113 protein-coding genes (2 of these 113 running past the window's edge) are annotated in these 110,769 nt (G+C 68.5%); 46 read left to right on the forward strand and 67 right to left on the reverse strand.

Annotated elements, in window-relative coordinates:
- Positions 1–367, reverse strand: partial view of a type 1 glutamine amidotransferase domain-containing protein gene (locus ACYQ5L_RS07570; protein WP_459956592.1) — the 5' portion only. Its footprint begins 326 nt before the window's first position; the window shows 367 of its 693 coding nt (coding positions 1–367); its start codon is at positions 365–367; the stop codon falls past the left edge of the window.
- 121 nt (positions 368–488) lie between these two features.
- Here ACYQ5L_RS07570 and ACYQ5L_RS07575 point away from each other — a divergent pair, with 121 nt between their 5' ends.
- Both ACYQ5L_RS07575 and ACYQ5L_RS07580 read left to right on the forward strand, forming a co-directional pair.
- Complete coding sequence (locus tag ACYQ5L_RS07575; RefSeq protein ID WP_459956594.1) at positions 489–1,415, forward strand: LysR family transcriptional regulator; 927 nt, start codon at positions 489–491, stop codon at positions 1,413–1,415.
- A gap of 156 nt (positions 1,416–1,571) precedes the next feature.
- The gene (locus tag ACYQ5L_RS07580; protein ID WP_459956596.1) at positions 1,572–2,021 is read left to right on the forward strand and encodes a DUF6069 family protein; all 450 of its coding nucleotides are present in this window, start codon (positions 1,572–1,574) and stop codon (positions 2,019–2,021) included.
- A 79-nt stretch (positions 2,022–2,100) separates the two neighbouring features.
- Here the strand turns inward: ACYQ5L_RS07580 and ACYQ5L_RS07585 are convergent, their stop codons facing one another.
- From ACYQ5L_RS07585 to ACYQ5L_RS07595, 3 genes are read right to left on the reverse strand one after another with little or no spacing between them, the layout of a single operon-like run.
- Positions 2,101–3,870 (reverse strand): oleate hydratase, encoded by a 1,770-nt coding sequence (locus ACYQ5L_RS07585; protein ID WP_459956598.1) that lies wholly within the window; start codon positions 3,868–3,870, stop codon positions 2,101–2,103.
- A gap of 44 nt (positions 3,871–3,914) precedes the next feature.
- Entirely contained in the window at positions 3,915–4,769 is an 855-nt protein-coding gene (locus tag ACYQ5L_RS07590; protein ID WP_459956600.1) for a 3-hydroxyacyl-CoA dehydrogenase, read from the reverse strand.
- Entirely contained in the window at positions 4,766–5,380 is a 615-nt protein-coding gene (locus tag ACYQ5L_RS07595; protein WP_459956602.1) for a TetR/AcrR family transcriptional regulator, read from the reverse strand. The genes ACYQ5L_RS07590 and ACYQ5L_RS07595 overlap by 4 nt, the downstream gene beginning before the upstream one ends.
- A 304-nt stretch (positions 5,381–5,684) precedes the next feature.
- Between ACYQ5L_RS07595 and ACYQ5L_RS07600 the strand changes: the two genes are divergently transcribed.
- Positions 5,685–6,173 (forward strand): hypothetical protein, encoded by a 489-nt coding sequence (locus ACYQ5L_RS07600; protein WP_459956604.1) that lies wholly within the window; start codon positions 5,685–5,687, stop codon positions 6,171–6,173.
- Between the two features lie 12 nt (positions 6,174–6,185).
- Here the strand turns inward: ACYQ5L_RS07600 and ACYQ5L_RS07605 are convergent, their stop codons facing one another.
- Positions 6,186–7,091, reverse strand: a complete 906-nt coding sequence (locus tag ACYQ5L_RS07605) for a hypothetical protein (RefSeq protein WP_459956606.1) — start codon at positions 7,089–7,091, stop codon at positions 6,186–6,188.
- A gap of 72 nt (positions 7,092–7,163) precedes the next feature.
- Positions 7,164–7,823 carry a TetR/AcrR family transcriptional regulator gene (locus tag ACYQ5L_RS07610; protein ID WP_459956608.1) on the reverse strand — a complete coding sequence of 220 codons (660 nt, stop codon included), beginning with the start codon at positions 7,821–7,823 and terminating at the stop codon, positions 7,164–7,166.
- 180 nt (positions 7,824–8,003) lie between these two features.
- Here ACYQ5L_RS07610 and ACYQ5L_RS07615 point away from each other — a divergent pair, with 180 nt between their 5' ends.
- From ACYQ5L_RS07615 to ACYQ5L_RS07625, 3 genes are all read left to right on the forward strand, one after another.
- Complete coding sequence (locus ACYQ5L_RS07615; protein WP_459956610.1) at positions 8,004–9,413, forward strand: ABC1 kinase family protein; 1,410 nt, start codon at positions 8,004–8,006, stop codon at positions 9,411–9,413.
- A gap of 30 nt (positions 9,414–9,443) precedes the next feature.
- A complete protein-coding gene (locus ACYQ5L_RS07620) occupies positions 9,444–9,764 on the forward strand; it encodes a hypothetical protein (protein ID WP_459956612.1) in 321 nt (106 codons plus the stop codon).
- A gap of 128 nt (positions 9,765–9,892) precedes the next feature.
- Positions 9,893–11,350: a metallophosphoesterase gene (locus tag ACYQ5L_RS07625; protein WP_459956614.1), complete on the forward strand. Its 1,458-nt coding sequence runs from the start codon at positions 9,893–9,895 to the stop codon at positions 11,348–11,350.
- Here ACYQ5L_RS07625 and ACYQ5L_RS07630 read toward each other — a convergent pair.
- From ACYQ5L_RS07630 to ACYQ5L_RS07645, 4 genes are all read right to left on the reverse strand, one after another.
- On the reverse strand, positions 11,326–11,709 hold the full coding sequence (locus ACYQ5L_RS07630) for a DUF5313 family protein (protein WP_459956616.1): 384 nt from the start codon (positions 11,707–11,709) through the stop codon (positions 11,326–11,328). The genes ACYQ5L_RS07625 and ACYQ5L_RS07630 overlap by 25 nt on opposite strands.
- A gap of 69 nt (positions 11,710–11,778) precedes the next feature.
- Entirely contained in the window at positions 11,779–12,951 is a 1,173-nt protein-coding gene (locus tag ACYQ5L_RS07635) for an alpha/beta hydrolase fold domain-containing protein (RefSeq protein WP_459956618.1), read from the reverse strand.
- Between the two features lie 82 nt (positions 12,952–13,033).
- Positions 13,034–13,243, reverse strand: a complete 210-nt coding sequence (locus ACYQ5L_RS07640; RefSeq protein WP_459956620.1) for a tautomerase family protein — start codon at positions 13,241–13,243, stop codon at positions 13,034–13,036.
- Positions 13,244–13,270: 27 nt separating this feature from the next.
- The gene (locus ACYQ5L_RS07645; RefSeq protein ID WP_459956622.1) at positions 13,271–14,008 is read right to left on the reverse strand and encodes an SDR family NAD(P)-dependent oxidoreductase; all 738 of its coding nucleotides are present in this window, start codon (positions 14,006–14,008) and stop codon (positions 13,271–13,273) included.
- A 113-nt stretch (positions 14,009–14,121) separates the two neighbouring features.
- Here ACYQ5L_RS07645 and ACYQ5L_RS07650 point away from each other — a divergent pair, with 113 nt between their 5' ends.
- Both ACYQ5L_RS07650 and ACYQ5L_RS07655 read left to right on the forward strand, forming a co-directional pair.
- Positions 14,122–15,060, forward strand: a complete 939-nt coding sequence (locus ACYQ5L_RS07650; protein WP_459956624.1) for a LysR family transcriptional regulator — start codon at positions 14,122–14,124, stop codon at positions 15,058–15,060.
- Positions 15,061–15,268: 208 nt separating this feature from the next.
- Positions 15,269–16,375 (forward strand): amidohydrolase family protein, encoded by a 1,107-nt coding sequence (locus ACYQ5L_RS07655; protein WP_459956626.1) that lies wholly within the window; start codon positions 15,269–15,271, stop codon positions 16,373–16,375.
- A 147-nt stretch (positions 16,376–16,522) separates the two neighbouring features.
- Here ACYQ5L_RS07655 and ACYQ5L_RS07660 read toward each other — a convergent pair whose 3' ends face one another.
- From ACYQ5L_RS07660 to ACYQ5L_RS07670, 3 genes are all read right to left on the reverse strand, one after another.
- Entirely contained in the window at positions 16,523–17,515 is a 993-nt protein-coding gene (locus ACYQ5L_RS07660) for a TAXI family TRAP transporter solute-binding subunit (RefSeq protein WP_459956628.1), read from the reverse strand.
- Positions 17,512–19,620, reverse strand: a complete 2,109-nt coding sequence (locus tag ACYQ5L_RS07665) for a TRAP transporter permease (RefSeq protein WP_459956630.1) — start codon at positions 19,618–19,620, stop codon at positions 17,512–17,514. The genes ACYQ5L_RS07660 and ACYQ5L_RS07665 overlap by 4 nt, the downstream gene beginning before the upstream one ends.
- 63 nt (positions 19,621–19,683) lie before the next feature.
- Positions 19,684–25,977 carry a type I polyketide synthase gene (locus ACYQ5L_RS07670; RefSeq protein WP_459956632.1) on the reverse strand — a complete coding sequence of 2,098 codons (6,294 nt, stop codon included), beginning with the start codon at positions 25,975–25,977 and terminating at the stop codon, positions 19,684–19,686.
- A gap of 83 nt (positions 25,978–26,060) precedes the next feature.
- Between ACYQ5L_RS07670 and ACYQ5L_RS07675 the strand changes: the two genes are divergently transcribed.
- From ACYQ5L_RS07675 to ACYQ5L_RS07685, 3 genes are read left to right on the forward strand one after another with little or no spacing between them, the layout of a single operon-like run.
- The gene (locus ACYQ5L_RS07675; RefSeq protein WP_459963348.1) at positions 26,061–26,570 is read left to right on the forward strand and encodes a helix-turn-helix transcriptional regulator; all 510 of its coding nucleotides are present in this window, start codon (positions 26,061–26,063) and stop codon (positions 26,568–26,570) included.
- Between the two features lie 5 nt (positions 26,571–26,575).
- Positions 26,576–26,983, forward strand: coding sequence for a VOC family protein (locus ACYQ5L_RS07680; RefSeq protein ID WP_459956634.1), 408 nt, complete (start codon positions 26,576–26,578; stop codon positions 26,981–26,983).
- Positions 26,984–26,995: 12 nt separating this feature from the next.
- Positions 26,996–29,383: an ATP-binding cassette domain-containing protein gene (locus ACYQ5L_RS07685; protein WP_459956636.1), complete on the forward strand. Its 2,388-nt coding sequence runs from the start codon at positions 26,996–26,998 to the stop codon at positions 29,381–29,383.
- Between the two features lie 571 nt (positions 29,384–29,954).
- Here ACYQ5L_RS07685 and ACYQ5L_RS07690 read toward each other — a convergent pair.
- Positions 29,955–31,460 (reverse strand): bifunctional phosphatase PAP2/diacylglycerol kinase family protein, encoded by a 1,506-nt coding sequence (locus ACYQ5L_RS07690; RefSeq protein WP_459956638.1) that lies wholly within the window; start codon positions 31,458–31,460, stop codon positions 29,955–29,957.
- A gap of 199 nt (positions 31,461–31,659) precedes the next feature.
- Here ACYQ5L_RS07690 and ACYQ5L_RS07695 point away from each other — a divergent pair, with 199 nt between their 5' ends.
- Positions 31,660–35,130 carry a protein kinase domain-containing protein gene (locus tag ACYQ5L_RS07695; RefSeq protein WP_459956640.1) on the forward strand — a complete coding sequence of 1,157 codons (3,471 nt, stop codon included), beginning with the start codon at positions 31,660–31,662 and terminating at the stop codon, positions 35,128–35,130.
- Positions 35,131–35,195: 65 nt separating this feature from the next.
- Here ACYQ5L_RS07695 and ACYQ5L_RS07700 read toward each other — a convergent pair whose 3' ends face one another.
- A complete protein-coding gene (locus tag ACYQ5L_RS07700) occupies positions 35,196–36,776 on the reverse strand; it encodes an MFS transporter (RefSeq protein WP_459956642.1) in 1,581 nt (526 codons plus the stop codon).
- 91 nt (positions 36,777–36,867) lie between these two features.
- Here ACYQ5L_RS07700 and ACYQ5L_RS07705 point away from each other — a divergent pair, with 91 nt between their 5' ends.
- Both ACYQ5L_RS07705 and ACYQ5L_RS07710 read left to right on the forward strand, forming a co-directional pair.
- The gene (locus tag ACYQ5L_RS07705) at positions 36,868–37,338 is read left to right on the forward strand and encodes a MarR family winged helix-turn-helix transcriptional regulator (RefSeq protein ID WP_459956644.1); all 471 of its coding nucleotides are present in this window, start codon (positions 36,868–36,870) and stop codon (positions 37,336–37,338) included.
- Positions 37,339–37,408: 70 nt separating this feature from the next.
- The gene (locus ACYQ5L_RS07710) at positions 37,409–38,155 is read left to right on the forward strand and encodes a metallophosphoesterase family protein (protein WP_459956646.1); all 747 of its coding nucleotides are present in this window, start codon (positions 37,409–37,411) and stop codon (positions 38,153–38,155) included.
- A 5-nt stretch (positions 38,156–38,160) separates the two neighbouring features.
- Here the strand turns inward: ACYQ5L_RS07710 and ACYQ5L_RS07715 are convergent, their stop codons facing one another.
- From ACYQ5L_RS07715 to ACYQ5L_RS07725, 3 genes are all read right to left on the reverse strand, one after another.
- Entirely contained in the window at positions 38,161–38,946 is a 786-nt protein-coding gene (locus tag ACYQ5L_RS07715) for an SDR family NAD(P)-dependent oxidoreductase (RefSeq protein WP_459956648.1), read from the reverse strand.
- A gap of 46 nt (positions 38,947–38,992) precedes the next feature.
- Complete coding sequence (locus tag ACYQ5L_RS07720) at positions 38,993–39,313, reverse strand: hypothetical protein (RefSeq protein WP_459956650.1); 321 nt, start codon at positions 39,311–39,313, stop codon at positions 38,993–38,995.
- A gap of 85 nt (positions 39,314–39,398) precedes the next feature.
- Positions 39,399–40,049 carry a TetR/AcrR family transcriptional regulator gene (locus ACYQ5L_RS07725; protein ID WP_459956652.1) on the reverse strand — a complete coding sequence of 217 codons (651 nt, stop codon included), beginning with the start codon at positions 40,047–40,049 and terminating at the stop codon, positions 39,399–39,401.
- Between the two features lie 60 nt (positions 40,050–40,109).
- On the opposite strand from ACYQ5L_RS07725, the gene ACYQ5L_RS07730 reads away from it, so the two are divergent.
- Positions 40,110–41,390: an FAD-dependent oxidoreductase gene (locus ACYQ5L_RS07730; protein WP_459956654.1), complete on the forward strand. Its 1,281-nt coding sequence runs from the start codon at positions 40,110–40,112 to the stop codon at positions 41,388–41,390.
- Positions 41,391–41,419: 29 nt separating this feature from the next.
- Complete coding sequence (locus ACYQ5L_RS07735) at positions 41,420–42,313, forward strand: alpha/beta fold hydrolase (protein ID WP_459956656.1); 894 nt, start codon at positions 41,420–41,422, stop codon at positions 42,311–42,313.
- 5 nt (positions 42,314–42,318) lie between these two features.
- Here ACYQ5L_RS07735 and ACYQ5L_RS07740 read toward each other — a convergent pair whose 3' ends face one another.
- The 7 genes from ACYQ5L_RS07740 to ACYQ5L_RS07770 form a co-directional block, all read right to left on the reverse strand.
- A complete protein-coding gene (locus tag ACYQ5L_RS07740; protein WP_459956658.1) occupies positions 42,319–43,866 on the reverse strand; it encodes a carboxylesterase/lipase family protein in 1,548 nt (515 codons plus the stop codon).
- Positions 43,863–45,194 carry an MFS transporter gene (locus ACYQ5L_RS07745; protein WP_459956660.1) on the reverse strand — a complete coding sequence of 444 codons (1,332 nt, stop codon included), beginning with the start codon at positions 45,192–45,194 and terminating at the stop codon, positions 43,863–43,865. The genes ACYQ5L_RS07740 and ACYQ5L_RS07745 overlap by 4 nt, the downstream gene beginning before the upstream one ends.
- A gap of 80 nt (positions 45,195–45,274) precedes the next feature.
- The gene (locus ACYQ5L_RS07750) at positions 45,275–46,114 is read right to left on the reverse strand and encodes an amidohydrolase family protein (RefSeq protein WP_459963349.1); all 840 of its coding nucleotides are present in this window, start codon (positions 46,112–46,114) and stop codon (positions 45,275–45,277) included.
- Between the two features lie 44 nt (positions 46,115–46,158).
- Positions 46,159–47,691 (reverse strand): acyl-CoA synthetase, encoded by a 1,533-nt coding sequence (locus tag ACYQ5L_RS07755; RefSeq protein ID WP_459956662.1) that lies wholly within the window; start codon positions 47,689–47,691, stop codon positions 46,159–46,161.
- A 42-nt stretch (positions 47,692–47,733) separates the two neighbouring features.
- Complete coding sequence (locus ACYQ5L_RS07760) at positions 47,734–48,741, reverse strand: 3-hydroxyacyl-CoA dehydrogenase NAD-binding domain-containing protein (RefSeq protein ID WP_459956664.1); 1,008 nt, start codon at positions 48,739–48,741, stop codon at positions 47,734–47,736.
- A 187-nt stretch (positions 48,742–48,928) separates the two neighbouring features.
- Positions 48,929–50,902, reverse strand: a complete 1,974-nt coding sequence (locus ACYQ5L_RS07765) for an acetoacetate--CoA ligase (RefSeq protein WP_459956666.1) — start codon at positions 50,900–50,902, stop codon at positions 48,929–48,931.
- Entirely contained in the window at positions 50,899–51,708 is an 810-nt protein-coding gene (locus tag ACYQ5L_RS07770) for a crotonase/enoyl-CoA hydratase family protein (RefSeq protein ID WP_459956668.1), read from the reverse strand. The genes ACYQ5L_RS07765 and ACYQ5L_RS07770 overlap by 4 nt, the downstream gene beginning before the upstream one ends.
- 85 nt (positions 51,709–51,793) lie before the next feature.
- Between ACYQ5L_RS07770 and ACYQ5L_RS07775 the strand changes: the two genes are divergently transcribed.
- The 12 genes from ACYQ5L_RS07775 to ACYQ5L_RS07830 all read left to right on the forward strand — a co-directional run bounded on the left by ACYQ5L_RS07775 (position 51,794) and on the right by ACYQ5L_RS07830 (position 61,875).
- The gene (locus ACYQ5L_RS07775) at positions 51,794–52,243 is read left to right on the forward strand and encodes a MarR family winged helix-turn-helix transcriptional regulator (protein WP_459956670.1); all 450 of its coding nucleotides are present in this window, start codon (positions 51,794–51,796) and stop codon (positions 52,241–52,243) included.
- 118 nt (positions 52,244–52,361) lie between these two features.
- Positions 52,362–53,183: a CoA transferase subunit A gene (locus ACYQ5L_RS07780; RefSeq protein ID WP_459956672.1), complete on the forward strand. Its 822-nt coding sequence runs from the start codon at positions 52,362–52,364 to the stop codon at positions 53,181–53,183.
- A complete protein-coding gene (locus ACYQ5L_RS07785; RefSeq protein ID WP_459956674.1) occupies positions 53,180–53,962 on the forward strand; it encodes a CoA-transferase subunit beta in 783 nt (260 codons plus the stop codon). The genes ACYQ5L_RS07780 and ACYQ5L_RS07785 overlap by 4 nt, the downstream gene beginning before the upstream one ends.
- Positions 53,959–55,140 (forward strand): thiolase family protein, encoded by a 1,182-nt coding sequence (locus tag ACYQ5L_RS07790; RefSeq protein WP_459956676.1) that lies wholly within the window; start codon positions 53,959–53,961, stop codon positions 55,138–55,140. Before ACYQ5L_RS07785 ends, ACYQ5L_RS07790 begins: the two co-directional genes overlap by 4 nt.
- A 2-nt stretch (positions 55,141–55,142) precedes the next feature.
- Entirely contained in the window at positions 55,143–55,865 is a 723-nt protein-coding gene (gene pcaH, locus ACYQ5L_RS07795; protein WP_459963350.1) for a protocatechuate 3,4-dioxygenase subunit beta, read from the forward strand.
- Positions 55,858–56,421, forward strand: coding sequence for a protocatechuate 3,4-dioxygenase subunit alpha (pcaG, locus tag ACYQ5L_RS07800; RefSeq protein WP_459956679.1), 564 nt, complete (start codon positions 55,858–55,860; stop codon positions 56,419–56,421). Before pcaH ends, pcaG begins: the two co-directional genes overlap by 8 nt.
- Complete coding sequence (pcaB, locus tag ACYQ5L_RS07805; protein ID WP_459956681.1) at positions 56,414–58,105, forward strand: 3-carboxy-cis,cis-muconate cycloisomerase; 1,692 nt, start codon at positions 56,414–56,416, stop codon at positions 58,103–58,105. Before pcaG ends, pcaB begins: the two co-directional genes overlap by 8 nt.
- A gap of 55 nt (positions 58,106–58,160) precedes the next feature.
- Positions 58,161–58,931: a 3-oxoadipate enol-lactonase gene (pcaD, locus tag ACYQ5L_RS07810; RefSeq protein WP_459956683.1), complete on the forward strand. Its 771-nt coding sequence runs from the start codon at positions 58,161–58,163 to the stop codon at positions 58,929–58,931.
- A complete protein-coding gene (gene pcaC, locus ACYQ5L_RS07815) occupies positions 58,928–59,326 on the forward strand; it encodes a 4-carboxymuconolactone decarboxylase (protein ID WP_459956685.1) in 399 nt (132 codons plus the stop codon). The genes pcaD and pcaC overlap by 4 nt, the downstream gene beginning before the upstream one ends.
- Positions 59,323–60,153, forward strand: a complete 831-nt coding sequence (locus tag ACYQ5L_RS07820) for an IclR family transcriptional regulator (protein ID WP_459956687.1) — start codon at positions 59,323–59,325, stop codon at positions 60,151–60,153. Before pcaC ends, ACYQ5L_RS07820 begins: the two co-directional genes overlap by 4 nt.
- A gap of 281 nt (positions 60,154–60,434) precedes the next feature.
- On the forward strand, positions 60,435–61,445 hold the full coding sequence (locus ACYQ5L_RS07825; RefSeq protein WP_459956690.1) for an LLM class flavin-dependent oxidoreductase: 1,011 nt from the start codon (positions 60,435–60,437) through the stop codon (positions 61,443–61,445).
- Between the two features lie 40 nt (positions 61,446–61,485).
- Positions 61,486–61,875 carry a DUF1801 domain-containing protein gene (locus ACYQ5L_RS07830; protein ID WP_459956692.1) on the forward strand — a complete coding sequence of 130 codons (390 nt, stop codon included), beginning with the start codon at positions 61,486–61,488 and terminating at the stop codon, positions 61,873–61,875.
- Between the two features lie 6 nt (positions 61,876–61,881).
- Here ACYQ5L_RS07830 and ACYQ5L_RS07835 read toward each other — a convergent pair whose 3' ends face one another.
- On the reverse strand, positions 61,882–62,322 hold the full coding sequence (locus tag ACYQ5L_RS07835; RefSeq protein WP_459956694.1) for a pyridoxamine 5'-phosphate oxidase family protein: 441 nt from the start codon (positions 62,320–62,322) through the stop codon (positions 61,882–61,884).
- A gap of 124 nt (positions 62,323–62,446) precedes the next feature.
- On the opposite strand from ACYQ5L_RS07835, the gene ACYQ5L_RS07840 reads away from it, so the two are divergent.
- Positions 62,447–62,752 (forward strand): DUF397 domain-containing protein, encoded by a 306-nt coding sequence (locus ACYQ5L_RS07840; protein ID WP_459963351.1) that lies wholly within the window; start codon positions 62,447–62,449, stop codon positions 62,750–62,752.
- Here the strand turns inward: ACYQ5L_RS07840 and ACYQ5L_RS07845 are convergent.
- From ACYQ5L_RS07845 to ACYQ5L_RS07865, 5 genes are all read right to left on the reverse strand, one after another.
- On the reverse strand, positions 62,737–63,288 hold the full coding sequence (locus ACYQ5L_RS07845) for a dihydrofolate reductase family protein (protein WP_459956696.1): 552 nt from the start codon (positions 63,286–63,288) through the stop codon (positions 62,737–62,739). The genes ACYQ5L_RS07840 and ACYQ5L_RS07845 overlap by 16 nt on opposite strands.
- Positions 63,289–63,341: 53 nt before the next feature.
- Entirely contained in the window at positions 63,342–64,178 is an 837-nt protein-coding gene (locus ACYQ5L_RS07850) for a MerR family transcriptional regulator (protein ID WP_459956698.1), read from the reverse strand.
- A gap of 139 nt (positions 64,179–64,317) precedes the next feature.
- A complete protein-coding gene (gene bla, locus ACYQ5L_RS07855) occupies positions 64,318–65,229 on the reverse strand; it encodes a class A beta-lactamase (protein WP_459956700.1) in 912 nt (303 codons plus the stop codon).
- Positions 65,230–65,370: 141 nt separating this feature from the next.
- Entirely contained in the window at positions 65,371–66,168 is a 798-nt protein-coding gene (locus ACYQ5L_RS07860; protein WP_459956702.1) for a HugZ family pyridoxamine 5'-phosphate oxidase, read from the reverse strand.
- A gap of 31 nt (positions 66,169–66,199) precedes the next feature.
- Positions 66,200–66,919, reverse strand: coding sequence for a S1 family peptidase (locus tag ACYQ5L_RS07865; protein WP_459956704.1), 720 nt, complete (start codon positions 66,917–66,919; stop codon positions 66,200–66,202).
- Between the two features lie 135 nt (positions 66,920–67,054).
- Between ACYQ5L_RS07865 and ACYQ5L_RS07870 the strand changes: the two genes are divergently transcribed.
- Both ACYQ5L_RS07870 and ACYQ5L_RS07875 read left to right on the forward strand, forming a co-directional pair.
- Positions 67,055–67,501 carry a MarR family winged helix-turn-helix transcriptional regulator gene (locus ACYQ5L_RS07870; protein WP_459956706.1) on the forward strand — a complete coding sequence of 149 codons (447 nt, stop codon included), beginning with the start codon at positions 67,055–67,057 and terminating at the stop codon, positions 67,499–67,501.
- Positions 67,502–67,620: 119 nt separating this feature from the next.
- Positions 67,621–68,079: a hypothetical protein gene (locus ACYQ5L_RS07875; protein WP_459956708.1), complete on the forward strand. Its 459-nt coding sequence runs from the start codon at positions 67,621–67,623 to the stop codon at positions 68,077–68,079.
- Positions 68,080–68,111: 32 nt separating this feature from the next.
- Here ACYQ5L_RS07875 and ACYQ5L_RS07880 read toward each other — a convergent pair whose 3' ends face one another.
- Positions 68,112–69,074, reverse strand: coding sequence for an AraC family transcriptional regulator (locus tag ACYQ5L_RS07880; RefSeq protein WP_459956710.1), 963 nt, complete (start codon positions 69,072–69,074; stop codon positions 68,112–68,114).
- 81 nt (positions 69,075–69,155) lie between these two features.
- Between ACYQ5L_RS07880 and ACYQ5L_RS07885 the strand changes: the two genes are divergently transcribed.
- Together ACYQ5L_RS07885 and ACYQ5L_RS07890 are read left to right on the forward strand one after the other, a co-directional pair.
- Positions 69,156–69,827 carry an NAD(P)-dependent oxidoreductase gene (locus ACYQ5L_RS07885; protein WP_459956712.1) on the forward strand — a complete coding sequence of 224 codons (672 nt, stop codon included), beginning with the start codon at positions 69,156–69,158 and terminating at the stop codon, positions 69,825–69,827.
- 142 nt (positions 69,828–69,969) lie between these two features.
- Positions 69,970–70,287 carry a DUF222 domain-containing protein gene (locus ACYQ5L_RS07890; RefSeq protein WP_459956714.1) on the forward strand — a complete coding sequence of 106 codons (318 nt, stop codon included), beginning with the start codon at positions 69,970–69,972 and terminating at the stop codon, positions 70,285–70,287.
- 48 nt (positions 70,288–70,335) lie between these two features.
- Here ACYQ5L_RS07890 and ACYQ5L_RS07895 read toward each other — a convergent pair whose 3' ends face one another.
- The 7 genes from ACYQ5L_RS07895 to ACYQ5L_RS07925 all read right to left on the reverse strand — a co-directional run bounded on the left by ACYQ5L_RS07895 (position 70,336) and on the right by ACYQ5L_RS07925 (position 74,995).
- Positions 70,336–71,415: a protein kinase family protein gene (locus ACYQ5L_RS07895; protein ID WP_459956716.1), complete on the reverse strand. Its 1,080-nt coding sequence runs from the start codon at positions 71,413–71,415 to the stop codon at positions 70,336–70,338.
- 249 nt (positions 71,416–71,664) lie between these two features.
- Complete coding sequence (locus ACYQ5L_RS07900; protein WP_459956718.1) at positions 71,665–72,354, reverse strand: SMI1/KNR4 family protein; 690 nt, start codon at positions 72,352–72,354, stop codon at positions 71,665–71,667.
- A 194-nt stretch (positions 72,355–72,548) separates the two neighbouring features.
- The gene (locus tag ACYQ5L_RS07905) at positions 72,549–73,247 is read right to left on the reverse strand and encodes a hypothetical protein (RefSeq protein WP_459956720.1); all 699 of its coding nucleotides are present in this window, start codon (positions 73,245–73,247) and stop codon (positions 72,549–72,551) included.
- 100 nt (positions 73,248–73,347) lie between these two features.
- Positions 73,348–73,683, reverse strand: coding sequence for a hypothetical protein (locus tag ACYQ5L_RS07910; protein ID WP_459956723.1), 336 nt, complete (start codon positions 73,681–73,683; stop codon positions 73,348–73,350).
- Positions 73,684–73,899: 216 nt separating this feature from the next.
- Entirely contained in the window at positions 73,900–74,349 is a 450-nt protein-coding gene (locus ACYQ5L_RS07915) for a hypothetical protein (RefSeq protein WP_459956725.1), read from the reverse strand.
- An 80-nt stretch (positions 74,350–74,429) separates the two neighbouring features.
- Positions 74,430–74,690: a hypothetical protein gene (locus tag ACYQ5L_RS07920; protein ID WP_459956727.1), complete on the reverse strand. Its 261-nt coding sequence runs from the start codon at positions 74,688–74,690 to the stop codon at positions 74,430–74,432.
- A gap of 56 nt (positions 74,691–74,746) precedes the next feature.
- Positions 74,747–74,995 (reverse strand): hypothetical protein, encoded by a 249-nt coding sequence (locus tag ACYQ5L_RS07925; protein WP_459956729.1) that lies wholly within the window; start codon positions 74,993–74,995, stop codon positions 74,747–74,749.
- A gap of 599 nt (positions 74,996–75,594) precedes the next feature.
- Between ACYQ5L_RS07925 and ACYQ5L_RS07930 the strand changes: the two genes are divergently transcribed.
- Positions 75,595–76,206, forward strand: coding sequence for a maleylpyruvate isomerase family mycothiol-dependent enzyme (locus ACYQ5L_RS07930; protein ID WP_459963352.1), 612 nt, complete (start codon positions 75,595–75,597; stop codon positions 76,204–76,206).
- Between the two features lie 10 nt (positions 76,207–76,216).
- Here the strand turns inward: ACYQ5L_RS07930 and ACYQ5L_RS07935 are convergent, their stop codons facing one another.
- The 3 genes from ACYQ5L_RS07935 to ACYQ5L_RS07945 all read right to left on the reverse strand — a co-directional run bounded on the left by ACYQ5L_RS07935 (position 76,217) and on the right by ACYQ5L_RS07945 (position 78,079).
- Positions 76,217–77,032, reverse strand: a complete 816-nt coding sequence (locus ACYQ5L_RS07935) for a ParA family protein (RefSeq protein WP_459956731.1) — start codon at positions 77,030–77,032, stop codon at positions 76,217–76,219.
- A 71-nt stretch (positions 77,033–77,103) separates the two neighbouring features.
- Complete coding sequence (locus ACYQ5L_RS07940; protein WP_459956733.1) at positions 77,104–77,745, reverse strand: cysteine hydrolase family protein; 642 nt, start codon at positions 77,743–77,745, stop codon at positions 77,104–77,106.
- A 7-nt stretch (positions 77,746–77,752) separates the two neighbouring features.
- A complete protein-coding gene (locus ACYQ5L_RS07945; RefSeq protein ID WP_459956735.1) occupies positions 77,753–78,079 on the reverse strand; it encodes a hypothetical protein in 327 nt (108 codons plus the stop codon).
- A gap of 116 nt (positions 78,080–78,195) precedes the next feature.
- Here ACYQ5L_RS07945 and ACYQ5L_RS07950 point away from each other — a divergent pair, with 116 nt between their 5' ends.
- From ACYQ5L_RS07950 to ACYQ5L_RS07960, 3 genes are all read left to right on the forward strand, one after another.
- Positions 78,196–78,534 carry a winged helix-turn-helix transcriptional regulator gene (locus ACYQ5L_RS07950; RefSeq protein ID WP_459956737.1) on the forward strand — a complete coding sequence of 113 codons (339 nt, stop codon included), beginning with the start codon at positions 78,196–78,198 and terminating at the stop codon, positions 78,532–78,534.
- Between the two features lie 112 nt (positions 78,535–78,646).
- On the forward strand, positions 78,647–79,648 hold the full coding sequence (locus tag ACYQ5L_RS07955) for a saccharopine dehydrogenase NADP-binding domain-containing protein (protein ID WP_459956740.1): 1,002 nt from the start codon (positions 78,647–78,649) through the stop codon (positions 79,646–79,648).
- Positions 79,649–79,659: 11 nt separating this feature from the next.
- The gene (locus ACYQ5L_RS07960) at positions 79,660–80,517 is read left to right on the forward strand and encodes an NAD(P)H-binding protein (protein WP_459956743.1); all 858 of its coding nucleotides are present in this window, start codon (positions 79,660–79,662) and stop codon (positions 80,515–80,517) included.
- A 1-nt stretch (position 80,518) separates the two neighbouring features.
- Here the strand turns inward: ACYQ5L_RS07960 and rplL are convergent, their stop codons facing one another.
- The 5 genes from rplL to ACYQ5L_RS07985 all read right to left on the reverse strand — a co-directional run bounded on the left by rplL (position 80,519) and on the right by ACYQ5L_RS07985 (position 85,168).
- Positions 80,519–80,905, reverse strand: a complete 387-nt coding sequence (gene rplL, locus ACYQ5L_RS07965; protein ID WP_459956745.1) for a 50S ribosomal protein L7/L12 — start codon at positions 80,903–80,905, stop codon at positions 80,519–80,521.
- Between the two features lie 39 nt (positions 80,906–80,944).
- Positions 80,945–81,112, reverse strand: a complete 168-nt coding sequence (locus ACYQ5L_RS07970) for a hypothetical protein (protein ID WP_157554848.1) — start codon at positions 81,110–81,112, stop codon at positions 80,945–80,947.
- A 109-nt stretch (positions 81,113–81,221) separates the two neighbouring features.
- A complete protein-coding gene (locus ACYQ5L_RS07975) occupies positions 81,222–82,649 on the reverse strand; it encodes a lipase family protein (protein ID WP_459956747.1) in 1,428 nt (475 codons plus the stop codon).
- 276 nt (positions 82,650–82,925) lie between these two features.
- Complete coding sequence (locus ACYQ5L_RS07980; RefSeq protein ID WP_459956749.1) at positions 82,926–83,663, reverse strand: IclR family transcriptional regulator; 738 nt, start codon at positions 83,661–83,663, stop codon at positions 82,926–82,928.
- Entirely contained in the window at positions 83,660–85,168 is a 1,509-nt protein-coding gene (locus tag ACYQ5L_RS07985) for an APC family permease (protein WP_459956751.1), read from the reverse strand. Before ACYQ5L_RS07985 ends, ACYQ5L_RS07980 begins: the two co-directional genes overlap by 4 nt.
- 243 nt (positions 85,169–85,411) lie before the next feature.
- Here ACYQ5L_RS07985 and ACYQ5L_RS07990 point away from each other — a divergent pair, with 243 nt between their 5' ends.
- The 5 genes from ACYQ5L_RS07990 to ACYQ5L_RS08010 all read left to right on the forward strand — a co-directional run bounded on the left by ACYQ5L_RS07990 (position 85,412) and on the right by ACYQ5L_RS08010 (position 90,375).
- Positions 85,412–86,983 (forward strand): flavin monoamine oxidase family protein, encoded by a 1,572-nt coding sequence (locus tag ACYQ5L_RS07990; RefSeq protein WP_459963353.1) that lies wholly within the window; start codon positions 85,412–85,414, stop codon positions 86,981–86,983.
- Between the two features lie 25 nt (positions 86,984–87,008).
- Positions 87,009–87,653: a Rid family hydrolase gene (locus tag ACYQ5L_RS07995; protein ID WP_459956754.1), complete on the forward strand. Its 645-nt coding sequence runs from the start codon at positions 87,009–87,011 to the stop codon at positions 87,651–87,653.
- 108 nt (positions 87,654–87,761) lie between these two features.
- Positions 87,762–88,688, forward strand: a complete 927-nt coding sequence (locus ACYQ5L_RS08000) for an NADP-dependent oxidoreductase (RefSeq protein ID WP_459956756.1) — start codon at positions 87,762–87,764, stop codon at positions 88,686–88,688.
- A gap of 319 nt (positions 88,689–89,007) precedes the next feature.
- On the forward strand, positions 89,008–89,523 hold the full coding sequence (locus ACYQ5L_RS08005) for a phosphoribosyltransferase (RefSeq protein WP_459956758.1): 516 nt from the start codon (positions 89,008–89,010) through the stop codon (positions 89,521–89,523).
- 105 nt (positions 89,524–89,628) lie between these two features.
- Entirely contained in the window at positions 89,629–90,375 is a 747-nt protein-coding gene (locus ACYQ5L_RS08010) for an ATP-binding protein (RefSeq protein ID WP_459956760.1), read from the forward strand.
- 14 nt (positions 90,376–90,389) lie between these two features.
- On the opposite strand, the gene ACYQ5L_RS08015 is transcribed toward ACYQ5L_RS08010, so the two are convergent.
- The 3 genes from ACYQ5L_RS08015 to ACYQ5L_RS08025 all read right to left on the reverse strand — a co-directional run bounded on the left by ACYQ5L_RS08015 (position 90,390) and on the right by ACYQ5L_RS08025 (position 94,536).
- Entirely contained in the window at positions 90,390–91,379 is a 990-nt protein-coding gene (locus ACYQ5L_RS08015) for a chemotaxis protein CheB (RefSeq protein WP_459956762.1), read from the reverse strand.
- Positions 91,380–91,469: 90 nt separating this feature from the next.
- On the reverse strand, positions 91,470–92,783 hold the full coding sequence (locus ACYQ5L_RS08020; protein WP_459956763.1) for an MFS transporter: 1,314 nt from the start codon (positions 92,781–92,783) through the stop codon (positions 91,470–91,472).
- 136 nt (positions 92,784–92,919) lie between these two features.
- On the reverse strand, positions 92,920–94,536 hold the full coding sequence (locus ACYQ5L_RS08025) for an AMP-binding protein (RefSeq protein ID WP_459956764.1): 1,617 nt from the start codon (positions 94,534–94,536) through the stop codon (positions 92,920–92,922).
- Between the two features lie 249 nt (positions 94,537–94,785).
- Here ACYQ5L_RS08025 and ACYQ5L_RS08030 point away from each other — a divergent pair, with 249 nt between their 5' ends.
- The gene (locus ACYQ5L_RS08030; RefSeq protein ID WP_459963354.1) at positions 94,786–95,193 is read left to right on the forward strand and encodes a TIGR03668 family PPOX class F420-dependent oxidoreductase; all 408 of its coding nucleotides are present in this window, start codon (positions 94,786–94,788) and stop codon (positions 95,191–95,193) included.
- Between the two features lie 6 nt (positions 95,194–95,199).
- On the opposite strand, the gene ACYQ5L_RS08035 is transcribed toward ACYQ5L_RS08030, so the two are convergent.
- The 3 genes from ACYQ5L_RS08035 to ACYQ5L_RS08045 all read right to left on the reverse strand — a co-directional run bounded on the left by ACYQ5L_RS08035 (position 95,200) and on the right by ACYQ5L_RS08045 (position 97,250).
- Entirely contained in the window at positions 95,200–95,934 is a 735-nt protein-coding gene (locus ACYQ5L_RS08035) for a DJ-1/PfpI family protein (RefSeq protein WP_459956765.1), read from the reverse strand.
- Positions 95,931–96,905, reverse strand: a complete 975-nt coding sequence (locus tag ACYQ5L_RS08040; RefSeq protein WP_459956766.1) for a GlxA family transcriptional regulator — start codon at positions 96,903–96,905, stop codon at positions 95,931–95,933. Before ACYQ5L_RS08040 ends, ACYQ5L_RS08035 begins: the two co-directional genes overlap by 4 nt.
- Positions 96,906–97,007: 102 nt before the next feature.
- A complete protein-coding gene (locus ACYQ5L_RS08045; protein ID WP_459956767.1) occupies positions 97,008–97,250 on the reverse strand; it encodes a hypothetical protein in 243 nt (80 codons plus the stop codon).
- 125 nt (positions 97,251–97,375) lie between these two features.
- Here ACYQ5L_RS08045 and ACYQ5L_RS08050 point away from each other — a divergent pair, with 125 nt between their 5' ends.
- Entirely contained in the window at positions 97,376–97,741 is a 366-nt protein-coding gene (locus ACYQ5L_RS08050) for a phage holin family protein (RefSeq protein WP_459956768.1), read from the forward strand.
- A gap of 3 nt (positions 97,742–97,744) precedes the next feature.
- On the opposite strand, the gene ACYQ5L_RS08055 is transcribed toward ACYQ5L_RS08050, so the two are convergent.
- From ACYQ5L_RS08055 to ACYQ5L_RS08095, 9 genes are all read right to left on the reverse strand, one after another.
- Positions 97,745–98,050: a gas vesicle protein K gene (locus tag ACYQ5L_RS08055; RefSeq protein WP_459956769.1), complete on the reverse strand. Its 306-nt coding sequence runs from the start codon at positions 98,048–98,050 to the stop codon at positions 97,745–97,747.
- A complete protein-coding gene (locus tag ACYQ5L_RS08060) occupies positions 98,047–98,235 on the reverse strand; it encodes a gas vesicle protein (protein WP_459963355.1) in 189 nt (62 codons plus the stop codon). Before ACYQ5L_RS08060 ends, ACYQ5L_RS08055 begins: the two co-directional genes overlap by 4 nt.
- 44 nt (positions 98,236–98,279) lie before the next feature.
- Entirely contained in the window at positions 98,280–99,038 is a 759-nt protein-coding gene (locus tag ACYQ5L_RS08065; protein ID WP_459956770.1) for a GvpL/GvpF family gas vesicle protein, read from the reverse strand.
- Complete coding sequence (locus ACYQ5L_RS08070; RefSeq protein ID WP_459956771.1) at positions 99,028–99,411, reverse strand: gas vesicle protein; 384 nt, start codon at positions 99,409–99,411, stop codon at positions 99,028–99,030. The genes ACYQ5L_RS08065 and ACYQ5L_RS08070 overlap by 11 nt, the downstream gene beginning before the upstream one ends.
- Entirely contained in the window at positions 99,408–99,689 is a 282-nt protein-coding gene (gene gvpO / locus ACYQ5L_RS08075; protein WP_459956772.1) for a gas vesicle protein GvpO, read from the reverse strand. Before gvpO ends, ACYQ5L_RS08070 begins: the two co-directional genes overlap by 4 nt.
- Positions 99,679–99,918 (reverse strand): c-type cytochrome biogenesis protein CcmI, encoded by a 240-nt coding sequence (gene ccmI, locus ACYQ5L_RS08080; protein ID WP_459956773.1) that lies wholly within the window; start codon positions 99,916–99,918, stop codon positions 99,679–99,681. The genes gvpO and ccmI overlap by 11 nt, the downstream gene beginning before the upstream one ends.
- The gene (locus tag ACYQ5L_RS08085; RefSeq protein WP_459956774.1) at positions 99,915–100,712 is read right to left on the reverse strand and encodes a GvpL/GvpF family gas vesicle protein; all 798 of its coding nucleotides are present in this window, start codon (positions 100,710–100,712) and stop codon (positions 99,915–99,917) included. The genes ccmI and ACYQ5L_RS08085 overlap by 4 nt, the downstream gene beginning before the upstream one ends.
- Positions 100,709–101,191 (reverse strand): gas vesicle protein GvpJ, encoded by a 483-nt coding sequence (gvpJ, locus tag ACYQ5L_RS08090; RefSeq protein WP_379205010.1) that lies wholly within the window; start codon positions 101,189–101,191, stop codon positions 100,709–100,711. The genes ACYQ5L_RS08085 and gvpJ overlap by 4 nt, the downstream gene beginning before the upstream one ends.
- A gap of 93 nt (positions 101,192–101,284) precedes the next feature.
- The gene (locus ACYQ5L_RS08095) at positions 101,285–101,662 is read right to left on the reverse strand and encodes a hypothetical protein (protein ID WP_459956775.1); all 378 of its coding nucleotides are present in this window, start codon (positions 101,660–101,662) and stop codon (positions 101,285–101,287) included.
- Between the two features lie 229 nt (positions 101,663–101,891).
- On the opposite strand from ACYQ5L_RS08095, the gene rpoB reads away from it, so the two are divergent.
- The gene (gene rpoB / locus ACYQ5L_RS08100; RefSeq protein WP_459956776.1) at positions 101,892–105,359 is read left to right on the forward strand and encodes a DNA-directed RNA polymerase subunit beta; all 3,468 of its coding nucleotides are present in this window, start codon (positions 101,892–101,894) and stop codon (positions 105,357–105,359) included.
- 56 nt (positions 105,360–105,415) lie between these two features.
- On the opposite strand, the gene ACYQ5L_RS08105 is transcribed toward rpoB, so the two are convergent.
- Genes ACYQ5L_RS08105 through ACYQ5L_RS08115 form a run of 3 tightly spaced genes read right to left on the reverse strand, consistent with a single transcriptional unit; the run spans position 105,416 to position 107,209 of the window.
- Positions 105,416–105,556 (reverse strand): L-2-amino-thiazoline-4-carboxylic acid hydrolase, encoded by a 141-nt coding sequence (locus ACYQ5L_RS08105; RefSeq protein ID WP_459956777.1) that lies wholly within the window; start codon positions 105,554–105,556, stop codon positions 105,416–105,418.
- 8 nt (positions 105,557–105,564) lie between these two features.
- Positions 105,565–106,551: an MsnO8 family LLM class oxidoreductase gene (locus ACYQ5L_RS08110; RefSeq protein WP_459956778.1), complete on the reverse strand. Its 987-nt coding sequence runs from the start codon at positions 106,549–106,551 to the stop codon at positions 105,565–105,567.
- A gap of 13 nt (positions 106,552–106,564) precedes the next feature.
- Positions 106,565–107,209 (reverse strand): TetR/AcrR family transcriptional regulator, encoded by a 645-nt coding sequence (locus tag ACYQ5L_RS08115; protein WP_459956779.1) that lies wholly within the window; start codon positions 107,207–107,209, stop codon positions 106,565–106,567.
- Positions 107,210–107,376: 167 nt separating this feature from the next.
- On the opposite strand from ACYQ5L_RS08115, the gene ACYQ5L_RS08120 reads away from it, so the two are divergent.
- Positions 107,377–109,299 (forward strand): CocE/NonD family hydrolase, encoded by a 1,923-nt coding sequence (locus ACYQ5L_RS08120; protein ID WP_459956780.1) that lies wholly within the window; start codon positions 107,377–107,379, stop codon positions 109,297–109,299.
- 19 nt (positions 109,300–109,318) lie between these two features.
- Here the strand turns inward: ACYQ5L_RS08120 and ACYQ5L_RS08125 are convergent, their stop codons facing one another.
- Positions 109,319–110,296: an ABC transporter substrate-binding protein gene (locus ACYQ5L_RS08125; RefSeq protein ID WP_459956781.1), complete on the reverse strand. Its 978-nt coding sequence runs from the start codon at positions 110,294–110,296 to the stop codon at positions 109,319–109,321.
- Positions 110,297–110,326: 30 nt separating this feature from the next.
- Positions 110,327–110,769, reverse strand: partial view of an ABC transporter permease gene (locus ACYQ5L_RS08130; RefSeq protein ID WP_459956782.1) — the 3' end only. Its footprint extends 592 nt past the window's final position; the window shows 443 of its 1,035 coding nt (coding positions 593–1,035); the start codon falls outside the window, past its right edge; its stop codon occupies positions 110,327–110,329.

Genomic DNA, 110,769 nt, shown 5'->3' on the forward strand with positions numbered 1-110,769 from the left:
TGCCGGAGTCGGCGTTCACCGCCAGGTCTTCCATCGGACCGTGCCCGCCCGGGTAGTAGACCGCGTCGAACTCGGCGAGATCCACCTCTTCGAGCCGCACCGGGCTGGTCAATGCGCTTGCCTTGCGCAGGGTTTCGGCAATCTTCTCCGCGCCCTCGGGGCCGCCGTTGGCCTCCGGCGCCAGGCTGCCGCGGTCGACCGCGGGCACGACGCCGCCCGGCGTCGCCACCACGATCTCGTGCCCCGCGGCGGTGAACGCCTCGTAGGGCGCGGCGAACTCCTCGGCCCAGTAGCCGGTCGGATGCTTGGAACCGTCGGCCAGCGTCCAGTAGTCGACGCCGGTCATGACGAACAGGATGCGCGACATGCGATTCTCCTCGAGTGGGAAGTCCGGTCCCGACGGCCTGACACTCCGGATGCGGAATGTCAGTTCGTCGTTTAGCCCACGGTAGGGAGCATCGGATCGGATTACCAATAGACTTCCCTATATGGGATATAGGCAGATCGATGGCTCGGCGGATTTGTCGCAGCTCCGCACCTTCCTGGCCATCTACCGGGCCGGATCCCTCACCGCGGGCGCGAGCGCCGTGGGCCTGTCCCAGCCCACCGTCACCACCCAGCTCCAGGCCCTCGAACGCCACCTGGGCGGCCCGCTGTTCGAACGCCTGCCGCGCGGCGTGGCCCCCACCGCCGCGGCGCACGCCCTCGCCGCCCGGGTCGCCGACCCCCTCGATGCGCTCGCCACCGTGATGGGCGCGGCCCCCGCGAATGCCGCCGCCGAACCCCCGGTGCTGCTCGGCGGTCCCGCCGAACTCCTCGCCGCCCTGGTCCTCCCCACCCTGGCCCCGCAGATCGAACACGGCATCCGCCTCGCCGTCGTCACGGGCCTGGCCGATGATCTGCTGGCCGACCTCCGCGTGGGCAAACTCGACCTGGTCATCTCCGCCATTCGCCCGCGCGGTCGCACCGTCCTGGCCGAACCGTTGGCGGACGAGGAGTTCGTGCTGGTGGCCGCACCCGAACTCGCCGCTCGCGTGGAGGTGAATCGCTTGCGCGCCAACGACTTCACCGGCGTCCCGCTCATCAGCTACGCCCCCGATCTGCCCATTCTGCGCCGCTACTGGCGACACGTCTTCGAGACCCGCCTGGAAGCCGAACCCGCCCTTGTCATACCGGATCTGCGCGCCGTCCTCGCCGCCGTGGCCGCCGGCGCCGGGGTCTCGGTGCTCCCGCGCTATCTGTGCTCCCGCGAACTGGCTGCCGGCGCCGTGGTCACCCTGCTCGACCCGGAGGACGCACCCATCAATACCGTGTTCCTGGCCCGCCGCGTCGGCGGCCCGGCCCGGCCGCACGTCGATCGGGTGGCCGCCCGACTGCGCGAGGTCGCCGCGGTCTGGCGCGGCTGCGAACACTGATTCCCCGCGCGCGGTGGGCCGGCGGTGGGTCCACAGTGGCGCGCGATTGTCCATGTGATCCGTGACACGTGGCCCGCAGTCGGGTTGACCTAAACAATTGTTCAGGTTTCAGGATGGTCTCACACGAACTTCACAGCTTCGACACAGGAGATCATCATGACCACCGTGGCAACCACCACCGCCAATGCCCGTCCCGCCCTTCGCATTCCGGCGCTGAGCCGTCCGGTCGCCGTGCTCGGCGCGGTGGCCGCCGCCGTGCTGGCCAATGTGATCGTCTGGCTGATCGGGGAACTCGCGGGCGGATCCTTCGAGGTGAGCAATGGCAGCCAGGTCCAGGATGTGGCGCCGGGCGGCATCATCATGATGACCGCGGTGCCGCTGCTGATCGGGCTCACCGCGGCCGCGCTGCTGTCCTACAAGTGGGTGGGCGTGCTGCGCCTGGCGGCCGTGATCGGCTCGGTGCTCGCGGTCGGCACCATCGCCATGACCGTGGCCGCCGATTTCGACACCGCCTCCACCATCGCCCTGTCGGTCACCCACCTGACCCTGGTGCCCGCCCTGGTCGCCGCCACCGAGGGCATCCGGCGCACGCTGATCGAGCGCTGAATGTGCGAATCGAGCGCCGCCTGTAGGGAAGGGCCCGCATCCCATGGATGCGGGCCCTTCTCATGTGTCGTGCGGGGGCCTATTTCTTGTCGGCGATGAGGCCGTACTCCGTCATGAGCTCACCGATCTCGGTCTGATCCAACTTGCTGATCAGCTTGCGGCGCAGGAACTCCGGGCCGGGGATATCGATGGGGTCGCCGTCGCGCAGACGGGTGACCGCGGTGAGCAGGGTGCGGACGTCATAGGTGGAGTTGAAGACCTCGGGGACGCCGCGTTCGATGTCGAGCAGCCGATAGGCGGCTTCCATGCCGGTGCGGACCGAGTACTCGGTGGTGAAGATGCAGTCGCGGGTGGTTTCGGCGAACTGGCCGATGAAGGCGAAGTTGACCGAGCCCTCCGGGACCACGTCGGGGCGGTCACCGGCCTTGCGGGGCATGAAGAAGGCCGTGACGTAGGGCATCATGCAGGGCACGCACTTGGCGGCGTCGGCGGCCAGCTCCGGGATATCGGCCTCGGGAACGCCCATGTGGTACAGCCATTCCTGGGTGATCTCCGCGCCGGTGCAGTCCTGCATGGGCTTCTTCACATAGTCGCCGGGCCGGTCCACGAACAGCGAGTAGACCCAGACCACGATCTGGTCCTTGGGCTGCTGTTTGAAGTGCGGCTGGCGGTTGACCGTCCAGCTCAGCAGCCAGCTGGAGTCCTGGACGGTGACGATGCCGCCGGTGACGACCTTGCCGCTGAAGGGATCTCGCTTGCAGATCTTCTGAATGTATTCGGGGATGCGCTGATCGAGCGTGGTGACGGTGGCCGACTCCCACTTGGTGCGGGAGATGTCCCCGGCGAAGACGTCCGGATGGCCGAAGGCCTTGTCCTTGGCAGCGATCCGGCGCCACAGATCCCAGGCCGGGGCCGGGCCCTCGTTCAGCTTCGCCGGGGTGTGCTGATCGCCCTCGTCGGAGTTCTCGGTGAGCGAGCCGATGGTCATCAGCACCAGATCGTCCGGGCCGAGATCGACCCCGCCCGGCACGCCCTCGCTGACCCAGTGAATCCGGGTGGCCTGCTTGCGTTTCGCGCTCAGATCGAAGTCCACGTCGGTGACCGTGGTGTCGAACTTGAAGGTGACGCCCTGATCGAGCAGCCAGCGGTAGAGCGGCAGCACCAGCGACTCGTACTGGTTGTACTTGGTGAACTTCAGCGCCGAGAAGTCCGGCAGCCCGCCGATGTGGTGCACGAACCGGTGCAGGTACAGCTTCATCTCCAGCGCGCTGTGCCACTCCTCGAAGGCGAACATGGTGCGCCAGTACATCCAGAAGTTGCTGTCCAGGAAGTCCTTCGAGAAGACCTCGTCGATGCGCTTGTTCTCCATCTCCTCGCGGGTGGCGAGGAAGATCTTGGTGATCTCCTTCTGCGCCTTGTCGTTCAGCGTGAACAGGCCGTCGGTGTGCGCGTCCTGACCGCGTTTCACGGTGGCGCGCTGCAGCGAGTAGTTCGGGTCGTCCTTGTTGAGCCAATAGAATTCGTCCAGGACGCTGGCCCCGTCGATTTCGATGGACGGAATGGAGCGGTACAGGTCCCACAGACACTCGAAGTGGTTCTCCATCTCGCGCCCGCCGCGAATCACGAAGCCCTTCTTCGGTTCCTTGATGCCGTCGAGCGCGCCGCCGGGCAGCTTCAGCTCCTCCAGGATGGTGATCCTGTCACCGGACATCTGCCCGTCCCGGATCAGGAAGGCCGCGCCGGACATGGACGCGAGTCCCGCGCCCACGAACCACGCCGTCTTGTTCTCGACCCCCGCCGGTTTGCGGGGCCGGGCGAACGCCTCGTAATTGCCGCTGCTGTAGAACATGTGACTCCTCTCCTGCAAGTGGTTCGAAGTACCGCCGCGCTGTTCTAGCTGTATCTGTAGAAGCCCTCCCCGGTGGCCATGCCGAGCTTGCCCTTGTCGATGTAGTTGTCCTTCAACCACTTCGCGAGCTGCTCGGAGTTCTCGTCGCCGCTGTTGGCGAGAATGTTGTAGGGCGTGGTGAGGCCGATCACATCGAGTATGTGGAACGGCCCGGCGGGTGCGCCCGTGCCGATCTGCCAGGTCTGGTCGATCGCCTCCGGATCGGCGTAGCCGCCGGCGGCCAGGGCCATGGCGGAGTTCAGCAGCGGCACCAGCAGCGAATTGAGGACGTATCCCGCCTTCTCCTTGTGGATCTGGATCGGCACCATGCCGATGGCCGAGGCGAAGTCCACGACCTCGTGGAAGACCTCGGGATCGGTTGCGGTGGTGCCCATCACCTCGGCGGTATTGAAATGCCAGATCTGATTGGCGAAGTGCAGGGCCAGGAATCGATCCGGGCGGCCGGTGAAATCCTTCATGGCGCTGGGCAGCAGCGTCGAGGAATTGGTGGCGAAAATGGCCTTCTGCGGCGCGAGTTCGGCGAGCTTCTCGTAGGTCTGCTGCTTGATCGCGAGCACCTCCGGCACCGCCTCGATCACCAGGTCGGCCTCCCGCACCGCGTCCGCGAGATCGGCGGTCAGGGTGATGGCGGCGGCGGCCTGCTCGGCCTTGCCGTTCCCGCCGCCCTTCACCTGGGTCCGGTAGACGGCCGCGAGTTTCTCGAAGCGCTCTCGTCCGGCGTGCAGGGCCTCCTCGGTGATGTCGTAGGCGGTGACATCGAATCCGCTGAACGCGGTCTGGAATGCGATCTGCGAACCCAGGACTCCGGTACCGAGGACGGTCACCTTGCGAATGGTCATGCTTTTCTCCTGTTCTCGAGCGAAGCGAAGAAGCCGGCGACGATCTGGGCGATCTGGGCGCGCAGATCGGCGAGGGCATTGTGGCCGGGATGTGCGCCTGTCGCAGGTTGGACAACGGCCAATTGCAGGACCGCGAAGACGGTGCGCCCGGCCAGCCTGGCCTGACCGTCGAGCCGGGGTGCATCGAGGCGGCGGGCGCGGGCGTCCTGGGCCAGCCGTTCGGCGATCATGGACTCCAATCGGGCGACCAGGGCGAGCCCTTCCGAGCGGTATTTGTCGGTGGGAGATCCGAACAGTAATTCGCGTTGGTACACAACAGTATTCGCGGGATGGCGGTTGGCGGCCTCGGCAATCGGCGCGGTCATGGCGAGAATGGCTTTCACCGGGTCCCGCTGCGCCCGCGCCTCGCGTTCGCCGCGTTCCAGGGCTGCCCGGAAATCCTCGTTGTACACCATGAGCAGCAGCTCGCCCTTGGTCGCCGCGTACCGGAACAGCGTGCCCGCCGCGATATCCGCGCGGTCCGAGATCTGTTGTGTCGTAACGTTCTCGAAGCCGTATTCAGCAAACAGCGTGGCTGCGGCCTCGAAGATGCGCGACTGCTTATCGTGCATATTCCGCAAGCGTCGGCCGACCTGCGCCGACGTGGGCGGTACGGTCATCCGGCACCTCCGGCCCCACGGCTGGTAAATGATTAGGCTCAGTAATGAGCGTACTCCCAGTTATCGATCTGGCAACCCCTGATTCCGGGCAGGGGGTCGTGGCACGCCGTCCCGGACACCGCTAACCTCGAGATCGGGACAATTACGGCGCTCCCCGTCATGGAAGCCGGGCCGAGCCGCTGCGCAAGCCACCCACGTCCACGTGACCCGTGTTCGAAAGGCATTGGAAAACAACAATTTTGGAGTTCGACTGATTATGGCAACGCGTACGGTACCCGCAGCGACCTTCCACCCGCGTCCACCCGCCACCACCCCCGACACCTGGCATCCCGGCTCGCTCTGGTGGGATTCGAAGTCCGTCCTGGTGACCCGGCCCATCGCCCCCGGCAGTGTCGCCACCACCCCGCACCTGGTGCTGCCCGCCGACCACGGCCGGCTGGCCTTCCTGCTCTCCTCGCACGGCGCGGAGGCCGAGCAACTGGCCTACGACGGCCGGGTGGTGATCCAGGCCGGCGATTGGCGCGGCCGCCCGGCGCTGGGTTCGCGCCAGCATTACGGCACCGCCCGCATAATCGGCGACCACTATCTGGCCGAGCGGATCCACGAGGGCATGCGCATCAAGTACGGTGCGCGAACCGCCCTGGCGCGCATGGTCCATCGCCTCGCCAATGGCTCGGTCCCCTACGGTGACCTGGTCGCACTCGTCGAACTGCACCCGCCGCGCCCGCTCATGATCGGGTCGTAGCGCGCCCGCCGGTCAGTCGGCGGGCAGCCGTTCCCGGACCTTCCGCGCGCGGCGTGCGAGTCCTTCCAGATGCTGGTCGGCCCGGCGCAGGACCTCGCGCGCCCCGCGTTCGGCGGCCACGCTGAAGCGGCGCCGATCCTCGGCCCGGGCCAGCTCGTCGCGCAGGCCCGCGATGCGGGAGTCGAGTTCGGCCAGGTCGGCGGCCGCGCGGTCGTGCTCGGCCGCGGCGGAAGCCTGCTCCGCGCGCGCGGATTCGACCTCGGCGATCAATTCCTCGAGTTCGCGGCGCGCCGCGGCCCCCGCATCCGGGGACTTGCCCTTGCTCGCGGTTGTGTCGGCCTTGCGCACATCCGCGGTGGACTGTCGATTCTGCTGGTCAGCGGCATTCGATGTCCTGGCGCCGCCGGATCGGCCGGCCCCGCCGCCGGCGACGGCGAGGAGAGCGGCCGGGCCGAAGCCCTCATAACTGGCGGCCGCGGTCAGCGTCCCCGCCCGGACCTGCTCGGCGACCTCCGGATCCGCCAGCGCCGCTTGCAGTGTGCTGCCGACATCGCGCAAGACCGATTCGCTCAGCCGCTGCCCGTGCGCCGCGGCCAGCTCGCCGGCCTTCCGGGTGAGCGCGTTGACCACCTGCTGGCGCTGTGTGGTGAGCGTTCGCAACTGCTCGCCGGAGAGCCGTCGCTGCGCCTCCCGCAAGGCATCGCCGATCTCCAGCAGTGCGCCCACATCCTCGCCCGCTGCCCGGGCCAGCAGATTCACCGCCCACGCCGCCACGGTCGGCCGCCGCAGCTTGCCGATGGCGGTCGCCAGCGCCTTGTCCCCGTCCTCCCGCGCCTGCTGCGCCCGCTCGGTGCGCACCGTCACGAACTCCCCGGGCGGCACCCCGTACAGCTCGGCCGCAACCTCTTCGAGGTTCATACCGCCCAAGCCTACGAGCATGCGGACCTGTCGGTCCGGTACAGCGCCGGATCAGCGCGGGGCGGGCCGTCTTCAGCGCTTGCGCAGGCCGTTGAGGAGCAGGTCGAGAATGGCGTCGAGATTGTGGGCGCGGGCTTCGGGTCCCAAGGGGCCGGACAGCATGTCGACCATGCTGGGGGTCAGCATCATGTAGATGGCGCGGCCGAGGGTGTGGGTGTCGATGTCGTCGCGCAGATAGCCCTGGGAGATGCCGAGTTCGAGGGCGGCGGCGGTGCCGGCGGCGAGGGCCTCGTTCACGGCCAGCAGGCGGGCGGTGAGTTCGGCGTCGACGGCGGTGCCCTCGAACATGAGCATGCGGACCATGCCGGGTTCCTCGTCGACGGCGCGCAGCACGGCCTCGCCGACGGCGCGGACATGGGTGAGGAAGCCCTCGAAGTCCTCCGGCGGGCCGTCGCCCCAGGCTTCCCGGGCCACGTCGAACATCTTCTCGATGCCGAAATCGATGACGTGGTCGAGCATGTCGCGCTTGGAGTCGAAGTAGCGGTAGAAGGTGCCGGTGGCGACGCCGAGGCGATCGGTGATGTCGTTGACGCCCGCGGCGGTGTAGCCCTTCTCGATGAACACGGCGTAGGCGGTCTCGATCAGCTCGCGGCGGCGCTGGGCGGCCAGTTCGGCGCGCGGGGGACGGCCGCGTTTGGGGCGGTCGGGGGCGGTCGATCCTTCGGCGGTCATGGGCGCTTTCTCGGGTGGTGACGGCGTCGGAGACAGCGTACCGCCCGGAAAATTAGCTGAGTGAGGTCTCGTTCACTTATTTACAGGGGTGTCGGGCGGCTGTTAGCTTTTTGGTGAATGAGACCTCATTCATTGATGCGGGCGACCGCAGATCGCCCGTTCAGCAGCATGGAGACGAACATGGCGAAAGATCCCATGGACAAGAAGGTCCCCACCTCCCGCGCGGTGCGAACCGCCGCGCTGGGCCGCATTGCCGCCGGCCAGGTCCTGCGGCAGGCCGGTGCGAAGGTCGCCACGGTGGGGCGCGGCGAGGACAAGCGGAAGGTGGTCATGGACCGCCGGCAGGCCGAGGCCATGCGCGCGCTGGTCAACGGGCTGGGCACCATGCGCGGGGCCGCCATGAAGATCGGGCAGGCGCTGTCGGTGGTGGACGGCGGCATCTTCCCGGAGGAGATTCGCGAGGACTTCCAGAAAGCCCTTGCCCAGCTGCGTGATTCGGCGCCGACCGTATCGTTCGACAAGATGCGCAAGGTGATCGAGGAGGATCTCGGCGGCAAGCTGGCGGAGCACTTCGCGCACTTCGAGGACACGCCCCTGGCCTCGGCCTCCATCGGCCAGGTGTACCGGGCCCGGCTGCACGACGGGCGCGAGGTCTGCGTCAAGGTGCAGTACCCGGGCATCGACAAGGCGGTGCGGGCCGATATCAAGAATATGGCGCTGCTCACCCACGGGCTGAAAATCATTGCGCCCGCCCTGGATACCAAGGCCATGGCCGACGAGATCCGGGATCGGGTGGAGGAGGAGCTGGACTACGAGCTGGAGGCGCAGAATCAGCGTGCGGCCGCCCGGCTCTACCGCGGGCATCCGTTCATCGTGGTGCCCGATGTGGTCTCCAGCCTGTCGGGGCGGCGGGTGCTGGTCACCGAATTCTTTGCGGGGCGTGGATTCGAGGAGATCAAGGACGCCGATCAGGAGACGCGGAATCGCGTGGCGGAGATACTCTTCCGCTTCTTCGGCGGCGGCATGCTGCGCTACCGGCAGTTCTCCGGCGACCCGCATCCGGGCAACTTCCTGGTCGGTGACGATGGGCGGGTGGCCTTCCTGGACTTCGGTCTCTACAAGTACGTCGCGGCCGACGCCGTCGAGCATCAGCTCCGGATCCAGCGGGCCATGGCCGAGGACGACGCGGTGGGCGTGCACCGGGCGCTGAGCGAGGCGGGCTTCATTCCCGACCCGGACTCCGTGCCGGTGGATGAGGCCGCGGGCATTGTCGGCGCGGTGATCGGGTGGCTGACCACCGACGAAAACCTGTGCATCACACCGGAAATGGTGAACGACGCCATGGCGCAGACCATTGTGCCCACCTCCGACAGCTTCGGGCTGATCCGCAAGCAGTCGGTGCCGCAGGAACAGCTGGTCACGTTGCGCACCCTGGTCATGGTGATGGCGGCGCTGGGACAGCTGCGGGCCGAGGGCAATTGGCACCGCATTGCCCGCGAGTGGCAGTACAACGACGCGCCCGTCACCGAACTCGGCCGCATCGAGGCGGAATCCGATTGGGCGACCACGACTCTGGCCGCGGCCGGCTGATCGTCCCGAACCATTCGCGAGGAGGAACCCGTGATCACCAATCTGCTCAACGACGTGCTCAGCAACCCCATTGCCCGCGGGGCGATCGACCGTGCGCAGGACGCCCGCGATGCCGCGCTGGAGGCGCAGGAGGCCGTGCTGGGCCTGCTGAACCTGCCCACCGCCACCGGCGTGGACACCATCCTGCATCGCATGAAGTCGATCTCGCAGCGCCTCGAGCTCCTCGAGGACGCCGTCGAGAATCTCAATCGCTCGGCCGCGACCATCGCCTCCATCTCCAAGAAGCTCACCGAACTCGACAAGCATCTCGAGCAGGTGCTCGCGGAGCGGGCCGCCGAGACCGCTGTGTGATCCACGATCGAATATTTGGCCTGCGGCTTTCCGAAAGTTAAGCCCGGGAAGCCGAACCGTCATGCACGAGAATCTGAACGTTCAACCATCCGGCCTACCGTCGAGTAGAGGGCACGACGGAGGTTCCGATGCAGAACGCACGTCTTCGAACCGTATGGCTGGCGAATGTGACCGCGGGGGCGGCGGTCGTCACGGCGCGGGCCTCGCTCCCGCGGTCCGCGTTCACCGTCTATCAATCGGCGATCTCGCGATCGGAGGCCGCGCGGGTGCGGCGCAGCGCGATCGTGGCCTCGGACCTCGAGGTGGTCACCGTGACCGATCGGTCGGTGGTGCTGACCTGGACCACCCGGGCGCGGGACAAGACCGGGCGGCTGCGGCCGGCGCCCGCCGACACCGAGGTGCGCATCACTCCCGCCGACGGGGTCGCGCCCGCGCTGCCGCTGTATGCGGACGAGCGGCCCACCGCCTTCCACTACGCGGAGATCGACGGGCTGGAGCCGGGTCGGAGCTATCGGTTCGAGGCGTACTCGGCCGGGCACCGGGTCGTCCCGGCGCGCACGCGGGTGACGCGGCGGGCCGGAACGCCGGAGATCACCGGGGTTTTCACCACGCTCACACCGCCGCCGGGCCGCCTGCTGCGCACTCTGGCGCTGGCCAATGACGTGCACTACGGGGAGGAGGCCAGCGGCATCTTCGTGGCCGGATGGCCGCCGGGGCTGCGGCACGATACCGAGGATCATCCGGAGGTCATGCTCGACGCGCTGCTGGATGACCTGCGTGAGCCCGGGCGGGACGCCGATCACCTGATTCTGGCGGGCGATCTCACCGACAGCGGGTCGCCGGCCCAGTCGCTGGGCGTGCGCGCCCGGCTGGATCGCTGGGGTGTGCTCGGCCGCGACTATTTCGTGTGCCGCGGCAATCACGATGCGCCGCTGCGGTATCCGGACGATCCGTGGGGCTCGGTGTTCCACCCGCGGCAGCAGCTGATCGAGAACGAGGCGGGTGGACTGCGGATCATCGGCCTCGACACCACCCGGCTGCGCGGGGCGGGCGGGACCATCGTGCGCCCGCAGCTGGATCACCTGCGCGAGCTGCTCACGGCGGACCCGGAGCGGCCCACCCTGGTCTTCGGCCACCACCCGGTGACTTCCTGTGCGGCGGTGAGCAATCCGGGCGGACCGGGTTTCGTGCTGGACCGCTCGAATGCGGCCGCGCTGCACGCTCTCTACCGGTCCGCCTCCGGAGTGTTCCTGCACCACTGCGGGCACACTCACCGAAATCGCCTGGGCCGCCCCGATTCCGGCATCGACGTGGAGTTCCTCGAAGTGGCGGCGGTCAAGGAGTACCCGGGCGGCTACCTGCTGCTGCGAATCTACGAGGGCGGCTACATGGCCAACTTCTACAAGACGCGCACCGAGCCGGCGCGCAGCTGGAGCACCCGCACCCGCCGCCAATTCCTCGGCATGTACCCCGACCACGCACTCGGCAGCTTCGCCTCCCGCAATCATGTTGTGCTGCGCGACTTCTCCGGTCTGGCGGCCGCGGAATCCGCGGCCGTCGTTCAGCGCGGATGGGCGGCGACGTAGCGAGCGACCTCGAATTCGCGCAGCTTCTGGGCCTCCGGATTCTTCAGATCCTCGGGCAGGCCGTGCTGGCGGAGCCGATGGGCTCGGTTCAGGTGCATGTGCGCCGAGCAGTAGAACCAGGCCAGGATCATGGCGAGCAATGTCATCGCGCCGCGCAGCCACAGCTCGCCCGGGAAGCACAGGAACGCGGCGAACAGCGGCGTGAACGGCACCAGCCCGCGAACCAGGTGCCGCAGATAGGAATGCCTGCCGGTCAGGTCATTGCGGACCCAGTCCGTCATCGAATCCGGCAGGCGCCGCCCGAGGGCGTAGCCGAGCCATTGGATCGGAGTGGGCCGCCGTTGTGGTTTCGATGTCATACCTGCAAGTCTTCGCGCGCGCGAAGCCGCCCGGTAGCGGGTACGAGCCTGGCTGTGCATAGAGCGGGTCTATGGCTTGCGGGCCGGGAGACGCTGGTCGAGGAAGTCGGCGAAAACCTGCCGGGAGATCTGCGTGCTCCAATCGCCCCAGGTGAAGTCGTACGCGTGTTCGCCGTAGGGCGCCGGCAGCAGTTCGTTGGGCACGCCCGCGTCGTCGAGGCGATCGATCAGGGCCACCGACTGCTCGTAGGGGACCACATGATCGCGGGTGCCGTGCATGATCAGGGTGGGCGGCAGGCCCGGGCGCACATAGTTGATCGGCGATGCCGCGGCGTAGTGGCTGGGCACCTGCGCGGGGGTGCCGCCGGTGTAGTCCTCGACCAGATCGCGGATCTCCGGTAGCAGCCGGGGATCTCGCCACGCGGCGGCGAGATCGGTGGCCGGGTAGAAGGCGGCGACCGCGCGCACCGAGGCGTCGGCCACCGCGCAGCTGGGCGCGATCGGATCGGCATAGGCCGCCATGAGCGCCAGATTCCCGCCCGCCGAACCGCCCGCGACCATGACCCGCTCCGGATCGATCGTGTACTCCAGCGCGTGCTGCTTGACCCATCCGATAGCGCACTTCACATCCGCCGCCGCCTGATCCCACCGCGGCGGCGGCGACATCCGGTATTCGATGGCGAAGACCGCATACCCCTTGTCGTTCAACCACTTGTGCCACTTCGGCGCCTCCCCGCGATCCCCGTGCGCCCACCCGCCCCCGTGCACCCACACCACCGCGGGCCGCGCCCCCGACGGCCCGCCCATGGGCACCTTGGCATCCAGCAGCAGCGCCGTCCCGTCGACGGTGTTGTAGATCGTGCTCAGCGACTCGACCGGCCGTCCCGCATTCGACCCGCCGGTGACATAGTCCAGCACCGACAGTTTCGCCTCGTACCGATCAGCCGACCGATACGAACTCACCACCGGAAACATCGCGGCGGCAACCCCGATCAGGCACACCGCCGCCGTCCCCACACCGACCACCCGCAGCCCACGAGCCATCCGCCGCTGTGCGAGCAACGCCGACAACCCGGCGCCGAACAACCCCAGCGGTATCAGATAGAACCCGTAATTGCTCACCAGATACGACAACTCGACCATCTCGCCGGGAATGCGCCCGGTGGCGATCACATACGTGAACAACCCCATCGCCACCGCAACCAGCACGGCCACACCGGCCGAGACCAACCGCACGACCATGCCGCCCATTAACGCACGCCCCCACCGCGCCGCCCCGCGCCGACACGCCCCCGCTCGTGATCGGCTGAGGCGCGGCGCTATCTCAACGCGGTTGGCCGGTTCGGCGGAACTCCGCGGTGGTGAGTCCGGCGACGCCCCAGTCCTCGAGTTCGACCTCGTCGATGAGGACGAAGGTGAGGCGGGGGTCCTTGTCGAGGACGTCGACCAGGACCTGGGTCATGCGGGCGATGATCTCGGCCTTCTGTTCGGGGGTGGCGCCTTCGCGGGTGATCTTGACGTTGACGTAGGGCATGGCGGGGACTCCTTCGAAATGGTGTGGTCAGCGGCGGGCGGTGACGAAGCCGCCGTCGTGGTCGAGCTGGGCGCCGGTGGTGAATTCGGCGTCGGTGAGATGCAGGACGGAGGAGGCGATTTCGGCGGGCTCGGCGATCCGGTTCAGGACCGCGAGGGCGCCGAGGCCGTCCACGTCGGAGGGGTGCAGCGGGGTGCGCACAATGCCGGGGGAGACCTCGTTCACCCGGATGCCGTGCTGGGCGAGCTCGGCGGACAGTGAAACGGTGAGGGCGCGGACGCCGCCCTTGGACACCATGGCGGCGCTGGCCGGGAAGCCGGCGATGGCGTGGGACAGCAGCACGGTGGTGATATTGACGATGGCGCCGCCGCTGCCCTGCTGGATCATGCGGCGCGCGACGGCCTGGGTGATCAGGTAGGTACCGCGCAGATTGCCCTGCAGGAAGCCGTCCAGCTGTGCGGGGGTCACCTCGGTGAACGGGGCGGAGGCGAAGGTGCCCGCATTGTTGACCAGGATGTCCACCGCGCCGAACGCCTCGACCGCGGTGTCGACCAAGGCCTGGCCGGTCGCCTCGTCGGCGAGATCGCCGACCGTGAACCGGCTGCGCACACCGCCGTCCAGCTGGGCGATGGCCTTTTCGAGCTTGGCCCGGTCGCGGCCGCCGATCACCACATTGTCGCCGCGCGCGACCAGGGCCGCCGCGACGGCGAAGCCGATGCCGCTGGAACCGCCGGTCACGATCGCGGTGCGTGGATTGCTCGTCATCTCATCCTCTTTCGTTTCCGCCCGGCTCTCGATCGCCGGCGCCCTTCGAGGATCGGCCGGAGGCGCTATATAAGTCCACGACGTAATTGTTCGCCAACCGCTAAGCTGAGCTTATGGATTTGGATGTCCGCGATCTGGAGCTGCTCGACGCGCTGGCCACCGGCGGCACCTTGCAGCAGGCGGCGGACCGGCTCTATGTCAGCCAGCCCGCGCTCAGCCAGCGGCTGCTCAAGATGGAGGAGCGGCTGGGCACCCCGTTGTTCGACCGGGTGGGTCGGCGACTGGTGCCCAATATGGCGGGAAAACGCCTGCTGCCGAGAGCATCTCGCATTCTCGCCGATCTCGCCGCCGCCGAGCAGGAGGTGCGCGAGATGGCCCGCTACGGCGATCGCCACATCCGCCTCGCCACCCAGTGCGCGACCACCTTCTCCTGGCTCACCCCCGTCATGCGCGAACTGCGAATCAATCGTCCCGACAGCCTGATTCGCGTCCAGAACATCGGCGACGAGGACCCCATCGACGCCCTGCTCGCCCAGCGCATCGACGTCGCCGTGGTCACCAAACTGCACTCCACCGCCGACCACGTCCACCTCACCCACCTCATGGACGACGAGATGCTGGCCGTGGTCGCCCCCGACCACCCCTGGGCCGCAAGGCAACACATCACCGCCGCCGACTTCGCCACCGAGAACCTGATCCTCTACGACACCTACGACCCCAGCCGCCCCAACCCCACCCCGCCCCCGCTGCCGCCCGGCACCCATCCGGCCCGCCTGACCCTGATCCCCATCCTCACCGAACTGTTCATCGAACTGGTCGTAGCCGGTGAGGGTGTCGGCGTCCTCCCCTCCTGGGTGGCGGCTCCCTTCGTGGCCCGCGGCGATATCGCCACCGTCCGCATCGGCGCGGACGGCGATATGCGCCCCTGGTACGCCGGCGTCCGCCCCGACGACGACCGCCCGCACATCCGCGATTTCGTCGCCCTCATCCGAGCGCATTTCAATGCCGAACCGGCCGAAGCGGCGGCCCGTTGGGACGCCGCTTCGTTCTGAACCACTTCTCCGGAGCCGGCACCGGCTTCCAGTACATGTCGTTCTCAGGCATTCGAGCACATCTTCCTGGTCCCCCCAGGGTTGTGCTGTTGAGAGACAGGCGGCGTAGGCCCCGCCTCCGAATCGCCCAGAGGGCCCGCGGGAATCCCGTGCCGTCGATACCGTGGAGGGGCGAGACGGCTCGGTGGTTCCAATAGTTGGAGGTTGCGTGAATTCCCTGTACCCGGCGGCGGATTCGCCCAAGAAGGCCCTGATGAACGTGCGAATCTTCGATGGGTCGGGCATATCCGGGCCGACGACCGTGGTGATCGACGGGCCCGTCGTCGGCGGTGACGCCGAGGGCGCGGAGCGGATCGACGTGCAGGGTGCGGTGCTGCTGCCCGGCTTCATCGACTGCCATATTCATCTGCACGGCCGGGAGAGCCTCGATCAGATGGCGGCGCACGGCGTGACGACGGCCTTGGATATGACCACGTGGCCGGTCGAGAAGCTGGCCGGGTTGCGGGAGGTGCCCGGTACCAGCGATATTCGCAGTGCGGGCGTACCGGTGATCGGCGGGGGAGGGGTGCACGCCAAGCTGCCCGGTCTGGCCGCCGACGCCGTCATCACCGATCCGGGGCAGGCCGATCGTATGGTGGCCGAGCGCGCCGCGGCCGGCTCCGATTACGTGAAGTTGGTGCTGGAGGCGCCCGGTCAGGGCGGGCCCGAACCCGAGGCGGCCGCGGCGGTGGTCGCGGCCGCGCATGCCCGGGATCTGCGGGTCGTCGCGCACGCCACCGCGATCAGCGCATACGCCCTGGCCGCGCGGATCGGCGTGGACGTCGTCACGCATGTACCGCTGGACGGCGTGGTCCCGCCGGCAGTGGTGCGGCTGCTGGCCGACCGCGGGCTCACCGTCGTCCCGACCCTGGTGATGATGGAGGGCATCGCGGCGGCGATCGGCGCGCCCGAGGCCTTCGACGGCTGCCTCGCCACCGTCCGCGCCCTGCACGAGGCGGGCGTGCCCGTGCTGGCGGGCACCGATGCCAATGCCCAAGCGGGGGTGCCGTTCCAGCCGCCGCACGGGGCCGCGCTGCACCGCGAACTCGAACTGCTGGTGGCGGCCGGGCTGACCCCGGCCGAAGCCCTGCGCGCCGCAACCCTGCTGCCCGCAGAGCATTTCGGACTGCACGACCGCGGTTTGATCGAGCCCGGCCTGCGCGCCGACCTGGTGCTCCTCGACGGCGACCCGCTCGCCGATATTCGCGCCACCCGTGCGATCACTCGCGTCTGGTGCGCGGGCATCGACCACGACGTGGCGAAACCCGAGAACTGACAGCCGGTTTCACCTCGCGCCGAGGCCCTGTTCGGCCCGCGCGCCTGTGTGGCTCGCGCCGCGGCTGTCGAGCCTGCGTCGCGCCGCCACTCGCTATTCAGAAATGTGCTCCGCTGCCGACCGGCAGCGGAGCACGAGATCACAGAGTTACTTCAGCGCCTGCTCCGCACCGCGATTGAGCGGGACCGGGCTGGTGTTGCCCGCGGTCGCGCGGTCGATGCCCTTGGCGGCCGGGTTGGCTTGCACCAGTTGGCCTTTGCGATCGAAGAGGACCTTGGTCAGCACGCACGCCAGATTGGCGTCGATATTGTCGCGGACCAGCAGCACGTTCGGGACCACGATCGTCTTGACGTCGGCGGGCAGACCGTAGGTGGCGGCCGGAATGACGCCCTGCTCGTAGACCGGGTTGACCGTGCGCATCTTGTCGAGCAGATCGGCGATATCCAGGAACTTCACCGAATCCTTCGCGGTGGTGAACAAGTCGGTGATGCCCGGAGTGGGCAGTCCGCCCGACCAGAACATGGCGTCGACCGAACCGTCCTTCATGCCTTCCACGGTCTTGGTCAGATCCAGGCGCTGGGCGGAGATATCGGAGTCCGGATTCAGCCCCGCGGCCTGCAGCAGCCGGTTGGCGATCACCTCGGTCCCGGACTTCGGCGAGCCGGTGGACACCCGCTTGCCGCGCATATCCGCGATGGAGTTGATGTTCGCGCCATTGCGCACGATCACCTGGGTGTAGTTGGTGTAGATGCGCGAGATCGCCTGGATCGGCTGCTTCTCCTTGAAGGTGTCCCCGGTGCCGAGCACGGCGTCGGCCGCGGAATCGGCGAGCGAGAACGCCACCTGGTACTGGCCCTGCACGAGCTGCTGGATGTTCTGCACCGAGGCGCCGGTCTCGGCGGCGGTCGCCTTCACCTTGCCGCCGGTGGCCGCCGAGATCTGCTCCGCGTAGGCATTGCCGAGCGCGTAGTACACGCCCGTCGCATTGCCGGTCGCGATGCTGACCCGCGTCTCCTGCGTCACCTCGCAGGTGATCTCGCCGCCGGTGTCGGCCGTCGGAGTGTCCTGCCGGCCACCGCATCCGGTGAGCAGTGCGGCCGTGACCGCCGCCGCCACCGCGATCGTCGCGAATCTGGTCATGATTTCCCCTCGTGTGAGACCGGCTTCGAAAGAGCTTGTGCCGGGGCCGGTTCCCGACGGTGACTTGTGAATCGGGTGAGCGCCCAGGCCGCCGCCAGCAGCGCCGCCCCGATGCCGAGCGTGACGAAGTTCGGATACAGCAGCACGACGCCCGCCAGGGCCGCGAGCATCCGCGCGATCCGATCGGCGCGGCCGGCGCCGAGAATCCAGCCGCCGGTAGCCATGGCCAGCGCCGCCACCGCGAGCGCCACCATCAGGCTGGTGATGACGATCTCGACGATCGGCCCGCGGCCCAGCAGCCGCTCACCGGAATCGGTGAGCACGAACACCAGCGGAACGAGGAAGGCGGGCAACGCGTATCGCAGGGTCTGCCACATGGTCGGCAGCGGCCGGGCGCCGGTCACGGCCGCCGCGCCGACGGCCGCCAGGGCCGTCGGCGGCGTCACCTCCGACAGCACCGAGTAGTAGAAGACGAACATGGCGGTGGCGGGCGCGGACACGCCCAGCGTCAGCAGCGCCGGCCCGATGATCACCCACCCGATCACGAACGAGGCCGTCACCGGAATGGCCAGCCCCAGCAGCGCCAGCGCGATGGCCGCCAAGGCCACCGTGGCAGCCAGCACCACGGTCGCATTGTCCGACAAGGCCGATGCCGTCCGCACCAGCACCGCCGCCAGCTGCGCGCCCAGCCCGGTCTTGGTGGTCATCGAGGTGATGATCCCCGCCGCCGCGCACACCGCCACCACCGGCAGCGCCGAGCGAATGCCCGCCGACAGCGACGACAGGCTGCCCGTCACGAACTCCCGCGCCACCGCGCGATCGAACGAACCCTGCTGCCGCACAGCCCGATCGATCAAGGCCAGCACCAGCGCCAGCGCCGTGGCGTAGGCCACCGCCTTGGTGGCGCTGACCCCGAGCAGCAGCAGCACGATAATGGCGATCAGCGACAGGAAGTGGTATCCGAAGCGTGCCAGCAGTTTCCACGCCGGCTCCGGCGTCCGCGCCACTTCGCCGTTGGTGGCGGCCGTGCCCTGTGAGTGGAACCGCCGCGCGTCGATCTCGACCGCCAGCAGAATCCCCAGGTAGTAGAGCACCGTCGGAATCGACGCCCAGACCAGCACCTGCAGATACGAAACCTCCAGGTACTCGGCCACGATGAACGCCGCGACCCCCAGCGTCGGCGGCGACAGAATCGCCCCCACGCCCGCGGCGGCGAGCATCCCGCCGGCCTGTTCCGGGGAGTACCCGGCCTTGCGCAGGATCGGCCACGTCACCGCCCCCGTGCTGACCGCGGTGGCCGTCCCCGATCCGGACACGGTCCCGAGCAGGAATCCCGACGTGACCGCGGTCCGCCCCGGCGCACTGTTGGACCGCCGGAACGCCGCCACCGACAGCTCCACGAAAAACCGTGCCGCCCCTGAGAATTCGAGCACCGCCCCATAAATGGTGAACAGCACGATGTAACTAGCGGCGACATCGAGCGGCGTCCCGTAGAACCCGCTGGCCGAGTTGTACAGCGCATCCACGATCTGCGAAAAGTCCAGCCCCGCATGCGCCACCGACCAGTCCTGCGGCAGCAGTCCGCCGTAATACCCGTATGCCAGGAAAATCGCGCCCACCAACGGCAGTACCCACCCCGTGGTTCGCCGGCAGGCCTCCAGCACCAGCAGCAGCACCACCGCCCCCATCCCGATATCGACCGGGTCGAGCAACCCCTGCCGATCCAGGAATTCGTTGTAACCCCCGCCCCCGGAACCGATTTCAAATGGAAGCACCGGGTACAAGCAGGCAACCAGCGCCACCCCCGCCAGCACCCAATCCAGCCACACCGGCCGATCGGCCCGATCCAGCCGCCGCCACCCCGACCCGTAACTCAGAAAAACCAATGGCAGCGTCAGCCCCAGGAACAGAACAAGGTAATACTGACTCCCCTGAGCCAGCGGCCGGAACACCTGCCACAGCGCCAGCCCCCCAATCCCGAATGCCCACACCGAAACCAGGCGATTCGACCACCCCCGCAATGCCCGCGAGGGCCGCTCCTCATCGTCCACCCCGAGCTCGGCCGGCGTAGCCAGACCCGTACTGGCACCTTGCGCAGCCAACATGTGCGAGACGATATAACGCTCAGTTTGTTTCCGCAGACGAACAAAGCCCCCATTTCCGCGACCTCAGGGTTCTTCGCCACCGCCCACGAGGGATTCGGCGGTGCGGGCACCGGCCTGGTGGAGGGTGAAGCTGCGGCCGAGTCTGAGGGTGGAGAGGTCGACGCCGAGGGCCTTGACCACCAGGGCGCCGAATTCGACCCCCATGAGGGAGTTGACGCCCAGGTCGGGCAGGCGGACGGTGCGGTCGATGGACTCGGGTTCCACGGTCAGGACGGTCGCCAGCTGCTCGGCGAGCAACCGGGCGACGAAGTCGGTGCGCTGCTGTTCGTCCAGTTCGCGCAGGGCCGACCGCAGCTGGGCCGCGGCCGATTGGTTGTCGGCCGCGGCCGCGATCAGGGGCCGGACGCGCCCGACCAGCTTGAAGTGCGGGATGGCGGCCGCGACTCGTCCCCAATCGATGGCGGTAATGGCCACCTGGTGGTGGATATCGAGTTCGAGGGCCTTCTCCAGGTACTCGGTGGCCTCGTCCATATCGATGGGGTCGAACCCGGTGGTGCGCAGGTAATGCGTCACGCGGTCGTCGGCCTCGGCCATGCCGCCGCCGGCCAGATGGCCCCAGCCGACCGCGAGGACCTTGCCGCCGGGCGCGAGGCCGATGCGGTCGCGCGCGATCCGGTCGGCAATGGCCTGCATCGCGAGATTGGCCGCGGCGTAGGAGTATTGGCCGACACTGCCGAAGATGGCGGCGATCGAGGAGAACAGGACGAACATGTCCAGCTCCGCTCCCGCCGCGGCGAGGGCGTGGCGCAGGGCCCGCGCACCCTCGACCTTCGGCCGGTAGACCGCGGCCAGGCCGTCCCGATCCATGTCCGCGATGCGCCGGTCGTCGACGATCCCCGCGGTGTGGAAGACGCCGCGCAGCGGGTGCTCGGCGGTGTGCGCCCGGGCCAGCACCCGGGTCAGTGCTTCGGCGTCGGTGACATCCACTCGTTCCTCGGTGATTTCGACACCCTGGCGTTCCCAGGCCGCGATCTGATCCCGGCTCGCAGCGGTGCGGGCCCCGCCGCGCCCGAGCAGGATGAGGCGGCGCGCACCCGTGCCGACCAGCCAGCGGCCGACCGCCAGGCCGAACGCGCCGAATCCGCCGGTGATCAGGTATCGCGCCGCCGGATCGACGGTGAGCGGCGGCGTGTGCGGCCGCACCATCGGCGCGGTGGCCGCCAGGCCGAGGGCGATCCGCCCGATCCGGTCCGGGTGCGCGACATCCTCGAATGCCTGTGCCACATCGTCTGTTTCGTAGAGCTCGACCGGCAATTCCGGATAGCGGCCGGAGGTGAGCGCGGACGCCACCCGATGCATCAGGTCCATGGTCTCGCCGCGGCGCGACCGCAGCAGACGGTTCAGGTCGAAGGACTGGTACGAGACGTTCTTGTCGAAGGACCGCATGTCCATGATCTCGCCACCGCGGGCATCGGCCTTGCCGATCTGGACGATGCGGCCGAATTCGGCCACCGCCAGGAAGTTCCGGCGCACGATCTCACCATGCGCGGTGCCGAGGATGATATCGGCGCCGCGCCCATCGGTCAGGCGGAGCACGTCGTCGGCGAAATCGAGGGAACTCGAGTCCAGGGCGTAGTCGGCGCCGTCGGAGAGCAGGCCGGCGCGCAATTCATCGGCGCCCGCGGTGCCGATGACGACGGCGCCGTGCAGTTTCGCGATCCGGACCGCCGCGGAGCCGACACCGCCCGCCGCGTCGTGCACCAGCACCACCTCGCCGGCACGCACCCGAGCCAGTTCCAGCAGGGCGTATTCGGCGGTGGCGTAGGACACCACACTCGTGGCGTGCCCGGGCCGGGCGCCGGCGCCGATGCGGGTGACCAGTGCGCGGTCGATGGTGTGGAAGCGGCTGATTCCGCCCTTCGCGAAGACCATCACCCGATCACCGACGGCCAGATCGCCTACCTCCGAACCGATCCGGACCACGGTCGCATCACCGGCCGCGTCGATGACGTCGAGCGGATTCCGGTCAGCGAGTCCGACCGCGTGCATGCGGACTTCGACGTCGAGCGGTCCGGGCGCCCGCCGCTCACAGCGCCGCCAGCCCACGCGCGAGGATCTGCGCGAGCCGAGCGGGTCGAGGGTGAAGTTCGCCTCCGGATCCGTCAGCGGCACAGCCCGGTCGAGCGCTGCGAGGCGCTCCGGCAGGCTCGCGGTGACCACGGTGGACCAGCGCTGACCGTCGCGCAGGATCACCTCATCGGTGTAGTCGTAGGTGAAGGAGCCCGGAATGGCGAGCTCGGCGGCGAGATCGGCGGCGGCTACCCCGGATTCGACGTCCACCAAGCGCCAGCGCAGGCGCAGTTGGTCGTTCAGCAACACCCGGCGGGCCCCGGCGAGCGCCGTATGGGCCGGATTCGGTGCGCCGTCCGCCTCGGGATGCGCGTACGCGCGCTCCGTGACGAGCGTGACATGCATGGAACCGTCCCCGACCATGGGGATTTCGGCGCCACGCCGCTCGAGCCACGCCTCGAAGAACTCGTCGAGACCCACCGCCAGCCGGCGCAGTGTCCAGAGGCCGTCCAGGTCGGAGTACTCCGTCCCCGCGACCAGCACGACGTGCAGCCGTTCGATGTCCTCGAGGTCGGTGATGGCCCGGAGCCGTTCGCTCACCGCGGTTTCCAGGTCCTCGCGGCCGGGATCGCCGACCGCGAACACCTCGCTCCGCACCGAGCCCGCCGCGATGCGCGCCGCGAGATCGCCGGGCTCGCAGCCGAAGTCGACAATGAACGCGAAGCCGGATTCCGCGGCCGGCAGCGCGGCGCGATCGACCGGTTCCCGCCTCTCCCACCGGTCCTCGTAGAAATGGTCCGTCATCCGTTGCAGCGCACCACGATCCGGCACGATCGCGCCGAGCCGCAGACCGACCACCCGCACCACCACATTGCGCTCGGCATCGAGCAGATCCACATCGGCGACGAGCCCGGTGCCGGTGGTGAAGCGGGCCACGACCGTCACCTCATCCGGAACCGCATCGAAGACCCGCACCCCGGCCACGCTCACCGGGGCCAGCGCCTCGTCCCGCGTCCCGCCCGAACCCAGCGCCAGGGCGCCGAGGCTCTGCAGTGCGGCATCGAGCACGCACGGGTGCACGAGATGTCCGGAGTCCCGCACGGCTGCCCCGTCCACGGTGGCGACCACGGTGGATCCCGATACCCACAAGCCGGTGGTGAGCCGGAATGCCGGGCCGTAGTCCAGTCCGCGGGCACGGAACGCGTCATAGAACGCCGCCGTATCGACGGAGTGCAGCTCGTCGGGGGCGGGCAGCTTCACGGTGGCGGAGTCGAAGGCGCCGGTGACCAACCGCCCGCTGGCATGGAGGGTCCAGAGTTCGCCATCCGCCTCGCGGGAGTGGATGGCGAACTGCCCGGTCGACTCCTCGACATGCAGCTCCATGATCGGCGCCGCGCCCTCCTCGATGATCAGCGGCGCGATGAAGCGGACGTCCTCCACCGCCACCCGGGCCGACCCGGCCCGCAGGGCCGCCGCGCTGAGCGCCGCGTCGAGATAGGCCGCGCCCGGCAGCATGCGCGCACCGCCGACCACATGATCGGCGAGCCACGGCATGGCGCCCACGCTGAGCTGGACGCGCCAATAGTCCGCCGGACTCTCCGGATCCGGGTCGCCGAGCATCGGGCGACCGCCCGGCGTGCCGAATTTGAGCCGGGCCACGATCGGAGCCTGACTGCGTAGGTGGGTGCGTTGCCATGGATACCGCGGCAGCTCGATGTGCGGAGTCACCACGCCGTCGAACAGGGCGTCGATATCGAGCGCGCCCGCGGCGTACAGCCCGGCGATGGTCTGCCGCAGGCTCTCGGAATCGGATTGCTGACGACTCAGCGTGGCGACCGATGTTCCGGATTCGCCCGCGCGGATGAGGGTTTCGCGAATACTGCCGCCCAGGACGGCATGCGGTCCGACCTCGAGGAAGACCCGGTGTCCCGCACCGGCCATGGCGGTGACGGCATCGTGGAACAGCACCGTCTGCCGGACATTGGCGCACCAGTACTCGGCGTCCCAGTCGGCCCCGGTGACGCGCTCGCCGGTGACCGTGGACCACAGCGGGACAGTCGGATTCGAGACCCGCAGCTCGGCGAGCGCGGTGCGCAGATCGTCGAGGATCGGCTCCATGAGATGGCTGTGATAGGGCACCTCGACGTGCAGAAGTTTTGCGAAAACGCCTTGGTCGGTGAGAGTTTCGGCGATCTCCCGCAAGCGCGCCATGGAGCCCGCCAGGGTGACGACGCCGGGGCTGTTGACGGCGGCGATATCGACCTGCTCGTCCTCGGCGACGAGTTCCCGTGCGGCGCGCGGTGACAGCGCGACCGCCAGCATGCCGCCGGTGCCCGCCACGGTGGCTTGCAGCCGGGCGCGATGGTAGCCGACCAGCAACGCCTCGCGCAGCGACAGCATGCCGGTGACATAGGCCGCCGATACCTCGCCGACACTGTGGCCCACGACCGCCGCGGGGCGGATGCCGAGTTCGCCGAGCGCGGCGACCAGCGCGACCTGTAGGAGGAAATTGGCGGGCTGCGCGACCGCGGTCGTGGTGACCCGCGACTGTTCCTCGGGCCGCAGCAGTTCCGCGACAATGGACCAGCCCGCGAGTTCGATGAACTCCGCGTCGATGCGCGCGGCCTCCGCGGCGAAGGCGCCTCCCGCCGTGAGGAGCTCGCGACCCATGGCCCACCACTGCGGGCCCATTCCGGTGAATACGAACACCGGATCGGCATTCTCGCTCGCGGCCACCTTGGTCGCGCGGCGGCCGGTTCCGCCGGTGAAATCCCGCAGGGCCCGTACCAATTCCGTGTCGTCGCCGAAGATCAGCCCGGCCCGGAACCGGTGATGGCGGCGACGGGTCCAGGCCGCCTCGGCCAGTCGCGCCGGATCGGCGCCGCCGGCGATCAGGTCGAGGTATCCGTGCGCCAATTTCCGCGCGGCCTTCTCGGTGCGTGCCGAAATCGGGAATATCCCGAAGTGTTTCGGCTCCCGGGCCGGGACCGCGGCCGGTGCGTACTCCTGGAGGATGGCGTGCGCATTGGTGCCGCCGTAGCCGAATCCGTTGACCGCGACGGTCATTCGCTCGATCTCGGTTCCCACCGGCTCCGCGTCCAACTGCAGCGCGATCCCCAGCGTGTCGAACGGGATATCGGGATTGGGTTGCTCCAGCCAGCCCTGCGGGGGGATCGTCCGCTTCGAGATCGCCAGCGCCGACTTGATGACGCTCGCGATGCCCGACGCGGCCTCGGTATGCCCGAGTTGGCCTTTCGCCGATCCCACGCCGACCGGCCGGGTGCGCCCCTCGACCTGCCCGTATGCCCGCCCGATGGCCTGCAATTCGAGCGGGTCGCCGATTGGCGTGCCGGTGCCGTGCGCCTCCACATAGGTGATTTCGTGCGGTGCGATGCCCGCTCGCCGCGTCACGGTCCTGGCGAGGGCTTCCTGGAGATCGGCATTGGGAACCGTGATGGCGGTGGTGCGCCCGTCCTGATTCGATCCGGTCGCCTTGATCACGGCGTAGATCCGGTCGCCGTCGCGCTCGGCGTCCGCGAGCCGCTTGAGCACGACCATGCCCGAGCCCTCGCCACGCCCGTACCCGTCGGCGGAGGCGTCGAACGGCTTGCTGCGCCCGTCGGCGGCCAGGAAGCCGGCCTTGCTCATGGAGATGAACGGCTCGGGCTGCATGAGCATATTGATGCCACCGGCCAAGGCGAGGGTGCAGTCACCGGTGTCGAGCGCCTGGCAGGCGAGATGCACGGCGACGAGCGAGGAGGAGCAGGCCGTGTCCACGGTGATGGCGGGCCCGAGCAGATTGAGCGCGAACGCGATTCGATTCGACAGCATGGTGTACGACGCGCCGGCGGCGGTGTGCATGTCCACATGCGGGAGGGCGTCGCTGGAATTGGATACCGCGAGATGATCCAGGGTGAACGCGCCCAGGTAGACGCCCACCGGGGCGCCCATTGCCCGGCGCGCCATCCCGGCGTCGTCGAGGGCTTCCCACGCCACCTCCAGCACCAGCCGCTGCTGTGGGTCCATGGCGGCCGCCTCGCGCGGGGAAATGCCGAAGAAGTCCGGGTCGAAGGCCCAGGGATCACCGGTCAGGAATGCGGCGCGTTTGGTGTACATGCGCCCGGGCGTGCGCCGGTCCGGATCGTAGTAGCGGCGGTAGTCCCAGCGATCGGCGGGAATGTCGGTGACGCCGTCGCGTTTGCCGATAATGAAGTCCCAGAACGATTCCGGTGAATCGATCCCCCCGGCGTAGCGGCACCCGATCCCGACAATGGCGATGTCAGCCAAGATCTTTCCCTCACATGTTCGCGTCCGGCAGCCAAGACTAGGCCAGGGCCGGATAGCGCGCCCGTTCGGTCGTGCACCGTCAGATGGGGGTGCGGAGAGTTCGACCCCCGATACGCCGATATGGCACGATCGTGCAGGTGAGCAACCGGACCGGTACTCAGCAGCATCTGCAGGATCTGGCTCGGCTGCGGCGGGTCAAGGATCGGATCGATCGGGAGTACGCGCAGCCGCTGGATGTGGAGCGGCTGGCTCGGGATGCGCATATGTCGGCGGGGCATTTGAGCCGGCAGTTCAAGGCCGCCTATGGGGAGTCGCCCTATTCGTATCTCATGACGCGGCGGATCGAGCGGGCCATGGCATTGCTGCGGCGGGGGGATCTCAGCGTGACCGAGGTGTGCTTCGAGGTGGGGTGTTCATCGCTGGGGACGTTCAGCACGCGGTTTTCCGAGCTGGTCGGCGTGTCGCCGAGTGCGTACAAGCGGGAGGCGGAGGAAGCGCGGAATACCGAGGGGATTCCGCCGTGCGTGGCCAAACAGGTCACCAGACCGGTCAGGAATCGAGAAGCCCCGCCCGCCGGGCAGCAATTAGCGTGATCCGCATGGACATCAGAATCGCTCAGAGCTACCTGCCGCAGACCGATCCGGAGGCCGCCATCGGCTTCTACCGCGATGTGCTCGGATTCGAGGTGCGCACCGACGTGGGGTTCCAGGGCATGCGCTGGATCACCGTCGGGCCGCCGTCGCAGCCCGAGATCGCCATTGTGCTGTACCCGCCGGGGGCCGACCCGGGCATCACCGAGGACGAGGGCAAGGTCATCGAGGAGATGATGGCCAAGGGCACCTTCGCCAGCATCAACCTGGCCACCCCGGATCTCGACGGCGTATTCGAGAAACTGCAGGCCAGTGACGCCGAGGTCGTGCAGGAGCCGACGGATCAGCCCTACGGCGTGCGCGACTGCGCCTTCCGGGATCCCTCCGGCAACATGATCCGTATCAAGCAACTCTGAGGAGACGGACGGATGAGCCCTGCCACGAAAGCGAAGCGGGCGCCCGCCCTGCCGGCCGCGGACAGTCACGATCTGATCCGGGTGCACGGGGCGCGCGAGAACAATCTCAAGGACATCAGCATCTCCATTCCGAAGCGCCGGCTCACGGTGTTCACGGGCGTCTCGGGCTCGGGGAAGAGCTCGCTGGTGTTCGCGACCATCGCCGCGGAATCGCAGCGGCTGATCAATGAGACCTACAGCGCCTTCGTGCAGGGCTTCATGCCGACGCTGTCGCGGCCCGATGTCGATGTGCTCGAAGGGCTGACCACGGCGATCATCGTCGATCAGGAGCGGATGGGGTCGGACCCGCGCTCCACGGTCGGCACCGCCACCGACGCCAATGCCATGCTGCGCATTCTGTTCAGCCGGCTGGGCAAGCCGCATATCGGCTCACCGCAGGCGTTCTCCTTCAATGTGGCCTCGATCAGCGGTGCGGGCGCGGTCAGCATCGAGCGCAATGGCCAGACGGTGAAGGAGCGGCGCAGCTTCAGCATCACCGGCGGCATGTGCCCGCGCTGTGAGGGTCGCGGGTCGGTCAACGATATCGATCTGACCCAGATCTACGACGAGAACAAATCGCTCAACGAGGGCGCGCTCACCGTGCCCGGCTACAGCATGGACGGCTGGTACGGGCGGATCTTCAGCGGCAGCGGCTTCTTCGATATGGACAAGCCGATCAAGAAGTTCACCAAGAAGCAGCTCGGCGATCTGCTCTACAAGGAGCCGACCAAGATCAAGGTCGATGGCATCAACCTCACCTACGAGGGCGTCATCACCAAGCTCCGCAAGACCACCCTGGCCAAGGACGTCGATTCGCTGCAGGCGCACGTGCGGGCGTTCGTGGAGCGCGCGGTCACCTTCCAGACCTGCCCGGACTGCGCGGGCACCCGGCTCAGCGCCGAGGCCCGGTCCTCGAAGATCAAGGGCATCAGCATCGCCGACGCCTGCGCCATGCAGATCAGCGATCTCGCCGAGTGGGTGGGCACGCTGAAGGAGCCCTCGGTGGCGCCGCTGCTGGAATCGCTGAAGCACACCCTCGACTCCTTCGTGGAGATCGGGCTCGGCTACCTCTCGCTGAACCGGCCGTCCGGGACGCTCTCGGGCGGTGAGGCGCAGCGCACCAAGATGATCCGCCACCTCGGATCCTCGCTCACCGATGTCACCTACGTCTTCGACGAGCCCACCGCCGGGCTGCACCCGCACGATATCCAGCGGATGAACAAGCTGCTGATCCAGTTGCGGGACAAGGGCAATACGGTGCTCGTGGTCGAGCACAAGCCGGAGAGCATCGTCATCGCCGACCATATCGTCGACCTCGGTCCCGGCGCGGGCGCGGCGGGCGGCGAGGTCTGCTTCGAGGGCAGCGTGGACAAGCTGCGCACCAGCGGCACCATTACCGGGCGGCACTTCGACGATCGGGCGGCGCTCAAGGACGAGGTGCGGAAGTCCAAGGGCGCGTTGAAGATTCGCGGTGCGAAGGCGAACAACCTGCGCAATGTGAATGTCGACATCCCGCTCGGGGTGCTGTGCGTGATCACCGGCGTGGCGGGCTCGGGCAAGAGCTCGCTCATCCACGGGTCCATTCCGGCCTCGGAGAATGTGGTCGCCGTCGACCAGACGCCCATTCGCGGCTCGCGGCGCAGCAATCCGGCCACCTACACCGGGCTGCTGGAACCGATCCGCAAGGCCTTCGCCAAGGCCAACGGCGTGAAACCGGCGCTGTTCAGCGCCAATTCCGAGGGCGCCTGCCCGAACTGCAACGGCGCCGGGGTCATCTACAGCGATCTCGCCATCATGGCCGGTGTCGCCACCGTCTGCGAGGTGTGCGAGGGCAAGCGTTTCCAGGCCGAGGTGCTGGACTACAAGCTCGGCGGCCGCGATATCGCCGAGGTGCTCGCCATGTCCGTGGCCGATGCCGAGGAGTTCTTCGGCTCCGGCGAGGCCCGCATCCCCGCCGCGCACGCCATTCTCGAGCGCCTGGCCGATGTCGGCCTCGGCTACCTCACCATCGGCCAGCCCCTGACCACCCTGTCCGGCGGTGAACGCCAGCGGCTCAAGCTGGCCACCCACATGGCCGACAAGGGCGGCGTCTACGTCCTGGACGAGCCCACCACCGGCCTGCACCTGGCCGATGTCGAAAACCTGCTCGCCCTCCTCGACCGCCTGGTCGAATCCGGCAAGTCGGTCATCGTCATCGAGCACCACCAGGCGGTCATGGCCCACGCCGACTGGATCATCGACCTGGGCCCCGGCGCCGGCCACGACGGCGGCAAGATCGTGTTCGAAGGCACGCCGGCGGATCTGGTCGCCGCCCGCTCCACCCTCACCGCCGAACACCTCGCCGACTACGTCGGCGCGTAACCGCCCACACCCCTTCCCATCTGTCCACACTCGACATGGGGCGCCAGAACAGTGTGCGCCCCAACCCAATCCGACCCCGTCCGCCGAAGGCGAACCCGCCACAGCCGTCACCAAGCCCGCCGGTCCGGCCACGAGTTGGTCTGGCCACGAGTTGGTCTGGCCACGAGTTGGTCTGCTCGCCAGCCGGTCCACTCACCAGCCGGTCTGCTCGCCAGCCGGTCCGCTCGCCAGCCGGTGCGGTTGCCAGCCGGTCTGCTCGCCAGCCGGTCCGGGGCACCAGCCCGTCGGGTCCCCAGCCCGTGTGCTTGTGTGTTTGTCCGCCGCAGGCGAACTGTCAATTGACTGTAGGGATGACAGTTGGTGCATCAACTGTGTGGGTTCGGGGCCGTCTCGATTTTGGACTGAGTGGAGCGTGCGTCGGAGCGGGGGAGCGAAGCGGAGGAGCTCCGGCGTGCGCGGAGGGAGGGAAAAATCGAGACCTCCAGGCCCCGAACCCCGCCGGAGCGAAGCGGAGGCAAATCAAACACAGCCACGAGCGTCCCTGATCAGACCCGCCCTCCACACCTGCAAACTAAGAGTCGCGCGCGAGCAACCGAGCCAACGGCCGCCGGTGATGCGGCCGGTAGCGGTCCGCCCACCGGGGATTGTCCTCGTTCCGGCGGTAGGCGGCCACACGCCCCACGACGCCGAAGCGTAACCGGGTGCCCTCGCCGATCACCTCGCCATCGGCCGCCACAGCCTGCGGTTCGGTCAGATCGACGATGAGCTCGCGGGTCTGGCGTTCGCCGTAGACCTTGCTGTGGCCGACCGCGGCCAGAGCCAGGGCGAGCACCGCGCGGGTGCGGGAGAAGCGCAGGTCGGCGCGCAGCCAGCGGACGTCGAGCAGGCCCTCGTCGAGGCGGGAGCGGAAGGCGGGGACGGCGCCGTGCGGGTGGTAGGGGCCATTGCCCACGAACAGGAACCACACGTCGTGCCAGCGGTCGTCCACGCGGATGCGAATCGGCGTGGCCCGGCGCAGGGTGACCACCAGGGCGGCGGCGAAGGCGGGCCATTTGCCCCAGCGCTCTTGCCATTTCTCGCGCAACCGCACCAGATCCGGGTACGAGCCGAGGCTGGCGGTATTGATCCAGTAGTGGGTGCGCGGGCCGTCGGCGGTATCGAATTCCACGCCGGCGATATCGACGGCCACGGCCTCACCGGCTCCGGTGGCGTCGACGACTTCGCGCAGGTCGTACACGCCGAGGTCGCGGGCGAAATGGTTGAGCGTGCCGGTCGGTATGACGACCAGGGGCAGCTTGTGCCGCATGGCCACCGCGGCCGCCGCGGCAATGGTGCCGTCGCCGCCGGCCGCGCCCACCGCCACGATCCGATCCGGGTGCGCGGCCAGCGCCTCCTCGAGCTGTTCGACGCAGTCCCGCCCGGGCTCGGTGCGCAGCACCAGTGCGGCGGGCAGCGCCGTGACGATATCGAGGGTCGGGTCGTAGTACGGATCGCCGGACACCGGATTCACCGCCAGCACGAGCCCATTGCCCGCCACCAGGGCGGGTGCGTCGCGCACCACCCGCGCCTCCGCCTCATCGGATTCGCGCACCGGCCACCAGCGCCGGGTGGCCAGCGCGACCCCGGAGCCGATGGCCGCGCCCACCAGCACATCCGAGGGCCAGTGCACGCCGGTGTGCACACGCGAATAGGCGACGGTCGCCGCCAGCGGCGCGACCACCAGCGCGGTGCGCGGGCTCTCCAGGGCGACGGCCGTGGCGAAGGCGGCCGCGCAGGCGCTGTGCCCGGACGGGAAGGACGAGGAGGTCGGCGCCTTGACCAGCCGCCGATGCGCCGGCAGCAGCTCGGCCGCCGGGCGCCGCCGCACGAACAGCGATTTCAGGACGAAGTTCACCACCACGGTGGTGCCGCCGACGGACACCATGCCGCGCAGCGCGGCCCGGCGCGTGGAACCCGGTTTGGTGGCCAGCAGCGCCGCGGTGACCGACCACAGCAGGCTGTGATCGGCGGCGGTGGTCAATCGCAACATGCCGGAATCGATTCCGGACCTGGGTATCCGGGCGACCACACCCGTCATCGATCGATCGATATGTCCCACCCTGCGGAATCTCCGCCGCAACCGCGCACTCACCTGTTCGACCCTACCGACGTTGACGGCCAGTGCATTTCGAACGGTCCGGCAAATCCGGACCGGCCTGTTTGCTGGACCGGTGGGCGCAATGCCCGTTACGGGAATATGCTCGAGGTAACCGGCTGGTAGTTGTATCGAGGTTGCCGTGGCGTATATCGATCCGCTCTCCACGCAACGTTCGCCGACCTCCGGATTCGCGGCGGAACTCGAGGCTGCCGGGTTCGCCGACGCCATCGAGATCGGGCGGGGCGGCTTCGGCGTCGTGTATCGCTGCTTCCAGGCCGCCCTCGACCGGATGGTGGCCATCAAGGTGCTCACCGCCGATCTGGAATCGGAGAACCTGGAACGCTTCGTGCGCGAGCAGCTGGCCATGGGCAAGCTGTCCGGGCATCCGAACATCATGACCGTCTTCGAGGTGGGATCCACCGCGACCGGGCGGCCCTACATCGTCATGCCGTATCAGGCGCACGGCTCGCTGGACGCCCGGGTCGCCGAGCAGGGCCCGCTCAGCTGGCAGGAGGCGGTGCGCATCGGGGTGAAGATCGCGGGCGCGCTGGAGACCGCGCATCGGCGCGGCATGCTGCACCGGGATGTGAAGCCGGGCAATATCCTGCTCACCGAATACGGCGAACCGCTGCTGGGCGACTTCGGCATCGCCCGGCTGGTGGGCGGTTTCGAGACGACCGCCGGAACCGTCACCGGCTCGCCCGCCTTCACCGCGCCCGAGGTCCTGCAGGGACAGACGCCCGACGCCACCGCCGATGTGTACAGCCTGGCCTCGACGCTGTTCTGCGCGAGCACCGGGCACGCGGTCTTCGAGCGGCGCAGCGGGGAACAGCTGGTGGCGCAGTTCGTGCGCATCACCAAAGCGCCGATTCCGGATCTGAGCGGGGCCGGGCTGCCCGCCGATCTGACCGCGGCCATCGAGGGCGCCATGGCCCGCGATCGCGGGAAACGGCCCGGCACGGCAGCGGAATTCGGCGAGATGCTGCGGGAGGTGCAGCAGCGGCACGGGCTGCCGCTCGATGAGATGGCCATACCGTTGCCGGCCACCGAACCGGCCGGCCACCGCACCGCGCCGACGCCGACCGGATCCAGCCGCCGGCGCGGCACCTCCTCGGCGCGCGTGACGCCGCCGGTGCCGGCCACCCGGCTGCGGCCGCCGGTGCTCATCCGGGCGCTCGTCGAGCGGGAGCGGCTGATCGACCGGCTGCGGCAGGGGAGCGGGCGCCGCCTCGTGGTCATCCACGGCCCCACCGGTTTCGGCAAGACCACCCTGGCCGCGCAGTGGGCGGCCGCGCTGAGCGCCGACGGCGTCTCGGTAGCCTGGCTGACCGTCGATCACGACGACAACAATGTGGTCTGGTTCCTGTCCCATCTCATCGAAGCCATTCGGGCCGTGCGGCCTTCGCTGGCGCGGGAGCTGGGGGAGCTGCTGGAGGAGCACGGTGACGAGGCCGAGCGCTTCGTGCTCACCTCGCTGATCAACGAGATCGACCGGCGCGGTGAGCGATTGGTGATAATGATCGACGACTGGGATCGCGTCACCGATCCGGCGACCACCCGGGCGCTGCGCTTCCTCATCGAAGGCTGCTGCCCCGGCGTGCAGACCGTGGTGACCAGCCGCCGCCAGACCGGGCTGCCCATGAGCTCCATGCGCGGGCGCGATGAACTGGTGGAAATCGGCACCGCCGCCCTGCGTTTCGATATCGACGAGACCTACGAGTTCCTGGTCGGGCTGAGCGAGCTGGACCTGGATCGCGGGGATGTGGAGGATCTCACCGAATCGACCGGCGGCTGGATCGCGGCGCTGCAACTGGCGGTGCTCTCCCTGCGCGGCAGCGACGATCCCGCGCAGCTGATCGGCCATCTGACCGGACGCCACCACGCCATCAGCGAATTCCTCGCCGAGAACGTCCTGGACACCCTCGAGCCCGGAATCCTGGACTTCATGGTGGCGACCTCGATCACCGAACGGATCTGCGGCGAGCTGGCTTCCGCGCTCACCGGCGTTCCGGACGGGCAGGCGCTGCTGGAGCACATCGAACAGCAGGATCTGTTCCTGCGCAGGCTCGATGGCGGCCAGTGGTTCCAATACCACCGCCTGTTCCAGGATTTCCTGCAACAGCGGCTGGAACACGATCTGCCCGAACGCATCGACGAGCTGCACCGCGCGGCCTCGGCGTGGTTCGCCGAACACCGGCACGTCAGCGAGGCGGTCGATCACGCGCTGCTCGCCGGGGACGAGCAGCGCGCGGTGGAGATCGTCGAGCGCGACGGCATGTCGCTGCTGGAGTACGGCCAGATGGCCACTCTCATCGGTTTGGTCAACAAGCTGCCCGCCCCGGTCATCGAAACCCATCCACGACTGCAACTCGATCTGGCCTGGGCCAATATCCTGCTGCACCGCGCCGGGCCCGCCGAACGCGCGCTGCGGCTGGCCGAGGCGACCATCGACCAGGGCGGCCTGGATCCGGAGACGGCCGCGCTGCTGCGCGCCGAGGCCGGTGTGGTGCACGCGGTCATCACCGTGCGCGCCGATGTCCTCGCCGGTGTCGAGGACATGCTGGCCCCCTGCTTCTTCCGCGCCGACGACCTGTCCCCGTACGTGGTCGCCATCGGCGCGAACGTGGCGAGTTTCGCGGCCGGCTACCGCTACGACTTCGACGAGGCGCTGCGCATCCAGGAATGGTCCGCCCCGTACATGCGCCGCAACAAAGGCTTCTACAACAATGTCCACGGCCTGTGCTTCCTCGGCGGCGCGGCCAGCTTGCAGCTCGATATCGCCGGGGCCGAGAAGTACTTCCGCAAGGCGCTCAAGGTCGCCAAGCAGTCCGGTGGCAGCCACTCCTACGGCGCCCGCCTCGCCGGTTCCCTGCTCGGCGAACTCCTCTACGAGCGCAATGAGATCGCCGAAGCCGAACGCCTGCTCGACGAGGGCTACAAACTCGGCCCCGATGCGGGCGTGGTCGACTTCAAACTCGCCCGCTATGTGGTCGGGGCCCGCGTCAAGGCCCTGCTCGGCGACCGCAGCGCCGCCATCCGCCGTCTCAATGAGGGTGCGCGCGTGGCGCATTCCATGAACCTGCCGCGCCTGCGCGCCGAAGTCGAGAACGAACGCCTCCGCCTGGGCCTGCCCCCGCACCCCGAATTCGGCCCCCTCCCGGTGGTCGACTACCACCACCGCCGCACACCGGTGGACGCCATCGACGAATTCACCGTGCTCTACGAGGAATTCACCTCCATCCGCCTGCTCCTCGCCGACGAAACCCCCGAAAACACCGCCCTGGCCTGCACCTGGGCTCGGGAGTGGGTGGACAAACTCGAATCCGTCCACCGCCCGCGGGAACTCCTCAAGGCCCGCCGCCTGCTGGTGGCCTGCCTGGCCGCGGCGGGCCGCACCGCGGAAGCGAAGACACTCCTGGCCACGGTCACCGCCCAATGCGCCGAACTGGGTTCGGTCCGCTACATCCTCGACGGCGGCCCGCATGTGGTGGCCACCCTGGCAGCCCTGCACGAGGACCAGAGCACCGGCCGCTGGCAGAGCGACTGGCCCCACGTCCCGGCCGCCTTCCTCCAAGCCCTGGTCGACGCCCACGCCGCCCAAACCATTTGAAACATCACCGACCGGGAACTGGTGGCGGCCGCTACTCGGGAAATGCCGCCACCAGTTCCCGGTGATCACTTGACCGGATCCGCCGGGGCGGGGGATCGGGGGAGGAGAGCGGTGGCGGCCAAGGCGATCAGGAGCAATCCGGCGCAGAGGTAGCTGGAGATCTCGATGCCGGTGCTCATGGCCGACCGTGCTGATTCGGCGACGATGGCGGTGGCGGAGTCGGCGGCGAGGGCGGGGATGACGGCGCCCGCGCTTTCGGTGACGGTGTGGCTCAGTTCGGCGGCGGCGGGGTGACCCGCGTCGGTGAGGCGGCCGCGGACGCCGGAGCCGAGCAGGCTGAAGAACACGGTCGTGAGCAGTGCGATGCCGAGTGCCCCGCCGAGTTCGCGTGCGGTGCTCTGGATTCCGGAGCCCTGGCCGGAGAACTCGGCGGGTACCTCGGCGAGCGCGACATTGGTGACCTGGGCGGTGGCGAAGCCGACGCCGACGCCGTAGACGAACAAGGCGATGGCAATGGCCCACCAGGCGGTGCCGGTACCGGCGATCAGTCCGAGCAGCGCCAGCCCGGCCACCTCCAGCAGCAGTCCGATGCGAACCTTGGTGAGGGCGGATGCGGTCATGGCGAAGCTGGCGCCACTGGCGCAGAAGCTACCGGCGGCGAGGGCCACCAGTGCCAGTCCGGCCTGCAATGCGCTGTAGCCCAGGGTGAACTGCAACCACAGCGGCGCCACCGCGATGATGCCGAACTCGCCGAGGCCGACGAGCAGTGTGACGGCATTGCCGGTGCGGAACGAGGGAATCCCGAACAGCCGCACGGCCATGAGTGGTTCGCCGCTCGTGCGTGTCAGCGCGGCCTGTCGCCGCCAGCACGCGTACAAGGCGAGTCCGGCCGCGAGGAATGCGATCAGGACCGGCGATGGACCGCTGCTCCACGTGAATTCAGCGATGCTCAGGGGCGCGACGGTCTCCAGCCAGCCGTACGCGCGCCCTTCGATCAATCCGAAGGCGAGCAGGCCGAGACCCACGATCGACAGGATCGCACCGATTCGGTCGACTCGGCCCGGAATGCGCTGCGGGGCAGGCAGATAGCGCAGTACGCCGAATGCGATCAGCGCCGCCAGCGGGATGTTCACGCCGAATGCCCAGCGCCAGGAGAAATCCGCCAGCCAGCCACCCAGCAGCGGGCCCACGGCCGCGGCCGCACCGATGGTGGAACCCCAGATCGCGAATGCCTGTCCGCGTGCGGCGCCGGTGAAACTCGCGTTCACCAGCGCCAATGAGGTCGGTAGCAGCATCGCCCCGCCGACGCCCTGGAGAAATCGCGCGGCGATCAGCAGTTCACCACTGGGCGCGACCGCGGCGAGCAGACTCGTCACCCAGAAGACGGCCAGTCCGATCAGGAAGATCCGGCGCGCGCCGTAAAGATCCGACAGTCGCCCGGCGACCAGGAGGAGTGCGGCGAAGACGATCGCGTAGGACTCCTGGATCCATTGCGCCTCGATCGACGTGATTCCGAGGTCGTCGATGATCGGCGCGACGATCACATTGACCACGGTCATGTCCACCACGATCAGCGCCACACCCAGCGATACCGCGATCAGCCCCAACCACACCCGCCGCGCGGGCGCCTCTGTTTCGATAGACACTGTACCTCCATGATAAAGTAACTTCATCATAAAGCTAAATAGGCGACGGGTAGGTTGTCAACGATCGGCGAATGACGGAGGAGGAACCCGGATGGCGAGGCGGTCGCCCGAAGACATTGCGGCACAACGAGAACGGCTGGCCGAGGAACTGCAGGCCTATGGCGCCGCGTTCACCGAGCTGGGCCGCCGTTTCGCCGTGACGCTGAACGTGCACTCGACCGATGCCTTCGCGCTGCTGGAGATCGCCTCGGCCGAGGCCAAGGGCGCGCCGATCTCGCCCGCGCAGTTGAGCAAGCGCATCGCGCTGACCTCCGGCGCGATGACCACGCTGCTGAACCGGCTCGAGCAGGCCGGGTACGTCAGCCGCACCCGTGAGCACAGTGATCGCCGGGTGGTCACCCTGCGTGCGAGTCCGCTGGTCAAGGAGCTGGGTGACGACTTCTTCGGCCCGCTCAATGCTCAGCAGGATGCGGTCCTCGCCGAGTATTCGCCGGAGGTGCTGCGTCGGTTCGAGGCTCTCGTGGCTCGCCTGCGCACCACGATCGAGGACTACAACCGCTGAATTCTGCATAAATATGTGAAGTTGCGGAAATGTATTTACATTCGCCGGTTCGCCGCCTACGCTCCGAGCGATGGTGAGAATCGCTGTCCTGTCCGACGTGCACGGCAATACCCCCGCCCTCGCGGCCGTTCTCGCGGAGATCGACCGGCAGCGCGTCGATCTCATCGTGAACCTGGGCGATATCGCCTCCGGCGGCGTCGACCCGCGCGGCACCTTCGATCTGCTGCGGCAGCGGCCCGAAATCATCACGGTGCGCGGCAATCACGAACGCCAGGTGCTCACCTTCGCGGCGGAGCGCATGAGCCGGTCCGACCGGCTCGCCGCCCGCGCGATCACCCCCGCCGACCGCGCCTGGCTCGAAAGCCTGCCCGCCACAGCCGAACCCGCGCCGGGTGTGTTCGCCTTCCACGGCAGCCCGGCCGATGACCTCTGCTACCTGACCGAAACCGTCGAGCCGACCGGACTACGCGAGGCGACCGACACGGAGATCGTGCGGCGACTCGGCGAAACCTATGGCCGCCACCGGGTTTACCTGTGCGGCCATACCCACCTGCAACGCAACCGCCGCCTGCCCGACGGCTCCCTCCTGGTCAATCCCGGCAGTGTCGGCTGGCCCGCCTACGACGACGAGCTGCCGTATCCGCACAAGGTCGAGGCCGGTACCCCGCCCGCCCGGTTCACCATCATCGACGACGGCGAACCGGGTTGGGTCGCAGAGGAGTTCGTCGTCGATTACGACTACGAGACCGCCGCGCGGATCGCCGAGGCGAACGACCGCCCCGACGTCGCCCGCGCCCTGCGCACCGGCCGGCTCTGAATCGGTCAGGCCGTCTTTATCGCGCCGCCGTTGACGGCGTAGTCGGATCCGTGGATGGCCGAAGCCAGCGGGGAGGCGAGGAAGGCGACCAGCGCGCCGATCTGCCGGGGCTGTGCGAATTCGCCTATGGTGGCGCCGAATTCGTGCGGCAGGGTGCGCAGCAGCTCCTCCTGCGGAATGCCGCGCGAGGCGGCGAGTTTCGCGCCGTATCCATCGGGCCCGGTCCATTGCTCGGTGAGCACCGCGCCCGGCGAGATGGTGTTGACCCGCACGCCCAGCGGCCCGAACTCCTCGGCCAGCCCCTTGCTGAAGGTGCTCACCGCGCCCTTGGTCGCGGCGTAGGTCAGCGGTGCGGTGTGCGGGATGCGCCCGCTCATGGACGAGAAGTTGATGATGCCGCCGCGGCTGCGCAGCAGGTGCGGCAGGGCGGCACGGGTGGTGCGCACCATGCTGAAGAAGTTCAGATCGAACATGCGCGTCCACTGTTCATCGGTGGCGTCCAGGAATTTCGGCGCCAGCTCGTGGTCGCCGCCGCCGCCGAGATTGTTGACGAGCACATCGATTTCGCCCAGTTCGGCGTGCGCGCGGTCGATGAAGTCGGCGGGCCCGTCGGGTGTGGTCAGGTCGGCGGCAATGGCGATCGCCCCGGTCCCGCGCAGGTCCGCGGTGATGGTGCGCGCACCCGCCGCCACCCGCACGCCCTGTGCGGTCAATTCCTCGACAATGGCCAGGCCGATGCCGCGGCTCGCGCCGGTGACGACGGCGGTGGTTCCGGTCAGTCGCAGATCCATGTTCTCCTCCGGCGGTCCGAGGGGCGGATGGCCGGCTCGGACCGGATCAGCGGGCGGCGCGTGCACCGCCCTTCTCACGTTTCAGCAGCTCTTCCAGCAACTGCTGACTGGTCGCCTGGCAGACGCCGGCGTCGGAGGCCGCCTCCTCCACTTCCTGCAGGGTCACCAATCCGGCCGCTATGAGTCCGAGCACCGGATTCGCGGCGTAGGCCCGCGCGAATTCGATGACCGTCTCCGCGACGGGCGGGTCGCTCTCATTGAGATGACGCGCGACCTTGGTGTTGTTCGTGCCCATGCGCTGGGCGATCGCCCGATCGCTGGCGCTGCCGGACACGCTGTTCTTCCACTTGGCGAAGCGCTGCTTCATAGCGGCAGTATGGCTCCCGTGCGACGGCTGCTTCGAATACGACACATAATGTAACAACTATCTGTCACGAATGCAAAACGAAGTGTCACGAATCTGAATCAGCGGAGTTGAGGTGGCGGATGATGCGCCGCAGCTGATCGACGTACAGGCGCTGGAACTCGGCGGAATCCGGGCTCAGGCCCGTCACGCGGCGCACCACCTGCGGCAGCGCCGTCGGGACCATGGCCGCGCCCATGACGACCAGGAGGAAGACGCCCGGATCGATATCGGCGGGGAACTGCCCCTCGGCCTGGCGGCGGCGCAGGTCGGAGAGGTCCTCGGGTGCGTATTCGACGGGCTCCGCGCCGCTGGATTCGGCCAGGCCCTCCCAGGCCAGCAGGCGGCTCATGCGGGAATCCTCGAAGCCGTTGCGCAGGTAGGCGGCGGCCAGTTCGTCGAGGGGGAGGTCGGGGGCGGCGAAGCCGCCTTCCATTTGCAGCCATTGCTGCTGAAGGGCCTGGTAGAGGCCGTCCTTGCCGCCGAAGTAGTAGGTGATGAGCTGTTTGTTCACGCCCGCCCGGTCGGCGATCTCCTGGACGCGCGCGCCGGCGAAACCCTTGGCGGCGAACACATCCAAGGCCGCGGCCAGCAGTCTGCCGCGGGTGCGCTCGGCGTCGCGCTGCCGTTCGTCGGCGGTGGGCACGCGGCGTGCGCGGCGGCCCGCGCCGGTGTCTTCATTCGAGGTGTCATCAGCCATAACGGGTCGTAACTGTACTCGTGGTTGACACAATCATCCAAATGGATGATTATTTACGGCATGTCGAAGCACCCTTCCGAAACCACCATTGCCATTGCCGGAGCCGGGCTGAGCGGCCTGTGCCTGGCGCAATCTCTGCTGCACGCCGGATTCGACGTCCAGGTGTACGAGCGCGACGCAGCGCCGCACGCCCGCCGTCAGGGCTACCGCATCACCACCGATGAGCACGGCATCGAGGCGCTGCGGCGCTGCCTGCCGCCGCGGCTGTTCGAGCTGTACCTCGCCACCGCGAGCGACACCCGCGCGGGCGGGCACTTCCGCTTCTTCACGCAGCACATGCGGGAGATCTTCAGCCTCGCCTTCGCGGGCGATCCCACCGGCGAGGACCTGACCAAGCCGCGGCAGTCCGACCGCCAGACGCTGCGCGCCCTGCTGCTCGACGGGCTCGAAGGCCGCGTGCACTTCGGCAAGGCCGCCGCGCGGGTCGAGACCGATTCCGACGGCGCGACACTGTATTTCACCGACGGCGCCGCCGTGCGAGCCGATCTCGTGGTCGGCGCGGATGGCGCGAATTCCCCACTGCGCGAGCAACTCCTACCGGACTGCGCACCGAAGGGCACCGGCATGACCGCGATCTACGGCTGTTCGCAGCTGGTTCAGGACGGTGAATCCCTGGTTCCGGCGGCGCTCGCCGACAGCGGCGTCCTCGCCGTGGGCGCGCCCGGATCGGCCTTCTTCTTCACGACCATGCCGTTCAAGGAGTCTCCGGTGCAGGCCTTCGCCCGGCTGGCCCCGGCGCAGCGTCCGCCCGTCGAGGACGACTACGTGATGTGGGCGATCATCTTCCCCGACCACGCGTTCCCGTCCGATCAGCGGCTCGACGGCACCGCGCTGCACGGTCTCGCCCTGGCGGCCTCCCGCGAATTCCACCCTGTACTACAGCGTTTGGTCGAGCGCGCCGATATCGAGTGCACTCTGGCCGTTCCGCTGCGCGCAGCCACCGAGCCCGCCCGCTGGCTGCCTGCGCGCGCCACCCTCATGGGCGACGCCGTCCACACCATGCCGCCCTTCGGAGCGCACGGCGGCAATACCGCGCTGCGTGACGCCGCGCTCTTGAGTGAAAAGCTGCGGGCGGCAGTGCGAACCGGCGCATCCCTCGAATCGGCCGTGGATGCCTACCAGCGGGAAATGCTCGCCTATTCCTTCAAGGAGGTCGAAGCCTCCGAGAAGATGATGACCCGCTTCACCACCCGCAACCCGGTCCTGCGCTGGGGGATGATGCGCGTCGCCCCGTGGATCCGATCGCTGCGGGGCAGGTCCCTCGATCTCGAAGCCGCCTGAAGACCGATCCCCGCCGCTATCGTGAATTCATGCCTCGCCCCAGTGTTCTCGCCGCCGAGCCACCGGCCATCCCGGGTGTGCGCCGCTCATTCGTGGCGGCGCGTGGGGTCCGATTCCATGTCACCGAGTCCGGGGATCCCACCGGCCGCCCCGTGGTGCTGCTGCACGGCTGGCCGCAGCACCACTACGCCTACCGCGACCTGCTCGCCGATCCGCCGGAGGGCCTGCGCATCATCGCGCCCGACCTGCCCGGCTACGGCTGGTCGGGCCCGGCCCCGCATCGCTGGGCGAAGGAGGACATCGCCTCGGATGTGCTTGCGCTCCTGGATGTTCTCGGACTGGAGCGAGTCCTGCTGGTGGGCCACGACTGGGGCGGGTTCATCGGCTACCTGATGACCCTGCGCGAGCCCGAGCGCTTCTCCGGTTACCTGGTCCTGAATATGGCCCACCCCTGGGTCCCGGCTGCCATCCTGGCCCGCAATGTCTGGCGCTTCCTCGTCTATCAGCCGCTGATCGCCGCCGCCGGTGTTCCGCTCCAGCAGCGCACCCGCTTCCTGGAATGGACCATCGGCGCGGCTCTTACCAACCGCGCCGCCCTCACCCCGGAACAGGTCCGCATCTTCGCCGACCGCTTCCGCGACCCGGTCTGCGCCCGCGCCGCCACCGACACCTACCGCACCTTCTGGCTGCGCGAGATCCCCGCCTCCGCCCGCACTCCCGAACGCCGCCGCGCCACCATCCCGGTCCGCGCCCTTTTCGGCGTCGACGACGCGGCCGTCCACCACTCCCTGGCCGCGCCCGAAACCGCCCGGGCCGACGACTACACCCTCGAACTCGTCTCGGACTGCGGCCATTTCGTCGTCGACGAACGCCCCGATCTGGTCCGCGCCCGCCTCCTCGACCTGGCGGACGCCACGAAGTAGGACGATCAGCAGACCAGATAGGGATCGGCCGCCGCCCACGCCTGTCGGCGCTCGGCCGGGAGACGGTCATCCGTCAGGCGTGGCTGGGCGTCGAAGGACATGCACGCCCGGTTGTCCGGGGTGAACGACGGCCACGCGGGCAGGTCGGGCACGGCGGGGTCGCCGGTGTGAGCGAATGCGGTGAAGGCGGAAACCATGGCGCCGGACAGCTTTTCGGCGACTGCCGGGTTGGTGAGTTCGGCGGTGTCGAGGTTGCCGAAGCTGTAGGGGACATCGGCTCCGTGCACCGCGCCCCGAGGGCCCGCGGCGGCGTAGTCGAAGGTGTACTGCCAGACCTTCGCGCCCGCGCGCTGTGCGTGTTCGGCGAGCCAGACCGAGGGCATGACGGCGAACCAGCCGCTGAGGATGTCGTTCAGCGGGACGTGGCCGTCGATCGGGGTGCCGGTATAGGTCCGGAGGAGGTGGTCCCAGGTCCGGTCGCCGACCGCTCGGCGGGCTTGGGTTTCGAAGCGGGTGCGATTGGCGGGGTCGATGAGAAAGAGGTCGGCTTCCTTGGCGCAGGTGCCGATGAGCAGATCCACGCTGCCGTCGACGGTGCGCAGGGGATGATCGGTCAGCACGATGCCGTCGATGACGTGTGGATAGGGTTCCAGCAGTTCGGCATTGGCGCGGGCGGCGACCGACGCGTCCAGCAACTCCGCGGTGGAGACGTCCATGAGCCGGGCCGGGTCGCTCAGGCCGAGGGTGCGCAGCACGGCGGTGGTGGTGAGGGCCGCGAATTCGGGCGTGCGGACGGGGCGGGGGCCGCCGCTGGACAGGATCGCGCGGTGGAACAACCGGCGGGCGACCTGAATGCCGAGCAGCGGGCCGATGGACATGGCTCCGGCGGATTCGCCTATGACAGTGACATTGTCCGGGTCGCCGCCGAAGCCGGAGATGTTGTTGCGCACCCAGTTCAGCGCCGCCATCTGGTCGAGCAGGCGCAGATTTCCGGAGCCCGGTTTGCCGGGCTGGTAGAGGCAGCCGAAGGCCCCGAGCCGGTAGTTGATCGTCACCAGCACGCAGTCTCGATCGACGAAATGCCTGCCGTCGAACCGCGTGTCGCCGCCGGTGCCGACCACGAACGCGCCGCCGTGAATCCACACGATCACCGGCCGCTTACCGCTGGTCGCGCGGGACCACACATTCAGGTAGAGGCAGTCCTCGCTCTGATTCGGCGTCGCGGGCGTGCCCGGCGCGAGCGGCCCCTGCGGTGCGGCGGGGCCGAATTCGGTGGCCTCGCGAATGCCGGTCCACGGTTCGGCGGGCTCGGGTGCGGCGAATCGGCGGGGGCCGGTCGGCGGTGCGGCGAAGGGGATGCCCTTCCAGATGATGACGCCCTCGGATTCGACGCCTCGCACCTTGCCCTGCTGGGTGGTCGCCACCGTGGCGGCGTCCGAGGCCGACCCGCTGCCGCACGCGGTGCCCAGCGCTACGCTCGCCGCGACCGTTCCGGCCGCGCCCAGGAAGCGCCGCCGGGTCAGCGTGTGGCCGGCGGGACGGCTGTCGATCATAGTGTCTGCCTTTCGAATTCATTCTCGGCGGCAATGGGCTCGGCCAGATCGCGGTGCCGCGTCTCGGAGATGGCCAGGACGCAGATCACCGACAGCAGCGCGAAGGCCGCGACGATCAGTGAGACGCCGATGGTGTTGTTGTCGAACGACTTCTGCATGCTCGTGAAGACCAAGGGCGCGACGCCCGCGCCGATGCCGGCGAGCTGATAACCCAGGGAGGCGCCGGTGTAGCGGGAGGAGGTCGAGAACATCTCGCTGCACAGCGCCGCCAATGGCCCGTACCAGGCCGGATGCAGAATACCCACACCGAGCACGAGTGCGATGAGCAGCATGGGCCAGCTGCCGGTGCGAATCATGGGGAACAGCGCGAAGGCGAACAGGCCCATCGACACCGCACCGGCCAGGATCACGGGGCGGCGGCCGACCCGGTCGGTCAGGCCCGCCCACAGCGGGATCAGCACCACCGAGAAGGCCGAGGCGATGGTGAGCGCGTTCAGCACCGAGGGGCGGGCGAAGCCCACGTTCACCGCGTAGGCGACGACGAACGTGGTCAGCGTGCCCTGCGCGATGAACGCGCCGAGGCCGACGCCGACCGTCAGCAGCAGATTGCGCCAATGGTCGCGCAGCACCTCCAGCAGCGGGAAGCCGCGGTCGTGCCCGGCCTCGTGCAGCTGCTCGAAGGCCGGCGTCTCGCGCACGCTGAGCCGGATGTAGAGACCGACCGCCAGCAGACCGAGGCTGAGCAGGAACGGAATTCGCCAGCCCCAGGACAGGAACTGCGCATCGGTGGTGAGACCGGCGGTCGCCGACATGACGGCGGTGGACAGCACCAGGCCCGCGGGCGCGCCGGCATTGGTGAAGCTGGCCCACAGCCCGCGCCGCGAGGTGGCGTGCTCGGCGGTCATGAGAACCGCGCCGCCCCATTCGCCGCCGACGGCGATGCCCTGGACCACGCGCAGCAGCGTCAACAGCACCGGGGCCCAGAAGCCGATGGCCGCGTAGGTGGGCAGCAGGCCGATGACGGTGCTCACGCCCGCCATCAGGGTCATGGTCAGCACCAGCATCTTCTTGCGGCCGAGCCGATCGCCGAAGTGCCCGAACACGATTCCGCCGAGCGGGCGCGCGAGATAGCCGGCCGCGAAGGTGGCGAAGCTGGCGATGGTGGCGGTCAGCCCGTCCAGATTGGAGAAGAAGACCTTGCCGAAGACGACCGCGGAGGCCGTCGAGTACAGCATGAAGTCGTAGTACTCGATGAGGCTGCCGGTGAAGCTGGAGGCGACGACCCGGCGCATCTGGCTGCGCGCGTCCGCGGTGGAAATGGATGACATGGGGAGCTCCCAGAGGCGATGCAAAAAGATCAGGGTTCCTGATAGTCAGGAACCCTGATGATTATGCTGTGTGGTCCAGCTCACGTCAAGAGGCCGAGCAGGCCCACGGCATTGTTTTTGTAGATCCCGGGCAGCACTTCGTCTTTGAGACCGAGCGTCGCAAAATCGGCGAGCCAGCGCTCGGGGGCGATGAGCGGATAATCGCTGCCGAACAACACTTTCCGGCGCAGCATGCCGCCGGCCGCCTTGACCAATTCAGCGGGGAAGTACTTGGGGGACCACCCGGACATATCAATGAAGACATTGGCCTTGTGGGTGGCCATGGAGATGGCCTCGGCCTGCCAGGGCACTGACGGATGCGCCAAAATGACTGTCAGACCGGGGAAGTCAGCGGCAATGTCATCCAGCAGCAGTGGATTGGAGTAGCGCAGTTTGATGCCGCGGCCGCCGGGCAGCCCCGCGCCTATGCCGTTCTGGCCGGTGTGGAACAGGGCGGGCACACCGAGTTCCTCCAAGGCTTCCCATAGCGGATTGAACCGCGGCTCATTGGGTGCGAAGCCCTGCAGGCTGGGGTGGAACTTGAAGCCGCGCACGCCGTATTCGGTGACCAGCCGCCGCGCTTGCGCGATGGCGGCGTCCCCGCGCAGGGGATCCACCGAGCCGAAGGGGATCAGCACATCGGCGTGCTCGGCCGCCCGCTCGGCGATATCCTCACTCGAAATGGCCGGGTGCCCGGTGGAAGTCGCGGCGTCGACGGTGAACACCACCGCCGCCATCCCCGCCGCGCGATAGCGTTCCGCGATGTCGTCGACGGTCGGCGTGCGATTGTCCGAGGATTTGAAATAGGCCGCCGACGCGTCCATCAACTCCTGATCCAGCGAGAGGCACCCGTGGTGGTCCTGTTCGATATGGACGTGCATATCGAGCGCGGTGATCGCCTCGATATCGATCTTGCATTCGTATTTCACGGGTTCTCCTCGTCCAGCGCACCGTGCAGTTCACGAATGCGGGCCTTGCTCAGTTTTCCGGAGGCGTTGTGCGCCAATTCATCCACGAACACAACGGATTTCGGGATCTTGTAGCGGGCGATGCGGGTATCCAGGAAGGTCAGCAATTCGGCCTCGGTGAGCACCGCGCCCGGGCGGAGCACGACAATGGCGCGGCCGACCTCACCCCAGGTCCGGTCGGGGATGCCGATGACCGCGCATTCGGCGACGGCCGCATGGGCGTAGATCGCCTGCTCGACCTCGGCGGGATAGACGTTCTCGCCGCCGGAGATGAACATGTCCTTGAGCCGGTCGACGATATAGAGGTGGCCGTCCGCGTCACGGCGGCCCAGATCCCCGGTGTGCAGCCAATGTCCCGCCGCGTAGGTCGCGGCGGTGGCGTCGGGCCGATTCCAGTATCCGGGACTGACATTCGGGCCCTGCACCAGGATTTCGCCGGTATCGCTCGTGTCGCCGGTCAGGCGGACATCGGTGAAGAAGCATGGCGTGCCCGCGGAACCCAGTTTCGCGCCGTCCGCGCCGGGATCGGTGTCGCGCAGCATGGTGACCCCCGGCGACGCCTCGGTGAGGCCGTAGCCCTGGATGATGTTCAGCCCGCGCGCCCGGTAGGTCTGCAGCAGTGCGACCGGAATCGGCGCGCCGCCGCTGAGCGCATTGCGCAGCGAGGACAGCTCGGCGGTGTCGAACCCGGGCGTCAGGGCCAGTGACCGATACATCGATGTGACGCCGAAAAGCATGGTGACGCCATCCGTTTCGATGAGTCGCATGGCCCGTTCCGGATCCCATTTGGCTTCGATGAGCGCGGTGCCGCCCTTGAGCAGGACCGGGAACAGCACTTGATTGAGCGCCGCGGTGTGGAACAGGGGAGCGGTGACCAGCGCGACCTCGGTACTGCGAACGTCCATGTCCACCAAGAGGTTGTAGACGTTCCAGGTGATATTGCCGTGGGTGAGCATGACCCCCTTGGGCTGCCCGGTGGTGCCGGAGGTGTACTGGATCATGAACAGGTCGTCGAGAGTGATCGCCTCGTCCAGCGCTGTGCCGGAACCGGATTCGCAAATCTCGCCGAGCGTGGTCGCGCTCAGGGTCACCTGATCGTCGACGCCCACCAGGTCCAGCCCGAGCGCCCGCACCGCATCGGAGTCGAGCACGGTGTCGAAGCCCTGATCGGCGATCAGCAGCCGTGGCGCGCAATCCGCGAGGATGAACGCGGTCTCCGGTGCGGCCAGGCGCGTGTTCAGCGGCACCACCACCGCCCCCAATTTGGCGACCGCGAACATGGTTTCGACGAATGCGACCGAATTCCAGCCCAGATACGCCACCCGGTCCCCGCGCTCCACCCCGCGCAGTCGCAGCCCGTGCGCCAGCCGCGTCGCCCGCTCGTCCAGCTCCCGGTAGGTCGTCACCACCCCGTCCTGGACCAGCGCCGCCCGCTCCGGTGTCATCCGGGCGCGCCGAGTGGTCCAGGACCCCATGCCCCGGTCGTTCATCGATGTCTCCCAACTTCGCCGTCTGCGTACGTCTCGGACATGTCAGCCCAGCCCGTGCCGGTTCTTGAGCGACAACAGGTCTCGCAACGCGCGGTCCCGCCGCTGCAGCAACTCCTCCGCCGCGGTCTCACCGAGCTCCTCGGCAACCCCCGCCACCAGGCGCTCGATCAATCCGGGCGTCAGCTCCGGCGCACCCAGATCGGCCCACCAGTCGACCATCGGCGGCCCGAGATGCTCGAGCACATGCCCGAGCCCGCCCGGCCCGCCGGACAGATGCTGAGTAGCGAACGGCCCCAGCAGCGCCCACCGCAGCCCCGGCCCCGCCGCAATCGCGGTATCGATATCGGCCACCGACACTACGCCCTGCTCCACCAGGTAATACGCTTCCCGCCACAGCGCGGCCTGCAACCGATTCGCCACATGCCCCGGCAACTCCCGCCGAATCTGCACCGGCTCCTTACCCCAATGCCGCAACACCGCCATAGCAGCCGCAATGGCTTCCCCCGAGGTCTTCTCACCCCCGACCACTTCCACCAGCGGCACCAAATGCGGCGGATTGAACGGGTGCGCCACCAGCACCCGCTCCGGATATCGGCACACCTGCTGAAAGTCGCTCGGCGCGAGCCCCGACGAACTGCTCGCCAGCAACACCCCCGGCCCCGCCACCGCATCCAGCGCCGCAAAGATCTCCCGCTTCACCTCCAACCGTTCCGGCCCGTTCTCCAGCACCAGATCCGCGGCAGCGGCCGCCTCGGCGAGTTCAGGGGTGAAGCTCAACCGCTCCCGCCAGTGCGATACTTCCGCGCCGCTGTGCAGCCTTGCGCGAGTGGGCGCTTCGAGCGGACTGCCGCCTGCGCCGGGGGAATCCGCGACTCCGCCGGCGTCCTCGACGGTGTCGTCCGCCCCGAGGTCGGCCAGCAGGGCATTCATCGTGTCGGACAATGACTCCCGTGCACCAGGCGCGGGGTCGGTGGCGATCACGGTGAGCCCGCGAGCCAAGGCCAGCGCCGCCCAGCTCGCGCCGATCGAGCCCGCACCAACAATTGCCACGGTCCGCACTTCCTCGGCCGGGATCACAACGCCACCTTCTCTCGTGATGCTTCCTTCGTCATTCCGGCGTGCTTTTGGCCGGAATCCACGGCCGTGTGCGAGATCCCGGCCGAAAACCCGCCGGGATGACGGGTGTGGCTCGCGCCGGGATGCCTTATGAGGCTTGTGTTTACGTGCTCGGGTGTCATCACGGTGCAACCGCCCTTCGGTCTTCGGCGAGTGCGATGAAGGGGTCGAGAGCGGTGGGGACGGCGAGAGCGTCGCGACTGGCGACGGTGTCCGGTGCGGCGCCGAGGAGGATCCGCTTTGCGGGGAGTTCGAGCTTCTTGCCGGTGAGGTTTCTGGGTATCAACGGGATTTGGTGAATCTCGTCGGGGATGTGCCGGGGTGACAAGGAGGTACGCAGGACTCGGGTGATCCTCGCGCGGAGATCCGTGTCGAGGTGGCGGCCGGGCTCCAGGGCGACGAACAGGAGTAGGTCGCCGTTGCCGCCGTTCGGGTCTTCCAAGTGGACGACCAGGCTGTCGGCGATGCCAGTGATTTCCTCGACCACGCGGTAGAACTCGGCGGTGCCGAGGCGGACGCCGCCGCGGTTGAGGGTGGCGTCGGAGCGGCCGGCTACGTGGCAGGTGCCATTGGCGTTGAACTGGATCCAGTCGCCGTGACGCCAGACGCCGGGCCAGCGGTCGAAGTAGGTGGAGCGCAGACGGGTGCCGTCCGTGTCGCCCCAGAAGGCGACGGGCATGGACGGCATGGGGGAGGTGATGACGAGTTCGCCGAGTTCGCCGGTGACGGGGGCGCCGGATTCGTCGAAGGCGTGGGCGTCGACGCCGAGGCAGCGGCCGGAGATCTCACCGGCGTGGACGGGGAGGAGCGGATTGTTCTGCACCAGGCCGGAACACACGTCGGTGCCGCCGCTGCCGACGTTCAGCTGGACGCGGGGGCCGAATTGGTCGCGGATCCAGGCGTAGCCCTCGGGCGGGAGGGGCGCACCGGCCGAGCCGATGACGCGGAGGGGGAGGTTCAGGTCGCCGGGCCGCAGTCCCGCCTTGCGGGAGGCCATGATGAATCCGGGGCTCGCGCCCATGATGGTGGCGCGGGTCCGCTGGGCGAGGCGCCACTGCCAGCCCACATCGGGATGCATGGGGTTGCCGTCGATCATGACGATGGAGGAGCGGGTGAGAAGCCCGGAGACCAGGGCGTTCCACATCATCCAGGCGGTGGTGGTGAACCACAGCATGCGGTCCTCGGGGCCCATGTCCCAGGAGAGCATGTGATTCTTCAAGTGCTCCAGCAGGATTCCGCCGTGGCCGTGCACGATGGCCTTGGGTTTGCCGGTGGTGCCGGAGGAGAAGAGGACGAAGAGCGGGTGGTCGAAGGGCACCGGCAGGAACTCCGGTGTGCCGCCGGGGGCGGCCGCGAGCAGGGCGGGCCAGTCGAGGGCGTCGTCGACACGCCATGTCCCGTATCGAATGTCGGCCACATGCCGCACGCTGGGCAGTTCGGCGCGGATCTCGGCAATCTGGGTGCGGCGGTCGATGTCCTTGTCGCCGTAGGCGTATCCGCCCGCGACCAGCAGGACTTCGGGTTCCAGTTGGGCGAAGCGGTCGATCACGCTGCGCGGCCCGAACTCCGGGGCGCAGCTCGCCCAGATCGCGCCGAGGCTCGCCGTCGCCAGGAAGGCGATCAGGGGTTCCGGTGCGTTCGGCAGGTATCCCGCGACCCGGTCGCCGGGGCCGACGCCGAGGTCGCGCAGGACATTGCGCGCCCGCGCCACCTGATCGCGCAACTGCCCGAAGGTCAGCTCGATATCCGGCCGGGTCTGCGAAATGCCCAGCACCGCACTGCGATCGGTATCGGCTTCGGTGCCCATGGCGTGTTCGGCATAGTTGAGCAGCGCGCCGGGGAACCACCGTGCGCCCGGCATGACCCGTTCGGCGAGCACGCTGTCGTACGGCGCATGGCTGATCACGCCGCCGAATTCCCAGATGGCGGACCAGAATCCGGGGAGATCGGTGACCGACCACGGCCACAGCTCGTCGTGACCGTTGAACTCGAGTCCGCGATGCTCTCGCAGCCAGCTCAGAAACTGCCCGACCCGGCTGTGTTCGAGCACATCGGCCGGTGGCGACCAGACGATATCGCCCTGTTCGATGCTCATGCGGGCTCCTCGGTGACCTTGGCAGCGCGCCCGGCGAGGAAATCGCCCATGCGGCGCTTGGCGTCGTCACTGCCCGAGGCAATGGCCGCCATGAGCGATTCCATGAGGTATCCCTCCCGCGGATTGGCTTCCGCGATGCGCGGCAGGGCTTGCAGCACCGCGTAATTCGTCTGCGGGGCATTGCCGGCAATGCGTTCGGCCAGTTCGAGCGCCTTGGCGAAACCGGTCCCGGCGGGCACCGCGTACTGCGAGAGTCCGATGGCGACGCCCTCCTGCGCGTGGTATTTCCGCCCGGTGAGCATCATGTCCGTCATGCGGGCCACGCCGATGAGCCGCGGAATCCGCACGGATCCGCCACCGCCGACGAACAATCCGCGCATGCCCTCGGGCAGTGCGTAGAACGTGGAGTCCTCGGCCACCCGGATGTGCGCGGCGGCGGCCAATTCCAGCCCGCCGCCCACGACCGCGCCCCGCAGCGCCGCCACCACGGGCACCCGCCCGTTCTCGATGACGTCGAAAACCCGGTGCCATATTCGCGAATGCGCCACCGCGTCGAGCGTGTTCCGCTCGGTCATCTCCGCCAGATCCAGTCCGGCACAGAAATGTTCGCCGTCGGCCGTGATGACCGCCGCTCGCACATCGGGTCCCAGCGAGGTGAAGAACCGCTCGATGCCCAGGATGGTGTCATCGCTGAGCGCATTGCGCTTGTGCGGCCGGGCCAGCGTCAATACCGCCACGCCGCCCCTCATGGCGGCGCGCAGGGTATCGGGCAGGGTGACGGCGGAGAGCGGTCGGGGCGGGTGCAACGAATCCTCCGAAGCAGCAGATCATCAGGTTTCCTGATAATGCATCAGGTTTCCTGACGATGCAAGATCCTGCTTGAATGGCCGTGTGACCGCTTCCGATGAGCCGGCCCCCGCCACGCTGCTGTACCTGATCAAGCGCCTCGAACTGGCCAGTCGCGCACAGCTGGACGCCCTGCTCAAGCCGTCGGGTGTGACGGCCCTGCAGTACACCGCGCTGTCCGTGCTGGAGCGGCGGCCCACCATGTCCTCGGCGGATCTGGCGCGGGCGTCGTTCGTGCGGGCGCAGTCCACCTCGGATCTGATCGGCGCGCTGGAGCGGCGCGGGCTCATCGAGCGCGCCGTGGACCCGGCCAATCGGCGGCGGCTGCTCATCAGCCTCACCGATGAGGGGCGAAAGTTCCTGGCGCGGTACAACCCTCGCGTCGCCGATATGGAAGAGCGCATGGTGGCGGAATTGAGCGCGGAGGAGCGGCGGGTCTTCCGCGAATTCCTCGTCACGAGCCGTCGGGCGCTGAGTAAGGACTCCGACGCCTGACCGAGGCCGCATCCGGCCGCTCGCATTCGCGGGTCTTGAGTCGCCGACGCCTGCGCGTTAGTTTGTGCGTATAGCAACCATATGTTCGCATAGCGCACATATTCTCTAGGGAGTGAGTATGGCCAAGATCCAGTCCTTGGCTGCGGCGGTCGCCGAACTCGTCCACGATGGCGACACCGTCGCCTTGGAAGGGTTCACCCATCTGATCCCGGTGGCCGCCGGGCAGGAGATCATCCGGCAGCGGCGGCGCGAGCTGACGCTGGTGCGCATGACCCCGGACATCGTCTACGACCAGCTGATCGGCGCCGGCTGCGCGCGCAAGCTGGTGTTCTCCTGGGGCGGGAATCCCGGCGTCGGCTCGCTGCACCGGTTCCGCGATGCCGTGCAGCAGGGCTGGCCGGCGCCGCTCGAGATCGAGGAGCACAGCCATGCGGGCATGGCCAACCGGTATGTGGCCGGCGCGGCCGGGCTGCCGTTCGCGGTGCTGCGCGGCTACGCCGGAACCGATCTCCCGACGGTGACCGACACGATCAAGTTCATCGACTGCCCGTTCACCGGCGAGCGGCTGGCCGCGGTGCCCGCCCTCGAGCCCGATGTCACGATCATTCACGCCCAGCGCGCGGACCGGCACGGAAACGTCCAGCTCTGGGGCCTGCTCGGGGTGCAGAAGGAGGCCGTGCTGGCGGCGCGGCGCAGCCTGGTCACCGTGGAGGAGATCGTCGAGGAGCTGACGCCGGTGCCCGGCGCCATCGTGCTGCCCGGCTGGGCGGTCACCGCCGTGGCCGCGGTACCCGGCGGGGCGCATCCGTCCTACGCGCAGGGCTACAGCGAACGGGACAACGTCTACTATGCGGCATGGGACGCGATCGGCCGCGACCGTGACGCCTTCACCGGCTGGCTCGACCGGCACGTCTTCACCACCACCGGGAGCCCGGCATGACACTCACCGATATCGAATCCGCGACCGCCGCGCCGGAGTACACGGCCGACGAGATGATGACCGTCGCGGCCGCGCGGGCGCTGCGCGACGGCATCCGGTGCTTCGTCGGCATCGGCCTGCCCTCGACCGCGGCCAATCTCGCCCGCACCACGCACGCGCCCGGACTGGTCCTGGTCTACGAGTCGGGGACGCTCGGGTCGAAGCCGGATCGGCTGCCCGCCTCCATCGGCGACGGGATCCTCGCCGAGACCGCGGACGCGGTGATCAGCGTGCCGGAGGTGTTCAACTACTGGCTGCAACCGGGGCGCATCGATATCGGTTTCCTCGGCGCGGCGCAGATCGACAAGTACGGCAATATCAATACGACCGTCATCGGCGGGGATTACGCGGACCCGGGCGTACGGCTGCCGGGTGCGGGTGGTGCGCCGGAGATCGCGGCCTCCTGCGGCGAGGTGTTCGTGGTGGTGCGGCAGTCGCGGCGATCGTTCGTCGAGCGGGTCGATTTCATCACCTCGTTCGGGCACGGGCGGGGTGACGGCGAGCGGGCGCGGCTCGGAATGCGCGGGGCGGGACCGACTTTGGTGATCACCGACCTCGGTGTCATGCGGCCGGATCCGTCCGGGGAACTGGTGTTGACCGCCGTCCATCCGGGGGTGACGGTGGAGCAGGTGCGAGCTGCCACCGGCTGGGAGCTGCGGGTCGCGTCCGAGCTGACGGCCACCGAAGCGCCTACCGCCGAGGAACTTTCGGCGCTGCGCGCACTGCAGGCGGCGTCATGAAACAGGCATTTCTCTACGACGGCATCCGAACTCCATTCGGCCGCTTCGGCGGAGCGTTGAGCCGGGTGCGGCCCGATGATCTGGCCGCGCATGTGCTGCGGGTGCTCGCCGAACGCGCCGGGCTGGACCCGGAAACGGTGGACGAGGTCGTGCTCGGTGCGGCCAATCAGGCCGGGGAGGACAATCGGAACGTGGCGCGCATGGCCGCGCTGCTGGCCGGGTGGCCGACGACAGTTCCCGGAACAACGGTGAACCGGTTGTGCGGTTCGAGCCTGGATGCCGTCATCCAGGGCGCCCGGATGATCGAAACCGGGGATGCGGCAACGGTTGTCGCCGGCGGCGTGGAATCCATGAGCCGCGCTCCGTGGGTGATGGCCAAGCCCGCCAAGGGCTTTCCCGCCGGAAACGAGACCCTGCACTCGACCACGCTCGGCTGGCGGCTGGTGAATCCTGCCATGCCCGGGAAGTGGACGGTCTCGCTGGGCGAGGGCACCGAGCTCCTGGCCGAGCGTTACGGCATCGGCCGCGCGGCGCAGGACGAATTCGCCGCGCGCAGTCATCAATTGACGGCGAAGGCGTGGGACAGCGGGTTCTACGACGATCATGTCATCGCCGTGCCCGGGACCGACCTGGCCCGGGACGAATCGCTGCGTCCGGCGACGACCGTCGAGACGCTGGCGGGGTTGAAACCATCCTTCCGCGGCGACGGCACGGTCACGGCGGGCAATGCCTCACCGCTCAATGACGGCGCGTCGGCATTGCTGCTGGGTGACGAAACCCTCGCCGAGCGAATCGGTTTCGCGCCCATGGCCCGGATCGCCGGGCGCGGCGCCGCCGGTGTGGATCCGGACGCCTTCGGCATCGGGCCGGTGGAGGCGGCGCGAATGGCGCTGCGGCGCGCGGGCATCGGCTGGGAGGATCTCGGCGTCGTCGAGCTCAACGAGGCGTTCGCGGCGCAAGCGCTGGCCTGCCTGGCGGAGTGGCCCGCGCTGGATCCGGCCATTGTCAATGTGAACGGCGGCGCCATCGCCCTCGGGCATCCGCTCGGTGCGTCCGGCGGCCGTCTCGTCAATCAGCTGGCTCGCGAGATGCGGCGCAGCGGCAGCCGGTGGGGGCTGGCCGCGCTGTGCATCGGGGTGGGTCAGGGTCTTGCCGTGGTTCTGGAGGCCGCATTGTGACAATCCTTACCAGCCAGCAGCTTCCGATCTATCAGTCGGACGGGGCGGATACGCATCCGCCGCTGGATTTCCCGGACTACAAGTCGACGGCGCTGCGGCATCCCGAGCAACCGCTGGTGCTGCTGCCGCAGACGCTGACCGAGATCACCGGTCCGGTGCTGGGCAACGGCCTGGTCCGGCCCGGCGACCACGATCTCACCTATCAGCATCGTGGCGATCCGATCGGCCAGAAGATCCTGGTCTTCGGCCGCCTGCTCGACGGCGACGGCCGGCCCATTCCCGACTCGCTCATCGAGATCTGGCAGGCCAATGCCGCGGGGCGCTACCGTCATCTCGGCGATCGCTGGGATGCGCCGCTGGACCCCAACTTCGACGGCGTGGGCCGCACGCTCACCGACAAGCAGGGCCGGTACGAGTTCGTCACCGTCAAACCAGGCGCGTATCCCTGGGGCAATCACCACAATGCCTGGCGACCGGCGCACATTCACTTCTCGGTCTTCGGCCGCGCCTTCACCCAGCGCCTCGTCACCCAGATGTACTTCCCGGACGATCCGCTGTTCGGCCAGGATCCCATCTACAACGCCGTCCCGGAAGCCGCCCGCCCCCGGCTGATTTCGCGCTTCAGCCTGGAACGCACCAAGCCGAACTGGGCGCTGGCCTTCGAATTCGACATCGTGGTGCGCGGGCGGGCCGCCACCCCGTTCGAGGAGCCGCACGATGACTGAGACCGCATTGCCCGGCACGCCGTCGCAGACCGTCGGCCCGTATCTGCACATCGGATTGGATTGGGGCGATGACGGCCGCCTGGTGGTGCCTGAGGGCACGCCCGGGGCATTCTGGATTCGCGGCGCGGTGTTCGACGGCGCGGGCGAGCCGATTCCGGACGCCATGATCGAAACCTGGCAGGCCGATCCGGACGGCGGTTTCGATCATCCCGACGATCCGCGCGGGCGCGTGCACGGCTGGCGCGGGTTCGGCCGCAGCGACACCCGCCTCGGCGAATTCGCCATCCACACCGTCCATCCCGGCGTGGTGCCGGACCGCGACGGCCGGCCCCAGGCCCCGCACCTGGACGTCTCGGTCTTCGCGCGCGGCATGCTGAACCGCGTGGTCACCCGCGTCTACTTCCCGGAGCACGCGGACCGCCACGACGCTGATCCGGTGCTGGAATCGGTGCCGCCGCACCGCCGTCCGACGCTGGTCGCCCAGCCTGCACCCGGCGGATACCGCTTCGACATCCGCATTCAAGGCGAGCATGAAACGGTGTTCTTCCATGTCTGACGGGTTGTTCGACGGCGTGCTCGCGGCCGGACCGGTCGCCGAGCAGGTGAGCGACCGCGCCTGGGTGCAAGCCATGCTCGACTTCGAGGGCGCGCTGGCGGGCGCGTCGGCCGCGGCGGGCGTCATCCCCGCCGAGGCCGCCCGCGCCATCGAAAGCCGCTGCCGCGCAGAGCTGTACGACATCCCCGCGCTCGGCGAACGCGCCGTGGGCATCGGCAACCCGGCCGGACCGCTGGTGCGCGCACTCACCGCCCGCGTCGGCCCGGAGGCAGCCGGATACGTCCACCTCGGAGCCACCAGCCAGGACGTCATGGACACCGCGGCCATGCTGGTGACCGCTCGCGCGCTGGCCGCGCTGCGCAACGACCTGCGCGCCTGCGCCGACCGGCTGGCCGACCTCGCCGAAACCCACGCGACCACGGTGCAAGCCGGTCGCAGCCTGCTGCAGCAAGCGCCCCCGGTCACCTTCGGCCTCACCGCCGCGAACTGGCTCTCCGGCCTGATCGCGGCCCTCGACCGCCTCGAGGCCGTCCGCGGCCGCCTGGCCGTCCAATTCGGCGGAGCCGTCGGCACCCTGGCCGCCCTGGGCGACAAAGGCATTCCCGTACGCGCCGCCCTCGCCCGCCGCCTCGATCTCGCCGAACCCGCCCTGCCCTGGCACACCGAACGCAGCCGCATCGCGGAGGTCGCCGCCGCCCTGGGCCAAACCTGCGGTGCAGTCGCCAAAATCGCCCGCGACCTCACCCTCCTGGCCCAAACCGAGGTCGCCGAGGTCTTCGAACAGGGCCCGCCCGGCACCGGCGGCTCATCGACCATGCCGCACAAGCGAAACCCGGTCGCCGCGGTCCTCGCCGCCGCCTCCGCCGGCCAGGCCCCCGCCTTGGTAGCCGCCCTACTGGGAGCCAGCGCCCACGAATACCAGCGCGCCGCCGGCTCCTGGCACGCCGAATGGCGCCCCTACACCGAACTGCTCCGCACCACCGGCTCCGCAGTGCACTGGCTCCGCACAAGTCTGGACCGGCTCCGGGTGGACTCCGAGCGCATGCGGACCAACCTGGACCTGACCGGCGGCCTGCTCCTGGTGGAAAACGTGGCCATAGAACTGGTTTCGGCCTCACACGGCGACCTCGGCAGGCAGGCCGCCGCCGACCTGATCGCAGCCCGCTGCGCCCCCACCGCCCCCAGGGCCGAAGACTCACCTGCTGCCGTGGGTGAAGGTTCGCCTGCTCTTGTGGGCGAAGGCTCGACCGCGCCCGTGGCCGAAGGCTCGCCCGCCCCCGTGGCTGACGATTCGCCCCGTCATTCCGGTGTGCTTTTGGCCGGAATCCACCACGCGGGTGAGGATCCCGGCCAAAAGCACGCCGGGACGGCGAGCGGGGCTGCCGGGATGCCGAGCGGGGCTGCCGGGATGGCGAGCGGGGCTGCCGGGACGGCGAGCGGGGCTGCCGGGACGGCGAGCGGAGGTGCCGGGACGGCGAGCGGGGGTGTCGGGACGGCGAGCGGGCCTGCTGTGCAGTTGAGCGGGGTGGGTGAACTTGCTGCTCGGCTGGCTGCTGATCCGGTGATCGGGAAGTACCTGGGGCAGGAGCGTATTCGGGAGTTGCTGGATCCGGCGCGGTATCTCGGGTCGACGGCGGAGTTCATTTCGGGGGTGCTGCGGGAGTGGAAGGAGCGGGGGCGATGACCAGGGCCGGTGGGGTTGTGCGGCCGTGTGGCGACGAGTGGAAGGTGGTCGGGTGGTGAGTGTTTCGGTGAACTTTGTGGCCGAGGGGCCGGAGGGTGGGCCGGTCGTGGTGCTCAGCGGGTCCATCGGGAGTGATCTGCGGATGTGGGGGGCGCAGGTCGGGCCGTTGACCTCGGCCGGGTATCGGGTGATCCGGATGGATCATCGGGGGCACGGCGGGTCGCCGACGCCGGAGGGGCCCTACAGTCTCGCGGATCTGGGTGGGGATGCGGTGGGGCTGTTGGATCGGCTGGGGGCGGAGCGGGCGCATTGGGTGGGGCTGTCGCTGGGCGGGATGGTGGGAATGTGGTTGGGGGAGAACGCGGGGGAGCGGCTGGCGTCGTTGACGCTGTGCTGTACGTCGGCGGAATTGCCGCCGGTCAATTGGGCCGATCGGGCGCGGATCGTGCGGGAGAAGGGGATGGGGTGGCTGGCGGAGACGTCGATGAACCGGTGGTTCACGGCGGGATGGCAGCGGGACAACCCGGAGGGGGTGCGCTATTTCAGCGCGATGGTGGCCAGCCAGTCCGTCGAAGGCTACGTGTCCTGTTGCGCCGCAATCGAAACCATGGATATCGCGGCGGGGCTGGGCGGGATCGCGACGCCGACGCTGGTGATCTCCGGGGCGGATGATCCAGCGACCACCCCGGAGGACGGGCACAGGATCGCCGCCGCCATTCCGGGGGCGCGGTTCGAAATCGTCGGTCCCGGCGCGCATCTGGCGACCACCGAGGCCGCGGCGCAGGTCAATCCGCTGATTCTGGAACATCTGAAGGAGAATTCGTGAGCGAGCGCGCGGAACAGGGCATGACGGTGCGCCGTGAGGTGCTGGGCGACGCGCACGTGGATCGCGCCGTGGCGCGCACCACCGAGTTCACGCGACCCTTCCAGGAGTACATCACCGAGGCCGTGTGGGGCTCGATCTGGACGCGTCCGGGCTTGGACAGGCGGACCCGCAGTTGCGTTACGCTGGCCGTGCTCACCGCCCTCGGGCGGCACGAGGAGATCGCCATGCACGTGCGCGCCGCGCTGCGCAATGGCCTCACCTCGGAGGAGATCGCCGAAGTGCTGCTGCACACCGGCGCGTACGCGGGCGTGCCCGCCGCTAATGCCGCCTTCGCGATCGGGCAGCAGGTGCTGGCCGAGATCGCGGCGGAGCGTTCGGGCGAGGAGGATCGATGACCGGTGAGCCGGACGGTGCGGAGGACACCGCGGCGGACGACACCGCGCGGGGCGCACATTATGTGCAGTCGCTGGAGCGCGGGCTCGCGGTCATCAAGGCGTTCGGTGCGCACAGCCCGCAGCTGACGCTCTCCGATGTCGCCCGCTCGACCGGGCTCACCCGCGCCGCCGCCCGCCGCTTCCTGCTCACCCTCGCCGACCTCGGCTACGTCCGCACCGACGGCAAGCGCTTCTCGCTCACGGCCAAGGTGCTGGAGCTCGGCTACTCCTACCTGTCCAGCATGACCCTGCCCGAGGTCGCGCAACCGCACCTGGAACAGCTCTCCGCGCAGGTGCGCGAATCCAGTTCGGTCTCCGTGCTGGACGGCTCCGACGTGGTCTACGTGGCGCGCGTCGCCGCCTCCCGGATCATGACCGTGAGCATCAATATCGGCACCCGCTTCCCGGCCTACGCCACGTCGATGGGACATGTGCTGCTGGCCGGTCTGCCCGCCGCCGAACTGGACGACTACCTGCGCGAGACCACCCTGGACCGCTTCACCGCCAATACCGTCACCGACCCGGCCGCCCTGCGCGCCGAGCTGGAAAACGTGCGCTCCCAGGGGTATTCGATCGTCGACCAGGAATTGGAGGAGGGCCTGCGCTCGGTGGCAGTTCCGGTGCGCGATGCGACCGGCGCGGTCGCCGCCGCCGTGAACATCTCCACCCACGCCACCCGCCGCACCCTCGACGACATCCACGCCGAGCTGCTGCCGCGATTGCGGACCGCCGCGCAGGCCATCGAACGCGATCTCGCCGCCGCCAAACCGATCACCCGCCTGGGCTGAGCTCGCCGATCACCCGCCGCACCCGTACGAGCGGATCCGCCCGCCGCACCTGTACGAGCGGATCCGCCCGCCGCACCTGAACGAGCGGAACCGCCCGCCGCACCTGTTGAACCAGCAGGTCCGCTCGCCGCAGCGGAACCAGCAGGTCCGCCCACCGTGGCTGAGCCGCACGTCGGCCCGCCGTAGTTGAACCGCAGGTTCGCTCGCCGTGGTTGAACCGGCAGGTCCGCTCGCCGCGGAATCAACCGCGCACCGGTGCGTTGGCATTGGGCATGAGCTCGGTGCTGCGACAGACTCGCTTCTCGATCCTGGACCGTTCGCGCCGCCGGCAGGGTCAGACCCATCCGGAGGCGCTGCGGGAGACCGTCGAGTTCGCGCGATTGGCCGAGCGCTGGGGCTACCACCGCTTCTGGGTCTCCGAACACCACAGCGTGCCCGGCGTTTCCGGCTCCGCGCCCACGGTGCTGGCCGCCGCCGTGGCCGCGGCCACCGAGCGCATCCGGGTCGGCACCGGCGGGGTCATGCTGCCCAACCATCAGCCGCTGGTGGTGGCCGAACAGTTCGGCGTCCTGGAATCGCTGTACCCCGGGCGCATCGATATGGGCCTGGGCCGATCGGTCGGCTTCACCGACGGCGTCCGCCGCGCTCTCGGCCACGACAAGCGCGATGCCGAGGACTTCGACGCCCAGCTCGGCGAACTCCGGGACTACCTCAGCGGCGGCCGGCGGGGCGTGCACGCCTGGCCCGCCGAGGGCCTGCGCATCCCGGCCTTTCTGCTGGCCGTCGGTTCCGGCGCCGAGCGCGCTGCCCGCTTCGGGCTGCCCTTGGTGATCGCCCAGCTCGCCGGCGAGGACGCCATGGTCGAGGCGATCGACCGGTACCGCGCCGACTTCCGGCCCGGATACTGGGGCGCCGAACCCTATGTGGTCGTCTCGGCCTCCGCCGTCATCGCCGACACCCGCGAGCAAGCCCACCGCCTGCTCCTGCCCGAGGCGTGGTCGGCCGCCTACTCCCGCACGCACGGCGAGTTCCCGCCCCTGATCGCGCCCGACCAGATCGACCGCGAGCCCATGACCGAGCGCCAGCGCCGCCTCTTCGAGGAGTCCCTGCGCGGCCACATCCACGGCCCCGAGGCCACGGTCACCGCCGCCCTGGAGGGCCTGGTCGCCCGCACGGGCGCGGACGAGATCCTGGTGCACACCAGCACCTACGATCGCGCGGCCCGCCTGGAATCGCATCGCCGTCTGGCGGAGGCGGTGGGACTGCTCGCGCCCGTGCCCGCGGCCGGCTGAAATTCACGCGGCTGTCGGACCCCTGTGCTTGGATCGGTTCATGTCCTACGTGGTCGATCCTCGTGTCGACGCCTACATCGACGCGCTACCGGAATGGCAGCAGCGAATCTGCCACGAGGTGCGGGATCTCGTGCATTCCGCCGATCCGGAGGTCGAGGAGACCATCAAGCGGACCGTGCAGCCGTATTTCGTGCTGCAGGGCAATATCTGTGCGCTGCTGGCCGCCAAGACGCATGTGAACGTCTTCCTCTACGACGGTGCGATCGTGCCCGATCCGGAGGGAATCATTACCGGCGGGCACGACAACAAGACCGCGCGCACGGTGGCCGTCAAGGAGGGCGAAAAGCTCAATGCCCCTGCGCTATTGGCGATGTTCGAGCAGATCATCGCGAACAATCGCGCGGGCGGCTGGCGCAAGCTGAAGGGCTGATGCCCGTCAGCGCCGCATGGTGACCGCCACGCCTTTCCCGGCGCGCCAGTGCTGGATCACCAGCAGTTCCGCGGCTTCGTCCACGGAGGTGAGCACGACATCGGTCAGGTCGAGCCGGAAATCGTGAACACCCGGCGGCGACCCGAAAGCCGCCTTCTCCGGCCCGGTGATCTCGACCGCGACACCCATCACCTTGGCATCGCCCTCGCCGGGATGGGCATGAATCGCGCACCGCCCGTCACGTCGCAGATCGGCCGCCTTCCTCGCCCCGGGCATGGACCCGAACATGAGATCCGGCCCGATGAACTCGACTTCCGAACCACTCACCCGCGGCGCGCCGTCCCGCCGCAGGGTCGCCAGCACATGGGTCTTGTGCGCCTCGAACCGCAGCCTGACCTGCGCCGCCAATTCCGGTGCCGCACTCTCGAACTCCTGCCACGTCGCCATGGAAACAGCCTGCCACCGCCCCCCGACAAGTCCGCCTCAGTTCACCTGCACGGTGTGCTGCCCGATGAGTTCCTCCACCGGTCGCCCGCCCTCGCCCCGCCTCGGCGGTTCGGCGCCGTCGAAAATGGCATCCAGCACCACCCATAGCTCGGGGAATTCGGAGTGCGTGGAGTTCGCGTTTCTCGACGGGGGTGTTGTCGGAGTACGCGACTCCAAGAACCCGACCGGCCCCGCGCTGGTCTTCGCCCCCCGGCGAGTGGGATGCCTTCACCGCCGGGCTCATCGACGGCACATTCCACTCCTAGCCGATTTGAAACGTCATCGACCGGGAACTGGTGGCGGACCCTTCTCGGGTTTTGCCGCCACCAGTTCCCGGTCGATGGTGTTTCACACCCTGGCTGGTGCGGGGGCGGTTCAGTCGGCGACGTAGCGCAGTAGGAATGCGGTTTCGAAGTGCCTTGTCTCGGTCAGGCGGAGTTGGAGGTGCTTGTCCAAGGGCGGGAAAAGTGGTGTGCCGCCGCCGAGTACCACGGGGGAGACGAACAGTTGGTACTCGTCGATGAGGTCGTGGGGGATCAGGGAGGCGGCTAGGTTCGCGCCGCCGACTTCCATGACGCCGTCGCCTTCGGACTTGAGTTTGCGGACTACCTCTACGGCGTTCTCGCTGATCAGGGTGCTGTTCCAGCCGACTTCGGTGAGGGTGCGGGAGAAGACGAACTTGGGTTTCGTCGTCCAGAGTTCGGCGAACTCGCGCTCGATGGGCGGCGCGTCATCGGCCACGTGCGGCCAGTAGTCGGCCATCAGCTGGTACAGGCGGCGGCCGTGCAGGGAGATCTCGAGTTCGCGGAATCTGTCGTTGTGGAACTGGTGCAGCTCATCGTCGGGGTTCGTCCAGTCGATGCTGCCGTCGCGGTCGTTGATGTATCCGTCCACGGACACGCCGAACGTATAGATCAGTTTCCTCATGACCGAGTAGACCCCGTGCGGGCTCGAAACTCATCGGATTTCGCCGGGGCGTTTCACTCCCAGCGGGCGGAATCCGGATCTACGCCGTGGGCACGGGCATTCGCGACGATGATGTCGTGGAACCACGCGCACAGGCCGGGTTCGAGGGCGTCGTAGAAGTCGGCGTAGCCGGGCTCCTCGAGGAACATTCGGGCCATGCAGGACTGCATGGAGAGGGTGCAGTCGAAGTACCGGGACATCAGGGCGCGGTGGCGTTCGGCGAGGGTGTCGGCCTCGGCCGAACCGGGGGAGACGCCGTCGCGTTTGGCGGTGGCGAGGTCGGCGTGGAAGGCATTGGTTTCGGCGGTGATCCGGGTCCAGTCGGCGGGGGTCCAGCCGGCGGTGCGGTCGGCCCACTGTGACCATTGCGCGCTGTCGCCCCAGCGTTGTTCGGCTTCCTCGATCCAGGCGGGCTGCCAGTCGTCGCCGAAGATCTCGACCTGTTGGTCGGGGGTCAGCTGCATGCCCTTGGCCGAGGCCTCGAGCATGCGGTCCACCGCGCCGACCATGTTCTCCAGGCGGGAGATTCGCTCGAGGAGTTCTTCGCGCTGGCGGCGCAGATGCGCGCGGGCATCGGTGGCGGGATCATCCAGGAGCTCGGCGATCCGAGCCAAGGGGAAGCCGAGTTCGCGATAGACGAGAACGCGGTGGATGCGGGCGACGTCGGCGGGCGCGTACAAGCGGTATCCGGCCGAAGTGCGGTCGCTCGGCTGTACCAGGCCGATCACGTCCCAGTGGTGCAGGGTGCGCACGCTGAGGCCGACGAGGGCGGCCGTGCGGCCCACGGTGAGCCCGTCATCGGCGGATTCGCCGAGTGCGGGCCGTTCGGGGGCACGGGAGCCGGATGTCATCGGCCCAGTATCGCGTATCGGCCGCAGCGCCCGACCGCCGTGCGTGGGGCCGGGCGCTGCGGCGGTGAGAACACGGCCGGGGCAAGCCCGATAGGGGGAGCACACGGCTGTCGCAGCTCACACGGCGCTGACCCGGATCTCACATGAGCGTGCCCGCCACATATTCGGCGGCGCGGGCCAGCAAAGCCTGGTCGTACGCGGCGCCCTTGGCGGACTTGCTGGACATGATCGCGATGACCAGCGGCGCGGAGCCCGGCGGCCAGGCGATGGCGATGTCGTTGAGCGTGCCGTAGTCGCCGGTGCCGGTCTTGTCGGCCACGGTCCAGTCCTGTGGAAGCCCGGCACGAATGCGCTGCGCACCGGTGAGAGAACGCTCCAGCAGGTCACGCAGGAATGCGCGCTTGTCCTCGGGGAGGGCGTCGCCGAGCACCAGCTTCTGGAAGTCGGTGCCGAGCGCGCGGGGCGTGGTGGTGTCGCGCGGATCGCCGGGCGTGGCCTCGGTGATGAGCGGCTCGACGCGATCCATGCGCGTCACGGAATCGCCCAGGGTGCGGGTGTATTCGGTGAGCCGCTCGGGGCCGCCGAGATCACGCAGCAGCAGATTGCCCGCGGTGCCGTCGCTGTAGCGGACGGCGGCATCGCACAAGTCGCGAATGGTCATGCCGGTGGCCACGTGATCCCGGGTGATGAACGAGCTCTTCATGAGATCGGCCTCGGTGTAGGTCACGACGGTATCCAAGTGCGACAGCGGGTTTCGCTGCAGCACCGCGGCGGTCGCCAGCGCCTTGAACGTCGAGCAGAACGCGAAGGACTCGTCGGTCCGGTGGGTGAGGGTCGCGCCGGTCCCGGTCGCCAGGGCGTACACGCCGAGGCGAGCGTCGAATTGGCGCTCCAGCTCGACAAGCCGTGGATGATCGGCCTCGGCCGCGACCGCCGTCGTGGCAGTGGCCATCGGCGGCGCACTCGGGGTCTCTGTCCTCGCGCACGCAGCCACCGGCAACAGCAGCGCCGCCCCCAGCAGTGCGCGGCGGCTGACAATCGGCGAGCTCATCACTGGTCCTCCCAGAAGTAGCAGCCTCGAGTGGGACGTTTTCCTCGTCATTCCGGCGTGCTTTTGGCCGGAATCTCATACGACGTGGTGGATCCCGGCCAAAGCACGCCGGGATGGCAGGTGGGATTTGTGTCTACGCGCTTAGGCTTCTCGTGCCCGGCGCGCCAATTCGACTGTCGCGGCCCGCAATTCGCCGATGCCATCGATCGGCGCGAAGTAGCCGACGCGGGTGACCGCGACCCCGCGCGGCGTCTGCACCCGCAGATCCAGGCCGTACCGGTCGGCGCGCTCGCACACCGCGCCGGTGGCATCGGGATACCCGCCGAAGGCGTGCGCCATCTCGAGCAGGGCATCGGCGTGATCCTCATTGAGATGGGTGACCGCGCGCTGTGCGTTCGGAATGATCGGATCCGGGGCGGCCGCGGAATACTCCGCCGCGGTGGCGGAATCCATCCGCCCGTAGCCACCGACCCAGCGGACCCGCTCCACGCGCAGCACCCACAGCGTGAAATCGCTGTAGTCGATGTAGTACTCGGCCGCGGGAACGGCCGCCAGATGCGCCTCGCGGGCGGCCTCGGCCCGCGCGCCCTCGGGTCGCTCCACGACGCCGGCGAGGGTGACCCGCGCGCCCGCGAGCGGATCGGCAGGTCCCTCGGGAGCGACGATCGCCAGGCTGGCGCGGGGATCGTCGAGCAGATTGCGGCCGTGCTCGGCCAGGCGCGAGACGCACAGCACCGGCTGCCCCTCGCTCAGACCGTAGGCGACGAACGACGCCCACGGTGCGCCGTCGGCGGTCAGCGAGGCGAGCGTCGCCGTATTCGTGGACGCCGCAACCGTTTTCGCCTCCTCGGCCGGGGTAGGCCGGACGGCATTGGCCACCGCCGTCAACGGGGGCGGGGTCGAGGGAGCGTCGCCGGGGTCACCGTGGTCGAGAGTCATATCCCGAGGCTACGCGGCAGGCCCGGCGGGATCACAAGGGCTGGAATCCGGCTCCCACCATGCCCAGGCTGTCGATCTCGGCGAGCACCGCGGTGATCTGATTCGAGACATCCGGCTCGTGAATCGGATTGCCCGGACCGGTGCAGGCCAGCTCGCCCGATCCCTCGGGGCTCACCCCGGCATTGATCATGCCCACGAGCTGATCGCCGCGCAGCACCGGTCCGCCCGAATCACCGTGATTGGCGCATACCTGGGACAGGAACTCGTCCGGATACGCATCCCACACCACGCCGCAGGTGAATCCGGTGGTGCGGCCGTTCTTGCACACGGTCTCCCACGCCGCGGCGGGCGCGCCGATGCTCGCGACCGTCGACGGCCCGACCTGCCGCACCGGCGTCACCCGCTCGGGATCGAGTTGCACCACGGCCCAGTCGTGGCCGGCATCCTTGATCGCCACGAATCCGATCGGCCCGGCCTGCGGCGTCGCCTCCGCCCACACCCGGACTCCGGCGTCCTCGGCGCAGTGCCCGGCGGTAATGCCGACCAGCTGCCCGGTCCGGTCGTAGCCGACGGTGGTCATGGTGCACAGCGCCACCAGCCGGGGATCCCCGGTCTGCAGGGCGATGCCGGAGCCGCCGCCCACGACGGCCGGCGGATTCGCCTGCGCCGGTGCGACGGTCAGTCCGGCCGCGGTCAGGGCCATGGCCCCGCCTACTGCGATCTTCGTGGCGAAACCTGTCGTGAGAACCATGCCCACTCCCTTCGGCCGACGCACGCGATGACCCGGGCAACGCTATTTGCTGAAAAATAGCTGACAAGTTCAACACACCGGTTGTGGGTCAACTGTGATGCCGCGCGGACCTGGCCGGTAGGCGAAGATGGGTCGGTGACCACCGAGAAAGACCGTCCCCGCCCGCCCGTGCTGAGCGCCTCCATTCTGGTGCTGACCCTGGCGCGGAAGGTCGAGACGGAACTCGGGGCCGCCCTCGCGCCACTGGATCTGACCGTCGCCCGGCTCGCGCTGCTCGGGCATATCTCGGGTGTGCCGGGTGCGTCGTTCAGTGATCTGGCGCGCATGTCGGGAACCAGTGTGCAGAGCGTGCACACGGCGGTGAAAGCGCTGGTGGCCGCGGATCTGGTGCGCGATCGCACCGCGCGCGCGGGATCCGCCTCGACGATCGAGCTCACGCCCAAGGGGACTCGTCTGCTCGGTAAGGCGCGCAAGGTGGTGCTGGAAGTGGACGATCGTTTGTTCGGTCCGGAAGCGGATCCCGTCCAGCAGCAGGTCGGCTCGGCCATTGTCACGGCCTTCGTGAACTCGCTCGAGTCCTGATCGCGGTTGCCTCGCGGTCGCGGGGCCGCTCCCCGCAGCCCACCCTTCAACTTGCCTGAAGGCCGGTGCTAGTCTGCACGCATCATGAAGCTTCAGCTGTATTGAAGGTGGAAGGTTCCGTGGAACATCTCCTGCTGTCCGTCCATGTGGTCGCGGGCATTGTCTTCGTCGGCGGTTCGGCCGTCGCCGCCAGCCTGTTTCCCCGCTACGCACCCGTCCTCGCCGCGCCGGCCGCCGACGGTGAGCCACCCGTGGAGTCCGAGCGCAACCCGGCGGTCGCCCGCGCCATGCATCGAATCACCGGCAGCTACGCCATCTTCGGGCTCATCGTCCCGGGCGTCGGCATCGCGCTGGCCCTCGCCCAGGACCGCATGGGCGAAATCTGGATCACCATCGCCATGCTGCTCACGGCCATTGCGGGCGGCCTGCTCGCCGGCCTGATCCACCCGCTGCAGCGCGACGCCCTCCGCGAACCCGACGACGGGAAACAGCTGCGCCGCCTCGGCATGTGGGCGGGCATCTACAACCTGCTGTGGACCATCGTCGTGGTGCTCATGATCGTCCGCCCCGGTTCGTGACCACGAGGTGGCCGCCGCATTCGAGTGAACGGCTAGGACGGCGCCGCGGCCCGGCGGATGCCGCCCGGAGTGGCTCCGGCCATGCGGGTGAAGGCCCGGCTGAAGGCGGCCTCGGACTGGTAGCCCATGGTCGCCGCCACCGCCGCGACGGTATCGCCGTGTGCGAGCCGGGTGCGGGCGGCTTCCATTCGGCAGCGCGTCACATAGCGCATGGCGGGTTCGCCGACGAGTTCGGTGAAGCGGGCCGCGAAGGCCGAGCGGGACATGGCGGCCTCGCGGGCGAGGGTCGCGACGGTCCAGGGCGCGCCCGGGTCGCGGTGAACGGCGCTGATGGCCCGGCCCAATTGCGGATCCCGCAGGGCGCCGAGCCATCCCGTGCGGGCGGCGGGGGCCTCGGCCAGCCAGGCGCGGATGGCCTCGATGACGAGGACGTCCGCCAGTCGCACGGTCACGGCCTCGCCGCCGGGGCGCATGTGGCGCAGCTCGGCCGCCATCAGCCGCAGCACATCGCGGACGCGCGAATCATCCTCGCCGCCGGGGCGATACAGGATCGGCGGCAGCACGTCGAGCAGGCGGCCCACCGAGGGCTGCTCGAAACTCACTACGCCGCATATCATTACGGTGCGCGGGCCGTCGCCGCCGCAGTACAGGATCGAATAGCGCTCGCCGAACATGCGCTGCGGCAGTTCATCTACGCGCCCGGTCGCCGGGGCGCCGGGCTCGCTGCGCAGCCAGTGGCCGCGGCCGTGCGGCACCAGCGCCATATCCCCGGCGCGTAGCTCCACCGCTGGTTCGTGCTCGACCTCGAGCCGGCATTCGCCCTCGGCGACCACGTGGAAGGCCAGGCAGTCCGGGTACGGCGGAATCTCGAGCGCCCATGGCGCGCCCGCATCGGTGTGCGAATAGAACACGCCCTGCATCCGCACCGGGAACAGGGCCTCTCCCAACGGATCCCGGGAAACCCGGGGAGCCACCGCGACTGGACGATCGAGCACAGATCCGAGACTAACCGTCATGGATCATCCAGTCACGCCTTCATACCGTGGAGATATCACTTCTCCACTCGAAGGAACACCATGAAAATCCTGGTCCTGGGCGCTACCGGCGGCACCGGCGCGGCGGTCGTCGCCGAACTCCTCACTCGCGGCCACGATGTCACCGCCTTCTCCCGCCACGCCGAAACCCTGCTCGACTCCCGCACCTCCCCGTCCCTCCGCGCCATCACCGGTGATGCCACCGACCCCGCCGCCGTCGACAGCGCCGTCGCCGGTCAAGACGCCGTTGTCATCGCGCTCGGCATCACCGAAAACCCCTTCCGCGTCCGCCTTCTCGGCCCCGCCCACACCCCCATGGAAGTCCGCTCCCGCGGCACCGCCACTGTGGTCGCGGCCATGCGCCGTCACAATGTCCGCCGCCTGCTCGTCCTCAGCGTCTACGGAATCGGCCCGACCGCAGGCAAACTCCGCATGATCGACAAGATCTTCTACCCCCTGGTCATCGGCAACCAGGTGGCCGATCACATCCGTCAGGAGGAAATCGTCCGCCGCAGCGGCCTGGACTGGACCATCCTGCAACCCGTCCACCTCAGCGACGAGGACCCCGCCCCCGCCCTCGTATCCCCGACCGGCGAGGTCGGCGGCTGGCACGTCCCCCGCGCCGCCGTGGGCCGAGTCTTCGCCGACGCCCTCGAAAAGTCCACCTACATCGGCGAATCCATAGCGGTCTCGGCCGCCGCCCCCCGACGCTGATCAGTTCATCCGCCCGCCATGCGCACCGGATCACGCCCCGGCTGCGATCATGGCGGGCGCGAACCCCCACGCCGAACACACCGCCAAATCTCCCAACCAGATTTGTCGAACATATGTTCTATCGTGCGGTAGGCTGCTGCCCGTGAAGACACATTCGACCGCGCTGGCGCCGAATGCTCCAGCACCAGGATGGCCGGACCTGGCCGACGTCGACCTGCTCCGCACCCTCGTAGAAACCGAACGCCGCCGCCGTCGCCTCGACGCCGCCATGCGCGCGGCCGTAGCCGAAGCCGAACGCCGCGGCCTGGCCGCAGACACCGGCTACCGCGACACCGTAGACCTCCTGACCGACCTCCTGCGCATCAGCACCCAAGAAGCCCGCCGCCGAATCGAATACGCAACCCCCCAGCCCCGCTCACGCCCCAGAAAAGTATGGCGGGTCCTGGCAGCAGCAAGCTGAGGCCGCGCCCCCGCCCCCTGTCCGTAGGTCCCACCTGCTTCCGGTCCGTCACACCGGCGGAACGAACACAGCGGCCCGGCTGTCCAGCAGGCGGCGGATCTCCTCGTCCGGATACGGGGTGCTCCGGCTCTCCTGTTGGAACGAACGCATGAACACGGTCATCGCCGCGGCGACCGGCGCGTGCCGGGTGAGGACCGCGGCAGCTCCCTCGGGAATGCCCTCCGGCGGCTCGCCCGCGGCGATGGCACGCACCATCGCGGCGCGTGCCTCCCGGCCTTGCAGCCCGTACAGAGCGGTGAGCAGCCAGTTCACCAGATAGGTGACTGTGAAGCCGCGGTCGTAGCTCTGGTTCCGGTCGAAGAACGCGCCCTCCTCCGGCGAAAGGTCGAACGCCGAGGACAGCGCCAGGCCGTAGTCGCCGAAGTAGAGGCGTCGACCGTCGGTCAGGATGTTCCAGAAGTGCGCGTCGAGATGCAGCAGCCCACGGCTGTTCATGAACGCGGTGCCGGCGGCCAGTTCCCGCTCCACCATGGCGCAGGCCCGGTCGGCAGCCTCATCGCCCGCCTCGATCCGAGCGTTCAGCCACTCGTGCAGCGTGTGCGGGATGTACTCCAGGAACAGCGCGATGCTCGCCGAAGCCTCCCGCAGAGCCTCGATCCGATGCCGCACCTGCGCTCGGCCACCCCAGTAGGCGACGGCGCGATCGATGTCGGCGAGCTCGGCCGGCAACAGCGTCGCATCCGGCAGCACCCGCCAGTGATACATCAGCGGAAAGCCCTCGAATTCAGCAGCGAGCACCCAATTCGTCGTCATGGTGTGCACCGCGAGCTCGCGCCAGGCCCCGAAGCCCGCGCCACCGACGAGGCCGACGCCGTAATGATGGAACAGCGGCAGGCCGAACAGATTCGCCGTGGACCGAACGTGTTCGGCTTGCCGTTCCAAATCGGTGAGGGGCACCCGCTTCACGAAAACCGGGGTTCCGGCGACCTCCAGCAACGCCGACTTCCCGCCGATCCCGGCACCGAGCGGCGCTGCCGCATCCACTAACCCCCACAACGCATGATCGCTGTACAGCGCCAGCGCCGTGGATACGGCACGGTAGACGCGCAACCGCTCCGGTCGGGACACGTCACGGTCTCTCGCCGCGTCGCGCGATATGGCCTCCCTGCCGCGCACAACCACAATCCCCCTGTCGCACTGACGATTCCATCGCAATCAACAGTCAGCCTATCGCGATCCCTGACCTGCCATAACTCCGAAACTATCCGCAACCAGCGCATTCCGGCGCGGCCGACACCACCGCGTGGAAGATCAACGGCCCGAGATCAACTTCGAGCGTCTCAGTGCGCGCTCATGCCGAATGCAGTGCATCCGGTGTCAGGTTGTTTGGGATTTGAAGCGGGTGTGGAGTGCGTTGAAGAAGTGATCGTCTGGGTTGCCGAACCAGGGTAGGTCGGTCCAGTTGCCGTCGGGGAGTTCGGTTTCCATCTTGGTGGCGGGCCAGGCGCCGGTGAGGACTTCGTCGAGGAGGATTTGTAGGAGGCTGGAGTAGTCGGGTGCGCAGACGAAATGGCGTTCCTCGTCGCGGCCGAAGTTGATGATCTGGCCGGGTGTTCCCTGGATGTCGGGGTCGAGGTCGAGGCCGATGTAGTCGGCGTTGATCGGGTCGGACCATAGCGGGATCCAGCCGGGTGAGGTGTACAGCGGTTTGACCAGGCCGGCGGCGCCGGGAAAGACGTCGCCTATGTCTTGGAGTTGTTCGAGATCGGGGGTGTCGCGCAGGTCGTTCCATCGGTCCCAGCACTCTTGTATCAGAGTGGTGGACAGAAACGACAGGGTGGGTAGGCAGGGGGTAGCGTATTCGGTGCGTTCTGCGGTGTCGGTCGATCTCTGGCCGTTGTGTACGGCCAGGACAGCTCGGACCTCGACGGGTAGCTGGTAGCCGAGGTGGTCCTGCAGGGCGTCGAGTTCAGCGGGAGTTGCTGGCGGAGCGAGGTTTTCGTAGGCGTGGGGCACGTTGTCCTGCAGCCAGCGGACGTATCTGTCGAAGACCTCAAGCACGAGCATGATCGCAACCTAGCAGCAGCCTCCGACCTATCGCCGACACGGATTCTCGATCTGATCCGAACGCACTACTTTGGCGCTGGTCGCGCTGATCAAACCTGCCAGCACTGGCGGGGCGAAGGTCCACGGGCCGAGCCGATCTGGCGCCGGCCGAACGCACTGAACTGCCGAATGCAGAACGATACTCGCGGCGTCGCTTAGTCCAAGGGGAGCAGCGCGGTGGCCTTGGAGGTTCCGCTCAACACACCTGCCTGCTCAAGGTAGTCGCAGATCGGGTCGACCAGCTCCGCGCCCAGGAACTCCAGGTCGTCACGGGTCAGCCGACGTTGATCGGCCAATTCTCGGATCTGCGTCAGTTGCTTTGTGTCAACGATGACGCCGAAGACTTCGTCGGTATCGATGTCGATGGAGATCTCCTCGGAGAAGTCCGCGAACTGCTTCATTTCGCCGTCGATGGACTTGTCGGCGAGATTCCGCAACACCATGTAGAAACCATCGCTGAGATCGGTTGGGGTGCTGTGCCATTCGCCGCTCTCCCACCACCGAACGAAGCTGATCTGTGTTCCGTCGACAACGCGTGGATCGGTGGTCGCGAGGTGTGAGTTCAACACCCATGTGGGAGCGGCCGCGGTCGGGTCGTAGTCGGTGTCGTCAAGTTCGTGGGATTCGTCCCACCCGAACAGCACCGCGCGGTCATCCGGATAGATGATCAGTTCGAACCAGTTACCTGCCCCGTCTTGCTTGGTGAGACGGCCGCCTCCGATGATCGCGTGGGTGCCGATATCGGGCGCGGCTTCTGTCGGCTCGAAACACTCACGAGCGAACACTGCCAGCAGGACGTCGAGCAAGGCCGCCCTGGCCCACAGAACATCAGGGTGCGGCAACTGTAAATCCATGCCCGGCAACGTAACATCGCCGTACGACGAACAGGCGGGGGCCAATGAACGCACTCATCTACCGATGGTCGTGCTGACCTATCCCCGCCGAGCGCACGGTTCAGCTCGTCTGGCTGTGTCCAGCGCGAGCGGACGGAATGGACAGATCGCGGCCATCGAGCACTTCGATCCCGGTCACCGATCTCCCGGCGGGATCGAAATTCAGCAAGGCGATCGCTTCGCCATCACGTTCCAGCGCAATAGCTCCTGGGCCGGGGGAGCCGCCCGGTGCGGTCAACAGGACCGGACAGGTGGCGGTGCAGGTGCACCGACCGTAGTACCGCAGATCCTGGATGGTTCCGGCAAGCCACGCGTCCTCGTCGGCCAACAACTCGGCGATCTCGGTGGCCAGGCCTGGAAACACCGCGGCCAGGCGCGGGAACTGAACCCCCGTCATGCTCGAACGATACAACCATCAGCGTGTGAGAGATCTGCCTGCTCACCGAGAGCGGGACGGCAAACATCCTCTTCTGCCGCATACCGTGCTGGCCGAACCGGCCAGCGCGGCGGTATCGGAAGATCAACTGGCCGTGCCGATCCGAGGCTGGCGGAACATCGGCAACCGCCGATTTCCCGCATCGGCTCGGGGCACTCCACAGGGTGAGAGATTCCGCTATTGCTTCGGTCGGCGCTTGCTGGTAGCGCGCGCCCACCACCAACCCAGTTCTCTCCACTTGTCTTCTACCCACCGTTTGAGGTCTTTCCAGGGTGTCCACGGCGTGTGCCAGTTCTCCGGATCTTCGATACCCCAGTAGTGGTGCCGGTCCTCCCAATCATCGTCTTGCTGCCGCTCCCACTCCGCCATGGTCGGAAAGTCGTCGTTGCAGTATCGGCCGGCGATGAACTGGGCGAGAGCTACACGTTCGGAGTGGTCGACAAGGGTGATGGATTCCCGACCCGCGTGAATCTCGAAGCTGCCATCGGGGCCGCGCCTGCTCTTCGCCCGGGATTCGTCCACCTCGTCACCGCTCATGGCCAACCGGTAGGCCGAATAGACCGCACGGTAAGCCAATTCGCCTTCCTCGTCATGGATCTGGTTCAGCCAGGAATCGAACTTATCCATAGCGCATTAGATCATCGGACGGGGCAGGCGCTACCCACCGAGCGCATTCATCCGCCGTTTCCGGCTCGATCCATCTCGCGCTATCTCGCCGCCGCATCCTTCGCGATGCGGCGCATCTGGTCAACAACATCCGGGCGAAGTTCGAAGATCGTTGCTTCCCATTGCTCGAGTACGTCGAAGAGGTCGATCTCAAGCCCACGCAGTGGGCGATCCTTGGTGATGGCTCGTACCGCAGTGTTGAAGTCGCCCCAGAAATCGGGAACCGAGGTCCTTCCCTGGAGGAACGGTAGGGCCGCATCCTTGATCCGCGGGTCGACGGACTGATCCATGGGCGTGATCATCGCATCCAGGCTCGCTAACACACTGTATTGCCGCTTACGGCTCGATCCACCTCGCGCTAACTCGCCGCCGCATCCCTTGCGATGCGGCGCATCCGGTCGACAACATCCGGGCGAAGCTCGAAGGTCGTCGCCTCCCATTGCTCGAGCACGTCGAAGAGGTCGACCTCGAGTCCACGCAGTGGGCGATCCTTGGTGATGGCTCGTACCGCAGTGTTGAAGTCGCCCCAGAAATCGGGAACCGAGGTCCTTCCCTGGAGGAACGGTAGGGCCGCATCCCTGATCCGCGGGTCGACGGACTGATCCATGGGCGTGATCATCACATCCAGGCTCGCCAACGCGCTGTACTGCCGCACGGCGCGCTGACCGAATCGGCCGCGCAGTAATCCCCCGCATGCGAAACGACAACGGGCAGGCGTATATCGGATGGATTGCTGACCCGGCGGATTCATTTCGGTGGGGTGGGGGTGCCGGTGGCCGGAACGCTGGTCGGCGGGGACTGCTGGGGCAGGGGTTTGATCAGTACGGGGAATGACGGGTAGTAATTCCCGACCGGTGCGGGCGGCGGATCATCCGGAAACATGGCGGCGACAATGGCAACGGTCAGGGAGATTGCTGCGAGAGCGCCGATGGTCGGCCGTCTGAGGCTTCGCCACTGGTCGCGCGCTGATCGCGCCAACGATCCTGATATATCGGGCATGTTCCGCTCCCTACCGCGGCGGAGCTTTATATCGGTCAGTCGCCGGGTGGGCGTAAACCGTTACAGGCGGGGATGATTCGACATTGCGCACGCAGGGAGCGATTAGTTTGCGGGCTGGGTGTCGTCATCAGATCAGGACTATGGCGGGTGCGCTGGACTGGAGGTTGGCGGGTGTCGATCGTTGTTTCGCGGGGGGAGTTGTGGGGCATGGCTCATGCCGAGCGGGCTCGGTTGGCTGAGGAGCTTGCGGGGTTGGACGAGGAGCAGTGGGGGCGGGAGACGTTGTGCGGGGAGTGGACGGTGGAGGAGGTAGTTGCGCATCTCACCGCGGCGGCGAGTCTGGGGCGGTTGCGGTGGTTGCGCAGTGTGATCGGGGCTCGGTTCGATTTCGATGTGCACAATGCGCGGCGCCTGGCCGAGTGCCGGGGTGGGACTCCGGCCGAGACCCTGGCTCGGTTCCGGGCGGTCATCACCAGTACCACGGCGGCTTCGGGGCATACGGCGGCCTGGCTCGGGGAAGTGGTGGTGCACGGGCAGGACATTCGGCGGCCGCTGGGGTTGCCGGGGGAGCCTGTGATCGAGGCGACCACGGAGGTCGCTCGCTTTTTCGCCAGTCGGGATTTCACGGTGCCGGGCCGCAGCATCAGCAAGGGGCTGCGGCTCGAAGCGACCGACGGGCCGTTCCGCGCGGGTGACGGACCGCTGGTCAGCGGGCCGACGATTGCGCTGACCATGGCTATGGCGGGGCGGGACGCCTACTGTGCGGACCTGTCCGGGCCGGGTGTGGCGACCCTGCGCGAACGCATCGCGAACGCCTGACCGTCGCCGCTCACGCGACGCCTCGGACCGAGCGCTGGACGACCTCCCGGGCCAGCGCTCGGTACTGGTCCGCGCCCGCGGATTTGGGCGCCCAGGTGGTGATGGGTTCGCCGGCGATGGTGGCGTCGGGGAAGCGGACCGTCCGGGAGATCACGGTGTCGTAGACGCTGCCGCCGAAGACCTCGGCGACGCGGGCCTTCACCTGACGGGAATGGGTCAGGCGGGCATCGAACATGGTGACCACGATGCCGAACAGGGTCAGCCCCGGGTTCAAGCGGTCGCGGACCTTGTCCATGGTGTCGGTCAGCAGGGCCAGGCCGCGCAGCGAGAAGAACTCGCATTCCATGGGAATGATGACCCCGTCCGCGCAGGCCAGGGCGTTCACGGTGAGCAGGCTCAGGGAGGGCTGGCAGTCGATGAGGATGTAGTCGTAGCGGTCGCGAATCGGGTCCAGGACCCGGCGCAGCGACTGCTCGCGGCCGATCTGGTTGACCAGCTGGATTTCCGCCGCGGACAGATCGATATTGCTCGGCAGCAGATCCATATTGGCGACCCGGGTTTGCATCAGCACCTGATCGACGGGAACCGGTGAGGCGCCGAACAAGTCGTACACGGTGGTGGTCAGGTCATTGGGCGGCACGCCCAGGCCCGCGGACAGCGCGCCCTGCGGATCGAGATCGACCAGCAGGACGCGCTGACCGGATTCCGCAAGCGCGGCACCCAGATTGATGGTCGATGTGGTCTTGCCGACTCCACCCTTCTGATTACACAGCGCAACGATCTGCGCTCGGCCTCCTTCATCAGTCCGGGTGTAGTTTGCCAGCATGTCGCTAGGCTAGTCGCCGCGCCTCGCGGCACATCGACGGCCCCGCTGAGGGATTGCTCACGCCCGCCGCCTCAGTCGCGGCGCATGAGCTTCTTCAGCGTGGCGGCATCGGTGGTGCGGGAGCCGCCCGCGAAAGCGAGGGTGGCCAGCGAGCGTTCGGCGGCCTCCGGATGGCCGGCGCCGCAGGCGTCGGTCACCACGATGGGGAGATAGCCGAGGTCGGTGGCGTGGCGAACGGTCGGTTCGATACCGACCTCCAGGGCGATACCGGCAATGGCGAAGCTGTCGATGCGCAAGTCGCGCAATACGGTATCGAGCGGCGTGCCCGCGAAGGCGGACATGGTGATCTTGTCGAAGACGACCTCGTCCGGTCCGGGAGCGAGCTCCGGAATCAATTGGTACTGCGGTGACCCCTGCGGGAAGGCGGTGCGCACCGCCGTCGGGTCGTCGACTTTCTGCCACTCCATGGCCGTGCGCAATTGAGCGACGCCCGCCACGGGACCCGGAAGCGACATGTGCCGGGTGTAGAACACCCGGAATCCGTTCTCCCGCGCCGTATCCCGCAACCGGCGGCAGGCTTCGGCAATGCGCTCCCCGTCCGGAATCTGGCCGACGATGCCCACCTGCATGTCGTAGATGACCACCGCCATCCGCGCCGGATCGCAGACGTCCTCGACGGTCTGCGGAATGGTCAGGCCGTATGCGTAGCGCATGCGAACCTCACTTGGTCCGGTCGTAGGGCTCGGCCACGTCGACCGAGGCGTCCATGAGCGCCTCGAGCGGCAGGGGAGCGGTCACCGGAATGTAGGTCCATTCCAGGAATCCCTTTTTGCTGAGCGGAAAGTCGTCGATATAGCGCTTGGCCTCCTCGACGCTGTCCACCTCCCACACGATGACCACCCCGGGCTCGTCGGCGCGCGCATAGTTCTCCCGCACGATCCCGGCCTTCCACAGCCGCCACACATTGGCGACCTCCTCCGGCAGGAACGGCGTAATGGTCTCCATGGTCACGCCGGGCTTGAATCGGTCGAAAGTAATGACCTTCATAGGATGTGAACTCCGTACTCGTCGTCGCGGCCGGACGCCGCGGTACGCAGTCCATGGAAGCCCGGTGATTACAGTGTTACAAGAACGCACTTTTCGGTAAGTACCGGAGACGAGAGATGGTCGCGAAGCGCTACTACTGCCCCGTCGAGGTGACCGTCGACCTCATCGGCGGCAAATGGAAACCGGTGATCCTCGCCCACCTCAAGGAAGGCGTGCACCGCTACGGCGAACTCCGCCGCCTTATGCCCGCCACCAGTGAGAAAATGCTGATTCAGCAACTGCGCGAACTGGAATCGGACGGATTCGTGCTGCGCACCGTCCACGAGACCGTCCCGCCGCAGGTGGAATACGACCTGACCGAGGAGGGCCGGAGCCTGGTCCCGGTCCTCACCGCCCTCTACGAGTGGGGCGAGAAGCGCGGTGCGCGAACCGGTATCACGATCGAGGCGCCGTAATCCGATCATTCGAAAGTATGTTCGCAGAACTGCTGCGCGGAGGCGAGCGCCGCGCCTAGGCTGAGGGTCCGGGGGCGTGATGCCCTGTCCCGAGTTCCAAGAGTTGATCCTCATGACCGTTTTCGCCGTGTACGGGGCCACCGGTCACACCGGTCGGCTGGTCACCGCCGAACTTCTCTCCCGCGGAAAGGATGTCGTCCTGTCCGGGCGGAATCCGGACGCACTCGCCGCGCTCGGCCCGCCGCGAATCATGCCCGCGCCGCTCGATGATCCCGCCGCGCTGCGGGCGCTGGCCGAGGTCGCCGATGTGGTGATCCATTGCGCCGGGCCGTTCGCCGAAACCGGCGCGCCCGTCGCCACCGCCGCCGTCGAGGGCGGCTGCCATTACGTCGACCATGCCGTCGAGGTGCACCATGTGCGGCGGCTGCTGGAGGAGTTCCAGGAATCCGCGCAGCGCGCCGGGATCACCATGCTGCCCAGTGTGAGCTTCTATGGCGGGCTGGGTGATCTGCTGGCCGGCGCGGTCGCGCGCGGGCTGGCCGATATCGAGCGGATCACCGTGGCCTACGCGGTGACCAACTGGATGATGACCCACGGCGCGGTGGAGACCGCGCGCCTGCTGTTCGCCGATACCGAGCGCATCGGATTCGCCGACGGTGAGCGGCAGGTCGGTTTCGTGGAGCCGCGCAATGCGGTGTTCGCCTTCCCGCCTCCGGTGGGCCCGCGCACGGTGATCGCGCCGGTGCCGTTCCCGGAGGCGGTCACCATTCCGCGCCATACCCGCACACGGGCGGTGGAGGCGCAGCTGACCGCGCGCACCTTCGAGGAGGAGCAGGCGTTCAGCAGCGAGCACGTCGCCGCCGAGGAACGCGCGAACAGCGAATTCACCATTGCCGCACAGGTTATCGGCGCGCAACCGGCGGCCGGGCACCTGCGCGGCCGGGATCTGTGGCGGGCCGCCGCGGTGGCCTCGGTGGAGGCCGCGGTCCGGCTCACCGAGGGCGCGGCCAAGAGCGGCGTGGCGAGTCCCGCCGAGACCTTCGACGCGACCGAGTTCCTGACCGCCCTGGCCGGACAGGGCGTATTCGAGCTCGCCCTGCCGAAACAGCAGTGAGGAGAACGGCCATGGAACCGATCCTCGTCACGGGCGCGGGCGGCGGCAGCCAGGGCGCCACCGGCCGCATGGTCACGGAAACCCTTGTCCGCGATGGACTGCCGGTGCGCGCGTTCGTGCACAGCGATGATGGGCGCGCCGCGGAACTGAAGGACCTCGGCGCCGAAATGGTGGTGGGTGATCTGCGCGAGATCAGCGCCGTGCGACCCGCGGTGCGCGGGGTGCGGCGGGCCTACTTCACCTATCCGGTGAGCGCCGGAATGCTCGACGCGGCAGCGGTTTTCGCCGCCGCCGGGACCGAGGCGGGCCTGGAGCGCGTGGTCGCGACCTCACAGCTGGGCTCGGACCCCGCCGCGGGCACCCCGCACATGCGCCGGCACTGGGTCGCCGAACAGGCGCTCGACCGGGCCGGCATCGGCGCGGTGCACCTGCGCGCCGCGGTGTTCTTCGAGAACCTGCGCGTGGCCATCGGCGATCGCGGTGAACTGGCGCTGCCCCTGGGCTCCCCGGATACGGTGCTGCCCTTGATCGCCGCCGCGGACGTCGCCGGTGTGGGCGCGGGAGTGCTGCGCACCGAGGGCGCGGTCGATCCGGTGCTCTGGCTGGCGGGGGAGGTCATGACCGTCGGCGAGGCGGCCGAAACCTTCGGCGTCCCTTATGTCGATCTCGATCCGGAGGAATACGCCCGGACCGCCATGGGCATCTACCGGGACGAGGTCACCGTCGACCATCTGACCCATCTGTGGACCATGTTCGCCGCCATCGGATCCGGGCACGAACTGTTCCGCGTGACCGAAACCATCGAACAGTTCACCGGCCGCCCGCCCCGCACGCTGCGCGATTACGTGGCGGGCGCCGGCGAACGATAGCTCAGCGCAGGGCCACCCGGGCCCCGGCGGCCTCCAGCTTGGCCTTCGCGTTCTCCGCGGCGCTGCGGTCCACCTTCTCCAGGACGGGCTGCGGCGCCGCTTCGACCAGATCCTTCGCCTCTTTGAGGCCCAGGCCGGGAATGACCTCGCGCATGGCCTTGATGACTTGAATCTTCTTGTCCCCGAAGGATTCCAGAACCAGATCGAACTCGCTCTGCTCCTCGGCCGTATCCACCGCGGGCCCGGCCTCCGGGGCGGCGGCGGTGGCCACCGGCGCGGCGGCGGTCACCCCGAATTCGTCTTCGAACGCCTTGAGGAACTCCGAAAGCTCCAGCAGCGTCATACCTTTGAAAACATCGAGCAACTCGTCGATGGACATCTTGGCCATAACATTCCCCTGCAACCGCGACCAGGCAATACGTTCAGGTTACGCGGCTTCCTCGGTGCTCTCGGGGCCCTTGCGAAGATCCTCGAGATGGCGGCGGTGCATGGCGCAGCGATGCACCGGGCCGGGGGTGATGTAGGCCGGATCCAACCGCTGGACGAAGGTGAGGTGGTCGCGGCGCCAGCAGTCGATGCAGACCGGCTCGTCCATGTCATCCTCCTCGGGGAGCCGACGAAATGCTTATCGCCCGAGGAGTTCCCGTTTATCCGCCGCTCAATGCCGCCGTAGTCATTCTGCTCATCGTGCAGCCGCCGGATCGTTACCGTGCGCCCGCCGCGCCACCGCAGGCGCCGGTCGCGGGCACCCCGCGCAAGCGCTGATCCAGCCACTCCATGGTCGCGGGGTAGGAGTTGAGGTAGGCGAGCAGATGTTCCCCGCCGACAATATTCTTGGTCACCGCGACGCCGAGCGCGCACTGCTCCCGATGCAGCTGTTCGGCGCCCGACACCGGAATCCAGGGATCGTGCAGCCCGTGGTAGACGAACAGCGGAATGGCGGATTTGCGGCCGGTGAGACTCAGCCGATCGAAGATTTCCTCGGCGAGCGCGCTGTCGAGCGGCTCGTCGATATTGGCCACGGTCTCGAAGGGAATGGGGGCCATGCCGAGCCCGCCGAAACTGCCGCTGCATATCTCCTTGACCGGCGAGGTCGCCGCCCACTCCGCCAGATGATTCATCACACTGAGTATCTCCGGATGCTCCCGGGCAATGGCGAGCGCGATGGTGAGCAGGAATCCGGAAATGTAGGAGCCGTCGAAGTTGTGCGCGAAGGCCCGGTAATCGGTGGTCAAACCGCCGAAACTCGCCCCGGCGAGATAGGGCGTCAGCTCAGGTGCGTATTCATCGGCCAGCATGGCCGCGGCATACGAGGCGATGGCGCCCCCGGAATACCCGGTCGAGGCGAACCGGCTCTGCCCGAATTGCTCCGGCGCGAAATTGCGCACCGCGCGAATGGAATCCAGCATGGCGTGGCCCGCGACCGTCGGCTCCGCATAGCTCATGAGCGGTCCCTCGTGATCGGGAATGACCACCGCGTACCCGCGCTCGGCCGCCCACAGCGTCGGCGAGGGCGAGAAGTCCTGCCCGGTCGGCACCTCCAGCCCGTGGGCCAGCACATATCCGGTCGTGCACTTGCGGCTGAGCGCATTGATCGCCGTCGCGTTCAGCAGCACCGGCTGCGCGCCCGGCCCCGTCCACGCCCTGGCCGGCAGTATCAGCGTCGCGGTCCCGATGGACGGCGCGCCCGCGGAGTTGGTGGTCCGGAATTTGATCAGGGTGGCCCGCTGAATCGTGGTGCCCGTCGTGAACAGCAGCATCGGAAACGCCGTGCCCGTCACATCCCGTGTTTCCAGAATGTCGCCGGGCGCGTACCGCTCGAGATCGACCGGCCATATATCGAACAAGGGATCCCCGGTCGGCGCGGACTGCACGGCGTGCCACAGCGGCATCAAATCCGCGGGCACATTTCCCGGCGCCGGCCGCGCGGCCCGCGGCACGATCTGCGTCGGTTTCGGAATATGCGCGTCGATCCACTGCTGCAGCGGATTCGGCCCCTGCGGCAATCCGGCAGGAGGCGCGAGGGAAATAGGCGGAACCGGCGGCGGTACCTCGGCCCGCGCCGTCGTCTGCCCCATTGTCAGCGAAAAACCCATCAGCACCGTGGCCGCAGTAGCCGTCAGATATTTCACGATTCGCAAACTACAACCAAAACCGGGCAAACCGGGGATTTGGGACGTTATTCCATTGTGAACTCGAGATGAACCCGCTGGCTGCCGTCGTGCGGCACGGATTGTCAGCTTCGCAGGCTTCGATCGTCATGATGTCCAGGGATTTGCTCGCCTACTGTTGGTCGCTGTCGGCGCGGACTCGCCCCCCGGGAGCCGGCAAGGTGGAAGCCCCCGTCCGACCGTCCGCCCCGACTCGGACGGGGTGCACCGCCGCCCGGTGACAGCAGCGCCGGACGATCAGGTGCGCAGCCGGGCGGCGAAGCCTTTCAGCAGGTCGATCAGGTCGCGGTCGTGAATGGCGATATGGCCGGTGCGGCCGATGGCGGCCAGCGCCCCGGTCACGACGCCCTGGTCGCCGTGGACGGGCACGGCGACCGCGCTGCGGCCGATCCGGCATTCATCGACCTCCGTGGCCAGGTTTGCGGTGGCGACGCGGTGGAGTTCCGCGGTGAGCTGTGCGGGGGAGGTGATGGTGAATGCCGTGATCCTGCGGGGCCGGCCGGGAGCCAGTTCCGGATGCCGGGCGATGAGAAGTTTCCCGATGGCCGAGGCGTGCGGGTGCGCCGTGAGAACGTTCTCCCCGCTGAGCTCGTGGTCGGGATCCTTGTCGATCAGGCGGATCCGGCGGCCGCTGAACGAGGCGAGGTGGATTCCGTAGCGGAGTTGCGCGCGCAGTTCGGCGAGGATGCGGCGGCTGTCCGGGGGCGGGCCGGGTTCGGTTGCGGCCGCCGCGAGTTCGCGGGTGCGCCGGCCGAGGGCGAAACCGGAGAGGTCTTCGACCCGGACCAGATAACCGTCCGCCACCAGGAGATTCAGCAACCGGTAGGCCGTGGCGGGCGGCACGCCGGTATGCGCCGCGATGGATTTGGCCGTCGCGCCCGGTCCCAGCTGGGCCACGGCCTCCAGCAGCGCCAGGGCCTTCTGCACGGCGCGCGGTTCATGGCCGGCGGGTCCGCCGCGCACGACCGTGGTCACGACTCGCGGGGGTCGCCGCGCTGCGCGCCGACCAGGGCGATGCTGCCGCGCGCGTTGACGGCGAACACTCCGGCGCCGGGCAGCACATCGGCGGATTCGGGACTGTCGAAAACGCCGATGGCGCACAGGCTCCGGGGGCGGGCGAGGGACAGGTAGAGATGCCAGGCCGCGCCCGCCGCCAGCACACCGGCCACCGCGGCGGCCGCGGCGAAGGCGCCGTCCCGGGCCTGGGTGACCATCAGGCAGCCGAGGGTGGCCGACAGCGCCGCGGCGCCGATCCAGCCCGCGTACAGGTCGGCACGCGTCATCTCGTGGATGCGCCGCAGGAAGCGCACCGTCGCCACCGCCACGAGAATGTAGACCGTGACGAGCGCGGTGCGGACCGCGGTGCTCATCGAGGCGGGCACGCCGTCCGCGGCGGCGAAGAGCAGCCCGCCGGTCGTGGTGGTGCCGACAATGGCGGCCAGCGCGAGGTGCGGGGTGCGCAGCCGCGCGCCGATGCGGGTGCAGAACCGCGGCAGTACGCCTTCCAGGCCCATCGAATACACCAGCCGCGAGGCGGCATTCGACGACGCCATGGACGAGGCCAGCCAGGAACAGGTGAGCCCGATATTCAGCAGGATCACCACGACCGGCCCCACGCCGCCCGCGGTGCCGTGCAGATACGCGCTGACCAGCACGTCGGCCCGGCCGGTGCAGGCCGCCCAGCCCGCGAAGACGAACAGCGTGCCGCACAGCAGCGGGGTGAGCAGCACCGTGCGGGTGACCGTGACCAGCGGCCGCTTGGTCTCCGGCGCGAAGAAGGCGGCGCTCTCGAATCCCGCGAGCCCGAACAGCGCGCGCATCGCCACGAACAGCACACCCGGTCCGGCCGGTGCGGCCGGCGGCGCGGGCGGGTCGATTCCGGCCGCCCCGGCCAGCAGCAGTCCCACGATGAAGATCAGCGAGCACGCCTCCACCGCCAGGATCACCACCGCCGCGAATCGCACCCCCCGCACCAGCACGCTCGCAATGGTCACAGCGACCGCGAAATAGACTGCCGCCACGCCCCATCCGCGCGGCTGGATGCCGAACTGCGCCAGCAGCACGAGCACGGCCTGCCCGCCGTGATACAGGGTGATCGCGCCGCTGCCCAGATACTTCGCCAGCAGTCCGGCGCCGCAGGCCAGCGCCGCCCTGGTGCCCAGGCCCTGGAAAACGAAGGTGTAGAGGCCGCCCGCGGCCGCGAGACGCCGGGTGAACTGCGCGACGCAGTGCGCGATCAGCATCACCACCGCGGTGGCCGCCGCAATGGTGACCAGCCCGGGCAGCCAGGTCGCGTGCGTGAACATGGTGACCGGGAGCAGCACCATGGAGGCCGCGGGCGCGGTGGTGGCGACCGACTGGCCGAGCACCTCGATCGGGGACAGCCGCCTGCGGCCCAGCGCGCGCAGCGGTGACATGGCCGGCCGGTCGGGCTCGCCGGCCGTGAACGACCGTGCCACGGCATCGGCCAGAGCGCCCATCGGCACACCTCCAGATCGGGTGCGGGCGAGCGTATCCAGGCCGGGTTTCCGGTGCGTTTCGGCCGCGCGACGGCCGTTTGTCGCCGAGTGAGAACCCGCCGCGGGCCGTCCCACTCGGCGACCGCCGAAACGTTTCCCGGGCGTAGCAGCGCCGAATCGGATCGATTCGAGACTTCTGTGCGAACGCATTTCGCGGATCGACGGCGGATGGAGCTCGAATTGACAGTCACCAGAAGGTCTTTCATACGCGGATTGGGCGCCACCGGCGGCGTCGGACTGGCCTACGGCGCGATGTCGGCCATCGGGCTGGCGCCCGCGACCGCGGACACGCCGCGCTTCCGCTCGCCCGCGCAGGGCGATCTGATCGGCAAGGCCGCCGGGAATTCCTCGGTGGTCGTGCTCGGCGGCGGCCCGGCCGGTCTGTGCGCGGCCTACGAACTACGCAAGGCCGGATACGCCGTGACCGTGCTCGAGGCCCGGCAGCGGCCGGGTGGGCGGGTGTGGTCGGTGCGCGGCGGGACGACCGAGACCGATCTCCATGGCGAAACCCAATCCTGCACCTTCGCCGAGGGCCATTACTTCAATCTGGGCGCGACCCGGATTCCGCAGGGGCACATCACCCTCGACTACTGCCGGGAGCTGGGCGTCGAGATCCAGCCGTTCGGCAATCAGAATGCCAATACGCTGGTCAACTACCGCAGCGAGACGGCCATCTCGGAACAGTCGGTGCCGTACCGGGCGGCCAAAGCCGATGTGTACGGCTATCTCTCGGAGCTGTTGCAGAAGGCGGCCTCGCGCGGCGCGCTCGACGATGTGCTCACGCCATCGGACAAGGACGCGCTCTCGACCTTCCTGCGCGATTTCGGCGACCTGTCCAGTGACGGGCGCTATCTCGGATCCTCCCGGCGCGGTTACGATTCCGAGCCCGGGGCGGGCCTGAACTTCGGTTCCGAACGCGAGCCCTACGGCATGTCGGATGTGATCCGCAGCGGCATCGGCCGCAACTTCAGCTTCGAGTTCGGCTACGACCAGGCCATGATGATGATGACCCCGGTCGGCGGCATGGACCGCATCTATTACGCCTTCCAGCGCGAAATCGGCGACGACCGTATTCGATTCGGCGCCGAGGTGACCTCGATGCGGAACACCGGCGGCGGCGTGCGGGTCGAATACCGGCAGGACGGCGTCACACGGGCCGTCGACGCCGATTACTGCATCTGCACGCTGCCGCCGAATCTGGTCGGCCGGCTCGGCAACAACCTGCCCGCCGATGTGCTGCTCGCCCTGAAGGCCGCGATTCCGGTGTCCTCCGGCAAGCTCGGCATCGAATACACCCGCCGCTGGTGGGAACTCGAGGACCGAATCTACGGCGGCGCCAGCAATACCGACAAAGACATCGCCCAAATCATGTTCCCCTACGACCATTTCAACTCCGAGCGCGGTGTGGTGGTCGGCTACTACAACACCGGCAAGCGGCATCTGGCCTTCGAATCCCTCACGCACCGCCAGCGTCTGGCCAAGGCGATCGACGAGGGCGCGGCCATCCACGGCGACAAATACCGCCGCGATATCGCCTCCTCGTTCTCCGGCAGTTGGCGGCGCACCAGATACTCCGAGGGCGCCTGGGTCGGCTGGTCCGGCAGCGATGCGCACGGCGGCGAGGCCACACCGGAATACGCCAAGCTGCTCGCGCCGGTCGACCGCATCTACTTCGCCGGGGACCACCTGTCCAATGCCATTGCCTGGCAGCACGGCGCCTTCACCTCCGCGCGCGATGTGGTGACCGCGCTGCACACCCGAATCGCCGCCGACTGAACCGTTCCCGACAAGGAGACCACCCGTGAAACAACCCATTGCCGTCACTACCGCGACGCTGGCGGCCGCCCTCGCCCTGACCGCCTGTTCCTCCGATTCGAAAGAGGCCGAGGCGCCGTCTGGCGCGCTCAGCACCTCGATTCTCGAAGTGGGGCAGGCCAACCCCATGATCGCGCAGGGCGTGGTCCTCAGAACCGACGCCGCCGTCTACAAGACCAGCGGCATCGGCCCGGCCGCGACCAACAAGGCCGCCAAGGAGGGCACCCCCGAATCCTTCATCGACACAGCCCAGTTCGCGGGCGGCGTGCTGCCCGCGGGCGTCACGATCACGGAGGCACAGGGCCTGGCGGTCCTCGCCAGGATCAAGGAGAACCTGGAGGCCCAGGGCCTGTCCCCGGAGAACGTGACGACCATGCGCGTCTTCCTCGACAACGCCCCCGGTTCCGACCGCGCCGACTACGCCGGCTGGAACCGCGCCTACCGCCAGTTCTTCGCCAACACCAACCTGGAGACCGGTGACACCGAACTGGTTCCGCTCGGCACCGCCGCCCCCGCCGCCCCGCTGGTGCGAAACCCGGCCCGCCCCACCCGCTTCGCCCTGGAGGTCGCGAGCCTCCCGGTGCCCGGCTGGCTCGTCGAGGTCGAAGTGGACGCCGTCTACCCGGGCTAGGCGTGCGGCGCCGAGCATTGATCGATGCGCGGATAGTTGACGTGAGGAATAACCGGGAGTACTTGTTTGTCATAGCAATAGTCCGCACGGCAAACAAAGGAGATTCCCATGTACGCGATCACTCAGGACACCTTCGGCGGCCCCGAGGTGCTGTACCGCACCGAGATCGACCGGCCGCGGCCCGGCGCCGGCGAGGTGCTGGTGCGGGTGCGCGCGGCCGGGGTCAACCCGGTGGACTCGGCGGTGCGCGCCGGGCACTTCCCGCTGTTTCCGGAGCCGCCCTTCGCGCTCGGCTGGGATGTGGCCGGTGTCGTCGAGGCGCTCGGCCCCGGCGTGACCCGATTCGAGCTGGGCGCGGAAGTCCTCGGCCTGACCCTGTTCCCGAAGGCCGCCGGAGCCTACGCCGAATACCTGGTCGCCCCGGCCGATGAACTGGTGGCCAAGCCCGCCGCGCTGTCCATGTCCGCCGCGGGCGCCCTGCCGCTGGCCGGTCTCACCGCCTGGGAGGGCCTGGTGAATATCGCCCGAATCGAGCCCGGTCAGCGTGTTCTGATTCACGCCGCCTCCGGAGGCGTCGGCCACCTGGCCGTCCAGATCGCCAAGGCCCGCGGCGCCCACGTCATCGCCACCGCCCGCGCCGAGCATCACGCCTTCCTCGCGGACCTCGGCGCCGACGAGCTGATCGACTACACCGCAACGGATTTCGCCACCGCTACGGCCCCTGTCGATATCGTCTTCGACCTGGTCGGCGGCGACTACGCGCTCCGCTCGGTCAAGGTCCTGAACCCCGGCGCTCTCCTGGTGACCACTGTCGGCCACAACCCGGGCATCACCCCGGAAGAGGCCGAACGACAGGGCATCCGCTTCGAAACGGTCATGGTTCACCCCTCCGCGGCGGATCTCGCCGAACTCGTCGCGCTCACCGAATCAGCCGCCTTGCGGATTCACGTGGACCGCGAATTCGCCCTCGCCGACGCCGCGAAAGCGCACGCGGCCACCGCGAACGCCAAGGGAAAGACCGTTCTCATCCCCTGAGCGGTGGCGTGCGGGTTGGTGAAGACGTTGCCGCGGTATGTGATGCGGCTTACAATTCCTGCATGCGCTGGGGTGCGGCGCGATATTTCGACGGTGTGGTTGTCAAGAAGCGGCATCTACTGTCTTGCACCGACATTCGATGATCCTGCACGGGACTCGGTATGGCGTGGGTGTTCGGCGGCTGTACCGACCGATCGGAATAGGAAGAATCGTGAGCGACGGTGTGGTCGAACCACTTTTCGTTGATCGAATTACGGCCGGGCGCCGACTTGCCAGGCGTCTGCTCGCATTTCGCGGGCCCGATGTGACGGTGCTCGGGATGTCCCCGGGTGGAATCCCGGTGGCCGGTGAAGTGGCCACGGTGCTGAATGTCGATTTGGATGTGGTTGTTCCGGAGGCGCTTCGGTCTCCGGAATGCCCGGAGTTGGTGTACGGCGCCATCACGGAGGATGGAATTCGGGCCCTGGACGTGCCGATGTGGCGAACGCTCTCGGCGGATCCGGACAAGCTGGCACGGATCGAAAGCGAGGCGGGGGAACTCGCCCGGAAAGAGGGACTGCGGCTGCGGGGGCGCCGGCCCGTGGGCAGGCTGGATCGCCGGACCGCAGTGATCGTCGACGACTATCTGGAATACGGTGTGCTCGCCTGGGCCGCCTGCCGATCGGCCTTCGCCCGCGGCGCGGTCCGTACCGTGGTGGCGGCGCCGGTCGGCGCCGGCACGGCCGTGGCGATGATCGCCGACCATGCGGACAATGTGGTGTGCCCGCATGTGGTGACGGAACTGCCCGATCCGGACCGATATTTTACGTGGCATAGTGACCAGGGCATCGGGTAATCGGTGCCTGAGGACGCAGTCCGGCGTTAAGAGGATGGCGGAAGTGACTGTGCGTGGTCGTGTGCGCTGTAAAGGCCGATCGCCGGGTGGAAGTGGCTGACGACAATGGCGATCGGTCCGGCAATTGATTGGGAGCAAGCCGAATATCAGGGGTGCTCCGTCGTACGGCCGATCGGTGAACTGTCGCTCGACACCTACCGGCAACTCAGCGACGACCTGGTCAAATTCGCCGTGGACCAGCCCCGCGCGCTGATCGTCGTCGTCGATGATCTGATGATCGGCGAGGAACCCCTGCTGACGGCGTTCACCCAGGCTTGGTCCCGGGTCAGTGAATGGCCGGCGGTGCCGCTGCTCCTGGTCACCCGGACCGTCGGCGCGCACACTCGATTCACCACGAGCGCGGTGCGGAAGTTCGTGCCGGTGTACCGCTCGGTACCGGAGGCGTCGGGCGCCGCCGCCGCGCCGCCGCGCTTCCGTGCGCGGACCGAACTCGGCGTCGCCGAGGGTGCGCGCAGCGCGCGCCGGTTCGTGGACGAGGTCTGCGAACGCTGGTCCACGCCCGAGGTGTGCGGTGACGCTCGGCTGGTCGTCACCGAATTGGTGGAGAACGCGTTTCTGCACACCGAGGTCGACACGGTCGGCGTGCGGCTGGAGCGCTGGGGCAATGTGCTGACGATCGCGGTCTCCGATACCGATCCGCACGAGGCGGTGCTGCGCGAACCCGCCGATGGCACACGGCGTTTCGGACTGCACATCGTCTCGCGACTGGCCATTGCCTGGGGGTGTTCGCCGCAGTGGCCGATGGGCAAGGTGGTGTGGGCGACGCTGCCCACCCGGCGGCAGCTGCGCTGAGCCGCACGGCCCGATCAGTTCCCATCACGCAGGACGAGCAGCCGGCGCAGCACATCGATGGACCGATCGTGTTCGGCGGACCGCGCGGCAAAGCGATCGGCGGTGTCGTCCTGGCCCTGGCGGCGGGCATCGTCCTGCATGCGCCGGGTGATCCGGCGCTTGTCCTCCAAGGCGCGCAATGCCATCCACAGCGCGCGTTCGATCTCGGTGTTCTCCTCGATGAGCAGCGCCGCCGCGGTCCACGCATGCCCGACCAGGCAGCGGAAGTGGAGGCCGTCGCCCATGTCCAGCAGGGGACCGTCGCAGTCCGGGCAGATCAGGTCCGCCGGAGGCGCCAGCGTCGCCATTCCGCTCTTCGCGACCGCCGCCCCGGCGTCGATCTGGGCTTCGAGCCGGGTGAGATCGGGCGGCGGCAGCGGTGCGGGCAGATCGCCTCTGACCCGGAGCGTTTCCGCCAGCGCGGGACCGAGTTCGCGGGCCGGGCGGACGAGGTCGACCTGTACGCGCCGCAGCGCGGTCTCGGGCATGCTCCGGTACTTCGCGTCGGCGGGATCCTGCACGGCGGCCACCCCGCCGCGGGACTTGATCAAGGCGAGGCCCGCGGTGCCGTCGTCGAGCGAACCGGACAGCACCACGCCCGCCACCCGGGGCGCCCAGGTGAGCGCCGCGGACCGGAACAAGGCGTTCACTCCGGGCCGGTGGCCGTTCTCGGTCGGACCGTGCGACAACACGATTCGACGCCGGGAGACCAGCAGATGATGACGCGGCGTGGCGGTGTAGACGGCGCCGGCCTCCAGCGGCATGCCCTGCCGCGCGGTGTGCGCGGGCAATACACCGGCCCGATCCAGAATGGTCGCCAGCGTGCTCACCGCGGTCACCGGAAGATGCAGTACCACCAGCACGGCCGCGGGCAGATCGGCGGGCAAGCCGTGCACGAACTTCTGCAGTGCCTCGACTCCGCCGGCCGACGCACCGACCACGATCACATCCGACGGCTCTGTCATACGTCTCCCTGCGGGGTCCCGGGCCGGACCTGGGCCGAGTACCCGGTGCCGGGGCGACCTAACGTCGCGGGCCGCCCCGGCACCACTGGGTCACAGGATTTCGTCCTTGGTTTCGACCAGCGCCCAGGTGCACGCGACACTGAGGGCGGCGAGCCCGGCCAGCAGGACGCCGATGGCGATGCTGCCGAAGGCTTCCGACAGCGGCGCGGCGATCAGCGGCGGGACCGCGCCGCCGAGCACGCCCGCCAGGTTGTAGCCCAGGCCCGCGCCGGTGTAGCGGTAGCGGGTCCGGAACATCTCCGGAAGCAGTGCGCCACAAGGCCCGTAGGCAATGCCGAAGATCCCCAGGGTGACGGTGACGCCGAGCGCGAAGGCGGCTCGGGAACCGGTGTCGAGCAGCGGGAACAGCGCCAGCGCCCAGACCACGGCCAGGCCGCTGGACACCAGCAGCACCCGTCGCCGCCCCAGCCGGTCGGAGTAGAGCGCCGAGGCGATGATGGCCGCGCCGAAGACCGCGGCCGCGCCGATGCCCACGGTGAGGACGAACGGCCGGCTGAAGCCGAGCGTCTTGGTGCCGTAGCTGGTGAGATACGCCGTGCCCATATAGAAGAAGGAGAACAGCGTCGCCAGCGCGCCGGCCGAGAGCAGGATCTCCCGCGGCTGCTGCTTCCAGGCCTCGAGGAACGGCAGACCCGGTGCGGACGAGCCGCCCGCGACGGCCTTGCTCGCCCGGAAGACCGGAGTCTCCTCGATGGCCAGCCGCATGTAGAGGCCGATGCCGACCAGCACGATGGAGAACAGGAACGGAATGCGCCAGCCCCAGGTGAGGAAGGTCTGATTGGCATCGCCCAGCACCGCGCCGGTGATCAGGAAGGTGCTGCTGGACAACATGAATGCGAAGGCCGGCCCGATCTGCGGGAACATGGCGTAGAGCCCGCGTTTGCCCGGCGGCGCGTACTCCGCGGTCAGCAGGGTGGCGCCGGCCCATTCCCCGCCGACCGCGAAGCCCTGGCCGAAACGCAGCAGCACCAGAATGATCGGCGCGGCCACGCCGATGCTGTCCGCGCTGGGCAGCAGGCCGATGAGCAGCGTGCACAGGCCCATCAGCAGTAGGGTCGAGACCAGCGTCTTCTTCCGCCCGATGCGGTCGCCGTAGTGCCCGAACAGCACCGCGCCGACCGGCCGGGCGACGAAGGCGACCGCGAAGGTCGCGAACGAGGCGACGGTGCCGGCCGTGGACCCGAGCGCCGGGAAGAACACTTTCGGAAAGACCAGGGCCGCCGCGGTGCCGTAGATGAAGAAGTCGTAGAACTCGATGGTGGTGCCGATACAGCTGGCAATCGCCACTTTTCGCACGCTGGTTCCGGACGACGGGGTGACCGCCGTCGTGGGTGAGACTTTCACTGCTGTTCCTCTTTCTGCCCGGCGCGGGCCGTTCGGGTCCGCTGGGTGAGAGAAACGTAGTGATCCACGTCACTGGGAGACTACCCCCGGAATGGGGGTGGGCCGGCGACCGGGCTCAGCGTTGCCGCGATCGGGCTCAGCGTTGCCGCAAGAGGAATCGCTGCACCTTGCCGCTGGGCGTCTTGGGCAGGCTGTCCACGAAGTGCACGGTGCGCGGGTAGGCGTGCGCGGCGAACTTGGTCTTGACCAGCTGCTGCAATTCGGCAGCCAGCTCCGGGCCGCCCTCGAATCCATTGGCCGGCACCACGAATGCCTCGATCACCTCGCCGCGCAGCTCGTCGGGCATGCCCACGACCGCGGCCTCCAGGACGGCGTCGTGCAGCACCAGCACGCTCTCCACATCGAAGGGGCCGATGCGGTAGCCGGCCATGATGATCACATCGTCGTCGCGGGAGGAGAAGTAGAAGAAGCCGTCCGCGTCGACCGTCCCGGCGTCGCCGGTCAGATACCAGCGGCCGTCGGCGGTGTAGCGGGACGCGGTCTTCTCGGGCGCGTCGACATAGCCGGTGAACCAGACGGCCGGACTGTCGTACATGTCCACGACCACGCGTCCCTGTTCGCCGGGATCGAGTACCCGGTCGGAGGATTCGTCGATGACGGCCATGCGGGTGCCCGGCAGCGGCTTGCCCATCGAGCCGGGCCGCACCTCGGTGCGCAGCTCGTCGTGCCAGGCATTGGCGATCAGCATGCCGTGCTCGGTCTGCCCGTAATGGTCGCGGACCGCCACGCCGAGCACCCGCTCCGACCAGGCCGGAATATCCGGTGTCAGCGGTTCGCCCGCCGACGACGCCCGCCGCAATCGCACACCGTCCCAGGCATTCTCGTCATCCGCCCGCAGTGCGCGGTACACGGTCGGGGCGGCGGCGAGGTTGGTGACGCCGAACTTCTCGAGCACCTGCCGGGTGAGCGGCGCGGAGAAGCCGGAACGCAGCAGCAGGCTGCGCGTCCCGCTCGCCAGCGGCGACAGGATGGCGTAGTACAGGCCGTACGCCCAGCCCGGATCGGCGACATTCCAGTAAACGTCGTCCGCCCGCACGTCGAGCGCGAAGTGCTGATAGCCGACCAGCCCCGCGAGCGCCCGCACCGGAACCGGAACTCCCTTGGGCGTCCCGGTGGTGCCGCTCGTATACAGCTGCACCATGACGCCGTCCGCGCCCACCGCGACGGCCGCACCCCGCGCATCATCGGCCGCGTATTCGCCCAGCAGTGCGTCCAGCGACAGCTCGTCCTCCGCCCCGGCGGTGATCACCCGCCAGGCCGGAGCGGCGGGCATATCCTCGCCCGGATCCAGCTTGGGTCGCTGATCGGCATCGGCCACAACGATTTTCGCGCCGCTGGCGGCCAATCGGAAGGCAATGGCCGCGGGCGCGAACGCCGTGAAGAGCGGCACGTGCACCGCACCGCGCCGCCAGATCCCCAGCAGCACGGTCAGCAGATCCGCCGACTTGCCCATCAGGGTCGCGACCCGATCGCCCGGCTCGATGCCGAGATCCGCGAGCGCCGCCGCGAAACGGGTCGAGCGCTCGCGCAATTCGCCGTAGGTGATATCGGCGGCGCTCAGATCGCTCTCCACGACGGTGAACGCGACGCGCTCGGGTGCGTGCCGGTCACACAGCAACTCGGCCGCACACGCCGCGGGGGACCCGTACTCCTGCAGCAGGGCGCGAACGACGGTGTTCGGATCGGAAACCATGAATTCTCTCCTCGCCCAGCGGTCGTCCGCCGCCGCGGCTGTTCTCCACGATCCTCAGCACACCCCGGCCACGGTACCCCCGAAGTTGTGTACTACCCGGCAATTCCGGTCGTCGTGCAACCGGCGAGACAGGGCAGCGCGGCGGTCAGCACCGCGAGTACGGACGAGCGGTGCCGCGGCATCATTTCCCCTGAGATCCCCTTGGAGATCGCTCGGGAGGGCGGAAAGTGCAACGATCACGAGATGCGGATGGATTCTCGGCGGGCTCGGGAGCGTTTCGCCGCCGGGCGGGTCGCGCGGCTGGCGACCGTGTCCGGTGACGGTCTGCCGCATCTCGTGCCGATCGTGTTCGCGGTGGTCGGCGAGGTCGTCTACACGGCGGTCGACGCCAAGCCGAAGACGACCACCGCGCTGCGGCGGCTGGCGAATATCGCGGCCAACCCGAACGTGTCCGTGCTGGCCGATCACTACAGCGAGGATTGGACCCGCCTGTGGTGGGTCCGCGCCGACGGCCGGGCCCGCATTGCGGACGGCGACGAGGCGCGAGCGGCGGTGCGCGAGCTGGCCGGGCGGTATTCCGCCTACCTCGAGCAGCCGCCGCCCGGCCCGGTGATCGCCATCGATGTTACGGCCTGGTCGGGCTGGCGCGCGAGCTGATTCGCGCTACCTGTGCTTGGCGGCGGCGCGGTCGCGGACGCGGTGCAGGGTATTGCGCCACAGTGCGGCGCCCACCTCGAGCGGCACGCGCGGTGAGGCCGCCCGCTTGGTCATCTCCAGCCGGGCCCGGCGCAGCAGATCGGCGGGCGCCTTGTCCGGGTGGCCGGTGTCGTAGGGCGGGTGCGGATCGTATTCGATGGTCAGCTGGGTCATCCTGGCCGCGTCGTCGCCCGCGATCTGCCCGACCAGCCACAGCCCGAGGTCGATGCCCGCCGAGACCCCCGCGGCGGTGACGATCTTGCCGCTGTGCACGATCCGATCGTGCGGCCGCGACTGTGCGCCGAAGGCCGCCAGCGCCGGTTGCGCGGCCCAGTGCGTGGTGGCCGGATGCCCGCGCAGGATATCGGCCGCCGCCAGTATCAGTGCGCCGCTGCACACCGAGGTGGTCCACTGCGTGGTCTCGTGCACGGCGCGCAGCCAGCCGATGAGCTCCTTGTCGGCCATGGCCGTGGTGGTCGCGCCCTCGGAGCCCGGCACCAGCACCAGATCCGGTGCGGGCGTCTCGGCGAAGGTGTGGGTGGCGCCGAGCACCAGCACGCCGCTGTCGGAGACGATGGGGCCGACTTCATCGGACACGAACCGCAATTCGCTCTCGGGTATGCCGCGCAGGACCTCGTAGGGGCCGATGGCGTCCAGCACCGTCATCCCCTGATACAGCACGATGGCGATCTGAAAGGTCACGGGGCACTCTCTCTTTCGGAAACGGTGAAGCGGGCGCGGTACTCGCCCGGCGGTACGCCCAAGTGGCGGTGGAAGATTCGGTAGAGGGTCTCGGGGCTGCCGAGGCCGACCGCCGCGGCCACCCGGTCCAGCGGTTGATCGGTGGTCTCCAGCAGCCGGCGCGCCGCGCCGATCCGCACCTGCTCGACATAGCGCGCCGGGGTGGTGCCCAGCTCGTGGGCGAACACCCGGGAGAAATGCCGCGTGCTCATGCCCGAGCGCGCGGCCAGCGCCGCCAGCGACAGATCGGCGTCGAGGTTCTCCTCCAGCCAGATCTGCAGGGCGCGCAGGGCATTCCGCTTCGGGGCCTGCGCGGCGACGGGTGCGCTGAACTGGCTCTGCCCGCCCGCGCGGTGCAGGTACACCACCAGCCAGCGCGCCACCTCCCGCGCCAGCTCCGGGCCGTGATCGGCGGCCACGATGGCCAGCGCCAGATCGATGCCGGCGGTGACGCCCGCCGAGGTCCACACCGAGCCGTCGCGCACATAGATCCGGTCCGGCTCGGTCCGCACCGCCGGGAATTCCCCGGCCAGCAACTCTCCGCCGGCCCAGTGCGTGGTGGCCCGGCGGCCGTCCAGCAGTCCGGCGCGGGCCAGCAGAAACGCCCCCGAGCACACCGATCCGACCCGTTCCGCGCCGTCGGCCAGCCGCCGGATGCCGGCCACCAGCTCGGCGTCCGCACTGGCCGTCCACGCCGACAGGCCGCCGGCGACCAGCATCATGTGCACCGGCTCCGACCAGTCCGCGAGCGCGTGCTCCGCGGTGACCGTGATGCCGGAGGACGAACGCACCGGCCCGGCCCGCGCCGCCACCAGCTCGACGCGGTATCCCGGCGCGGCGCCCATGAGCGTCGCCGCGGCGAGCACATCGGCGGGCCCGGCGGCATCCAGCAACTGGAAGCCGTCGAAGACCACCATCAGCACCACCCGCATGTCCCCAGCCTGCGGCCCGCCGCCCATGGCGTCAATGCCACGACTATTGCAATTCCGGCCATCCGGGCCGAATGGTCGCGGCCTCTCGCACCTGTCCCTGATTCACATATCGGAGCTCGCCAGCCGTCCGGCCAGCAGTTGCTTGCCCTGGACGCCGCCCTTGCGGCTCTCGGCCTGCGCCCGGCGGAAGAAGTCGGCGAGCTCGGTATCGCCCGCCCGCTCCGCGTCCTCGATGTAGGTCTGCAGCCGCAGCGCATTGTCCAGGGAGGCCTCGATGAACCAGATGAGGTCGTAATCCTTGTCCTTGGTGCCGGTGATGGCGCCGGTTTCCTGGGTGTGGGTCATTGCTGATCTCCTTGTCTCGCTCTCGAATTCCCCCCATTCCCCGCCTACCCGTGCGCTCGGCGGGAAAACCGGTCGCGATATCCGGGCGGCGGTGTCGGCCGCCGCTGTGCGGGTAGACCGAGGGCATGGATGTACCCGGAACTCATGGGGCGAAGACGTCCCCGCTCTCCGATGTGGCCGGGCTCGGCCCCGAGCAGCTGAGCGCACTGGTGCGCGAGCAGACCCGGCGCGCCATCGGCGAAACGATCGGGCGGATGCCGAGATTCGGCAAGCGCGCCAAGCTGATGGCGGCGGCCGCGCTGCTGGCCCTCTACGGCGGTGGTGCGCTGGTCGCGGCCGCGGTGCTGGTTATCGCGCTGGCCGTGCCCGCCTGGGTGGCGGCGCTGATCATCGGCGTCGTGCTGCTGGTCGCGGCGGCCGTCGTGCGCGCGATGGCGAAATCGCGCGGCGGCCCGGACACGGGCGTCGAGACCGGCCTCGGCGATCGCTGACGATCAGAGATCGCGGGGGAGCAGTGGGCCGAGGGGGCCGAGGTCGATATTGAGATCCTCGGGGGCCAGGCCGAAATGCTCGCGCAGCTCGTCCATGGCGTCGGACAGGCGCAGCAGGGTAGTGCCGATTTCCTCGATCTGCTTCTCGCTCAAGTCGCCCGCGTCCATGCGGCGCACGGCTTGGCGCTCCATCAGCTGGCGCAGCAGTTCGACAATGGTGAGCACCAGGGTGGCCAGGCCGCGTTCGACGGTGGCCGGGTCGAGTTCGATGCGCTCGGCCGGCTCGGTCCCTGCTCGGGCCTCGTTCATTGCTCGAGTAGGGAGGCGACGGAGGAGATGAGAGTGCGCAGGGAGATGTGCACCAGATCGACGCCCGCGATGGACAGGGTGATGTCCCCGGAGATCACCACGCCGCCGGCGAGGACCCGATCGAGCAGATCGATCAGCGCGAGCTCGTGATCGGCATGGGCGGCAAGGGATCCGGTGTCGTGCACGGTGCCCGGCAGCGCCGCGGTGAGCAGGTCGGGGCGCGGCGCGGTCATCGCGGATCTCCGAGCGCGCCGACGAAGGAATAGGGCGGCCAGGGGCCGGTCTGTTCCACGAGGAGATCGGGATGATCGGCGCATCGTGTGACGGCGGCCCGGAATTCGGTGACCTTCGCATTGTCGACGAGATACGCGGCATTGAGCAGCATCGGGGCGTCGCGCCCGGTGAGGGAGTTGTCGGTGAGCGTCCGCCGGCGCGCGCCGACGGCATACGGGGTCAATCCCCGGAACAGCTCGGCGGCGGCGCGCTCGGCGGCCGCGCGGTCGATGTGGTCGCGCCGCAGGGCATCCCGGCGCTGCCGCAGATAGTCGGCGCCCGAGGCGGGGCGCGAGCGCCGCTCCCGGAACGGCGGGCGGCGGAGGAAGGCCTTCACGCCCCATTCGGCGCGGCCGTCCACCAGGGTCAGCGCCGCGTCGAGATCGCTGTTCCGCTCGGTCAGCAGGGCGCGCACACCGTCGTCGTCGCGGCACAGCACCGCCAAGCGGACCGGTAGCGCGGGGCGGGAGGCGGCGACGGTCTCGATGACCGCATTGTGGTCGCGGGCGATGGCGGCCAGCCGGTCGAGGTCGTTCAGGTTGCGCTGCAAGGCTTCCGCGCCGAACTCGGACACGGGAACCGAGCCCACCACCGCGGCCAGCCCGCACGCGCGCACCGACCGGGTCGGCTCGCCGCTCACGCCGGAGATCGCCGGGACCGGATCGGCGTCGCGGACCACGGTGTACACCCACACCGCGACGGTGTCACGAGCCATCCCGGCTCTCCAGTTCCGCGATGCGCTGCCGCAATCGCTCGTTCTCCGAACGCAATTCGCCGGCCGCCTCGATGGCGCGCGCGCCGTCGCCTGGCTCCAGCTCGCCGTCGGCGTCCCGGGCGAGCGCCCGGTCCCCGCGCAACCAGGGGTCGCGCTCCCACCAGTCGATGCCCACCTCGCGCGCGGTCTCCAGGGAGGCGACGACCAAACGCAGTTTGATGGTGAGCAATTCGATGTCGAGCAGGTTCACCCGGATATCGCCCGCGATGACCAGGCCCTTGTCCAGGACGCGCTCGAGAATGTCACCGAGATTGGACGGTTCCGAGCCGCCGCGGGCCGGTCGCCCCGAGTACATGCCGGAGGAATAGGTCATCGGCGGTCGTCTCCGATCACGCAGCGCTTGCCGCGTCGGATCCTGCGATAGGACAACAGTTTTCCGTGCTCGTCGAGTTCGAGTTCGTAGAGCGCGAGCACATCCTCCGAGGAGGGGATGTGCGCGTCCTCGAGCACCTCGACCTCCACGGTCCAGCCCTGTTCCGCGGGCCGGACCCCCGTCGCGCCGAGCACCGCCTTGCCGGTCAGCTCCGCGATATGGCGGGTGCCGGCGGCGGCGGTCTCGGCGGCGGTCAGCGGGTCGCCGTCACTGGTCACGGTCACCGCTCCTCCGGTTCAGCAGCCGGGCCAGCACCTCCTGCTCGGCCCGCTGGTATTCGTCGGCGTCGAGTTGCCCCGCCGCCCGCTGCCGTTGCAGCTCGTCGAGCCGGCGCCGGATGGCGGGCATGCCGTACAGCTCCTTGTCGACCTCCTCGGCGAGGATCTCCGCCAATGCCAGCACGCCGCGGACGGGAAGCAGCGGCAGCGTCAGCAGGGTGCCGATCATGATGGTTCCGGCGCCTCGGCGGCCACGAAATCCCAGGCCGCGAGCGGGCCCACGACGCGCATGTCCACGCGACCGGCCCACTGCTCGCCGAGCCCGTTCACCAGGCGCAGCAGCTCCTGCTCCTGTTCGAGGGGGACGAGCACCGCGATATCGGCGACCTCCTCCTCATGGGTGGGCGGGCGCAGGGCCAGATGCTCGGTCAGCTGCCGCAGCGTCTGCACCAGCACCTCGCCGTCGGCTTCGCGCTTGGCTTCCAGTGCGGCATTGACTGTTTCGCCCAGGGTGATGCGGGCATCGCGGCCGAGTTCGGGCGGCAGCTCGCGCACCTGTTCGGCCAGCGCGGCGGCTTCCCGGTTCTCCTGCAGGATCTCCCGCAGCACCGATTCCTCGACGTACTGGCCCTTGACCAAATACTCTGCGAGGCCCCGCAATTCGTCGAGGGCGGCGCGGAAGCGATCGGCATTGGGTTCGAGCAGGCCGGTTTCGACCTGCTCGGCGTCGGGCAGCGCGGCCCCGAAACGCACCGGGATGACCGGCATCTGGGCGACCAGGCCGTCCACGACCCGGGAGAACGCCTGCAGATCCTCCGCGCGATCGAGCGGTTGATCGACGGGAATCTCGCTGACCAGGGCCGCGATCGGCCCGCGGGTGACCGTCTGCACGGGCGCGGGCTGCTGCCCGATCCCCTCGGCCTCGGGCTTCGCCTCGGCGGGCACGATCCCGTAGATCAACAGGGCTGTACCCGAATTCTGCTGTGTGCGAGAGCTTTCCGATGGTGTGTCGGCCGTGGTCATGATTGGGTCTTCCGGCGTGTGCTGGTGCTGGGCTTGGGCTTCTCTTCCTTCTCCGGGGTGAGTGCACCGAGAATCTGCTGACCGGCCTTCTCGATCAGCTCCTTGGTCTGCGACTTGTCCTTGTCCTGACCCAGCGCCCCGGCCAACTGCTGGGTCGCCGATTCGATGGCCTGCTTGGTATCGGAGGCCTTGCCGCCGGAGGCCACGTCCTTGACCACGTCCGGCAGCCCGGGCTTCTGGTCCTGCGCGGCGATATCGAGCCGGTTGACCGCCTCGGCGAAGCGCAGATACGTATCGACGCTGGCCACCACCACGCGCGCATCGATGGTCAGAATCTCGATGCCGACGAGCGATACTCGCACGTAAGCATCGATGACGAGGCCCTTGTCGAGAATGGTGTCGAGCACTTCGGCCAGACTGCTCGAATTCGGCCTGCCGACGCCGCCGCCACCTCCCCGGGGTTGTAGTGCAGTAGTCATGAAAACTAACTCCTTTGAATCGCTCTGCTTCTCGCCTACCCCCTCCGGACGCGAACATTCTCCGAAGTGGCAAGGGGGCCTGACCGATTCGGATCACGGGCACGTGCCGGTGCCGGCGTCGCGGACTCCGGCGATGGTGGCCTCGCGTTGCTGTTCGGTGAAGACCTCCCAGCCCGGCTGTGCGGGGAGGTCGGCGATTCTGGCGGCCACCGCCGCGTCCACGGCCTGCAGGCCGGAGCGGGAGCGAATGTCCGCGAAGACGGGAAGCAGGTCCTCGCAGGTGGTTCGGCGGATCTGGTCGGGGGAGGCGGCCGAGGGGGCCCGGATGTGGCTGGTACTGGCCGAGGGAGGAGTGGTGGGGGTGACGAACACCCGGGGATCGGTCGGCGGGGGCGGGTCGTCCCCGCCGACGATGTCGCAGGAGGTCAGCAGCAGTGCCGCGGCGGTGGCGGCCAACGCGATTCGGCGCACATCGCGCGGATACCCGCCCGGGCGGGCGCTAATCGACTTGACGAATGGCAATTCGAGATGCCATTATCAAAAGGGGATAGGCACAAGGGATTCTGTGCCTGATTTTTTTGTGCCCTCGACATCTGTCTATTTCGGGTGTAATTTGAGACTTCGCGCCGGAGCGCCTGCTGTCCGACTCTCGAAAATGAAATGACCGTAGAAGTGGCTTTCTACCCGTTGTTGTCGAGTCATGTTCGCAGGCAGTGGTTGGCACGGTGCGCGAGGGGAAACACAGCCGACAGGACAAGGACGCATCTTGGCAATCTCGAGTCAGACCAAGCGGATCTCGTTCGCCAAACTCCGTGAGCCACTGGAGGTTCCGGATCTACTGGGGGTGCAGACCGAATCGTTCGAGTGGTTGATCAGCAGCGGGCTGGCGGAAGTCCTGGAGGAGATCAGTCCCATCGAGGACTTCGCCGGGACCATGTCGCTGACGCTCTCCGAACCGCGATTCGAGGAGGTGAAAGCCTCCGTCGAGGAATGCAAAGACAAGGACATGACCTATGCGGCGCCACTGTTCGTCACCGCGGAGTTCATGAACAACAATACGGGCGAGATCAAGAGCCAGACGGTCTTCCTGGGTGATTTCCCGATGATGACCGAGACGGGCACATTCGTCGTCAATGGCACCGAGCGGGTGGTCATCTCGCAGCTGGTGCGCTCGCCGGGCGTGTACTTCGATCGCACCGTCGACAAGGGCACCGAGAAGGAACTGCACGGCGTGCGGGTCATTCCCTCGCGCGGGGCGTGGCTGGAATTCGATATCGACAAGCGCGACAGCATCGGCGTCCGTATCGATCGCAAGCGCCGGCAGCCGGTGACGGTCCTGCTCAAGGCGCTCGGCTGGACCGCCGAGCGGATCACCGAGCGATTCGGCTTCTCCGGGGTCATGATGACCACCCTGGCCAAGGACGGCACGCCGGGCGGCGATGACGCGCTGCTCGACATCCATCGCAAGCTGCGCCCGGGCGAGCCGCCGACCAAGGAGTCCGCGCAGACCCTGCTGGAGAATCTGTTCTTCAACGAGAAGCGCTACGACCTGGCGCGCGTGGGGCGCTATCGGATCAACAAGAAGTTCGGCGTCCACGACGGGGCGGCCACCGGGCCGCGGGTGCTCACCGAGGACGATCTCGCCACCATTATCGAATACCTGCTGCGGCTGCACGCGGGCGAGACGGTGATGACCGCGCCCGGCGGCATCGAGGTGCCGGTCGAGGTCGACGATATCGATCACTTCGGCAATCGCCGGCTGCGCACCGTGGGCGAGCTGGTGCAGAACCAGATGCGGGTGGGGCTGTCCCGCATGGAGCGCGTGGTGCGCGAGCGCATGACCACCCAGGATGTGGAAGCCATTACGCCGCAGTCGTTGATGAACATCCGCCCCGTGGCGGCGGGTCTCAAGGAGTTCTTCGGCACCTCGCAGCTGTCGCAGTTCCTGGATCAGCGCAACCCCATCTCCAGCCTGACCCACAAACGCCGGCTGTCGGCGCTGGGGCCGGGCGGTTTGAGCCGGGAGCGCGCCAGTCTCGAAGTGCGCGATGTGCATTACAGCCACTACGGCCGCATGTGCCCGATCGAGACGCCGGAGGGCCCGAGCATCGGGTTGATGGGATATCTGTCGGTGTACGCGCGGGTCAATCCGTTCGGCTTCCTCGAGACGCCGTACCGGAAGGTCGTGGACGGCAGGGTGACCGATGAGGTCGTATACCTGTCCGCCGATCAGGAGGACCTGCACGTGGTGGCGCAGGCCAATGAGCCGCTCGACGCCGAGGGCCGGTTCGTGGAGCCGCGAATCGCGGTGCGCCGCAAGTATTCCGAGGTGGAGTTCGTGAGTTCCGCCGAGATCGACTACATGGATGTGTCGCCGCGCCAGATGGTGTCGGTGGCGACGTCGATGATCCCGTTCCTCGAACACGACGATGCCAATCGCGCTCTCATGGGCGCGAATATGCAGAAACAGGCCGTACCGCTGGTTCGTTCGGAGTCGCCGCTGGTCGGGACCGGCATGGAGCTGCGCGCGGCGGTCGATTCCGGTGAAGTCGTGCTCAATGAGAAACCCGGTGTGGTGGAAGAGGTTTCGGCCGATTTCATCACCGTCATGCACGATGACGGCACGCGTCGTTCGTATCGTCTGCGCAAGTTCGAGCGGTCGAACCAGGGCACCTGCGCCAACCAGCGTCCGATCGTGGACGAGGGCATGCGGGTGGAGGCCGGGCATGTGCTCGCCGACGGCCCCTGCACCGAGAACGGTGAGATGGCGCTCGGTAAGAACCTGCTCGTGGCGATCATGCCGTGGGAGGGTCACAACTACGAGGACGCGATCATCCTGTCGCAGCGCCTCGTGGAAGAGGATGTGCTCACCTCGATCCACATCGAGGAGCACGAGATCGACGCCCGCGACACCAAGCTCGGCGCCGAGGAGATCACCCGCGACATCCCGAACGTCTCCGACGAGGTGCTGGCCGATCTCGACGAGCGCGGCATCGTGCGCATCGGCGCGGAGGTGCGTGACGGTGACATCCTGGTCGGTAAGGTCACCCCGAAGGGTGAGACCGAGCTGACGCCGGAGGAGCGCCTGCTGCGCGCGATCTTCGGTGAGAAGGCCCGCGAGGTCCGCGACACCTCCCTGAAGGTGCCGCACGGTGAGTCCGGCAAGGTCATCGGTGTGCGCGTGTTCTCGCGTGACGACGACGACGATCTGCCGCCGGGTGTGAACGAGCTGGTGCGTGTGTACGTGGCCCAGAAGCGCAAGATCCAGGACGGCGACAAGCTGGCCGGTCGTCACGGCAACAAGGGTGTTATCGGCAAGATCCTCCCGGTGGAGGACATGCCGTTCATGCCCGATGGCACGCCGGTCGACATCATCCTCAACACCCACGGTGTGCCGCGTCGTATGAACATCGGCCAGATCCTGGAAACCCATCTCGGCTGGATCGGCAAGGCGGGCTGGAATATTCAGCTCACCGACGGCGCCCGCCCGGACTGGGCGCGGCGACTGCCCGAGGACCTGCTCTCGGCCGATCCGGGGACGAACCTCGCCACACCCGTCTTCGACGGCGCCCGCGAGGAGGAACTCGGCGGACTGCTGGCCTCGACGCTGCCCAACCGGGACGGCGAGGTCATGGTCGGAGCCGACGGCAAGGCAACGCTTTTCGACGGCCGCACCGGCGAACCCTTTCCGTACCCCATCGCCGTGGGCTACATGTACATCCTGAAGCTGCACCACCTGGTCGACGACAAGATCCACGCGCGTTCGACCGGCCCGTACTCCATGATCACGCAGCAGCCGCTGGGTGGTAAGGCGCAGTTCGGTGGTCAGCGCTTCGGTGAAATGGAATGCTGGGCCATGCAGGCCTACGGCGCGGCCTACACGCTGCAGGAACTGCTCACCATCAAATCCGATGACATCGTCGGCCGCGTGAAGGTCTACGAGGCCATCGTCAAGGGCGAGAACGTCCCCGAACCCGGCGTCCCGGAATCCTTCAAGGTCCTGCTGAAGGAACTCCAATCGCTGTGCCTCAATGTCGAGGTCCTCTCCGCCGGTTCCGCGGTGGAGTTGCAGCAGGGCGATGACGACGAACTCGACCGTGCCGCCGCCAATCTGGGAATCACGCTGTCCCGCAACGAGTCCGCCACGGTCAGCGACTTACCGAGCTGACCGGGCGCCCGGCGGGCCGCGCACCGCGAAACACGGTGCGCGGCACTACCGGCCGCTCAGACGCGGTCGAAATGGAAGGGACAGTGGGAGCCGCCCACGCCGATGGTGGTGGTGCGCTCGAACCGGAAACCGTGCCGCTCCGGTTCGATCGCGCCGATCCGGTTGGCGTCGAACTCGCACAGCACCGGCGTGCGCACCGGTCGCCTCAGCTCGCTTTGACGATCAGTTCGATAGAGCGCACGCGCGCGGCCGGGTCGTAAACCGGTGTCAGCAGCATCAATTCGTCCGCGCCGGTGGCGGTGGAGAGTTCGGTCAACCGCTGTCGCACGGTCTCGGGTGAGCCCTGCGCCTGAGTGGCCCGGAATTCGGCGATGCGTTCGGCGATCTCGGGGGTGAATTCGTGTTCGGCGGCCGCTTCGGGAGTGCGCAGGCCGGTGTCGCCGAGTCCGCTCAGCAGGTAGGCCTTCAGCACGTCGCCCGGGCGGGCGAGCCGCACAGCGTCGGAATCCGTATCAGCACAGAGGGTTTCGACGGCCACGATGACATACGGTGCGGAGGACCACCGGCTGGGCCGGAACGCGCTGCGGTAGCGCTCGGCAGCTTCGACGGTATTGCCCGGGCGGATGTGGTGGGCGAAGGCCACCGGCAGGCCCAGCTCGGCGGCGAGCTCGGCCCCCGCGGTGCTGGAGGCGAGCAGCCACGGCCGGGGCAGGGGCGCCGTGCCCGGCAGCAGCCGGAGCCCGCTCGCACCGGAGAGATGGCCGAGGAGTTCACCGACATCGCGGCGGTAGTCCTCGGCAGTGGCGGCGTCCGCGCCGCGGCGCAGGGCGCGCACGATGTTCTGGTCGAAGGTGCCCGGACCGCGCCCGATGCCGAGATCGATCCGATCCGGGTGCAGCGCGGCGAGAGTCGCGAACTGCTCGGCGACGGCCAGCGGTGCGTGATTGGGTGCGAGCACGCCGCCGGATCCGACACCGATGGTGGTCGTGGCGGCGGCCAGGTGCGCGGTCAGGACCGCCGGGGACGCGCTGGCAATGGCGGCCGAACCGTGGTGCTCGGCGATCCAGACGCGGCGAAACCCCAATTCCTCTGCCCGGCGGGCCATTGCGGTGGTCGCGGCGAACGCGGCCGCGGCGTCGCCGCCGGTTTCGGTCATGGCCAGTTCGAGTACCGACAGCGGGATATCGATCATGACTCCACGCTAGCTAGTGCGGGACATCCGCCTGGTCGAGAGGTTCACAGCCACCGGCGAGGGCGCGGGCGCGCGCCGACTCCAAACCGCCGACCATGTAGGTGGTTATCCAGTTCACCAATTCGCCGGGCTCGATCTCCACCCGCTGGGAGACCCGGCCCACCTCCACGGCCGAACCCCAGATGAGCGCGGCCAGGATCTTGCCCAGCGGACCCGGATCGCGGCCGTCGCGGCGCAGCGTGTCGTCCACGACGGTGGCGATGCTGTCGATGAGGGTGTCGAGCAGGGCGTGGCCCAGATCGGGATCCGGGCCGTCGCCGTTCATGACCGCGCTCACCACCCGCGCGCCGTCCGGATTCGCGTCCGCCCACAGGACTCCCGCGCCCAGGGCGACCTGCACCATATCCGGCAGCTCGCGGCCCGGGAGGGTGGCGTAAACCGGGAGCACGGCTGCGCGCATGGCGGCGGCCTCGCGGTCGAACAGGCGGCGGAACAGGTCCTCCTTCGAGCCGAAATGCTTGTACAGCGTCGGCTTGGTCGAATTGGCCTGGCGGGCAATGGCATCCATATTGCCGGCGCGGTAGCCGTGTTCGGCGAAGACCGCACGGGCGGCATCGAGCAGCTCGTCGTCGGTGGGTCGGCGTTGTGTGGGTGGCATCGGCATCAGAATCTCACGGAGGCCGGGGCCGGGACGTGAGCGGGCGAGCGGATCACCTTCGCCCGAGTGCTTTACTTTCGAGTAAAGCGTGTGTCAGAGTTGTGCCCGTCACACTGCGAGTCCCGATGTGACGCAGCAGGATTCTGGATCTCTTGGGTGGTATCGGCATGTATCTCCGACGGTGGAAACCGGTGGTCGGCGCGATTTCGGTGGCGGTGGTGTGCGCCTTCGCGCCGCCCGGACCGCTCGCCGGGGCCGAGGATCCCGCGCCGCCCGCGTGGGTACGAGCGGCGGAGGTCACGGAGTATGCGGGCATCAGCGTCGAGCACGATGTGCCGATCACCATGAGCGACGGCGTCGTTCTGAAAGCCAATGTCTATCGCCCCGCCGATGCGCAGGGCCGCGTGATCGACACGCCCTTGCCGACCATCGTCACCATGACGCCCTACACCAAACTGGTCAGCGATCTGACCGCCAACAGTGCGGGCACGACCGCCGGGCAGATGGGCGTCACACCGGATCTGGTGCGTGCGGGGTATGTCGAGGTGGTCACGGATGTGCGCGGCACCGGGTTCTCCGCGGGAATCTGGGACGTGCTGGGCCCGCGCGAGCAGGCCGACACTCTCGAGGTCATCGATTGGGCGGCGCGGCAACCCTTTTCGAACGGCTCCATCGGCATGAGCGGCGCCTCGTATCTGGGCATCACCGCCGTGCAGGCGGCCGCGCACCGCCCGGCGGCGCTGAAAGCGATCCTGCCGATCATTCCGGGCTCGGATCTGTTCCGCGATATCGTCGGCACCGGCGGCGCGATCGGGATCGGCTTCATGCCCATGTGGCTGAGCATCGTCAATGCCACGAAATGGCTGCCGGATCTCCAGGCCCTGATGCAGGGGCGGTTCGACGCCCAATGGCTGGCCGACCGCCTCGCTGATCCGGCGACCCTGCTGCCGCAGCTGGCGGACGTGCTCACCACCGCCGACCTGTCCACGCTGCCGCCCGCCACGGTCGATCTCGCGGGATACAGCGACTGGTACCGGGAGCGGCAGTCCGATCCGAGCCGGATCACGGTGCCCACCTTCCTCGTCGGCGGCTGGCACGACATCTTCGCCAACAGCCAGCCGCGCATCTACGACGCCATCCCGCTGCCGCCGGGACAGAAGCAGCTGGTCATGGGCAATGGCTACCACGCCACCGCCACCAAGGATTTCGGCTCACCCGGCGCGCCGCCCCCGATCCCCGTGCTGCAACGGGCCTGGTTCGACAAGTGGCTCAAGGGAATCGACAACGGCATCGACTCCTACGGCCCGGTCACCCTGTTCCAGCAAGGCGGCGGCTGGACCACCGGCGACAGCTTTCCGCGGACCGATGTCGCCTACCAACGCCGTTATCTGACAGGCGATTCCAGTGGCAGCGCCGCCCACGCGCTCTTCGACGGCAGCCTTGTCGCCACCTCGCCTGGCACGCCCGCCACGTTGACGGTGGCACCCGGCCTGCGCAGCGTGTGCTCGCGCCAGGCCGCCGAGGGCACGGCCGGGCTGACCGCCATGGTGCTCGGCGCGACCTGCGAATTGGATTCCCGCTTCGCCGAATCCGAGGCGCTCACCTTCAGCACGGCGCCGGCCACCGCGCCCACGGTGCTGTCCGGCCCGATCAACCTGCACCTGAACACGGTCCTCGATGCCACCGACGGGTTCTGGGCCGTCTCGGTGAACGATGTCGCGCCCGACGGCACCTCGACGGTCATCTCCAGCGGCCAGCTCACCGCCGCCCTGCGGGCCGTGGACCCCGAGCGCAGTACCCGCACCGCCACCGGCGATTACATCCAGGCGTACCACCCGCTCGATGTCACCGCCCGTGATCCGCAGGTCCCGGGTGAGCCGACGACGCTCGAAATCGGCCTTCAAGCGACGGATGCCGTCATCGCGCCGGGACACCGCCTGCGCATCGACATCTACTCGTTCAGCGTGCCCCGGGCGCTGCCCATCGGCATTGCCGCGCGCGACAGCGGGCTGCGGCCGCAGCACGTCCGGCTCGATCCGGCGGAGCCGAGTTTCGTCACCCTCCCGATCCAGGGCGCGCCGGGCTTGTGACCCGCCCGGTGCGGGACGGTCAGCAGCCGCTCTTGTAGAAGTACTGCTCGTTGCCGCTCAGGTTCTCCTGGGTGATGGCGATCATGTCGGTCCGGATGGTGCGGGTGACCGGCTTGCCTTCCAGCGCGGCCACGGCCTGGTCGACGCCCTGCTTGCCGATATCGCCCGGGTTCTGGGCGATGAGCGCCTGCACCGTCCCGTCCTTCAGGTCCTGGACCTGTTTGGGGCTGGCGTCGAAGCCGACCACCTTCACCTGGCCGAGCTTGCCGGCATTGCGCAGGCCGGTGGCGGCGCCCTCGGCGGAGCTCAGGTTGGTGGCGAAGATGCCGACCAGATCCGGATGCGCGGCCAGGGTGGCGGTGACGATGGAGGCGGCCTGGGCGGCCTCGTTGTTGTTGTACTGCACACCGAGGGAGACCAGGCCCGGATGGTTGCGCTTCAGCTCGTCCTCGAAACCCTGCGCGCGCTGATCGGTGGTGGAGGTGCCCGCCTTGGTATTGATCACCAGCACGGAACCGTTGCCGCCCACCAGTTTCGACAGCGTCTGCGCGGCCAGCTCGCCGCCCGCCACATTGTCGGAGGCAATGGAGGACAGCGCGATCGAGGTGTCCTCCAGCGCGGTGTCCACCTCGATCACCTTGATGCCGCTGTTCTTGGCCTGGGCGATCGGGGCGGCCATGGCCGAGGCGTGCGTGGGCGCAATGAGGATCGCGCCGGGCTTGTTGGCAGTGACGCCGGTGACGATCGGCGTCTGCAGGGAGGCGTCGAACTGGGTGGGCGCCTGCGTGTCCAGCGTGTAGCCGAGCTTCTCGGCCTGGGCTTCCGCGCCGCACTGCATGGAGATGTAGAAGGGTTCATTGGCCACGCCGGGGATGAGCACCAGCTTCTTGGCGTCCCCGCCGCCGGAATTGCTCACCGACCCACCGCATCCCGCCGCCAGCGCCGCCACCGTCACCATTACCCCGGCCAGTACGGCCGCTCGTCCACCGGTCCTCATCGTCAGGCCCTCATTTCGAGATACGTTGGGTTATTTCCGGTCTCGTGACCTCCGGCGGATCTGGTCGAACCACACGGCCGCCACGAGCACGACGCTCACCGCGATGGGCTGCCAGAACACCGGCACCCCCACGATGACGAAGCCCTTGCGCAGCACCGACGGGATGAACACCCCGATCACGGTGCCCAGCACCGACCCCGCCCCGCCGAACAGGCTGGTGCCGCCGATCACGACACCGGCGATGGCATCGAGATTGTCGGTGGTGTGCCCGGCGATGGTGGTGGTGCCGAAATAGGCCAAGTTCATGAAACCCGCCAGGCCCGAGAGCAATCCGGCCATCAGATAGACCAGGATCAGGTGCCGGGTGACGTCGATGCCCGCCCGGCGGGCCGCCTCGGCGCTGGAGCCGATCGCATAGGTGTAGCGGCCGAAGCGGGTGGTGTGCAGCAGCCAGGCCCCGAGCACGGTGACCG

The sequence above is a fragment of the Nocardia sp. IFM 10818 genome (assembly GCF_054655275.1).

What these genes read in the sequence shown, in the direction of transcription:
- ACYQ5L_RS07575 (WP_459956594.1), top strand. Translation starts at nt 489, where the DNA reads ATGGGATATAGGCAGATCGATGGCTCGGCGGATTTGTCGCAGCTCCGC.
- ACYQ5L_RS07580 (WP_459956596.1), top strand. Translation starts at nt 1,572, where the DNA reads ATGACCACCGTGGCAACCACCACCGCCAATGCCCGTCCCGCCCTTCGC.
- ACYQ5L_RS07585 (WP_459956598.1), bottom strand. Translation starts at nt 3,870, where the DNA reads ATGTTCTACAGCAGCGGCAATTACGAGGCGTTCGCCCGGCCCCGCAAA.
- ACYQ5L_RS07590 (WP_459956600.1), bottom strand. Translation starts at nt 4,769, where the DNA reads ATGACCATTCGCAAGGTGACCGTCCTCGGTACCGGAGTCCTGGGTTCG.
- ACYQ5L_RS07595 (WP_459956602.1), bottom strand. Translation starts at nt 5,380, where the DNA reads ATGCACGATAAGCAGTCGCGCATCTTCGAGGCCGCAGCCACGCTGTTT.
- ACYQ5L_RS07600 (WP_459956604.1), top strand. Translation starts at nt 5,685, where the DNA reads ATGGCAACGCGTACGGTACCCGCAGCGACCTTCCACCCGCGTCCACCC.
- ACYQ5L_RS07605 (WP_459956606.1), bottom strand. Translation starts at nt 7,091, where the DNA reads ATGAACCTCGAAGAGGTTGCGGCCGAGCTGTACGGGGTGCCGCCCGGG.
- ACYQ5L_RS07610 (WP_459956608.1), bottom strand. Translation starts at nt 7,823, where the DNA reads ATGACCGCCGAAGGATCGACCGCCCCCGACCGCCCCAAACGCGGCCGT.
- ACYQ5L_RS07615 (WP_459956610.1), top strand. Translation starts at nt 8,004, where the DNA reads ATGGCGAAAGATCCCATGGACAAGAAGGTCCCCACCTCCCGCGCGGTG.
- ACYQ5L_RS07625 (WP_459956614.1), top strand. Translation starts at nt 9,893, where the DNA reads ATGCAGAACGCACGTCTTCGAACCGTATGGCTGGCGAATGTGACCGCG.
- ACYQ5L_RS07630 (WP_459956616.1), bottom strand. Translation starts at nt 11,709, where the DNA reads ATGACATCGAAACCACAACGGCGGCCCACTCCGATCCAATGGCTCGGC.
- ACYQ5L_RS07635 (WP_459956618.1), bottom strand. Translation starts at nt 12,951, where the DNA reads ATGGTCGTGCGGTTGGTCTCGGCCGGTGTGGCCGTGCTGGTTGCGGTG.
- ACYQ5L_RS07640 (WP_459956620.1), bottom strand. Translation starts at nt 13,243, where the DNA reads ATGCCCTACGTCAACGTCAAGATCACCCGCGAAGGCGCCACCCCCGAA.
- ACYQ5L_RS07645 (WP_459956622.1), bottom strand. Translation starts at nt 14,008, where the DNA reads ATGACGAGCAATCCACGCACCGCGATCGTGACCGGCGGTTCCAGCGGC.
- ACYQ5L_RS07650 (WP_459956624.1), top strand. Translation starts at nt 14,122, where the DNA reads ATGGATTTGGATGTCCGCGATCTGGAGCTGCTCGACGCGCTGGCCACC.
- ACYQ5L_RS07660 (WP_459956628.1), bottom strand. Translation starts at nt 17,515, where the DNA reads ATGACCAGATTCGCGACGATCGCGGTGGCGGCGGCGGTCACGGCCGCA.
- ACYQ5L_RS07665 (WP_459956630.1), bottom strand. Translation starts at nt 19,620, where the DNA reads ATGTTGGCTGCGCAAGGTGCCAGTACGGGTCTGGCTACGCCGGCCGAG.
- ACYQ5L_RS07675 (WP_459963348.1), top strand. Translation starts at nt 26,061, where the DNA reads ATGGGGGTGCGGAGAGTTCGACCCCCGATACGCCGATATGGCACGATC.
- ACYQ5L_RS07680 (WP_459956634.1), top strand. Translation starts at nt 26,576, where the DNA reads ATGGACATCAGAATCGCTCAGAGCTACCTGCCGCAGACCGATCCGGAG.
- ACYQ5L_RS07685 (WP_459956636.1), top strand. Translation starts at nt 26,996, where the DNA reads ATGAGCCCTGCCACGAAAGCGAAGCGGGCGCCCGCCCTGCCGGCCGCG.
- ACYQ5L_RS07690 (WP_459956638.1), bottom strand. Translation starts at nt 31,460, where the DNA reads ATGACGGGTGTGGTCGCCCGGATACCCAGGTCCGGAATCGATTCCGGC.
- ACYQ5L_RS07705 (WP_459956644.1), top strand. Translation starts at nt 36,868, where the DNA reads ATGGCGAGGCGGTCGCCCGAAGACATTGCGGCACAACGAGAACGGCTG.
- ACYQ5L_RS07710 (WP_459956646.1), top strand. Translation starts at nt 37,409, where the DNA reads ATGGTGAGAATCGCTGTCCTGTCCGACGTGCACGGCAATACCCCCGCC.
- ACYQ5L_RS07715 (WP_459956648.1), bottom strand. Translation starts at nt 38,946, where the DNA reads ATGGATCTGCGACTGACCGGAACCACCGCCGTCGTCACCGGCGCGAGC.
- ACYQ5L_RS07720 (WP_459956650.1), bottom strand. Translation starts at nt 39,313, where the DNA reads ATGAAGCAGCGCTTCGCCAAGTGGAAGAACAGCGTGTCCGGCAGCGCC.
- ACYQ5L_RS07725 (WP_459956652.1), bottom strand. Translation starts at nt 40,049, where the DNA reads ATGGCTGATGACACCTCGAATGAAGACACCGGCGCGGGCCGCCGCGCA.
- ACYQ5L_RS07730 (WP_459956654.1), top strand. Translation starts at nt 40,110, where the DNA reads ATGTCGAAGCACCCTTCCGAAACCACCATTGCCATTGCCGGAGCCGGG.
- ACYQ5L_RS07735 (WP_459956656.1), top strand. Translation starts at nt 41,420, where the DNA reads ATGCCTCGCCCCAGTGTTCTCGCCGCCGAGCCACCGGCCATCCCGGGT.
- ACYQ5L_RS07740 (WP_459956658.1), bottom strand. Translation starts at nt 43,866, where the DNA reads ATGATCGACAGCCGTCCCGCCGGCCACACGCTGACCCGGCGGCGCTTC.
- ACYQ5L_RS07745 (WP_459956660.1), bottom strand. Translation starts at nt 45,194, where the DNA reads ATGTCATCCATTTCCACCGCGGACGCGCGCAGCCAGATGCGCCGGGTC.
- ACYQ5L_RS07750 (WP_459963349.1), bottom strand. Translation starts at nt 46,114, where the DNA reads ATGCACGTCCATATCGAACAGGACCACCACGGGTGCCTCTCGCTGGAT.
- ACYQ5L_RS07755 (WP_459956662.1), bottom strand. Translation starts at nt 47,691, where the DNA reads ATGAACGACCGGGGCATGGGGTCCTGGACCACTCGGCGCGCCCGGATG.
- ACYQ5L_RS07765 (WP_459956666.1), bottom strand. Translation starts at nt 50,902, where the DNA reads ATGAGCATCGAACAGGGCGATATCGTCTGGTCGCCACCGGCCGATGTG.
- ACYQ5L_RS07780 (WP_459956672.1), top strand. Translation starts at nt 52,362, where the DNA reads ATGGCCAAGATCCAGTCCTTGGCTGCGGCGGTCGCCGAACTCGTCCAC.
- ACYQ5L_RS07785 (WP_459956674.1), top strand. Translation starts at nt 53,180, where the DNA reads ATGACACTCACCGATATCGAATCCGCGACCGCCGCGCCGGAGTACACG.
- ACYQ5L_RS07790 (WP_459956676.1), top strand. Translation starts at nt 53,959, where the DNA reads ATGAAACAGGCATTTCTCTACGACGGCATCCGAACTCCATTCGGCCGC.
- pcaG (WP_459956679.1), top strand. Translation starts at nt 55,858, where the DNA reads ATGACTGAGACCGCATTGCCCGGCACGCCGTCGCAGACCGTCGGCCCG.
- pcaB (WP_459956681.1), top strand. Translation starts at nt 56,414, where the DNA reads ATGTCTGACGGGTTGTTCGACGGCGTGCTCGCGGCCGGACCGGTCGCC.
- ACYQ5L_RS07820 (WP_459956687.1), top strand. Translation starts at nt 59,323, where the DNA reads ATGACCGGTGAGCCGGACGGTGCGGAGGACACCGCGGCGGACGACACC.
- ACYQ5L_RS07830 (WP_459956692.1), top strand. Translation starts at nt 61,486, where the DNA reads ATGTCCTACGTGGTCGATCCTCGTGTCGACGCCTACATCGACGCGCTA.
- ACYQ5L_RS07835 (WP_459956694.1), bottom strand. Translation starts at nt 62,322, where the DNA reads ATGGCGACGTGGCAGGAGTTCGAGAGTGCGGCACCGGAATTGGCGGCG.
- ACYQ5L_RS07840 (WP_459963351.1), top strand. Translation starts at nt 62,447, where the DNA reads ATGGCATCCAGCACCACCCATAGCTCGGGGAATTCGGAGTGCGTGGAG.
- ACYQ5L_RS07845 (WP_459956696.1), bottom strand. Translation starts at nt 63,288, where the DNA reads ATGAGGAAACTGATCTATACGTTCGGCGTGTCCGTGGACGGATACATC.
- ACYQ5L_RS07850 (WP_459956698.1), bottom strand. Translation starts at nt 64,178, where the DNA reads ATGACATCCGGCTCCCGTGCCCCCGAACGGCCCGCACTCGGCGAATCC.
- bla (WP_459956700.1), bottom strand. Translation starts at nt 65,229, where the DNA reads ATGAGCTCGCCGATTGTCAGCCGCCGCGCACTGCTGGGGGCGGCGCTG.
- ACYQ5L_RS07860 (WP_459956702.1), bottom strand. Translation starts at nt 66,168, where the DNA reads ATGACTCTCGACCACGGTGACCCCGGCGACGCTCCCTCGACCCCGCCC.
- ACYQ5L_RS07865 (WP_459956704.1), bottom strand. Translation starts at nt 66,919, where the DNA reads ATGGTTCTCACGACAGGTTTCGCCACGAAGATCGCAGTAGGCGGGGCC.
- ACYQ5L_RS07885 (WP_459956712.1), top strand. Translation starts at nt 69,156, where the DNA reads ATGAAAATCCTGGTCCTGGGCGCTACCGGCGGCACCGGCGCGGCGGTC.
- ACYQ5L_RS07900 (WP_459956718.1), bottom strand. Translation starts at nt 72,354, where the DNA reads ATGCTCGTGCTTGAGGTCTTCGACAGATACGTCCGCTGGCTGCAGGAC.
- ACYQ5L_RS07905 (WP_459956720.1), bottom strand. Translation starts at nt 73,247, where the DNA reads ATGGATTTACAGTTGCCGCACCCTGATGTTCTGTGGGCCAGGGCGGCC.
- ACYQ5L_RS07910 (WP_459956723.1), bottom strand. Translation starts at nt 73,683, where the DNA reads ATGACGGGGGTTCAGTTCCCGCGCCTGGCCGCGGTGTTTCCAGGCCTG.
- ACYQ5L_RS07915 (WP_459956725.1), bottom strand. Translation starts at nt 74,349, where the DNA reads ATGGATAAGTTCGATTCCTGGCTGAACCAGATCCATGACGAGGAAGGC.
- ACYQ5L_RS07920 (WP_459956727.1), bottom strand. Translation starts at nt 74,690, where the DNA reads ATGATCACGCCCATGGATCAGTCCGTCGACCCGCGGATCAAGGATGCG.
- ACYQ5L_RS07925 (WP_459956729.1), bottom strand. Translation starts at nt 74,995, where the DNA reads ATGGATCAGTCCGTCGACCCGCGGATCAGGGATGCGGCCCTACCGTTC.
- ACYQ5L_RS07930 (WP_459963352.1), top strand. Translation starts at nt 75,595, where the DNA reads ATGGCTCATGCCGAGCGGGCTCGGTTGGCTGAGGAGCTTGCGGGGTTG.
- ACYQ5L_RS07935 (WP_459956731.1), bottom strand. Translation starts at nt 77,032, where the DNA reads ATGCTGGCAAACTACACCCGGACTGATGAAGGAGGCCGAGCGCAGATC.
- ACYQ5L_RS07940 (WP_459956733.1), bottom strand. Translation starts at nt 77,745, where the DNA reads ATGCGCTACGCATACGGCCTGACCATTCCGCAGACCGTCGAGGACGTC.
- ACYQ5L_RS07945 (WP_459956735.1), bottom strand. Translation starts at nt 78,079, where the DNA reads ATGAAGGTCATTACTTTCGACCGATTCAAGCCCGGCGTGACCATGGAG.
- ACYQ5L_RS07950 (WP_459956737.1), top strand. Translation starts at nt 78,196, where the DNA reads ATGGTCGCGAAGCGCTACTACTGCCCCGTCGAGGTGACCGTCGACCTC.
- ACYQ5L_RS07955 (WP_459956740.1), top strand. Translation starts at nt 78,647, where the DNA reads ATGACCGTTTTCGCCGTGTACGGGGCCACCGGTCACACCGGTCGGCTG.
- ACYQ5L_RS07960 (WP_459956743.1), top strand. Translation starts at nt 79,660, where the DNA reads ATGGAACCGATCCTCGTCACGGGCGCGGGCGGCGGCAGCCAGGGCGCC.
- rplL (WP_459956745.1), bottom strand. Translation starts at nt 80,905, where the DNA reads ATGGCCAAGATGTCCATCGACGAGTTGCTCGATGTTTTCAAAGGTATG.
- ACYQ5L_RS07970 (WP_157554848.1), bottom strand. Translation starts at nt 81,112, where the DNA reads ATGGACGAGCCGGTCTGCATCGACTGCTGGCGCCGCGACCACCTCACC.
- ACYQ5L_RS07985 (WP_459956751.1), bottom strand. Translation starts at nt 85,168, where the DNA reads ATGGGCGCTCTGGCCGATGCCGTGGCACGGTCGTTCACGGCCGGCGAG.
- ACYQ5L_RS08000 (WP_459956756.1), top strand. Translation starts at nt 87,762, where the DNA reads ATGTACGCGATCACTCAGGACACCTTCGGCGGCCCCGAGGTGCTGTAC.
- ACYQ5L_RS08005 (WP_459956758.1), top strand. Translation starts at nt 89,008, where the DNA reads ATGTCCCCGGGTGGAATCCCGGTGGCCGGTGAAGTGGCCACGGTGCTG.
- ACYQ5L_RS08010 (WP_459956760.1), top strand. Translation starts at nt 89,629, where the DNA reads ATGGCGATCGGTCCGGCAATTGATTGGGAGCAAGCCGAATATCAGGGG.
- ACYQ5L_RS08015 (WP_459956762.1), bottom strand. Translation starts at nt 91,379, where the DNA reads ATGACAGAGCCGTCGGATGTGATCGTGGTCGGTGCGTCGGCCGGCGGA.
- ACYQ5L_RS08025 (WP_459956764.1), bottom strand. Translation starts at nt 94,536, where the DNA reads ATGGTTTCCGATCCGAACACCGTCGTTCGCGCCCTGCTGCAGGAGTAC.
- ACYQ5L_RS08030 (WP_459963354.1), top strand. Translation starts at nt 94,786, where the DNA reads ATGGATTCTCGGCGGGCTCGGGAGCGTTTCGCCGCCGGGCGGGTCGCG.
- ACYQ5L_RS08040 (WP_459956766.1), bottom strand. Translation starts at nt 96,905, where the DNA reads ATGCGGGTGGTGCTGATGGTGGTCTTCGACGGCTTCCAGTTGCTGGAT.
- ACYQ5L_RS08045 (WP_459956767.1), bottom strand. Translation starts at nt 97,250, where the DNA reads ATGACCCACACCCAGGAAACCGGCGCCATCACCGGCACCAAGGACAAG.
- ACYQ5L_RS08050 (WP_459956768.1), top strand. Translation starts at nt 97,376, where the DNA reads ATGGATGTACCCGGAACTCATGGGGCGAAGACGTCCCCGCTCTCCGAT.
- ACYQ5L_RS08055 (WP_459956769.1), bottom strand. Translation starts at nt 98,050, where the DNA reads ATGAACGAGGCCCGAGCAGGGACCGAGCCGGCCGAGCGCATCGAACTC.
- ACYQ5L_RS08065 (WP_459956770.1), bottom strand. Translation starts at nt 99,038, where the DNA reads ATGGCTCGTGACACCGTCGCGGTGTGGGTGTACACCGTGGTCCGCGAC.
- ACYQ5L_RS08070 (WP_459956771.1), bottom strand. Translation starts at nt 99,411, where the DNA reads ATGACCTATTCCTCCGGCATGTACTCGGGGCGACCGGCCCGCGGCGGC.
- ccmI (WP_459956773.1), bottom strand. Translation starts at nt 99,918, where the DNA reads ATGATCGGCACCCTGCTGACGCTGCCGCTGCTTCCCGTCCGCGGCGTG.
- ACYQ5L_RS08085 (WP_459956774.1), bottom strand. Translation starts at nt 100,712, where the DNA reads ATGACCACGGCCGACACACCATCGGAAAGCTCTCGCACACAGCAGAAT.
- gvpJ (WP_379205010.1), bottom strand. Translation starts at nt 101,191, where the DNA reads ATGACTACTGCACTACAACCCCGGGGAGGTGGCGGCGGCGTCGGCAGG.
- rpoB (WP_459956776.1), top strand. Translation starts at nt 101,892, where the DNA reads ATGTTCGCAGGCAGTGGTTGGCACGGTGCGCGAGGGGAAACACAGCCG.
- ACYQ5L_RS08110 (WP_459956778.1), bottom strand. Translation starts at nt 106,551, where the DNA reads ATGATCGATATCCCGCTGTCGGTACTCGAACTGGCCATGACCGAAACC.
- ACYQ5L_RS08115 (WP_459956779.1), bottom strand. Translation starts at nt 107,209, where the DNA reads ATGCCACCCACACAACGCCGACCCACCGACGACGAGCTGCTCGATGCC.
- ACYQ5L_RS08120 (WP_459956780.1), top strand. Translation starts at nt 107,377, where the DNA reads ATGTATCTCCGACGGTGGAAACCGGTGGTCGGCGCGATTTCGGTGGCG.
- ACYQ5L_RS08125 (WP_459956781.1), bottom strand. Translation starts at nt 110,296, where the DNA reads ATGAGGACCGGTGGACGAGCGGCCGTACTGGCCGGGGTAATGGTGACG.